The sequence below is a fragment of the Brevundimonas sp. genome (assembly GCF_013912065.1).
Lineage (GTDB): Bacteria > Pseudomonadota > Alphaproteobacteria > Caulobacterales > Caulobacteraceae > Brevundimonas.
Map to the genome: position 1 here is coordinate 1 of NZ_JACESA010000008.1, position 113,208 is coordinate 113,208.

Consider the following 113,208-nt stretch of genomic DNA (forward strand, 5'->3'; position numbering starts at 1 on the left):
AGCCACCACCGTTGCCGCCGCCGTTGCCCCCGCCCGGATAGCCGGGCCGGCTGTCCTCGTAGTCGCCGCGGAAGCGACCGCAGACCAGCAGGCCGTTGTCATTGTTGATTTCTTCATTGCCGCAGCGCGCCAGTTCGATCGAGGAGCCGCGAATCTGACCCCGAATGTCGCGGCAGTCGGCGTAAAGGCGACCCCGGTTCGTATAGGCGTCGGTGCAGGACCGGCTGTAGCTGCCGCGCGGCGCGACGCGCTGGGCGGTGACGTCCTGGCCCGAAGCCAGGGCTGCGGCCATGGCGGCCCCAAGCAGAATGGACATGATGTTTTTCCTCTCCCAAAGGCGAAAGCCTCTACTAACGCGAAGGTTGCCGCGGCGCACATGAACCTTGGCTGTACGTGATTGTTCGGCGGCGTTTTCTTTTCAGGCGAATAGGCCTATATCGAAACCATAAGCGCCCGGTCGAAAGGCCGGGCGCCGTCGTATCCAACGCCAGCCGAACCCACATTCGGCGGCCCCACCATTCCGGGACGAACGCCCCATGAGCGACATTCTGATGCCGAAGGCCACCGCGGTCTGGCTGGTCGACAACACCTCTCTCAGCTTCGAGCAGATCGCGGACTTCTGCGGCCTGCATCCGCTGGAAGTGCGCGGCATCGCCGACGGCGACGTGGCCCGCGACATCCGCGGCGTCGACCCCGTCACCGGCGGTCAGCTGACCCGCGAGGAACTGGACCGGGCCCAGGCCGACGAAAACTATCGCCTGAAGGCGATCGTCAGCCGTCACGCCGAACTGCTGAAGTCGGCCAAGCCGGCGCCGAAATATACGCCCGTCTCGCGCCGCCAGGACCGGCCGGACGCCATCGCCTGGTTCGTGCGCAACCACCCGGAAGTGACCGACGCCCAGATCGCCAAGATGCTGGGAACCACCAAGTCCACCATCGAAAGCGTGCGCAACCGCACCCACTGGAACAGCGCCAACATCAAGCCGGTCGATCCAGTGACCCTGGGCCTGGTCGGTCAGTTGGCCCTGGACGAGATCGTCAAGAAGGCCGCCGACAAGAAGACCAAGGACGACCTCAAGAAGGGTGGCGGCACCATCCTGCCCGTCGCCGAGGAAGTCGAGGCCGAGCCGGAGTTCGTGCCGGAAGCCCGCCAGCGTCCCGGCGCCGAGCCGACGGCTGAATCGGTGTTCGGCACGAAGGACTGAGACGCGCGGGGGTGGAGGGGGTCTTGAAGTCCCACCGACGCCTGTGATGCGGTTTAGAGCCCCTCCGTCGCGACGCTGAAGACGCGTCGCGCCACCTCCCCACGATGTGGGGAGGAGACACACGAAAAACGGCCCCGGAGAGCGATCTCCGGGGCCGTCGTCGTTTTTCCGGAGGTCGAGGACCGCTAGTGGATCCGCGCCTCCAGACTGGTGATTTCTTCCTTGAGCCGGAGCTTTCTCTGCTTCAGCTCCCTGACCTGCAACGTGTCCACGGACGGACGGGTGAGCTCCCTTTGAATGGTCTGATCCAGGGTGCGATGACGATTACCCAGTTCGCGAATACGAGCCTCGATGGTCATGGCTTGCGCCTCCGTTGGTTAGGGACCAGTAGAGTGAGCGCCCGGTTTGGCAGGCTGTGGAATCACATTCCGGTGACAGTCTGCCCCGCCGGACCAGACGGAGGCTGACCCCAAATATGGTCGATGATGTGAACGGAGCCGTACCGAGACCGCCGGCCCGAATGGTTGTCGGAATTTCAGGGGCTTCCGGAGCAATCTATGGCGCGCGGGTGCTGGACGCGCTGAACGACCTGGGCGTCGAAAGCCATCTGGTGGTGACGAAGGCCGCCCTGCTCACATTGTCGCAGGAGACCGATCTCTCGTCCGACGACCTGACGTCGAAGGCGTCGGTTGTGCACAAGCTGGCCGATGTCGGCGCGACCATCGCCTCCGGCTCGTTCCGCACCCTGGGCATGATCGTGGCCCCGTGTTCCGTCAAGACGATGAGCGAGATCGCCACTGGCGTGACTTCGTCCCTGCTGACCCGCGCGGCCGACGTGACGCTGAAGGAACGCCGGCCCCTGGTGCTGATGGTGCGCGAGACCCCCTTCCATCTGGGCCATCTGCGGACGATGACCGCCCTGGCCGAGATGGGGGCGATCATCGCCCCGCCCCTGCCCGCCTTCTACGCCCGCCCCGCGTCGATCATGGAGATGGTGGACCAGTCGGTGGGCCGCAGCCTGGATCTGTTCGGGCTGGACTGGAGCGCCGTCCGGCGCTGGGAAGGCCTGAAGTGAGCGACGTGCGGGATACCCTTTGGGACTGGGCGGTCGCCGCCTATGGCGCGCCGGGCGTAAGCGAGGCCTGCGTGGCCTTGCAGGACAGTCACGACCAGAACGTCCCGCTGCTGCTGTGGTCCGGTTGGCTGGCCGCCACGGGCCGCAAGCCGGACGCCGAAACCCTGGAGGCCGCCTGCGATACCGCGCGCGCCTGGGACGGGGTGGTGGTCGCGCCGCTGCGGTCGATCCGCCGCACCTTGAAAGCCCCGATCCCCGATATCGACGACGGCCCGCGCCAGACCGTGCGCGACCGCGTCAAGACGCTGGAGCTGGAGGCCGAACGCCATCTGCTCGACGCGCTCGAAGGCTTGGCCGCTGGCGAGGCGACCGGCGCGCGGCGCCCCGCCATCGAGGCCCTGGTCGCCGCCGCGCGGGTCTGGGCCCCGGTGACGCCGCGCCCCGCCCTGACCCGGCTCGCGGACGCCCTTCCGGCTTGAGGCGCGCATGGTTATAAGCGCGCCGGGGATACCAAGATGAATGACGACGTACCGGAGATCAGCGAAGAGGAAGCGGTGCTTCATGCCCGCCTCGCCCTGTTGCGCCGCGAACATGCCGACCTGGACGCCTCGATCGAAGCCCTGTCAGAGGCCGCCATTCCCGACCAGCTGATGATCGCCCGCTTGAAGCGCAAGAAGCTGGCGCTGAAGGACGAGATCGTGAAGATCGAAGACCAGATCCTGCCCGACATCATCGCCTGACGAATCCGTTCGGTTGAACCCAGTCGACCACGATGATAACGATTCTCACCTATCGACGGAGACGATCATGGCGACCGCGAGCACGGGATGGGACGCGCGCTATGCCGCGACGCCGGATTATGTCTTCGGCACGGCCCCAAGTCGTTTTCTTCTGAATCACGCGGCAGCTCTGACGCCAGGCAGCCGTATCCTGGCGCCGGCCGATGGCGAGGGACGCAACTCGGTCTATCTGGCGTCCTTAGGTCATGAGGTCGTCGCCACCGACATCTCGCCGTCCGGCCAGGACAAGGCGCGCCGCCTGGCTCTGGAAGCCGGGGTAGAGGTCGATTTCAGGGTGCAGGATCTAAAGGACTGGACCTGGCCGCGAGCCGCCTATGACGCCGTGGCGGCGGTCTTCATCCAGTTCGCCGACCCCGATTTCCGGGACCAGATTTTCGAGGGGATGAAGACGGCGGTGAAGCCGGGCGGCTTGATCCTTCTGCACGGCTATACGCCGCGCCAACTTGAGTATGGCACCGGCGGCCCGCCTCAGATCGAGAACCTCTATACGCCCGAGCTGTTGCGGCGTGCGTTCGGCGATTTCGAAATCGTCACGCTGGACGCCTATGACGCCGATCTGGACGAAGGCGCGGGGCACAGCGGACGATCGGCCCTGATCGATCTGATCGCACGGCGTCCACCGACCTGACGCCTGCGACCAACCGCCGCCCGACGACGGTCTAAAAGTCGCCCCAGCCGATAGGCATAAGCCAGCCTCCCTTCGGGAGGCGCCGCGCGTCCGGCCGCCGCCTCCCCCCATACCAGAGCGTGAATACGCTGGAGACGCCGCCGCATGCGACGCCTGCTGACCCACGCGCCCCTGGCGCGCTGCAAGACCCTGTTGATCCACGGCGGTCAGACCGCCGCCTTCGCCGCCGTGGCGGTTCTGGCCGCCGCCGCCGCGCCCAGCGTGACGCGCGAGCCGCCCTCGCCCGCCGCCTTGGCCGCGCCGGTCGCCCCTCCGGTCCGGGCCGAGGTCGAGGCCCCCGGCCCGGTCGTGCGCAAGATCGTCTTTTCCGCCCCCGTGCGCGGCTATGCGATCAACTCCCCCTTCGGCCTGCGCAAACTGGCGATCGAGGCGCGGGCGCGGGCGCACAAGGGCGTCGATATCGCCGCGCCCAAGGGCACGTCGGTCTTCACCGCCGCCGAGGGCCGGGTCGTCCGCACCGGCTACGAAGCCGGCGGATACGGCAATTTCATCGAGGTCCGCCACCCGAATGGGCTGAGCACCGTCTATGGCCACCTGAGCCGTATCGACGTGGCCAGCGGCGACGCCGTGACGCCCGGGCAGCGTATCGGCCTGGTCGGCTCCACCGGCTATTCCACCGGCCCCCATCTGCATTTCGAGGTGCGTCGCAACGGCGGTCAGGTGAACCCGACCAAGGTCCTGGGTCGCGATTTCGATGTCGCGGTGAAGGCCCGGGGCTGAACCCGGAACCTGTAGCGGGTTCGCGCAGGACGCAGGCGGGGCGCCGGGCAGGGCGCCAGTTTGTCGCTGGCCTGTATCGCGAATAGCTTGCTAGGCTGGTCCCAACTGTTCTGGGAGGGACGATGACGGCGGCCTTGACGCTCGAAGGCGTGAGCAAGCGATATGGCGGTTTCGAAGCCGTTCGCGATCTCAGCTTCCAGGTCCCCAAGGGATCGATCTGCGGTTTTCTGGGTCCGAACGGGGCGGGCAAGACCTCGACCCTGCGGATGATCCTGGGGCTTCAGCCGGCGACCTCGGGCCGGATCGACATTCTGGGCGCGGCCGACGGGCGGCTGGTGCGGGACCGGATCGGTTTCCTCCCGGAGGAACGCGGCCTGTACAAGAAGATGACCCCGGTCGAGGCCATCGCCTTCTTCGGCGCCCTGAAGGGCCTGCCGACGCATGAGGGCAAGAAGCGGGCGAAACTGTTGCTGGAGCAGCAGGGCTTGGGCGCCGCGCAGAAAAAGAAGATGAAGGAGCTGTCCAAGGGGATGGCCCAGAAGGTCCAGCTGATCGCCGCCGTGGTCCACCGTCCCGAGTTCGTCATCCTGGACGAGCCCTTCTCGGGCCTGGACCCGATGAACCAGCAGGGTCTGGAAGAGATGATCCGGGGTCTGGCCGCAGAGGGGGCCACCGTCCTGTTCTCGACCCATGTGATGCAGCACGCCGAACGGCTGTGCGACAAGGTCGTGCTGCTGGCGCGGGGGCGCAAGGCGTTCGAGGGCACGGTGAACGAGGCCAAGGCGACCGCGCCGCGCTTCCTCGACCTGGAGGGCGCCATCACGCCCGAGGCGGCGGCCGGACTGCCCGGCGTGGCCGGGGTCGAGACCGTGTCGGAGCAGGACGGGGTGCGGCGGCTGAAGGCGGCCCTGGCGCCCGGCGCGGGCGGTCAGGAGACGCTGAAGGCGGCCTTCCTGAACGGGCTGGACGTGCGCGGCTTCGCGCTGAAGGAGCCGAGCCTGCACGAGGCCTTCATCGGCCTGACGGGCGACAATCCCGATCAAGCCGTCACCGGCGCGGAGACCGTCCGATGAAACGCACCCTGCTGATCGCGCGCCGCGAATTCGTCGCCTACGCCAAGACGGTGGGCTTCTGGCTGTCGCTGCTGGCCTTTCCGATGTTCGCCGTCCTGGGCGGCGGCATTCCGCTGCTGATCCGGTCGGCCGAGCCGATCAAGACGGTGGCGGTGATCGAGGAAGGTCCGGCCGCGACCGGACTGGCGGCCGAGGTGCGCAAGGCCCTGCAAGCTGAAAGCGACCGTATCGCCGAGCGGGTGCAGGAGGCCGCGCAGAAGGGCCAGGGGGCCGCCGGCCGCGCCGCCGCCTCCATCGCTGGCCCCAAGATGCGGCTGGTCGAAGCGCCCGCCGCCATCACCGCCGCACAGCCCGGCGCGGCGCGGGAAGCCGCGCTGCGCGATGTGCTGGACAAGGAGGCGCCGAAGGAAGGGCGGCTGGACGCCGTGGTGTTCCTGGACCGCGTCGACGGCAAGCCCCAGGCCCAGGTCTGGACCGCGCGGGCCCTCGACAACGACGTAGCGGATTTCGTCCGCAACGCCCTGCGGACCGGCTATCGCGACAACGCCCTGACCGCCGCAGGGGTGGCTCCGGCACTGGTCGAGGAGATCGAGGCGTTCAAGCCCGAGGTGAAGGCCTTCTCGCCCAACGCCGCCAGCGGCGGCGAGGTGTCGATGCGCGACCGGATACCGTCCTTCATCGGCCTGGGCGCCGGTTTCCTGCTGTGGTCGCTGGTCATCACCGGCGCCTCCATCCTGCTGAACAGCGTGATGGAGGAGAAGTCGAACCGGATCCTGGAGGTGCTGCTGTCCTCGGCCTCGGCGACCGAGATCCTGACCGGCAAGGTCTTGGGGGTGGCGCTGCTGACCCTGACGGTGCTGGCGGTGTGGGGCGGGATCGGAACCGCCGTCCTGCTGTCGGCCTCGCCGGACACGGCGGCGACCATCGGCCAGGTGCTGCTGAGCGACGGTCTGGTCTTCTATTTCGTCGCCTATATGGTCGGCGGCTATCTGATGTACGCGGTGCTGTTCGCGGCCATCGGCGCCTTCTGCGAGACGCCGCGCGACGCACAGACCCTGATGGGGCCGATCATGATGATCCTGGTCGTGCCCATCCTGGTCATGCAGATGGCCCTGACCAGTCCGGACGCGCCGGTGGTCAAGGTCCTGTCGTGGATTCCCCTCTTCACCCCCTTCCTGATGAGCGCCCGCGCGCCCAGCGATCCGCCGCTGATCGAGATCGTCCTGACCCTGATCGGCATGTTCGCCACGGCCGCCCTGATGGTCTGGATCGCCGGACGGGCGTTCCGGGCGGGCGCCTTGTCGGACGTGAAGCTGAGCTGGAAGAGCTTCGGCCGGGCGATCACCGGCCGGGGATGATCACCAATCCTGTCTCCTCCCCGCTCTGCGGGGAGGTGGCGCGGCGCTCCTTCAGCGCCGTGACGGAGGGGTTCTTCGACACATCACCAGCGCCAGTGGGACTTCAAGAGCCCCTCCACCCCCGCGCAAGAGGCGCGGCGGTCCCGCTCCCCGCGAGCGGGGAGGAGAAGGCAAAGAAAAAGGCCGCTTCCTTGCGGAAGCGGCCTTTGTTCTGATCGGTGCGTCAGCCTTACCGGCTGCCGGCGCCGGCGCCCGGAACGCGCGGCTTCGGCGCGGGCAGCAGGCCCTCGCGCTGGGCGCGCTTGCGAGCCAGCTTGCGGGCGCGACGGACAGCTTCGGCCTTTTGACGGGCGCGCTTTTCCGACGGCTTTTCGTAGTGCACGTGGCGCTTCATTTCACGGAAGCTGCCTTCGCGCTGCATCTTCTTCTTGAGGGCTTTCAGCGCTTGATCGACGTTATTATCGCGAACGAAAATCTGTACCAGGTTGAACTCTCCTTTGGCCGCCCGCCGCGTCCTGTGAGGGAGACGGGCGAACAAAATAAAATCGTCTTCCGAAAGCCGGGCTCTCGGATGAAGGCGCGCTGATACACGAGCCGACCGCGCCTGTCCAGTTGGTCTCAACCATTCTTGAAGGCTCGAAACGCCCGCAAGACGGGGGTATGATCGACCCATGACACAGAACGACGACTGGGCCGACCGGACCGAACAGACCGTGCTGGACGCGGCCGTCGCCCGCGCGCCCGCCCTGGGCTGGAACGCCCGTCTGGTGCGGGAAGCCTGCGAGGCCTGCGGCCTGTCGCGCGGCGACGAGGAACTGCTGCTGCCCAACGGCGCGCGGGATTTAGCCGCCCTGCTGTCGCGCCGTCACGACGCCCGCGCCCTGGAGGCCCTGGGCGGGATCGACGCCAAGTCCCTGAAGATTCGCGAACGAATCGCTCGCGCCGTGTCCGAGCGGATGGAGGCCGGGGCCGCCGATCTGGAGGCTACGCGCCGTTGCGCCGCCTTCCTGGCCCTGCCGACCAACACCGACCTGGGGCTGAAACTGGCCTGGGAGAGCGCCGACCACCTGTGGCGCTGGGCCGGGGACGAATCGACCGACTGGAACCACTATTCGAAGCGGGTCATCCTGTCCGGCATTCTGATCCCGGCCCTGACGATGCGCTGGTTCGACGGTCGCGAGAAGGCGGAGGCCTTCGTCGCCCGCCGCATCGAAAACGTCATGGCCTTTGAGAAGTGGAAGGCCGGCAAGGACTTCGAAGCGCCGTTCAGGAAGGTGACGGACGTGCTGAGTCGCGTGCGGTACGGGGCGCGGGCTTAGGCCCCACCCCATCCTCCTGACGAGGATGACGGGGCGTTGGGGCGGGTCAGACTGAACCCAGCACCCGGTTCACATGGGCCATCTTGCGGCCGGGCCGGGCCTCGGCCTTGCCGTACAGGTGGAGGCGCTCGTCGGACTTGCCCGCCAGGGCGCGCCATTGCTCGACTTCGTCGCCCAGCAGGTTCTTCATCTCGATACGGGCGTGGGCGTCGGTCGGGCCTAGCGGCCAGCCGGCGACGGCGCGGATATGTTGTTCGAACTGGTCGCAGACGCAGCCGTCCTGGGTCCAGTGGCCGGTGTTGTGGACGCGGGGCGCGATCTCGTTGACCAGGAGGATGTCGTCGCCGAGATCGAACAGCTCGACCCCCACGACGCCGACGTAGTCGAGACCGTCAAGGATCGCCTCGGCGATGGCGCGAGCGCGGACCTGGGTCGTCTCGTCCACCGTCGCCGGCGCGAGCGTCGTGCGCAGAACGCCCCCCTCGTGCCGGTTCTCGCCCAGGGGATAGACCGCCATATGGCCGTCCCAGTCGCGCGCGGCGATGACCGACAGTTCGCGCACGAAGGTGGCCTTGGCCTCCAGGATCGCCGGGCGGCCGCCCAGGCTTTCCAGGGCCGCGGGCGCGTCCTCGATGGCGTGGATCCAGACCTGGCCCTTGCCGTCATAGCCTTCGCGTCGGGTCTTCAGCAGGGCGGGCAGGCCCAGTTCCGTCAGGCCGACGACCAAGTCGTCCAGCGTATCGACCACGGCGAAGGCGACCGTCGGCGCGCCCACGGCGTTCAGGAAGGTCTTTTCGTCGACCCGGTCCTGCGACACGCGCAGCGCCGTCGGCCCCGGCGCGACCAGAGCCCCGGCCCCAGCCAGACGCTCGATGGAGGCGGCGGGGACGTTCTCGAACTCAAAGGTGACGACGTCGGCGGCACGGCCCAGGGCGGTCAGGGCCTCGGGGTCGTCATAGGCGGCGACAATCTGAGCGCTCGAGACGCGGCCGGCGGGGCTGTCCGGCTCGGGGTCCAGGATGACCACGTCGAAGCCCAGGCGCGAAGCGGCCTGGCTGAGCATCCGGCCGAGTTGGCCGCCGCCGAGAATGCCGAGGGTCGAACCGGGGGGAAGCGGCAGATCGGGCACTCAGTCCTCGACGGTTTCGGCGACGGATTCGGTCAGGGCGGCGCGGAATGCGGCCAGGCGTTCGGCCAGGGCCGCGTCCGACAGGGCCAGGATCTGGGCGGCCAGGATACCCGCATTGGCGGCGCCCGCCTCGCCGATGGCCAGGGTGGCGACCGGAACGCCGGCCGGCATCTGCACGATCGACAACAGACTATCCATGCCCTTCAGGGCCTTGGACTTCACCGGCACGCCCAGCACCGGCAGTTCGGTCATGGAGGCGGCCATGCCCGGCAGATGGGCGGCGCCCCCGGCGCCCGCGATGACGACCTTGAAGCCCGCGGCCTTGGCCCCGGTCGCGAACTCGACCAGCCGTTGGGGGGTGCGGTGGGCGCTGACGACCTTGGCCGTCCAGGCGACGCCCAGTTCGTCCAGCTTGTCGGCGGCCAGCTTCATCGTCGGCCAGTCCGAACGGCTGCCCATGATGATCGCCACCGGCGTTGCGGAAGTCGCCATGCTTGTTAAGGCCCCTCGCGGAAAGGCCGCCCGTTACAGCACACGGACGGCGCCCGCAACCGAACAGCCGGTTTTGGGTCGGGTTTCGACAAGGCGCAGCCTTCAATCTCGGCCGTTCAGCCTCTAACATCGGGTCAACGCGCGTCCGGCTGAGTCGCGCGGCAGGAGCCTGACTGCGCCGTGACCGACGTGGCCGAACACGACCTGACCGCCGAGATCGCGCGCCTGCGCGCCGAGCTGGACGCCTGGAAACAGCGCGCCGCCGCAGCCGAGGCGGCGGCCGACCACGACGTCCTGACCCCCGCCCTGAACCGTCGCGGCTTCGTCGCCGCCATGCAGCGGACCATGGCCTATTGCCAGCGGCACGAGGTGCCGGCGGTCCTGCTGTATCTCGACATGGACGGGTTCAAGTCCGTCAACGACCAGCTGGGCCATGCCGCCGGGGACGCCGCCCTGGTGGCGGTGGCGCGCATGCTGCTGAACCATCTGCGCGAATCGGACGCCGTCGGGCGGCTGGGCGGCGATGAATTCGCCCTGCTGATGCTGCACGCCGGCCTCGACGAAGGCCGGGTCAAGGCGCGGCAGCTGGCCGAGGCGCTGAAGACCGAGGGTTTCGTCTGGGAAGGTCGACAGACGCCCCTGGGCGGATCATTCGGCGTCCGCGCCTGGGACGGCCACACCGACCCCGAGATCTGGCTGACCGAGGCCGACGCCGCCATGTGGGTGCGCAAGAAGGGGCGCTGAGGCCCCTTCCCCGCCCCTGCTTACAGCGGCAACCGCAGCTGGATTCCGCCCATGTGGCTGTCGGCGTGTTCGCCGTAGCGGCCGCGATAGGCCACCGTCACCTTGACCGGACCCAGCGAGCCCTCGACCCCGGCCGAGGCCAGGAACTGACCGCCGAAGGGCTCCTCGACCTCACGCTCCAGCACCTGGGCCGGGTTGTTGTAGATGCCGACGCGCACCGGATCGGAACTGTCATCCAGCGCGTCACGATAGCCGCCCTCGGCGAACAGGCCGAAGCCGCCCATCTCCGCCTCGGCCCGTAGAGCGACCTCGCCGGTGATCGCCTTCATCTCGCGGTCCTCGTATTCGTACTGGGCCGCGACGCCCTGCTCGTAATAGCCGTCGACGTCGCTTGTGGCCCAGGTCACGGCGGCGCGGGGCGACAGGGCCACCCCGCCCATGTCGAACCACATGCCCCCCTGGAGGCGCGCGCCGGTGCTGAAGGCCCGGGTATCAGCCGTATGGACGATGGGGGCGAGGCTGGTCAGACGTTCGATGTCGTCGATATTGTCCCGCGCCACGCCGACGGCCGCATTGACGAAGGCGCCGCCGGACCGCCAGCCGCCGTACAGATCCAGGCCGAAGCTTTCGACGGTGAAGGTCAGGGCCTGGCTTTCGACGTCGGTCTTGCGCGCCGTCCCCGCCATGCCGAACCGCCAGGTCTCCGACGGTCCCGCCTCCAGCGCGATCCGTGCGCCCCAGCCGTCGCTGGACGACTCGGTCACGGAATCACGGGCGTCCGTATCGACGCTGTCGATCATAGCCGACGTGGTGATTGAGACGCCGGCTTCCCAGGCTTCGCGGCCGGACAGGGCCTCGCCGGCCGCGTCCAACGCATCCTCGCGGTGCCGGAAGGCGGTCTCGCCCTGCAGGGCCGACTGGGCGCCGATGTCGCCGTAGTACAGATAATCGGTCGCCAGACGGGCGATGATCTGGTGCCCGGTCGCGGTCGGGTGAACCCCGTCGAAGTAGAAGTAACTGCTCGGGTTCGAACAGACGGTCACTCCGTTGAAACAGGCCTGGGTGACGTTGGTCACGCCGAACTGGCCCGGATTGGCGGCCAGGGTGTCGCCGACCTTGAACAGGTCCATCATGATGATGTTGCTGCCGGGACGGGCCGCCGCCGTGGTGTTCAGCCCCGTCAACAGGGCCGAGTTGAAGGTCGTCACCGCATAGTCGGCCAGGGGCGCCGCCGTCGTGCCGGCGAACTGCGGCGTCAGGCTGAGCTTGGGCAGATTGGTGACCAATATGGTCCCCGCCCCCGCGCCGGCCACGCTGTTGACCAGGCTGGTGATATTCGCGGCGGCGGTCGTGGCGACAGGGGTGATGGCCGCGACGGGACTGGACGAGGCGCCGGCGGCGGGCAGACCCTGGAAGATGTCATTGGCCCCGCCCAGGACGCTGACCAGGTCATTGGCCCCGAAGGTCCCGCCCCGGCTGGTATAGGCCGCCAGCTGGCTCAGCATGCCGGGCGGCGGTCCCGCCGATGTGTCGGTGCGGGCGCCGCCGAAGGCGTAGTTGATGCTGCCGCTGACAGCGCCGGTGAAATTGACCGCGTTGAAGCCCAGAAGTTCGGTGAACACCGGTCCGCTGGAGAATCGCCCCTGATAATAGGGCGCGGGCGTCTGGGCGCCGCCGGTGGCCAGAAACAGATTACCGTTGTCGCTGAGGCTGTCGCCGAAAACGACAAGCCGATCATAGTCCTGGGCAGTGGCCGAGCCCGCAAAGGCGCAGGCGGCGACGACCAGCGCGGCGAGGGCGCCGCCGGTGAGATAGCGTGACATATGTTTCCTCCCACGACCGTCGTGTATCGCGGCCGTTACACGGGAGGATGCGCCACTTTGCGGCGAGCGCAAGATGCCGTTAGGTCAGCCTTCGGACGTTTTCTCCGTCGGGCTGTCTTCGCCCTAATGCAGCGTCCGGAACTTCAACGTGCCCGGCACGGTCTTCAACGCCCGCAGAGCCTCGGGGTCGTAGTCGCGGTCCACGTCGGTGATGACATAGCCGGTGCGTTCGTCGGTCTTCAGGTGCTGGCCCAGGATGTTCAGACCGGCGGCGGTCAGGGCGCGGTTCAGTTCGGCCAGGACACCCGGCTGATTCCTGTGGATGTGCAGGATGCGGTGGGCGCCCGAGACCTCGGCCAGCTGCACGTTCGGCAGGTTGACGCTGAAGGTGGTGTCGCCCCGGTTCAGATAGCCCAGCAGACGCTCGGCCGCGAACTCGGCGATGGCCTCCTGCGCCTCCTCGGTCGAGCCGCCGATGTGGGGCGTCAGGATCATGTTCTTCAGACCCTGCAGCGGGCTTTCGAACGGATCGGCGTTGGTGCGCGGCTCCTCGGGGAAGACGTCCACGGCCGCCCCCGCGACACGGCCCGACCCCATGGCCTGGGACAGGGCGCCGACATCGACCACGTGGCCGCGCGACAGGTTCAGGAACAGCGCCCCCTCCTTCATCCGAGAGAACTGGGCGGCGCCGAAGACGCCGGCGTTTTCCTTGCGGCCATCGACGTGCAGGGTGACGACATCGCTCTCGGCCAGCAGGGCGTCCAGCGACCGCATGCGCCGGGCGTTGCCCAGGGCCAGCCGTTCCGACAGGTCGTAGAAGACAACCCGCATGCCCAGGTTCTCGGCCAGGACCGACAGCTGGCTGCCGATGGCGCCGTATCCGACGATCCCCAGGGTCTTGCCGCGCAGTTCCTTGGAGCCGGTGGCCGACTTGTTCCATTTGCCGACGTGCATGGCCGCCGACTTGTCCGGCACGTCGCGCATCAGGACGATCATCAGGCCGATGGCCAGCTCCACCACCGAACGGGTGTTCGAATAGGGGGCGTTGAACACCGCCACCCCGTGGTCGGAGGCCGCGTCCAGATCGATCTGGTTGGTGCCGATGCAGAAGGCGGCGACGGCCATCAGCCGGTCAGCCTCTTCCAGCACCCGACGGGTCACGGTGGTCTTGGAGCGGATGCCCAATACATGGACGCCCTTGATGGCGGCGATCAGATCGTCCTCGTCCAGGGCGCCCTTGACCGTCTCGACCGAATAGCCGGCCTCCTCCAGCCGTTCGACGGCCGTCGGGTGGATGTTCTCGAGCAGCAGCATCTTCATGCGGCTGCGCGGGAAGGACCAGCGGCCGACCAGGCCCTCGGCGTGCAGGACCTCGTCCAGCGAGGCGGCCTCGGCGTCGGCGACCTCGACCACCGGGGCGCGGCGGGCGACCTCGGTGAAGGCGTAGAAGGCGTCCGCGGCGCCGGCCAGCTTGACCTCGGCATCGTTCCAGCCGTCGCCGATCATCACCACGCGGCCCGACAGGTTCAGGCCATGGATGACGGCCGGCTTGCCGTCGGCGTGGGACAGGGGATTGGCGTCGTCCACGCCGGTCACGCGGCCGTCGACGTCATAGATCAGGTCGTTGCACAGCACCCGGTCGGGCGACACGCCCAGCTCCTCGGCGACCGGCGCGATGATCTCGCGGAAGCCGCCGGACAGGATGACGACCTTGCCCTTGTGCTGCTGGAAGAAGTTCAGGTTGCGCCGGACGGAGGCGGTCAGGAGGTCCGGCGCCCGCTGAGCCAGGGTCGCGACATGATCGCGGGTCAGGGGCAAGAGGGCCAGGCGCCGACGCAGGGCGTCGCCGAACTCCAGCTCGCCAGCCATGGCGCGGTCGGTCAGGGCGGCGATCTCGGCGCGGATCGGACCCGCGTCCGCCGAGTCCGCCAGGGCGATGTCGGCCAGGGCCTCGAGGGTCTCGAAGGCGACCAGGGTCGAATCGAAGTCGAAGATCAGTGTGGGGCGCGCGCTCATGGGCGGCGTCTTAACCGCCTTCGCGGCTGCGGCAAAGCCGAGCCTTGCTGATGAAGGGGCTCAGCTGCGCTTAAACCTTGCCGCTCGCCGGAAGTTTCGCCCGGCGAGCGGCAAGAAATATCAGAACCGGGCGATGCGGCGCACGTGGCTGTCAGGACGGCGGCTTTCCAGAACGGCCGCACCGACAGCGGCCGCGATGGTGGCGACCGCCAGCAGCGCCCCGCCCTCCCGGACATGACCGCGCGCATAGGCGCCGGCGTCGTCGGCATAGCGGCGGGCGGCCCGGCCTTGCTTCTTCAACGCCTTTTTCGAGCCCTTGCGCGCGGAGCGGAACCATTCATCGGCGCGATCGCGGGCGTCCTCGGAAAAGTCGGCGGCGCGATAACGGGCCTCGCGCGAGAAGTCGCCTGCTCGCTCGCCCACATCCTGGGCGAGGTCCGACGCGCCGTGGCGGAAGGCGTCGACCGCGTCCTCGAACCGGTGACGAAGGGCGCCTGCGTCGACCCAGCCGCGCGGATCGACGCGGGTCTTTATGCGCTGGTATCGGGTCGGGCCGCTGCGTTGCGACAGATAAAGGGCCAGGCCGACGCCGGCCAGAACGGCGGCCAGGGTGCCGGCGCTGACGCCAGGATGTTTGCGGACTTCTGCCAGGGCGCTGAAATTGCGAACCATCGGATAGTGAACCTCTTCATCCAGGCCGTCTTCGGTGGGATCATAAAGCCCGTCGTCATACGGCTGATAGGCGGAACGACGGTCCCGCATCAGCGAAGGAGCGAACCGCGCCAGAAGTGGTTCCGCCATTCCCGGCAAAGCTGAATACAGGGACGCTATGACGCGCCCTCCCCCGCCCACGGTGATCTCCCGGATCGGATGGGTGGCGCAATACAGGATGGTGTCCGCCACCACATGGGTCGCATAGACCGGCTGGGGATTATGCACCGCCTGACCGGTCAGATTGCGGGCGTGACGGGTGTAGGGGGTGTCGATCGCCCCCGGCTTGACCAGGCTGACGGCGACCGGCGACTGTTCGCGCAGCAGTTCGATCCGCAGGGCGTTGGTGAACCCCTTCACCGCATGTTTGGACGCCGCATAGATCCCCTGGACCGGCAGGGGCAGATCCGACAGGATCGAGCCGACATTGATGACGGCCCCGCCGCCGGGTCGCGTCCGCAGATGTTCGACCGCCGCCAGGGATCCGTTGACCACGCCCCAGTAGTTGGTCTCGAACAATCGGCGCTGGTCCTCCAGCGTCGTCTCGCGGATCGGACCGAACAGGCCGACGCCGGCGTTGTTGACCCAGGTGTCGAAGCCGCCGAACAGACGCACGCATTTCTCGGCCGCCGTCTTCAGGGCCTCGGCGTCGGACACGTCCGCCGCCGCCCAGGCGACGCGCGATCCCTGCGCCTGCAACTCTTCGCACAGCGCCCTCAGATCCGCCTCACCTCTTGCGATCAGGAACACCCTGGCGCCCGCCCGCGCCGCCCGACGCGCTGTCGCCAGACCGACGCCCGACGTCGCGCCGGTGACGACGATACACTGCTGACCCAGCGGCTTTAGAACAGGTTTCGCGGGCATGGCCGTTCCTCACGTCCAGACCTCGACAAATTTCGAGGCATTCCATGGCTTGTAGAGCCGGATTCTACAGGTTTTTCGAGCCGACGCCGCGCCTTTGATCGCCGCAACCCGATCGGCCGATTTCCTCCGCCAACATCGCCCCCTTATCAAGCGGGCTCTGGGCGCCTAAATAGCCGCGATCCCGAAATGACGCCTTCCAAGGACTTCGCCGTGACCGATCGCGCGCCTCACTCCGCCGTTTCCGACGATCTGGCCGCCGCCTTCCAGATCGAGGGCTGGCCCGTGCGCGGTCGCCTGGTCCGCCTGGGCGCCACGATCGACAAGATCCTGGCCGCCCACGCCTACCCCGAACCGGTCGCCGCCCTGCTGGGCGAGGCCTGCGCCCTGGCCGCCCTGATCGGCTCCAGCCTGAAGTTCGACGGCCGGCTGATGGTCCAGGCCCAGGGCGACGGGCCCGTGCGCTATGTCGTCGCCGACTACGGCACGGACGGCACGCTGCGCGGCTATTGCCGTTATGACGAGGCCGAGGTGGCCGAGGCGTCGCAGGGTTTCGCCCGTCCCGGCGCCCAGACCCTGTTGGGCCAGGGCGTCTTCGTCATGACGCTGGACCGCGGGCCGGATTTCGAGCGGACCCAGGGCATCACCCCGATCGAGGGCGAAAGCCTGTCCCTGTGCGCGGAACACTATTTCCAGCAGTCCGAACAGGTGCCGACCAAGGTCCGCCTGGCCGTCGGCTCCGTCCAGACCCAGGCGGGATCGCAGTGGCGCGCCGGCGGGGCCATGATCCAGATCATCGCCGGCGACGAGGCGCGCGGCTCGACCGAAGAGGTCTGGGACCGCACCCGCGCCCTGTTCGGCACCCTGGCCGACGACGAACTGATCGATCCGACCATCTCGCCCGAGACCCTGCTGTTCCGGCTGTTCCACGAGGACGGGGTGCGGCTGGAAGGCGCGCGCGCCCTGTCGGCCGTCTGCCGCTGCTCGCGGGACCGTATCGCCTCGGTCCTGGCCTCCTTCGATCCGGCCGAACGCGCCGACATGATCGAGGACGACGGCAAGATCCGCGTCACCTGCGAATACTGCGCCAGCGTCTATGCGCTGGAGCCCGACGAGATCGTCGCGGAACAGACCTGATGCGCGTGGCGGCGGGGGCGGTTTCATGAGAGGATCGCACCATGGCCGCCACCCGCAAGATCACCGTCGAACTGCCCGAGGAGACGGCGCGAGAGATCGACGCCAAAGTCGCCTCGGGCTTTTCCGAGAGCGCGGAAGCCTATGTGGTGGAGAGCGTGGAGACCTATCTGCTAGGTCAGGATCCGGAGGTCGATCGCTGGGTGCGTGAAGAAGTCGCCCCTGCTTATCACGAATGGAAAAGCGGCGAGGATCCCGGCGTGCCCGCGGAGGAAGTCTTCGCCAAGCTCAAAACAAGTCACGCGGCTCGGAAGTCGGCGCGTTGACGACATGGCGGCTGGTCCTGTCGCGCCGCGCCAGCACCGACCTCGCCGCCATCTATGACTGGATCGCGGAAGAGGCCAGCGAGACCACGGCGGACAAATATGCAGAGCGGCTGGAACGCTTCTGCCTTCGTCTGACACGTTATCCGAAGCGCGCAATCGTCAGGAATGACCTGTTTCCCGGCGTCCGACTGATCGGCTTCGAAAAGAGTGTGACGGTCGTCTTCGTCGTCGATGACAGCAGGAACGAGGTTCGAGTGCTGCGCCTACTCTATCGCGGACAGCAGCTCGACCTCTGAATCCTCAGCCTTCCAGATCCAGCGAATAGCCCGCCGAACGGACGGTGCGGATCGGGTTGGCGCTTTCGCCGATGTTCAGCGCCTTGCGAAGACGACCGACGTGGACGTCCACGGTGCGGGCCTCGACATAGACGTCCGAACCCCAGACGGCGTCCAGCAGCTGTTCACGGCTGAACACCCGGCCCGGATGCTGCATGAAATGGTCCAGCAGGCGGAACTCGGTCGGACCCAGATGCACTTCCTGGCCGGACCGCTTCACGCGGTGCGAGACGCGGTCGATGATAATGTCGCCGTGGTTCAGGCGGTCGTCGGCAAGACCGGGACGGATGCGGCGCAGGACGGCGCGGATGCGCGCGATCAACTCGACCATCGAGAAGGGCTTGGTCAGATAGTCGTCGGCGCCGGTGTCCAGACCCCGAACCCGATCGCTTTCCTCGCCCCGCGCCGTCAGCATGATGACCGGCAGGTTGCGGGTCTCGGCCTTGCCCCGGATGCGACGGCAGACCTCGATGCCCGACAGTTTGGGCAGCATCCAGTCCAACAGAACCAGATCCGGCTGGCGCTCGTCGATCTGGAGCATGCCTTCTTCGCCGTCGGAAGCGACGGTGACGTCGTAGCCTTCCTTTTCGAGATTGTACTGAAGCAGGGTCGCCAACGCGTCCTCGTCTTCCATCACAAGGATATAGGGCTGCACGTCAGGTCTCCGGTCGCGGCTTAGTGCGAGGTGGTCGTCAGATTAGGCGTGGAGGTTTCATCCTCCGCCCCCGACAGCGCGCGTGGGCGTTCGCCCAGCATGTCGTCGCCGGTGATTTCGTAGTGAACAGTTTCGGCGATATTGGTCGCGTGGTCGCCGATCCGTTCCAGGTTCTTGGCCATGAACAGCAGATGGGTGCAGGCGCCGATCGTGCGCGGATCGCCCATCATATAGGTCAGCAGTTCGCGGAACAGGGAGTTGTAATGCTCGTCCACCTCGTCGTCGGTCTGCCAGACGGCGACGGCGCGATCGAGTTCCGAGGCGGTATAGGCGTCCAGCACGTCGCGCAGTCGGGTCGAGACCAGACGGCCCATCCGCTCGATCGACCGGGTCAGGGGCTGCATCGGTTCGGCTTCGGCCAGGATCAGCGCGCGCTTGGCGATGTTCTTGGCCAGATCGCCGGTACGTTCCAGGTCCGAGGCCATCTTCATGGCCCCCAGGGTGCGGCGCAGATCGCTGGCCACCGGCTGACGCAGGGCGATCAGGCGGATGGCCTTTTTCTCGATATCGCGATGCAGGGCGTCGAGCTTGAGGTCACGATCGACCACGGCGCGAGCCAGAGCGATGTCGCGTCGCGCGACGGAATCGATGGCGTCCGAAACCTGAGCCTCGGCGAGGCCGCCCATGCGGGCGACTTCGGCCGTGATCTGATTCAGTTCGTCGCCGTAAGCTTTTACCGTGTGCTGATTCATCAGCCGAATCGTCCGGTGATATAGTCCAGAGTGCGACGTTCGCGGGGATTCTGGAAGATGTCTTCGGTGTCGCCGGTCTCGACGAGGCGGCCCATGTGGAAGAAGGCGGTCCGTTGCGACACCCGCGCGGCCTGGGCCATCGAGTGGGTGACGATGACGATGCAGAACCGCTCGCGCAGTTCGTCGATCAGTTCCTCGATGCGGGCCGTGGCGATGGGGTCCAGGGCCGAGCAGGGCTCGTCCATCAGGATCACTTCAGGGTTCACGGCGATGGCGCGGGCGATGACCAGACGCTGCTGCTGACCACCCGACAGGCCCATGGCCGAGGACTGAAGGCGATCAGCGACTTCTTCCCACAGGCCGGCCCGCTTCAGCGCGCTTTCGACCACGCCGTCCATCTCGGATTTGGCGCTGACCAGGCCGTGAATCTTGGGTCCGTAGGCGACGTTTTCGTAGATCGACTTCGGGAAGGGGTTCGGACGCTGGAACACCATGCCGACGCGGGCGCGCAGCAGCACAGGGTCGATCGAGCGATCGTTGATGTCCTCGTCGTCCATGGCGATCCGGCCGGTCACCTTGGCGCCCGCGATGGTGTCGTTCATGCGGTTCATGGTCCGCAGGAAGGTCGACTTGCCGCAGCCCGACGGGCCGATCAGGGCGGTGACGGTCTTGTCCGGGATGTCCAGCGAGACGTCGTACAGCGCCTGTTTGCCGTCATAGAAGACCGAGACGTCGCGCGCGGCGATCTTGATCGGACCGGTCGGCGGGCTGACGACCACGGTCGGGCCAGCCGTGCGGGTGGCGTCTTCGCGGCGAGCTTCCACCGTGGCGTCGCCCTTGGGTTCGACCTGGTCGCCGGAGGCGGCGGCCGCGGGGGCGTCCGCCTGGGGCAGGACCTGACCGCCCATGCGCGGCGTTTCGGTCGGGTCGGGCCGGCCTGCGCCTGTCTGGTCTTCGGCGGAGCGGAAAATACGGAATTTCATTCTCTTACCACCGGCGCTCGAAGCGCCGCCTCAAGATGATGGCCGCCGCGTTCATGATGATCATGAAGACCAGCAGGACGATGATCGCAGCAGCGGTGCGCTCGTGGAAGGCCCGCTCGGAGGCGTTTTCCCAGATGTAGATCAACGACGGCAACGCGCCGACCGGCTGGTCGATCGCATGAGGCACGCCGGGCACGAAACTGACCATGCCGATCAGCAGCAGGGGCGCGGTCTCGCCCAGGGCGTGGGCCATCGAGATGATGGCGCCGGTCATCACGCCGGGCATGGCCAGCGGCAGGACATGGCTGAACACGGTCTGGGTCTTGGAGGCGCCCATGGCCAGGGCCGCCTCGCGAATGGAGGGCGGCACGGCCTTCAGGGCCGAACGCGTGGCGATGACCAGGGTCGGCAGGGCCATCAGGGCCAGGACCAGGCCGCCGACGATCGGGCTGGCGCGCGGCAGATGCATCCAGTTGATGAACAGGGCCAGGCCCAGCAGGCCGTAGACGATGGAGGGCACGGCCGCGAGGTTGTTGATATTGATCTCGATGATGTCCGTCAGCCGGTTCTTGGGTGCGAACTCTTCGAGCCAGATGGCGGCGCCCACGCCCAGGGGAATGGCGATCAGGGCGGTGACCATCAGCATCAGGGCCGAACCGACCACGGCTCCCAGCACCCCGGCCAGTTCCGGCTGGGTGGAGTCGCCGTTGGTGAACAGGGCGGTGTTGAAGTGGGATCCGACCAGGCGCTCGGCCTGCATCCGGTCCAGCCAGGCGATCTGCCGATCGGTCAGGCGGCGCTGGTCTTCCGGCGTCTCCTTCGAGATTTCGCCCTTCAGATAGAGGTCGGCGTCGTCCGACAGCGGGGCGGCCAGCGGGACGGTCTCGCCGATGACCTCCGGGCGCTTGGCCACCAGCTCAGCGGCGACGAACTTCATCTCCGAGGAGAACAGCCCCTTCATCTCGCTGGAGGCCCTGCCCGCCGCGTCATCCGCTATGCCCCAGCGGGACAGTTGCTGCTCGGCCGCCAGCTGCTCGAAATTCGAGCCCTGCGGATAGGCGCGATCGATGCGCGCCGGGTCCATGTAGACCGGCAGGGTCACCGTGTGCGCGTAGAAGGCGGTATGGCCCTGCTCGACGATGCGCACCAGCAGCACGGCCAGGAAGATCATGGCGGCGGCGATAGCCAGCCGGCCGGCCCATTTGAACCGGGCCTCCTTGGCGTGACGGCGCTTCAGCCCGGCGCGAAGACGCTCCAGACGCCCTTTCGCGGCCGCGCCGTCGATCTGATCGGGGGTCGCGTCAGTCATATTGTTCCCGGTAGGTCTGGACGATCCGGTGGGCGACGATGTTCAGCACCAGGGTCGCCAGGAACAGGGTCAGGCCCAGGCCGAAGGCCGACAGGGTCTTGGCGCTGTTGAACTCCTGGTCGCCGGTCAGCAGGGTCACGATCTGAACCGTGACTGTGGTCACCGTGTCCAGCGGATTGAAGGTCAGGTTGGCGGCCAGGCCCGCGGCCATGGTCACGATCATGGTCTCGCCGATGGCGCGCGACACGGCCAGCAGCAGGGCGCCGGCGATGCCCGGCAGGGCGGCGGGCAGCAGGACCCGCTTCACCGTCTCCGACTTGGTCGCGCCCATGGCGAAGGAGCCGTCGCGCAGGGACTGGGGCACGGCGTTCAGGATGTCGTCGGACAGGGACGAGACGAACGGGATCAGCATGATCCCCATCACGGCGCCGGCGGTCAGGGCCATCTGATTCTGCACCAGGGCCAGATAGTGCCCCAGGCCGTCCAGCGGTCCGCCGATCAGGAACAGACCGATCTCGTTGAAGAAGACCCGAAGGATCGGCCCGACCGTCAGGGCGGCGAAGAAGCCGTAGACGACGGTCGGCACGCCGGCGAGGATCTCGAGCAGCGGCTTGATCACGGCGCGGCTCCCTCGGCTGGCATACTCGGACAGATAGATGGCCGACAGCAGGCCGATCGGCGCCGCAACGCACATGGCGATCAGCATGATCAACAGGGTCCCGGCGAACAGCGGCACGGCGCCGAAGGCGCCCGTCGAACCGACCTGGTCGGCGCGAATGGCGATCTGCGGGCTCCACTGGGTCCCGAACAGGAACTCGAAGACGGGCACCTTCTGGAAGAAGCGCAGCGAATCGAAGGCCAGCGAGGCGATAATGCCCAGTGTGGTCAGGACGGCGATGGCCGAACAGACGAACAGGGCGCCGTACACCCAACCCTCGACCCGGTTACGGGCGCGGGTCTGGGGCTTGATCTGGGTGAAGGCGAACAGCCCCCCCAGTATGGCGGCCAGAATGGCGGCGATCCCGCCGCCCCATTTCAAGGTGCGTTCGATGCTGACCATGCGGCGAGCCTCGACCGGAAGCAGTTCGGCCAGCGGGCGTTCCCAGATCTGCAGGGCAGGCTCGCCCTGGCCGACCCGGTGAGCGTCGGCGAAGAAGGCGTCGCGACGGAAGGGCTCAAGCGCGGCTACGGCGTCGGGCGTGGCGGCGGCGGTCAACTGCCGCTCCAACGGAGCGGAGAAGACGCTCATGAGAATGAGGACCAGCAGGGCCGGCGCGGCGACCCAGATCAGGGCGTAGGCGCCGTGCTGACCGGGACGCGAATGCGGTTTGGCGCCGATCGCGCGACGACGCGCGAGTTCACGCCCGCCAATAAAGGCAGCGGCGCTCAGCGCGATGAGGATCAGCAGATAAATCCAGATCATTCCGGGTCCGAGGGCGGGCAGGCGCGAATCGAAAAACAACCGGGAATCCGGGTTCGACGCGGCGCGACTACTGCCTGTGAATGGTCAGCGGATTAAGACGGGTAGATGACAGTTCGGTAACAGCGTCGGTCCGCCGCCGTCAGGCGGCCGTGCGTGCGTCGCGGCGCTCCACAACCATCGGGAACCAGGCCGTGAAGGCGGCGCCCAGTCCCGGCGCGCTTTCGACCACCAGACCACCCGAATGGCGATTGATGATATGTTTGACGATGGCGAGGCCCAGGCCGGTCCCCTGGCGCTCGCCGCTCTTCTGGCCCTCGACGCGATAGAAGCGCTCGGTCAGGCGGGGCAGGTGTTCGCGCGCCATGCCCGGTCCGTGATCGCGAACCGTGACGGCCGCATAGAGGACGCCGGCGGCGCGGTCGGGCGTGACCAGGGGCAGTCGCGTCGCACCCGGCATCCGCGACGCCCAGGCCTCGTCGAACGAAAGGTCGGACCGCACGGAAATCTCGACCGTCCCGCCCTTGGGCGAATATTTGACGGCGTTGTCCAACAGGTTCTGAACCACCTGAAGTATCTCGTCGCGATCGCCGTTGATCGACGCCCTCGCCTCGCCCTGATCGACCCTGACGTCGACTTCCTTCTCCTGCGTCAGGACGCTGACGGCGTCGACGACGTCGGCGGCCGCGCGATCCAGATCGACCCGACCGGACGGCGGAATATGTTCGTTCAACTCGATCCGGCTGAGCGAAAGCAGGTCCGCGACCAATCTTCCCATCCGATCGGCCTGAGCGGACATGATGTCCAGAAAACGGTCCCGCGCCGCGGCGTCGTCGCGCGCGTGCCCCTTGAGCGTTTCAATGAAGCCGCTCAGCGACGCGAGCGGCGTCCGCAGTTCATGACTGGCGTTTGCCAGGAAATCGACGCGCATCATCTCGGTGCGTCGCGCGTCCGTCTCGTCACGCATGATGACCATGGCCAGGGCGTCGTGCCCCAGACTTTCGCCACCGCCGAGAGGCCGGGTCCAGGCCCGCCAGCGCCGGTCCCTCTGGCCGCCGGTAGTGTAGTCGGTGGTGCGCGACACGCCCCCGAACAGGGCTTCGTCGACGGCCTCCAGAACGCCAGGCTCGCGAATGACCTGGACCAGCAAGGCCCCCTGGCGCTGAATGCGGAGCAGATCGCGCGCGGCGTTGTTGGCCATAAGGATCCGACGGCCGGCGATGTCGTCAGGCTCGCCGCCGCTGATGATCAGGACGGGATCGTCCAGGGCCTCGAACACCCTGTCCAGCAGTTCCGCCGTCATCGGATCCGACGGTCTTTCGACCGGGGCGCCGATCGATTCCGGAAGCGGCGCCGCCGAAGACGGCTGCGCATTCAGAATCCAGGCCGAGAAGGCCACCACCACCGCGCCGCCGATCAGCCAGTTGGCGATCTGCGGATGGACGAAAGCGAGCCCGACCAGAACAACCAGGGCGATAGCGATACTGATGCCCACCGTCCAAAGACGGGAGGTCGAGATCGGCGCCACAGGCGAAGGCGAGGATTCATAAGGCATATGCGGCGCGTGACCCATATTGGCGGCCGAAGGAATCCGATCCTTGCACGGATTCTGTGACGGCGCGCCGACAGCGACGGTTGTTTTTATCGTCCCGGTCGCACGGTTTGTTTAGGAGTTTCGGTCAATCTCTCTCGCTAAGGGGGCGTCGTGGACCGAATATTATATTCCTTGGCCTATGATCACGATTGGCGGGTGACCCTGCTGGCGGTCATCGTATGTCTCGTCGGCATGGGGTCCGCCGCACGCTACCTGGACAGAGCCCGCATCAACGACGGCGCTCGCCGCAGAACCCTTGCAATCCTGGCGGGATCGACGGCGTCGATGACGATGTGGGTGACCCATTTCATCGCCACGCAAGGCTATGTCGGCGCCGGCGCCCTTAGCTACGACATCCCCCTGACCGCGGGCGCTGCGCTGCTGATCGTTTTCACGACGGGCTTGGCCGTCTTCACCGCCCAGTCCGGCGAGAACCGCAGCCGACGGGTGCTGGCCGCCCTGGTGGCGATCTCGGGCCTGGCGGTCATGCATCAGATCGGCATAGCGGCGCTTCAGACTCCAGGGCCTATCAGCCTGCGTCCCGATCTGGTCGCGGTGTCGATCCTCGGCGCTATGGCGATCGCCGGAACCTGCGCCTTCCTGCATCGGCGCGGAGGCCTGGCGCAGCTCCTGTTCGCCGCTGTCGGCTCCTCCCTCGCCATCCTCTTTCTGCATTTCGTCGGCATGGCGGCGATCACCGTAACGCCGGGCCCCATCATCGCCCGTTCCTCCGGCCTGTCGCCCGACGCCATGTGGACCGTGGATCTGGTCCTCGCCTTGATCATCGCCGGCGTCGGCGGGTCCCTGATCTTGTCCGCCTACAAGTCGCGCTCCATCGCCCTGCGTCAGATTCGCCAGGCGGTCGAGGCCATGTCGGACGGGCTGGGCTTCTATGACGCCGACGATCGCCTGGTGCTGTGGAACACGCGCTATGCCGAGGTGAACCCGGAACTGGCGCCCTTCCTCAAGGTCGGCATGACTTTCCGCGAAATCCTTCAGATCGGCATCAACGAAGGCCGATATGACGAAGCCATAGGTCGCGAGGAAGAATGGATCGCCGAGCGCATCCGCGTGCGGCGACAAGGATCCTCGACCCTCGAACAGCAGGTGGGGGGCGACCACTGGCTGCAGATCCAGGACCGTCGCACCGCCCAGGGCGGCACGGTCACGGTCTGCAACGACATCACGAGCCTGAAGCGGGACGCGCAGGCTCTGGGCGAAGCGCGGGACGCGGCCGAGACCGCCAATATCGCCAAGAGCCAGTTTCTGGCGAACATGAGCCACGAGATCCGTACGCCCTTGAATGGCGTGATCGGACTGTCCCAGGCCCTTTCGAAGACCGAGTTGACGGAAGAACAGCGCGAGATGCTGGACCTGATGCAGGCCTCGGGCCGCACGCTCCAGACCCTTCTCAGCGATATCCTGGACCTGGCCCGTGTCGAATCGGGCAAGCTGGAACTGACCGAGGACGCCTTCGAGTTGGCGGGCGCCGTGCGGGAAGCGGCGCAGTTGTACGCCGAGAACGCGCGCGAAAAACACCTGGGCTTCCACGTCGATATCGATCTCGAGGACGGGCTGTGGATTCGCGGCGACGTAGTGCGCCTCAAGCAGATCCTGACCAATCTGATCTCCAACGCCGTCAAATTCACCAGCCAGGGCTTCGTCGGCCTCACCGTCCAGCGCGGTCCGGACAGAGGCGAGGCCCCAACGCTGCGTTTCACCGTCGAGGACACGGGCATCGGTTTCGACGCTGCGACCCGCGACCGCCTGTTCAGCCGGTTCGAACAGGCCGACGGCGCCATCACCCGCAAGTTCGGCGGCTCGGGTCTGGGCCTGTCGATCTGTCGCCAATTGGCCGAGATGATGGGCGGCGATCTGGATTGTGAAAGCGAACCCGGCGGCGGGTCGGCCTTTATCCTGACCGTCCCCATGATCGCTTGTGAAGCGCCGGCGCGGGTCGAGCCCGCAACGGGATCCGCCGCAGGGAAAGACACCTCGCGGATCGTGCGCGTACTGGTCGCCGACGACCATCCGACCAACCGTCGCGTCATCGAACTGATCCTTAAACAGACGCCATGCGAAATCTCCATCGCCGAGAACGGCGCCCAAGCGGTGGAGGCGTTCCGAACCCAGGACTTCGACCTGGTGCTGATGGACATGCAGATGCCGGTGATGGACGGGCTGACGGCGACGCACGAGATTCGGCTGCATGAGACGGCGATGGGCGGCCCCCGCACCCCGATCGTCATGTTGACCGCGAACGCCATGCCGGAACACGTCGCCGCCGGACGCGCGGCCGGTGCGGACCACCACCTGGCCAAGCCTTTCAACGCCTCGGAACTGCTGGCGATCGTCGCCGATCCGACCAGCCTGCTGAAGAAAGACGCGGCAGAGGCCGCCTGATCGCGAAGGCCGTCGCCCACCATGGCGGTTGCACATCCGTCATGATGCGTGTAATAGCCCGCGCTCTTGAATTCGAGGGTTCATGACCCCCGCCGCGCGGGCCCAGGGTTGGCGCGGTGTTTTCCGTTGTTGTTGAGGCGAGCCAGATGGCCGAGATCATTCTGAACGTGGACGTCCGCGATGGCGTCGGCACCGGTGGCGCCCGCGCCGCCCGTCGCGCCGGTTTCGTGCCGGGCGTCCTGTACGGCGGCGACCAAGCCCCCGTCGCCATTTCGGTGAACGAGAAGGACTTCCGCAAGTCGCTCTACACCGGCAAGCTGCTGGGCCACCTGGTCACGCTGAAGTACGGCGACGAGACCCAGCCGGTCATCGCCAAGGACGTGCAGTTCGACCCAGTGTCGGACCGTCCCCTTCACTTCGACCTGATGCGCGTCGATGAGCACGCTCCGGTCAAGATCGAAGTGCCGGTTCACTTCAAGAACGCCGACGAAGCCCCGTTCTCGCGTCAGGGCGGCTCGCTTGAAATCGTCCGCCACGCGGTCGAAATCATGGTCAAGGCCGACAGCATTCCGGAAGAACTGGTCGTCGATCTGGCCAAGTCGCAGATGGGCGACACCATCCGCTTCTCGGACATCGAACTGCCCAAGGGCGTCGAGCCGACCATCACCGACCGCGACTTCGTGATCGCTACGATCAAGGTCTCGTCCGCCGCCCTGTCGGCCGCCGCCGATGAGGCCGCCGAGACCCCGGCCGAGAAGACCGAAGACTAAGCCGTCTTCTCTTCGACAAGATCAGGCCCCGCCCGGCTCGCCGCGGCGGGGCTTTTCTTTGACTGGCGCAAGCGGCATGAGGACATCATGATCATCATCGCTGGGCTCGGCAATCCGGGCGCCAAATACGAAAAGAACCGGCACAACATCGGCTTCATGGCGGCCGATGAGATCGCGCGGCGCTGGCGCTTCGGGCCGGAGCGGGCCAAGTTCCAGTCGATCGTCAGCGAGGGCGAGGTCGAGACGGCGGACGGACCGGTCAAGGTCCTGCTGATGAAGCCCCAGACCTTCATGAACGAGAGCGGCCGGGCCGTCGGCGAGGCGGCGCGCTTCTACAAGATCAAACCCTCCGAGATCATCGTCTTCCACGACGAGATCGACCTGGCGCCTGGCCGGTTTCGCATGAAGACCGGCGGCGGGGCGGCGGGCCAGAACGGCGTCCGCTCGCTGATCAGCCACCTGGGCGCCGACTTCCGCCGCGCGCGCCTGGGGATCGGCCATCCCGGCGAGAAGGAGCTGGTCATGCCTCATGTCCTGGGCGATTTCCACAAGGCCGAGCAGCCGTGGCTGAACGCCATGCTCCAGGCCTGCGCCGACGCCCTGCCCTTCGCCGCCGCGGGCGACGACGAACGCTATCAGGGCGAGGTCATGCGCCTGGCCCCCGCGCCCAAGTTCAGCCCCCGTCAGGCGGCGCGCGGCGAACTGTAGCCTGTACGCCCGGCGAGAAACGCCCTAGAGGCGAAGCGTGACCCGTTGCCAGGCCGATAATTGGTCGACCACCCGCTCGCTCGCCTTCCTGGCGGCGGTGTTCGCGCTCGTGATCGGCGCGCTGTTGCCGTTCGCGGCCCTGGCGGCGGCCAAGCCCGGCCAGCCTCTGGTCATCTGCTCGGCCGAAGGCCCCCAGACCGTGCAGACGGGCGGAACGGACGGACCGGTCAACAAGCACGTGGGCGCCAAATGCGCCGCCTGTGTCGTGCCCCTGGCCGGCGCCCTGCCCACGCCCCCCGCGCCCGAGCCCGCCGCCCTTATCCGCACCACTGAGACGGTCGTCTACAGCCCGACCGCCGCCGGCCCGCCGCCGCCGGCCCGCGCGCCGCCGCGCCCGCCCTCCACCGCCCCTCCTCACGCCTGAACCAGACCCCGAGCCCGCGCCGGCCTCATGCCCGCGCGCCCTTCTCGTTCTGACTTCAGGATCATCATGTCTCTCGGAAACACCGTGGCGCCCAGGGCGCTGCTCCTCGCCGTTCCGGCCTGCCCGCTCGCGGCCGGCTCGGCCTTGGCTCAATCCAGTACAAACCGGTCCTCTTTCCCCGGCGAGGGCCGGTCGGCCTATGTCGGCGTCAGGATGAGCTACTGATGGCGGACACCACTCAGACCCCGGCGTTGGACGATCTGTCCGGCGCCTATCGCGCCGTCTGGCGCTGGCATTTCTACGCGGGGATCTTCGTCATGCCCGTCCTGATGCTGATGGCCCTGACCGGCGGCCTCTACTTGTTCAAGGACGAGATCGACGGCGCCCTGTATCGCGACGTGATCCGCGTGCCCGCAGTCCAGTCTCAGGCGGCGCCGGCGACCTGGCTGGCCTCGGCGGCCCGGGCCGCCGGCGGCGGTCGGGTCGCCAATCTGGTCATGCCCGCCCAGCCGGATCAGGCCGTCCGTCTGCGGGTGGATCGGCCCGACGGGGTGCAAAAGACGGTCTTCGTCGATCCCCACACCGGTCGGGCGACCGGGGTCATTCCGGCCGGCGGCTTCATGGAACTGGTCAAGAAGACCCACAGCCTGACCTTGTTGGGGCGGCCGTTCAACATCCTGGTCGAGATCGTCGCCGGCTGGACCATCATCCTGTTCGCCACCGGCCTTTATCTGTGGTGGCCGCGTGGGCGGGCAGTAGCGACCTTCGCGGCCCGGACGACCGACACGCGCCGCCGACCCTTCTGGCGCGACCTGCACGCCCTGACGGGCCTCTATGTCGGCGGCGTGGTCCTGTTCCTGGCGGTCACGGGCATGCCCTGGTCGGCCTTCTGGGGCGACACGGTCATGGATGTCGTCAAGTCCAGCGGTCTGGGCCGCCCGCCGGCGCCCGTCGCCGGCGCCTGGCAGCGCGCCGAACACCATGACCGGCCCATCGGCGCCGGCTGGGCCATGGACGGCATGGTCATGACCCACGACCATGCGGGCCATGGCGCGCTGGACCGGGTGCTGAAGGCCGCCGACGACGTTGGTCTGGCCAGGCCCTACGCCGTCAACATCCCCGCCGCCGACGGTACGGCCTATACGATCACGACCCAGGCCCGCCGGGTTCAGGATAGCCGATCCCTCTATATGGACGCCGCCTCGGGCCGCCTGTTGGCCGATCTCGGCTACGACCGGTTCGGCGCCGGGGCCAAGGCCGTTGAATGGGGCATCTACACCCACCAGGGCACTCAGTACGGGCAGGTGAACCGGATCATCATGCTGCTGGGCTGTATCGGCGTCTGGCTGCTGGCGATCAGCGGACTGGTGATGTGGTGGAAACGTCGCCCGCCGAGCCCGTCGCGCCTTCGCCTGGGCGCGCCCCCCGCCCCACCCGGGCCCCGCGTCCGCGCCGCTGTCCTGGGCATCGTCCTGCCTCTCGCGGTCCTCTATCCCCTGACGGGCCTGAGCCTGGTCTTCGCCGTATTGCTCGATCGAGCCGTGCGACCGATGATCCGGCGCCGTACCGCCGTTTCCTGAAAGAACTGACGCCATGAAAACCCATCTGTCCCTCGCCGCGGTCGCCCTCATTCTGGCGGCCTGCAACCCGCCTGCGGACAAGCCGGCCCCCGCCGCTGAGGCCACTGCCGCCGAGGCGACGGCCGCTGTCGTCACCGCCGCCGACGCCTGGTGCCGCCCGTCGCCCAACGGGGCCAAGGCCGGCGGCTGCTACGTCACCCTGACCGCCGCGACCGACGACCGCCTGACCGGCGGCGCCAGCCCCCGCGCGACCGAGCTTCAGGTCCACGAGATGAAGACCGAGAACGGCATGATGAAGATGGCCCAGCTGACCGAAGGCCTGCCGCTGCCGGCCGGTCAGGCCGTCGCCCTGGCGCCCGGCGGCAATCACCTGATGCTGATCGGCCTGACGGCGCCCCTGGTCGCCGGCGAGACCGTGCCCCTGACCCTGAAATTCGCCTCGGCGCCCGAGGTGACGGTGCAGGCGGCGGTGCGTCAGCCGGCCATGGCGGGCATGGATCACGGCGCCCATTGACCTGAGTTGAAGCGCGAGCCTGACAAACGGGTCGGAACCCGCTAAAGGCTCGCGCCTCACGAGGAATCCCATGGCTCTTAAAGTCGCGATCGTCGGCCTGCCCAACGTCGGCAAGTCCACCCTGTTCAACGCCCTGACCAAGACGGCGGCGGCCCAGGCGGCCAACTATCCGTTCTGTACCATCGAGCCGAACACCGGCGACGTGGCCGTGCCCGAGGCGCGTCTGAACGCCCTGGCCGAGATCGCCGGCTCCAAGGAGATCATTCCCGCCCGCATCACCTTCGTCGATGTCGCCGGTCTGGTGCGCGGCGCGTCGAAGGGCGAGGGCCTGGGCAACCAGTTCCTGGCCAATATCCGCGACTGCGACGCCGTGGCCTTCGTCGCCCGCTGCTTCGTCGATGACGACATCACCCACGTCGAGGACCGGATCGATCCGATCGCCGATCTGGAGATCATCGAGACCGAGCTGATGCTGGCCGACATGGAAAGCCTGGAGCGCCGCCGGCCCCAGCTGGAGAAGCGCGCCAAGGGCGGCGACAAGGAATCCGGCCTGACGCTGAAACTGGTCGATCTGGCCCTGGCCCAGCTGAACGCCGGCAAGCCCGCCCGCACCGCCGAAGTGTCCAAGGAGGACGCCAAGGCCTGGCACATGCTGCAACTGCTGACCGCCCTGCCCGCCCTGTACGTCTCCAACGTCGAGGAAGGCTCGGCCGACAAGGGCAATGAGCTGTCCGACAAGGTCGCCGCCCGCGCCGCCGCCGACAACGCCAATTCGGTCGTCATCTCGGCCCAGATCGAATCCGAGATCGCCGTGCTGGACGACGAGGAGCAGAAGGAGTTCCTCGAGACCCTGGGTCTGGAAGAGCCCGGCCTGAACCGCCTGATCCGCGAGGCCTACAAGCTGCTGGGTCTGCAGACCTATTTCACGGTCGGCCCCAAGGAGGCCCGCGCCTGGACCATCAATGTCGGCGATACCGCGCCCCAGGCGGCCGGCGTCATCCACACCGACTTCGAGAAGGGCTTCATCCGCGCCGAAACCATCGCCTTCGACGACTTCATCGCCTTGCGCGGCGAGGCCAAGGCGCGCGAGGCGGGCAAGCTGCGCGCCGAAGGCAAGACCTATGTCGTCAAGGACGGCGACGTGATGAACTTCCTGTTCAACTAGGATCGGCGGGAGGGGTTTCGTCCCCTTCCCCCTTCATCATCTTCTCCAGCGGATTGGCGGGGTCCGGCGCCCGGGGTGAACCCGGGCAGCGCGCCAGTTTGACCGTGGTTATGTCGCGGTCGATCCAGGTCAGGTTCATGACGTCGCCGCTGGCGGCCATATGCACCCGTTCCGACCGGGTCTGCCCCTCTCCGGCGCAGTTCAGCGTGGCCACATAGCCCGAGCCCGTCTCGTCGATCCGGGCGATGTCGCAACGATTCTCATAGCCCTCGAATCGCATCGGCGTGAGGATGATCGGCCGCCGCTCGCCTTGCGGATTGGCGCACCAGCCCGGATTGGCCGCCCATACGCCCACGAAACTGCGCGATCCCCGGCTGGCTAGGGACGACGGTCCCGGCGGCTCCACCTGCTGCATCGCCTCGGGCGTCCGAAGCGGAGCCGCAGGTTCGTCAGGCGGATTGACCCCGCGATGATCGCACGCCGCAAGCAACGAGATGGCCGCAGCCATCGGAAACAAGACCGTCCTCATAGCGTCACAACGCCAAGGCCAAGGTTGAGGTTCAAGAGTCCACCTTAATTGCGGTTGATTCTCATAATCGTTCGCATTAACACGCCTCGACAGTCATCAAGCGGGGCCATTCATGCGCAACCTCCTCCTTTCCACGGCGGCAGCCGCCTTCGGCTCGGTTCTCGTCGGCCAGCCCGCCAATGCTGAAGAAACGCAGATCCCGTCGACGGAAGTCGATCCGGTCGTCGTTATCGGCACCCGTTCGGAACGGCTCGCGTCCCGCACCCCTGCCACCGTCAGCGTCATCGATGCCGAACAGATCGAGGCCCAACTGGCCACCGACATCAAAGACCTGATCCGGTTCGAGCCGGGCGTCAGCGTGCCGACCTCGCCCGCCCGCTTCACTCTGGCGGGCTCTGGCGCCGGCCGAGACGGCAACTCGGGTTTCACCATTCGCGGCATGGGCGGTGATCGAGTTCTGATCATCAACGATGGCGTACGCCTGCCCAGCGGGTTCAGCTTCGGCGCCCAGTCGGTGGGGCGCGGCGACTACAACGATCTAGACATGATCAAGTCGGTCGAAATCCTGCGCGGCCCGGCCTCAGCCCTGTACGGATCGGACGGCATCGCCGGCGCCGTGGCCTTCACCACCAAGGATCCGGTCGATTTCCTGTCGGTGGGTAAGGACTTCGGCGCGCGCGGCCGCGTGGCCTATAATTCCGCCGACGAAGGCTGGACCGAGGGCCTGGCCTTCGCCGGCCGCACCGGATCCGTCTCCGGCCTGTTGGCCTATACCCGCCGCGATCATCAGGAGACGGAGAACCAGGGCGAGGTCGGCGGCGTCGGCTCGACGCGGACCCAGCCCAACCCTCAGGACTTCGCCTCGAACGCCGTCCTGGGCAAGCTGGTATGGAACGTCGCACCCGGTCATTCGCTGCGCCTGACCTACGACCACCTCGATTCGGAGATGGACGGCGAGGCCCTGACCGCCCAGTCGGCCACGGTCCTGGCCGTCACGGGTCATGACGAGACTCAGCGCGACAGCATCAAGGCCGAATGGCGCTTCCAAGACTTCGCCGGATTCGAAAACGGGTCGGTCAGCGCCTATTGGCAAGACGCCACCACCCGCCAATACACCTACGAAGACCGCACCCCGGCCGTCGACCGCGTCCGCGACACAACTTTCGACAACACCGTCTATGGTCTGGCCGCCCAGGGCGCGCGTGTCTTCGGCGCAGGAGGCGCGGTGGAGCACCGCGTCACCGTCGGCGGCGACTGGTCGATGACGACCCAGGAAGGCGTCCGCGACGGCGTCACCCCGCCGGTCGGCGAAACCTTCCCGACCCGCGCCTTCCCCAAGACAGAATATCAGCTGGCGGGCCTGTTCGTTCAGGACGAGATCGAGCTGCTGGACGGGGCGCTCAGCATCATCCCGGCCGTCCGCTATGACTGGTACGACCTGTCGCCCGAAGTGGACGCCCTGTTCCCGGCTCAGGCCACGGGTCAGTCGGACGATCGCATCTCGCCCAAGATCGGCGTGGTCTGGTGGGCGGATCGGCGCTTCGGCCTGTTCACCAACTATGCCCAAGGCTTCCGCGCGCCGTCGCCGATGCAGGTGAACAACTATTTCGAGAACCCGGTCTATGGCTACACCTCGATCCCCAATCCGGATCTGGAGCCCGAGACCAGCGACAGTATCGAAGCCGGCATGCGGTTCCGCGACGTCGGGGCCTTCGGCGGCGCCCTGCGTCTTCAGGCCACCGCCTTCAACACTCACTACGACAATTTCATCGAACAGATCGTCGTCTCGGGAACCGGCGTGCCGGGCGTCGATCCGCTGGTCTTCCAGTACGTCAACCTGACGGACGTGGACATCTGGGGCCTGGAAGCCCGTGGCGACATCGCCTGGACCAACGGCGTCAGCCTGGTCGTCTCTGCCGCCTTCGCGGACGGCGAGGTAGAGACGGACGGCGAGAAGGCCCAGCTCAGCAGTGTCGATCCGATCAAGCTGGTCGGGGGGCTGAACTACGCCGCGCCGTCGGGCGTGTGGGGCGGCTCGGCCGTCGTCACCTGGTCGGACAAGAAGGACGCCGCGACCTATGAACTGTCGTGCGGCTCGGCCTGCTACACTGGCGACAGTTTCACCCTGCTGGACGTCACCGCCTACTGGAACCTCACCGAGCGGGCGACGCTGCGGGCCCGCGTCTTCAATGTGCTGGACGAAAAATACGCCTGGTGGAGCGACGTGCGCGGCCTGTCCGCCAGTTCGTCCATCAAGGACGCCTACACCCAGCCGGGCCGCAACTTCGGCGTCTCCCTGACCCTGAAGCTGTAACCGTCATGCCAACCAGAGACACCTCCAGGAGCCGCCGCATGCGCGCCATACTGACCGCCGCCGCCCTGCTGACCGTGCCCGTCACGGCCGCCCAGGCGTTCGAAACCCCAGCCGCTGCACAGACGACGGTTCCGACCGCCCCGGCCGACGCCTTCGCGCGGGATCGCCAGTCCATCCTCGCCCAGGCCGGCCAGCACCGAGTGCATTTCGACATGCGCGAGAACGTCAGCTTCCGCTCCGACTACGATCCGCTGGAAGAAAAGCTCTCGGGCGGCAGCGAGATCGTGCGCGTGGTCTATGATCACGGCGACCGGATCAGCCTGCAGCACATCCTGGTGATGGAGCACGACGGCCAGGTCATGGTCATCAAACACTGGCGTCAGGACTGGGTCTATCAGCCGCAGACGGTCCTGACCTACGCCGGGCCGAACCAGTGGGTGTTGACCCCCGTGCCCGCCGACCAGCGTCAAGGCGCCTGGTCCCAGACGGTGTGGCAGACGGACGATTCGCCCCGTTACGGCGGGGTCGGCCGCTGGACCTACGACAATGGTCTGTCGGCCTGGACGTCCAACCCGACCTGGCGGCCGCTGGCGCGCCGCGATGCGGTGCGCCAGCCCATCTACGACCGCTATCTGGGGACCAATCGCCACATCCTGACGCCGGACGGCTGGGTCCATATCCAGGACAATATCAAGATGGCCGGCCAGGCGGACGGGACGCCGATCGCGATCGTTCAGGAAGACGTGATCAACACCTACGACCGTTCGACCAGCTATTCGGCCCAGCCGGGTGACGACTACTGGGCCAAGACCCAGGGCTTCTGGGCCGCCGTGCGCGACGCCTGGGACGCAGCGGCCGTCGCTGGAAACGGCGTCCGCCTGCAGCAGGAGGCCGAGACCGGCTCCGTCACCGGCGCGCCGCTGATGGACCTGGGCCAGTCGGTGGCCGACGGCGAGATCTCCGTGCCGGAAGCGATCGCCAAGGCTCGCGCCTTGATCACCAAGGCGACCGCCGCCCGCTGACGTCCCGCAAGGCGACCGCCGACGGCCTTAGCGCCGCTGATCGGCGGTCGCGTCGCGGATGGCGTTGAACTCGGCGGTGGGTTTCCAGGCGGGCCAGGTCGTGCTGTCGGCGACCGTCAGGCCTAGACGGTAAAGCAGGTCGAGGTTCTGCACTGCGGCGGTGAAGTCGTAGTCGGCCCGCCATTCGTCCGTCAGCTTGTGATAATAGCGGTCCATCTGGCCCTCGTAATAGGCCGCGCCCGTCTCGATCCCACCCTCGACGAAGTCGCGGCCGGTCCAGGGCATCAGAGCTGGCACGCCGCCGGCCGCGAAGTTGAAATGGTCGGAGCGGTAATAGAAACCCTGCTGGGGGTAGCCGTCGCCGGTCACGGTCCGGCCCTGCGCCAGGGCGAACCGACCCAGAATATCCTCCAACTCCGACTTGCCCACGCCGAACACCGCCACGTCGCGTGTCGCGGGGGTGAAGGGCAGCATGTCGATGTTGATGTCGGCCGCCGTCCTGGCCAGCGGGTAAATCGGATCGGCGGCGTAGGCTTCGGACCCCAGCAGTCCCTGTTCCTCGGCCGTGACGTGCAGGAAGAGCACCGTCCGTTCCGGCGCCGGGCCGGCCTTGAAGGCGCGCGCCATCTCGATCAGGCCCGCCGTTCCGGAGGCGTTGTCCCAGGCGCCGTTATAGATGTCGTCGCCGTCGGCGTTCGGTTCCTTGGCCTTGCCGATATGATCCCAGTGGGCGGAATAGACGACATATTCGTCAGGCCGGGTCGTTCCGGGCATCTTGGCCAGAAGATTGTTCGAATGGATGATCTCGGTCGTCTCGGCGATATCGACATCCAGCCGCACCTTCAGGTCGACGACCCCGCCCAGCGCCCCGGACTTGGCCCGCGTCAGGGTGTCTTCCAGGGCCGCGCCGCCGATCGCCGTCGCCGTCGCCGCGCTGATCGATCCGTCGAAACGCGTGTCATGGGCGCCCTTGACCGTCATCCGAGGGCGCGCCGCCCCGCCGACGGCCCGGCGCCAGCGACTGTCGGTGTCCTGCAGGGTGATGACCGCCGCCGCCCCGCGCTTCAGCGCCTCCTGCGTCTTGTGGGTGGCCGAGCCGTAGAAGTTCGGGTCCGCCCCCATCGACTCGGGCTGACCGCGCAGGATCACCACCACCTTGCCCGTCAGGTCCGCGTCGCCGTAGTCGTCCCAGCCGCGTTCGGGCGCCACGACCCCATAGCCGGCGAACACCAGGGGCGCCCCGTCGATCTTCACCACCGGATCTGCCGGCCCGGCGCGCAAGGTGATGTCGGTTCCCGAGATCAACGGATGGCTGACGCCGTCCGCGCCGATCCAGGCGACGGTCGGGGCGCGTTCGGGCGTGAACCGCACCAGATCGACCGGCTGCAACCAGGATCCGTCCCGACCGCCCGGCTCCAGACCCAGCGCCTCGTACTGGGCCTGCAGATAGGCTAGGGTCAGCCGCTCGCCGACCAGACCGGGAAATCGTCCCTCCAGTTCGTCGGAGGCCAGATATTTGATGTGGTCGGACAGCCGCTCGGGACTGAACTGAGGATCGGCCGCCGACGCCGTGGCGAAGGCGTCGTCCTGAAGGGCCGCGGCAGAGACCGGCGCCATGGCGCAGGCCGAAAGCACCAACGCCGCCAGGGCGGCGACGGGCGAACGACGAAGAAACATGGGCGCGGCTCGAAACTAGAGGAGGACAAGGGTCGGGATCTTCCGGCCCTGCGTGGAAGACGGCTTCAGCGGCGCTCTGACGCCGTGTCGGCACGGACCGGAGCGAACTCGGACCCCGTCTTCCACTGGGGCCAGTCGCGGCTGTTCGCCAGGCTGCGGCCGACGTCGTAGAAGACCGCCAGATCCTCGATCATGCCGCGATAGTCCCAGTCCGGCGACCATTCATCGGCCGCCTGGTGATAGCGTTTGGCGCCATATTCGGCGCGGGACGCCTCGCGCTGGGCCACGGGTTCGTCGCGGAAGTCGCCCCGGCTGCTGGCGTAGGCCATGGGCACGCCGCGCTTGGCCAAGGGGAAGTGGTCGGACCGATAATAGGTGCCCGCCGCGTTCTCGTAATCGGGGATCAGGGTGCGGCCCTGGGACTGGATCGCCGCGCCCAGACGCTCGTCGAAATCGGACTGGCCGTAGCCTGTGACGCCCAGCCCCCGGACACGGCCATAGACGTTCATCGAATCCATGTTGAAGCCGCCCACAGTCTTCGCCAGCGGATAGACCGGGTTGACGGCGTAGTATTCCGACCCCAGCAGGCCGCTTTCCTCAGCGGTGAAGCTGATCATCACCACCGACCGCTCGGTGCGCGGCGCCTGGCCATAGGCGCGGGCCAGGGCCAGAAGGCCGGCGGTGCCCGAAGCGTTGTCGACGGCGCCGTTGAATATCCGGTCGCCCGTCGCGTCCGGCTCGCCCATGCCGATATGGTCCCAGTGGGCGGTGTAGAGGACGGTCTCGTCCGGGTGGGTCGCGCCCGGCAAGCGGGCGATGACATTGTGGCTGGTGACCTGGTTGGTCGCCACGTCGAACTCGGTCGAGAAGGCGGCGCCGGGCAGGGCCACGGGCTGGAAGTCGCGGCTGCGGGCCTGGACCTTCAGGGCGTCGAAATCCAGGCCGGCGCGGCGGAACAGATCGACCGCCACGTCGCGCTGTATCCAGCCCTCCATCGGCACGCGTTCGGCCGCCGCATTGGGCCGCAGGATGTCAAACTGAGGGACGCCCCACGAATTGGCCACCGTCGCCCAGCCATACGAGGCGGGCGCGGTCTCGTGCACGATCAGCACCCCGGCTGCGCCGTGTTTGGCCGCCTCTTCGTACTTGTAGGTCCAGCGGCCGTAGTAGGTCATGGCCTTGCCGCCGAAGGTGTTCAGCGCCGGCTCTTCGAAATCGGCGTCATTGACCAGGACGACCAGGATCTTGCCGCGCAGGTCCTGACCCTTGAAGTCGTTCCAGTTCCGCTCGGGCGCATTGATCCCATAACCGACGAAGACCAGAGGCGCGTCCTTCAGGCTGACATGGTCGGCCGGACGGCGGGTCGAGATGGCGACTTCGCGTCCCTGAGTCATCGGCAGGGTCCAGTCGCCCAGTTTCAGCGAAGCCTGGACGTTCGACTGGACAAACCGGTTCAGGATCACGTCCTGGGTCCATTGACCGTCCGGCCCGCCGGGCTGGAAGCCGGCGGCGGCGTATTGTTCGCTGAGATACCGGACGACCTTTTCTTCCGCCGGGGTGGCGATGCCCCGCCCCTCGTAGGCGTCGCTGGACAGGATGCGGATGTCCTCGGAAATCCGCGCGACGTCGAAGGCGGGCGCCGCCTGGGCCATTTCAGAGCTCGGCGCGGTCGCGCAGGCGGAAATGGATGCGCCGGCCAGCAGGATCACAGCCAAGGAAGTGACGAGACGCATGAACAAAAAAGCCCCACAGCCGGAAAGAAGGCGCCGACCCTAGGCGGTGAAATCCATCGTGTCGATTCCATGTCACGCGCCATTTGTCGCAAAACAAAAAAGCCCGCCGAGGCGACCTCGGCGGGCTTGAAGAGCGGCGATCAGACAGGTCCTAGTGGGCGACGCCCTTCCAGATGCGGCGATAGCTGGCGTAGGTGAGGCCCGCGAAGATCAGCAGGAAGATGATCACGCCGAACCCGGCCTGTTTGCGCTCGACCATCTTGGGCTCGGACGTCCAGGCGATGAAGGCGGCGACGTCCTTGGCGTACTGCTCCACCGTCTGCGGCGAACCATCGTCATAGGTGACCTGGCCGTTCTGCAGCGGCGGCGGCATGGCGATGAAGCCGCCGGGCGGCACATGTTCGGGATCACCGGTCCAGAAGGGCGTCAGATCGCCGGGCATATAGGGGTTGTAGTGTTGACCCTCGCGGATTTGCAGCCCCGCCGGCGGGGCCTTGTAGCCCGCCAGCAGCGAATAGATGTAGTCGGCGCCGCCGTGACGGGCCTTGGCCATCACCGACAGGTCGGGCGGAGCCGCCCCGCCGTTGCCCGCCGCAGCGGCCGTGGCGTTGGGATAGGGGGCGCGGAACTTGTCGGCCGGCGTGGCGTCGCGCTGGATGGCTTCGCCCGTCTCGCTATCGATGTCCGGAACCTGAACCTGTTTGGCCAGGGCCTTGACCACCGGATTGTCGTTCGGGTTCGGATATTTCGGGTTCCAGAACGGCCCGTGGCGATCGCCCAGGTTCCGATAATGCATCATGTTCATGCCGTGACAGGCGGCGCAGACCTCTTGATAGACCTTGTAGCCACGTTGCAGTTGGCCCTGGTCATAGACGCCGAACGGCCCGTCGAAGCTGAACCCGCCCGAATGCGGGTGCGCCGCTCCGCCCGAAGCCAGAGCGGGCGCCGCGAGCATCAGTCCGAAGGCGGCGGCGGCCGAGGCGATGACCTTGGAGATCGACACGCTCATTTTCCCAATCATCATGACGCTCAGCCCTTCTTTTCGGGCGAGGCCGGGGCGGCCGCCGGGATAGCGTCGGCGCCGACTAGCACCGGCTCGGATATGGTGGCCGGGATCGGCAGCGGCGTCTCCTTCAGCCCCACGAAGGGCAGGATCACCAGGAAGAAGGCGAAGTAATACAGGGTGAACAGCCGCGTCAGCCACAGATAGGAGTTGATGTTGCCGTCCAGCAGGACGAAGCCGTCAAAGCCCGGGATGACCGGCGCATCCGGCAGCTGACCACCGCACCAGCCCAGACCCACGCCCACCACCAGGAAGATGAAGAAGAAGGTCCGCATGGTCGGGCGATAACGCATCGACCGCACCTTGGACGTATCCAGCCAGGGCAGGACGAACAGCACGCCGATGGCGCTGAACATCGCCACCACGCCGCCGAACTTGTCCGGGATGGCGCGCAGGATGGCGTAGAAGGGCAGCATGTACCACTCGGGCACGATGTGCGACGGGGTCTGCAGCGGATTGGCCGGGATATAGTTGTCCGCGTGGCCCAGGGCGTTCGGCTGATAGAAGACGAAGATGGCGAACAGGATCAGGAACAGGATGATGGCGAACCCGTCCTTGACCGTGAAATAGGGGTGGAAGGGCACCAGGTCCTTCTTCTCCCGATCCTTGGGGATCAGGATGCCGACCGGATTGTTCTGCCCGGCATGGTGCAGGGCCCACAGGTGCAGGACGACGCAGCCGAGAATGGCGAACGGCAGCAGATAGTGCAGCGAGAAGAAGCGGTTCAGCGTCGCATTGTCGATCGCCGGTCCGCCGCGTAGCCAGATCAGGATCGGCTCGCCGATCACCGGGATAGCCCCGATCAGATTGGTGATCACCTCGGCGCCCCAGAAGGACATCTGCCCCCAGGGCAGGACATAACCCAGGAAGGCCGTGGCGATCATCAGGAAGAAGATCACGCAGCCGATGATCCAGATCATCTCGCGCGGCGCCTTGTAGGAGCCGTAGTAGAGCCCCCGCAGCATGTGCAGATAGACGGCGATGAAGAACATCGACGCCCCGTTGGCGTGGACATAACGGATCAGCCAGCCGCCGTTGACGTCGCGCATGATGCGCTCGACCGAGGCGAAGGCCAGGTCGACATGCGGCGTGTAGTGCATGGCCAGAACGATGCCGGTGACGATCTGGGTCATCAGGCACAGAGCCAGGATGCCGCCGAAGGTCCACCAGTAGTTGAGGTTCCTCGGCGTCGGCAGCGACATATAGTCGACGCCGAAGCGGATGATCGGCAGCCGGGTGTCCAGCCACTTTTCGACGCCCGTCTTAGGGACGTAGGTGGATTCGTGTTCGCTCATCTTTCCCCCTCGTCCTCAACCGATTCTTACGCGGGTGTCGGACGTGTATTCGTATTCCGGCACGATCAGGTTCAGGGGCGCAGGCCCCTTTCTGATCCGTCCGGACGCATCATAGTGCGAGCCGTGGCAGGGGCAGAACCAGCCGCCGTAGTCGCCGGCGTTGAAGGTGGGAACGCAGCCCAGATGGGTGCAGGAGCCGACCACGACCAGATATTGTTCATGCCCGGACTTGGTGCGTTCGGCGTCGGTCTGGGGCGGGCTGCCGACGGCGCCCTCGGTGACGACCTTCTGCAGTTCCGCCGGGGTGCGATAGCGCACGAAGACCGGCTTGCCCTGCCATTTGATGACGACCTGCTGACCTTCCTGAACCTTGGTAAGGTCGAATTCGATAGAGGCCAGCGCCAGGGTGTCAGCGGCGGGGTTCATCTGGTTGATCAGCGGCCAGGCGATCATCGCCCCGGCCCCCGCAGCAGCGGCCCCGGCCGCAATATGGATGAAGTCGCGGCGATTCGGATCGCCCTCGCCTTCCGAAATCACACCCGTTTCGGCCACGTTTCACCTCTCGAACACCGCCGGGAACGCCTCTATTGGCGTTCCTCTTGTGCGGCACGAACCCTAACAACGACGCCTGACGATCCCCCCGGCCTGATCTCGCGACTTCGGGTCGCAAGTTGCTGACGTTTCTTGCGAAACGTTCGCAGACAGACCGCGACAAACCCCCAGGCCGCGTATAGTAGGGATTAGAATGCGTCTCGCCCTTTTTCAACCGGACATTCCTCAGAACGTCGGCGCCTGCATCCGGCTCTCGGCCTGTTTCGGCGTCGAGCTGCATATTGTAGAGCCGACGGGCTTCCGTTTCGACGACCGGGCCATGAAGCGGGCCGCCCTGGACTACGGCCCTTTGTCGCACATGAGCCGTCATTCCGACTGGGACGCGTTTCAGCGCGACCGGCCGTCGGGCCGGTTGATCCTTTTCACCACGCGCGGCGCCACGCCCTTGCCAGACTTCGTGTTTGAGCCTGACGACACCCTGTTGTTCGGCAAGGAAACCTCGGGCGCTCCTGACCATGTCCACGCCGCCGCGGACGCACGAGTTGTCATTCCCCTGCGGCCAGAGGCGCGATCGCTGAACCTGTCGGTCACGGCAGGCATCGCTCTATGGGAAGGGCTTAGGCAGACGAGTGGTCTGAAGTAGGGGCGCCTGCCGTTCAGACGCCGTCAGGCGTCCGTACGGCGACCTTGTCGAGTGTCGCGAACGCGCACGGGGACGCGCTTCGGTTGGGGCTGGTTGGCATGGAGGATCACGAGCAGCATGGCGGACAGGGCGGAACCGGTTGCCAGGGCGATGATCATGATCTTCGAGCCTCCTGCTCAAAACTCGTCAGAGACAGGAGGATGGGTCGTATTTGTGCGATGCGCAAGTCCGGTGAACTCCTGAAACGAACACGGCCGCGTGAAACACGTGCTCCAGGGTGGACCGTCGGTCCAGTGGCGCCGCCCTCGCGGAATCGCTAGGAGGCCGTCATGGAGAGCCGTTTCCGCATCGATGACCCAGCCGGAGCCGCCGCCCGTCGGGAGGCCGCCGTTCAGCGTCTGCGGGATGAGACCGGCATAGACGAGGCGATGATCGACGCCCTGGTCGAGACCTTCTACGACCGCGTTCGCGACGACCGGCTGATCGGGCCGGTCTTCGCGGCCCGCATAGACGACTGGGGTCCGCACCTTGCGCAGATGAAGTTGTTCTGGTCGTCGGTGGCCCTGTCGACCGGCGTCTATCAGGGTCGGCCCATGCCCAAACACCTGCCCCTGCCCATCGACGCCCGCCACTTCGACCGCTGGCTGGAGATTTTCGTCGAGACGGCCCGCGACCTGTGCCCGCCCGTCGCCGCCGACCATTTCATCGAACGCGCCCGTCGCATCACCGAGAGCCTGGAGCTGGGCATAGCCACAGCCAACGGCGTGATCCTGGCCAAGGGCGAACGGTTCGTGCGCCCGACGCAGGCGTGGACACCAAAGTAGGTAAGGCCGGTGACCGCCTAGCTTACGGGGCGCCGCAATGTTCGCACATTGTTCTTGCTTCAATCGCGCGATTCATCCCCATATAGCGATGTCGCGCCGGAGCCCTCCGGCTCCTCTCCGCGTTCCCGGACCGCATGACCGAAAAACACAACTTCATCCGCGTTCGCGGCGCCCGCGAGCATAATCTCAAGGGCGTGGACCTCGATATTCCGCGCGAACAGCTAGTGGTGATGACCGGCCTGTCAGGCTCGGGCAAATCGTCGCTGGCCTTCGACACCATTTATGCAGAGGGCCAGCGTCGCTATGTCGAGAGCCTGTCGGCCTATGCGCGCCAGTTCCTGGAACTGATGGGCAAGCCGGACGTGGACCTGATCGAGGGCCTGTCGCCGGCCATCTCCATCGAACAGAAGACCACGTCCAAGAATCCGCGCTCGACCGTCGGCACGGTGACCGAAATCCACGACTATATGCGCCTGCTGTGGGCCCGGGTCGGCGTCCCCTATTCGCCGGCCACCGGCCTGCCGATCGAGAGCCAGACGATCAGCCAGATGGTCGACAAGCTGGTCGCCCTGCCCGACGGCGAACGCCTGCTGCTGCTGGCGCCCGTCGTTCGGGGCCGCAAGGGCGAATACAAGAAGGAAATCGCCGAGTGGCAGCGCCAGGGCTTCCAGCGGCTGAAGATCGACGGGCAGTTCTATCCGATCGACGAAGCCCCGACCCTGGACAAGAAGTACAAGCACGACATCGACATCGTCGTGGACCGGATCGTCACCAAGCCGGACCAGGAAGGCCGCTACGCCGACAGTCTGCAGACCGCGCTCGGTCTGGCCGACGGCGTGGCCAACGCCGAGTGGGCCAGCGTGGCCGAGGGCGAGACCGCGCCGCGCAGCCTGCTGTTCTCGGAACGGTTCGCCTGTCCGGTGTCCGGCTTCACCATCAGCGAGATCGAGCCGCGGCTGTTCTCGTTCAACAATCCGTTCGGCGCCTGCCCGGTCTGCGACGGCCTGGGGGTCAAGCTGGCCTTCGACGCCGATCTGGTGATCCCGGACCGCGACAAGAGCCTGCACAAGGGCGCGGTGGCCCCGTGGGCGCGCGGTCCGTCGCCCCTCTATACCCAGACGCTGCAGTCGCTCAGCCGCCACTACGGCTTCTCGATGGACGCCGCCTGGCGCGAGCTGCCGGCTCAAGCTCACAAGGTGATCCTGCACGGCACGGGCGCAGAGAAGATCAAGTTCACCTATGACGACAACGCCCGCAAATACGAGGTCTCCAAGCCATTCGAGGGGGTGCTGCCGAACCTGGAGCGCCGCTGGCGCGAGACCGACAGCGCCTGGGTGCGCGAGGAACTGGCCCGCTATCAGTCCGAAACCCCGTGCGACGCCTGCCACGGCAAGCGGCTGAAGCCCGAGGCCCTGGCGGTCAAGGTCGGGGGCCAGGACATCGCCGAAGTCTCCACCCTGTCGATCAAGAAGGCCTATGACTGGGTCCAGGCCCTGCCCGAGGCGCTCAGCGACAAGCAGATGGAGATCGGCCGGCGCATCCTGAAGGAAATCGGCGACCGGCTGCGGTTCCTGAACAACGTCGGCCTCGACTATCTTTCGCTGTCGCGCGCGTCCGGCACCCTGTCGGGCGGCGAGAGCCAGCGCATCCGTCTGGCGTCCCAGATCGGTTCGGGCCTGACCGGCGTCCTCTATGTTCTGGATGAACCCTCCATCGGCCTGCACCAGCGCGACAATACCCGTCTGCTGGAAAGCCTGAAGGGGCTGCGGGATCTGGGCAATTCGGTCCTGGTGGTCGAGCATGACGAGGAGGCCATCCTGACCGCCGACTATGTCATTGACATGGGTCCGGCCGCCGGCGTCCACGGCGGCGAGGTCTGCGCCGAAGGCACGCCGGCCCAGGTCATGGCCAACCCTAAGTCCCTGACGGGCAAATACCTGACCGGCGAGCGCGAGATCGAAATCCCCGTCGAAGGCCGCCGCCCCATCGACCGCAAGCGGATGCTGAAGATCAGCGGCGCCAGCGGCAACAACCTCAAGAGCGTCACCGGCGAAATCCCCGTCGGCGTCTTCACCTGCATCACCGGCGTGTCCGGCGGCGGCAAGTCGACCTTCACCATCGAGACCCTGTACAAGGCGGCCGCACGTCGCCTGAACAATGCGTCCGAGGCCCCCGCCCCGTTCGACCGGATCGAGGGGCTGGAGCATTTCGACAAGGTCATCGACATCGATCAGTCGCCGATCGGCCGCACCCCGCGCTCGAACCCGGCGACCTATACCGGCGCCTTCGGCCCCATCCGCGACTGGTACGCCGGCCTGCCGGAATCAAAGGCGCGCGGCTATGGCCCTGGCCGGTTCAGCTTCAACGTCAAGGGCGGCCGCTGCGAGGCCTGCCAGGGCGACGGGGTCATCAAGATCGAGATGCACTTCCTGCCCGACGTCTATGTCACCTGCGACGTCTGCAAGGGCAAACGCTACAACCGCGAGACCCTTGAGATCGTGTTCAAGGGCAAGTCCATCTCGGACGTGCTGGACATGACGGTCGAGGAGGCGGCGACCTTCTTCAAGGCCGTGCCCCCGATCCGCGACAAGATGCTGACGCTGGAACGGGTCGGCCTGGGCTACGTCAAGGTGGGCCAGCCGGCGACCACCCTGTCGGGCGGCGAGGCCCAGCGGGTCAAGCTGTCGAAGGAGCTGTCGAAGCGCGCGACCGGTCGCACCCTCTATATCCTCGACGAACCGACGACCGGCCTGCATTTCGAGGACACCCGCAAACTGCTGGAAGTGCTGCAGGAACTGGTCGAGGCCGGCAACACCATCGTGGTGATCGAACACAACCTCGATGTCATCAAGGTCGCCGACTATCTGCTCGACTTCGGGCCTGAGGGCGGCGACGGCGGCGGCGAGATCGTCGCGGTCGGCACGCCGGAACAGGTGGCGGACAACAAAGCCAGCTGGACCGGCAAATACCTCAAGGAGGTGCTGGACCGGCACGAGGACCGCCGCAAGGCGCGCGTCGCGGCCCTGGGCCTGGGCCTGGGCGTCGCGGCCGAGCCGGCGAAGAAGCGGCGGGCGAAGGCGTCGGCCTGAGCCTCGCCGCTCTCGTCACCGTAACCGCATCAGCTGTTCCGGAGGCCCTGCCAGGCCGCCGAGAAAGGCGCGTATAGTACAGCCAGTTGCAGGGCCGACAGAACGGCGTTGACCACCGACCAGACCAGGATGGCGGGCCAGGCCTGGGCCAGGATCTCGATCGTGGACAGACCGTCCAGCGCCGACAGGCGGGCGATCCCGCCCGTCGCCAGATCGGTCCCCGCGCTGATGATCGTGCCCAGGATGCTGACGACGAAGCTCATGATCAGGGCGATGATCGCCATGCCCAGCAGCGACCAGAACCGGCCCTTGGTGGCGTTGAAGGACTCGAACAGGACGATCTTGCGACGATCAATCGTCATGGGCACGGACAGACAGAATTTGACCGACAGCCAGACGACGAGCGCGACGGCGCCCAGTCCAAGAACCAGGGACAGCAGGATCACCAGCGCCTGCCCGGAACTGGAGCCCAAGCCGAACACGACGCCGACGACGGTGAAGACCAGACTGCTCGCCAGGCCCACGATCAGGGCGATTGCGAGCGTCACCGCCAGCACGCGAACCTCGTCCATGCCGAGCCGCAGATAGCCCCAGGCGCTCTCGGCCGGTCTCAGCACGGATCGGGCCACGGCCGCGCTCAACACCGCGCCGGTCGCCAGACCCAGAGGCGCCATCCAGACGAGCAACCCCATATAGGTCTGACCCAAGGCCACCAACTCCTCGGGCGTTGGGTTGGCCGACTGTTCGACAGCCTCCGCCGCCGCCATGATCGAGGCCAATTGCCCGGCCCCCAGTCCAAACACGACCAGGAACATGACCAGGTAGACCAGTCCCCAGGACAGAGCGGTGATCGGGTGGCGACGAACCACCCGGAAACCTTCGAACGCCGCATCGGTGGCGGAAAAACTCATGGCGGACTCCAGACCAGATTCTCGCCTACCCTAAACCATCGCCTCGGCCGCGTCTCACGGCGCGGACGCCGAGGTCAGCGCGTCGGATGCTCTTGCGGGGTCCAGTATTCCAGCCGGCGATAGGCCGCGCCTAGGAAGCTCAGGATCAGGGGCGTCTGAACCGCCGCCAGGACCGCCGCCCAGACCAGACCGGCGATAAGGCCGCTGATCACGCCCGCGCCGTTCAGCACGAGGACCATTAGGCCCGGCAGGCCGACCACGACCAGTCCGCCCAGCAGCGGCCAGAAATTGCCCTGGGCGATCCCCATGCTGTTCAGTGAAACCATGTGTCCGCGCCCCAGGGTGGCCGGGGCGAACAGGGACAACCTCACCGCCATGACCAGCACGGCGTACAGGGCCGCCAGGGTCATGACAGCCAGCAGGGCCAGCTTCCAGACCGGCCCGACCGCGGCCCAGTTCCGATGGTTGATCGCCTCGGCGTCCAGCCCCGCCATGCCGTAAACGGCCAGCAACAGCAGGGCGACGACCGACAGGATCATGGCCATGAAGACCGCGCAAAGCAGGGCGGCGCCCAGCAGCCGCAACTCGGCTAGGCCGAACTGGAGGCCCGCCGGTCCCAGGCCCAGTCGCCGAGCGGCCTCAATATCTTCCGTCACGGCGATCCGCGTCGCCGCGCCGACCAGCACCAGGCTCGCGATCAGGCCCGCCACTACTGCCACGGCCCCGGCCCAACCCGGCGCCAGCCCGGCCGCCGCCCAAGCCCCGGCTCCGATCAGGATCGCGCCCCAGGCGCCCGTCCATATGCGCGGCAGACGGCCGAAGGCCACCGCCAGGGCCTCGCCCAGCCGCAGAAGTCGATGACTGCTCACGCTCGCGCCCCCATATCCCCGCCCCGACATAGCAGGGGATCATGACATCACGCCAGACGGCCGCTAGAAGGCCGCGATGACTGCTTCCTCCTCTCCTTCCCCCATCCATGTCATCGGCGGCGGCCTCGCCGGGTCCGAGGCCGCCTGGCAGATCGCCCAGGCCGGCGTGCCCGTCATCCTGCACGAGATGCGCGGCGTTCCAGGCGTCAAGACCGACGCCCACCAGACCGATGGTCTGGCCGAACTGGTCTGCTCCAACTCCTTCCGGTCGGATGACTGGGAGCACAATGCGGTCGGCCTGCTGCACGCCGAGATGCGGGCGCTGGATTCGGTCATCATGGCCTGCGGCGACATCAACCAGGTGCCGGCGGGCGGCGCCCTGGCCGTGGACCGCGAGGCCTTTTCCGAGGCCGTGACGGCCAAGCTGACGGCCCATCCGCTGATCACCATCGTCCGCGAGGAGATCGCCGGCCTGCCGCCGCAGGAGTGGGACAATGTCATCGTCGCCACTGGCCCCCTGACCTCGCCGGCCTTGGCCGAGGCGATCCTGAAGGCCACCGGCGAGGAGAGCCTGAGCTTCTTCGACGCCATCGCCCCCATCGTCCACGCCGACAGCATCGACTTCGACATCGCCTGGCGTCAGTCCCGCTATGACAAGGAAGGTCCGGGCGGGGACGCCGCCGCCTATGTCAACTGCCCGATGGACAAGGATCAGTACGAGGCCTTCATCGACGCCCTGCTGAACGGGCCCAAGGCCGAGTTCAAGGACTGGGAGCACGTCCCCTATTTCGACGGCTGCCTGCCGATCGAGGTGATGGCCGAGCGGGGCCGCGAGACCCTACGTCACGGCCCGATGAAGCCCGTCGGCCTGACCAATCCGCGCGATCCCTTGGTCAAGGCCTACGCCATCGTCCAGCTGCGCCAGGACAATGCGCTGGGCACTCTGTTCAACATGGTCGGCTTCCAGACCAAGCTGAAGCATGGGGTCCAGGCCGAGGTGTTCCGCATGATCCCCGGCCTGCAGAACGCCCAGTTCGCGCGCCTGGGCGGCCTGCACCGCAACACCTATCTGAACAGCCCCCAGCTGCTGGACAAGCAGCTGCGGCTCAAGGCCATGCCCCGCCTGCGCTTCGCCGGCCAGGTCACGGGGGTCGAGGGCTATGTCGAGAGCGCCGCCATGGGCCTGCTGACCGGCCGCCTCGCCGCGGCCCAGGCCCTGGGCCGGGAACTGGCCCCGCCCGCGCCGGAGACCGCCATGGGCGCCCTGGTCGAACACATCACCGGCGGCCACCTGGCAGGCTCGAAGTTCCAGCCGATGAACATCAACTACGGCCTGCTGCCGCCGCTGGACCCGCCCAAGGTCGACGAGGACGGCAAGAAGATCCCGCTGAAGGAGCGCGGCCGGGCGAAGAAACGGCTGATGAGTCTCCGCGCGATGGCGAGCCTGAAGGCGTGGCGGGACGCGGGCTGAAGACGCCCTAAACCCGCCCGCGCAGACTGGCCCAGATCAGGCGAAGGCGTTTGACCGGTTCGGGCTCGTCCGGGCGGATCAAGGTCGCTGAGGCGACAGCCGGGAAAGCTTCGGCCGGCAAGCCCTTCAACTCTGCGTTCGCCGCCTTGCGTCCCGCCTTAGCCTCGTCTGTGCGGCCGACCTGTCCCAGGCCCCGCACCCGCCCCGCCTCGACCACCTTGTCCGCATGGCCCGGTCCGGCCAGCACATGGACCGCCGTCTGCATGGGGCCGACGTAGAAGGCGTCGAGGTCGTGGGGGTCGCCGTGGACGCGGCCGATATGGGCCTCGATCAGGGCGTCGAAGGGGGCGCGGTCCAGGCCGTGGCGGGCGACGAGATCGGTCAGGGCCTCCAGCACCGGATGCCCCTTGCGGGCGACGCCGGAAAAGACCCCGTCCATCTGTTCCGCCCACCAGGTGTAGCGCATCTCGGCCAGCAGGGGCTGGGTCACGCGCGTGGGAATGGCCATCAGCTCGGCCTCGAAGGCGTAGAGGGCGATCAGGTCGGCGCGGGCGCGTTCATCGGCGACCAGGCGGCTGGACAGCCAGCGATCCAGGTCGGCGGCCCGGACCTGGGCGTCCAGGCTCGCTGCGGCCGTCGCCGCCGGATCGGCTTCAGGCGGCACGCGAAACGGCGAAATCGGCCAGGTCTTCCAACGCCGCGCGCCAGTCCGAGGCGGGCAGGACGGCCAGGGCGGCCTTGGCCCGGTCGGCATATTCGCCGGCTAAATCCAGGGTCGCGCCGATGGCGCCCGATCCCACGACCAGTTCACGGGCGCGGGCGAAGTCGTCGGGCGTGCGTTCGCCCTTGGTCACGGTCCGCTCCCAGAAGTCGTCCTCGCGGCCCCGGGTGCGGGCCACGGCCAGCAGCAGCGGCAGGGTGGCCTTGCCCTCGTTGAAGTCGTCGCCGGCGTTCTTGCCAAGGGCCTCGGCCGTCGCGCCGTAATCCAGGGCGTCGTCGGCCAGCTGGAAGGCGATGCCCAGGGCCATGCCGTAGTCGCGCAGGGCCTGGGTCGCGTCGGCATCGGCGGCGGCGCCCACCGCCCCGGCCTCGGCGGCGGCGGCGAACAGTTCGGCGGTCTTGGCCGAGATGATCTGCAGATAGGTGGCCTGGTCGAGGTTCAGGTCGTGGGCGCGGGTCAGTTGCAGCACCTCGCCTTCCGAGATCACCCGCGACGCCTCGGCCAGGATGCCCAGGGCGCGCATCGAATCGGTCTCGACCATCAGTTCGAAGGCGCGGGCGAACAGGAAGTCGCCGACCAGGACGCTGGTCGGGGCGCCCCAGATCAGATGGGCTGCGACCTTGCCGCGACGCAGTTCCGAGGCGTCGACGATGTCGTCGTGCAACAGGGTGGCGGTGTGGATGAACTCGACGGCGGCCGCCAGCTTCTTCGGCGAAAGGATGTCCCCCTGGGCACCCGAGGCGCGGGCGGCGGCGACGGTCAGCAGGGGCCGCAGACGCTTGCCGCCGGCCGAAACAAGGTGTTCCGCCAGTTTGGGAATGATGGGCACGTCCGACTGCATCCGATCGATGATCAGCGCGTCCACGGCGGCCATGTCCGTTCCGGCCAGCCGGACGAGGGCGTTCACATCCCCCTTCGGGCGGGGAGAGGCGGCGAGGACTGCGTCCAAGGCATACTCTTTCACACGTCGCGCGACCTTGGCCGCGCTGGCAATTCCGACCGCGTCCGCTTGCCGGATCGCGATGGCGCGCACAATGGTGATCGGTCCCCGGAGGGTCAAGGAGATTGAGGTTTGGACACAGCCGCCGACGCGTCCGAAGTCGTCGAGAACGCCCTGCTGGGCGGCCGGGTCCGGCTGCGTCAGCCGGCGCGCGGCTATCGCGCAGGCATGGACGCGGCCCTGCTGGCGGCGGCCGTGGCCCCCAAGCCGGGCGAGCGGCTGTTCGAAGCCGGCTGTGGCGCCGGCGGCGTGCTGATGCAGATCGCCGCACGTCATGAGGCGGCGTCGCTGACGGGGCTGGAGCGCGATTCGACCGCCGTCGGCCTGGCGCGCGAGAATGCAGGGCTGAACGGTTTCGGGGATCGCACCACGATCATCGACGGCGATGTGGCGGCGGGGTTCCGCGCCCTGGACCTGGCGCCCTTCGACTGGGCCGTGTCGAACCCGCCGTTCTTCGACGACCCCGGCGCCCTGCGCGCGCCGGCGCCGGGCAAACAGGGGGCCTGGATGGCCGACGACGGCCTGGCGGCCTGGACCGGCCTGCTGCTGAAATCGGTGCGCGAGGGCGGCCGGATCGTGATCATCCACCGCGCCGACCGTCTGGCGGACCTGCTGGCCCTGCTGGGGGAGAAGGCCGGCTCCTTCGCCATTCGCCCGGTCCAGCCCTTCGCCGACGAGCCTGCCAAGCGGGTGCTGGTCCAGGCGATCAAGACCGGCAAGGCGCCGCTGCGGCTGTTGCCGCCCCTGGTGCTGCACGACCGGTCCGGGGCGAAACACACGCCCCAGGCCGAGGCGATCCTGAGGGGCGAGGCGGCGCTGGGCTGGTGAGCGTCTGACACTGTCACGTAAACAGGGTGACAAGGCGCCAAAGGCGCCAAAAGCGCCAGGGTGTCGATAGGTACTGATATGGCGCCGCCGTGGGTCATAGGGCGCATTTTACGGGCGCGGCTAACCCCGGTGGGAAAGACGGCGCGAGAAACACGCAAGCGGTTGAAAACGCTGGGACGGAACCAGCGTCATTGTGCGCGATGGCGGCCCACTGTCTTTCCTTCTCCCGTGGGGAGAGGGAAAAGCTATCAGATCAACCCCGCCAGCGGCGAGGACGGGTCGGCGTACATGCGTTTGGGCATGCGGCCGGCCAGATAGGCGTCACGGCCGGCGATGACGGCGTGTTTCATTGCGGTCGCCATGCGGATCGGGTCCTTGGCGCCGGCGATGGCGGTGTTCATCAGGACAGCGTCGCAGCCCAGCTCCATCGCGCGGGTCGCGTCCGAGGCCGTGCCGACCCCGGCGTCGACCAGGACCGGCACCTTGGCCTGTTCGACGATCAGGCGGACATTGACCTCGTTCTGAATGCCCAGGCCGGAGCCGATGGGCGCGGCGGCGGGCATGATGGCGGCGGCCCCGGCGTCTTCCAGCCGCTTGGCCATCACCACGTCGTCGGTGCAATAGACCATGACGTCGAACCCGTCCTTGATCAGCAGGTCCAGGGCCCGCAGGGTCTCGATCATGTCGGGATACAGGTGGGCGGTGTTGGACAGCACCTCCAGCTTGACCAGGCTCCAGCCCCCGGCTTCGCGCGCCAGACGCAGGGTCCGCACCGCGTCCTCGCCGGTGAAACAGCCGGCGGTGTTGGGCAGGAAGGTGAAGCGGTCCGGCTTCACATAGTCGACCAGCATCGGCTGGTTCGGATCGGTCAGATTCACCCGGCGCACGGCCACGGTCACGATCTCGGCCCCCGCGGCCTCGGCGGCGGCGGCGTTCTGGGCGTAGTCGGCGTATTTGCCGGTGCCCACGATCAGGCGCGAGGTGAAGGTGCGGCCGGCGACGGACCAGGTTTCGGAGGCTGTATCGGTCATGGAGGGTGACCTAGTCCTGTCGCGCCGGATGCGAAAGGGCGGATCGATCACGCCGCGTTGCGAGGCGGGGCCGGATAGACTAGACTAACTGGACTAAGTTCACCGGGAGCGACGCCATGGAAACGGTCAATGTCCACGAGGCCAAGACCCATCTGTCGCGCCTGCTGGAGCGGGCGGCCAAGGGTGAAACCATCACCATCGCCAAGGCGGGCAAGCCGATCGCCAAACTGGTCCCGCTGGACGAGGCCCCGAAAAAGGTGGTGCAACGCATCGGTTTCATGGCGGGCGAAGGCGTCGTCCCGGACGACATAAAGACCCCGTTCAAGGACGAGATCGAAGAGATGTTCTACGGCAAGCCGTGAACATCCTGCTGGACACCCATCTGCTGATCTGGACGGCGACGCGACCCGAGCGTCTGTCGGTAAAGGCGCGCGGCTATCTGGAAGACCCGCGCAACCTGCTGTTCTTCAGCGCCGTCAGCATCTGGGAGATCGGGATAAAGCGCCGGCTGGAGCGGCTCGACTTCCAGTTGGACCCGGAGCGACTGCGGGATCAGTTTCTGGCCAACGGCTACAACGAAATCGACTTCACCAGCCTGCACGGCCTCGCCGTCCAAGCCCTGCCGCTGCTGCACCGCGACCCGTTCGACCGGGCGTTGATCGCACAGGCCCGCGTTGAAAACCTGATGCTGATGAGCGCCGACCGCGACATCGCCCTGTATCAGGAGGCCATACTGGCCGTCTGAATCACCCGCCGCCGACGAACTGGACCAGTTCGATCCGGTCCCCCTCGGCAAGGGCGGTGACGGCGTACAGCGACCGGGGCACGATCTCCAGATTGCGCTCGACCGCCACCTTGCGCGGGTCCAGAGACAGTTCCTGGACCAGCCCCGATATGGTCGTGGCGTAGATCTCGCGATGATCACCGTTGACTTGGATGCGCATGACGTTAGGTCAACCCGTTCCACGCTGCGCTTTGACCCGCGCCGCGCCTAAGCTACAAGGCCGGCCCTGAACCGTCAGAGGCCGCCCGATTCCGGAGCCTCGATTCGAGAACCGATGTCCGACACGTCCGTCATCTATGTGCTGAACGGCCCCAATCTCAACCTCCTGGGGGTCAGAGAGCCGGAAATCTATGGCCGCGACACCCTGGCGGACATCGAGCAGCGCTGCGTGACGGCAGCGGGCGAGGCGCAGATCGTGTTTCGCCAGACCAACCATGAAGGCGTGCTGGTCGACTGGATCCAGGAGGCGCGGGAAAAGGCGCAGGCCCTGATCATCAATCCGGCGGCCTATGGCCACACTTCGGTCGCCCTGCACGACGCATTGAAGACGCTGACCATCCCGGTGATCGAACTGCATCTGTCCAATCCGGCGGCGCGCGAGGCGTTTCGCCATCACTCCTATGTGTCGTCCGCGGCGACCGGCGTCATCGCCGGCTTCGGCGCGGCCGGCTATGAATTGGCCGTCCAGGCGGCCCTCACCAAGGTTCGGGAACGCGCCTGAGGGCGCCCCCGTTCACAATCAAGACGAAAGACAAAGGCGCAACCGCAATGGCCGATGACAAGAAACACGCCGAGATCGACGCCGCCCTGGTTCGCCAGCTGGCCGAGATCCTGAACGAAACCGACCTGACCGAGGTCGAGGTCGAGCGCGGCGAACTTCGGATCCGCGTCGCCCGCGAGATCACCGTCAACGCCGCACCTGTCCAGTACGCCGCCGCCCCGGCTCCGATGGCCGCCGCCGCGCCTGCCGCTCCGGTCTCCATGCCGTCCGATCCCGCCACCATCGTCGCCCGCGCGGGCGAAGAGGTGAAGTCGCCGATGGTCGGCACCGCCTATCTGCAGGCCTCGCCGGAGGCTCCGGCCTTCATCCAACCCGGCGACAAGGTGAAGAAGGGCCAGACCCTGCTGATCGTCGAGGCTATGAAGACGATGAACCCGATCCAAGCCCCGCGCGACGGCGTGGTCGCCGAAATCCTGGTCGGCGACGCCCAGCCGGTCGAGTTCGGCGAGCCGCTCGTCCTGCTGGAAGCCTAAGCCGTGTTCACGAAAGTCCTGATCGCGAACCGCGGCGAGATCGCCCTGCGGATTCATCGCGCCTGCAAGGAGATGGGCATCTCCACCGTGGCCGTGCACTCCGAGGCCGACCGCGGCGCCATGTGGGTGCGCCTGGCGGACGAGAGCGTCTGCATCGGCCCGGCCTCGGCGGCCAAGTCGTATCTGAACATTCCGTCGATCATCGCGGCGGCCGAGATCACCGGCGCCCAGGCGATCCACCCCGGTTATGGCTTCCTGTCCGAGAACGCCCGTTTCGCCGAAATCGTCGAAGCCCACGGCATGACCTTCATCGGTCCCAAGCCCGAACATATCCGGGTCATGGGCGACAAGATCAGCGCCAAACAGACCGTCATGGACGCCGGCATCCCGGTGGTCCCCGGCTCCAAGGGCGAGGTCGAGACCGTCGAGGCCGCCATCGAGGCGTCCAAGACCATCGGCTTTCCCCTGATCGTCAAGGCGGCGGCGGGCGGCGGCGGACGCGGCATGAAGGTGGCCCTGACCGCCGACGACCTGGTCGAGGCTGTCCAGACCGCCCAGTCCGAGGCCAAGGCCGCCTTCGGCAACGGCGCCGTCTATATGGAGCGCTATCTGCAGAAGCCGCGCCATATCGAGATCCAGGTCATCGCCGACAGCCACGGCAATGTCGTTCACCTGGGCGAACGCGACTGCTCGCTGCAGCGCCGTCACCAGAAGGTGCTGGAAGAGGCCCCCTCGCCCGCCCTGTCGGCCGAGGGTCGCAAACAGATCGGCGAGACGGTCAACAAGGCCATCGCCGCCATCGGCTATCTGGGCGTCGGCACCATCGAATTCCTGTGGGAGGACGGCGAGTTCTTCTTCATCGAGATGAACACCCGGCTGCAGGTCGAACACCCGGTCACGGAGGCCATCACCGGCGTCGACCTGGTGCGCGAACAGGTGCGGATCGCCGCCGGCCTGCCGCTGTCCTTCACCCAGGACGACATCCATTTCGAAGGCCACGCCATCGAAGTGCGGATCAACGCCGAAAACCCGGAGACCTTCACCCCGTCGCCGGGCAAGATCACCGACTTCCACGCGCCGGGCGGCCTGGGCGTGCGGCTGGATAGCGCCATATACGCCGGCTATTCGATTCCACCCTATTACGACAGTCTGATCGGCAAGCTGATCGTCCACGGCCGCGACCGCGAGGAGGCCATCGCGCGCCTGAAGCGGTCGCTGAACGAGATCGTCATCGACGGCGTCGACACGACCATCCCCCTGTTCCAGAAACTACTGGCCGAGCCGGACATCCTGTCGGGCGACTACGACATCCACTGGCTGGAGAAATGGGCGGCGCGCCAGAAGGGCGAGAGCGCCTGACAAAGCCCGACGACAGCGCCGGCGGGCCCTTCGGCGGCTTCGGCCCCGACGACCTGCTGGCCTGTTATGCACGAGGCGTCTTCCCGATGGCCGAGTCGCGCGATGATCCGCGCGTCTTCATCATCGAACCGGAACAGCGCGGGGTCATCCCGCTGGACGGCTTCCACATCCCCACGCGCCTGCGCCGCACCGTGCGCGGCGAACCGTTCGAGGTGCGGGTCGATACTGCCTTCGAGGCGGTGCTGGAGGGTTGCGCGGCGGCCCAGGGCGGCGAGCGTCAGGACACCTGGATCAACGACCCGATCCGCCGCCTTTACGCCGCCCTGTTCGCACGAGGCTTCGTCCATTCGATCGAATGCTGGAAGGACGAGCGGCTGGTCGGGGGTCTGTACGGCGTCTCCCTGGGCGGCGCCTTCTTCGGCGAGAGCATGTTCAGCCGCGAACGCGACGCCTCCAAGGTGGCGCTGGTCCATCTGGTGGCGCGGTTGAGAAAAGGCGGCTGGACGCTGCTTGACGCCCAGTTCCTGACCGACCACCTGAGCCAGTTCGGCGCGGTGGAGACGCCGCAGGCGGCCTATCTGAGACGCCTGAAGCCGGCGCTGAAGGTCGCCGTGGATGATACGGCCCTGATTGCGCCGATGACGGGGGCGGAGGCGGTGGAGCTTGCTCTCGGCCCGGTCTGACGGCCCTAGTTCTTACAGCCGACCACCCAGGCGTCGTAGTTTGGGTTCTGAAGGCCGCTGACGGCGGGGGATGAAGCGAACATCCAGCCACGGAAGACCTGACGCGGTTCCGCCGCCTGGTTGGTCCCTCGTCCCTGCAGCGAAACGTCGACATAGGCGATGGCGTCTTCGGTCAGTTCGTCGGGCGTCGAGACCTCGCAGGCGCGGACGCTGAAGATCAGGTTCTTGTTGAACCGCACCGGGCGGCCCCCGACCTCGACCTCGAACTTCATGGTCTCGGCGGTGGTCTTGTCGATGGCCTGGATGACGGCGAACTTGCGTCGCTGGCGAGGGGCGGGCGTCGTCGGCTGTTCGATGGCCTTTTCCACGACCGGAGTTTCGGCCGCCTCTTCCTCCGCGGCCTTCTCGGCGACCGCCTTGTCCTCGGCGATCACCACGGTCGGAGGCGGGGTAACAGCGACGGGCGTGCGCGGCGCGGGGGCCGCAGCCGGAGGCGCTTCGGTCGGGACAGTGGCCGCAGGCGGGGCGGGCGTGTTGCGAATGATGTCGCCGATGGGATCCTGGGCAGGACGCGCGTCGCGCGGGGCGTCCTGCAGGACGCTGGCGGTCACCGCCCCGGCGCTGAGCGCCACGACGACGGCCGCGCCGCCCAACAGGAGCCGATTCGTTTTCACTCGGGGGTCCAGGCCTGATAGTCGCCGGTGGCGGCGGGGCGTTTGGCGTCGGCGGCCAGGGAGCCCGGCGGACGCCACGCCATGGGCGTGCCGGTGAAGTTCGGCAGGTGATCCTTTTCCCACGCCCGACGCGGCAGCGGCGCCTCGGTCGGCGGCAGGTCGAAGGTGTAGCGCAGCCAGCCGTGCCAGTCTGGCGAAACCTTGGACGCCTCGGCATAGCCTTCGTACACGACCCAGCGACGCTTGCGGCCGTCATAGCTGGAGTGGTCCCTGGCCTCGTAGTATTTGTTGCCGATCTCGTCGGTCCCGACGTAACGGCCACGCTTGGCGATCGTGAAGAGGGTGCCGATCGTGGCCCCGTTCCACCAGGCGAAAATCTTGTTCAGCACGTCGTCAAACCTACGCGAAAGACTCCGAGGACAAATCCTGCGGCTGGACGGGATCATAGAAACCCGCACCGCTTTCGTCCAGCGCTGAGCGGGGCGCGCGGAGCCTAAGCCCGCATCTCCGCCCTCAATCCAGCGTCAACACGACCAGCGCCTTCGCCGGCATGCGAACGATCACCACGTCGCCGCGTACGCGCGCATCCGTGAAGGGAGCGGGCATGACCGCTTTGGGCGCGTCGAAGGTGTTTTGCCCATCCATGGCCGCCGCGGTCAGGACACGCCCGGAAACCCGGCGGGCCGTCCCGCCGGCCACCGACAGCGCCACCTCGACCGGTCGGCCCGGATCGAGGTTGACCAGCGCGAGATGGACTTTTCCGTCCAGGCCCCGCGCCGCCGTTCCGTCGACGGCCTTCAGCGGACCGTAGTCCGGCGACTGGATCTCCAGCGGCAGGACCGTCGCGCCCTGGAACGGCCGGTACATCTCGAAGGCGTGGTAGGTCGGCGTCAGCACCATCCGTTCGTCGTCGGTCAGGATCATCGCCTGCAGGACGTTGACCATCTGGGCGATATTGCCCAGCCGCACCCGGTCGGCGTGGCGATGGAATATGTTGAAGTTCACCGCCGCCAGCAGGGCGTCCCTGAGGCTGTTCTGCTGCTGCAGCCAACCGGGGGGCGACCCGGGCGTCGGGTCGTACCAGGCGCCCCATTCATCGACGGCCAGTATCTTAGCGCCCGCCGGATCGGTCTGGTCCATCACCGCGTCGTGGGCGGCGATCATCGCCTCCATCCGATAGGTCTGGACGAAGGTGGAGGTCCACTGGCTTTCGTCGAAACCGGTCGCCGGACCCTTGGCCGTCCAGTCGCCGGTCGGCAGGGTGTAGTAGTGCAGCGCCAGGGCGTCGAGATGATCGCCCGCCACGGACATCAGCGTGCGTGTCCAATCCACATCGTCCGAGTTCGGTCCCGCGGCGACGATGATCGCCTTCTGGCCGGTCGGAGCGACGAAGCCGACATATTGCCGCAACAGGTCGGCGTACCAGGACGGCCGCATCCGCCCGCCGCAACCCCACGGCTCGTTGCCGATGCCCAAGTAGTCGATCTTCCAGGGCTGGTCGCGGCCGTTGGCGCGGCGCAGCTCGGCGAGGCGCGAATGGGACGGCGACGTGATGTATTCGATCCAGTCCGCCGCCTCGGCCGGCGTGCCGGAGCCGACGTTGACGCTGAGATAGGTCTTCGCCCCGATCAGCTCGGCGAACTCGAAGAACTCGTGGGTTCCGAAGGCGTTGCCCTCTTCCTTGTCGCCCCACCAGCGGTTCAGCGTGACCGGCCGCTGGTCCCGCGAGCCGATCCCGTCGCGCCAGTGATAGATGTCGGCGTAGCAGCCGCCCGGCCAGCGGACGACGGGCACGTCCAGCGCCCTCAGGGCCTCGACCACGTCGTTGCGAAAGCCACGGGTGTTGGGGATGGGGGAGTCCGGACCGACCCAGACGCCTTCGTCGATGCCCGTCCCCAGTTGCTCCATGAACTGGCCATAGACCTCGGGCGCGATCGTGACGCCGGGCTGATCGACCCGGACCTCCCCCGTCGCCCGAAGCGGCTGAGCCGTTGCGCCCGTGGCCATGAGGACAAGCGAAACCGCCAGCGCCAACCCACCGGCCAGTCTCGCTCCTCGCCCCGAAGTCAGTTTCACCAGTGATGTCATTTTGCAATTGGTAGCGATAACATCGCTATCAGGCAAATGAAGATTTGCTTGAGGCCCGCGGTGCGAAGCCCGGACTGATCTACCTTACAGATGCGGGCCCCACATGAAGGCGATCGTGCCGAAGACGCCGGCGGCGGTGTAGGCTGAGGCTAGAAGCAGCAGCGTCGCCATCGCCGCGCGGACGGCGCCGTGGCGGCTGTGTTGGGCGGCGAAGTAAAGCTCCAGGACCGCCAGGGGGATCAGGTAGCTGCCGAAGGTCAGGACGATGTCGGCCGGGCCGGACAGGGTGTCGTTCATGCCCACCGGCCCCCGGTTCACCACCACCCAGCCCATCAGGCCGACGCGCAGGAACCAGACGCCGCTGACCACCATGAAGGTTCGCATGGCCCAGCGGCGATGTTGGTCGAACCGGCGCTTCAAGGCCTCGCGCCAGGCCAGCCCCGCGAAGATCAGGATCAGCACCGCGTTGATCAGGATGGCCGCGTCCGACACGGGCGAAAGCGACGTGCCGCGCACCAGCGACAGCCACATGCCGCTGAGGGCCATGAAGAGGGCGATGACGATGAAGACCCGCCCGGTCCAGCGATGCAGGCCAGGCCAGCGGCGGCGCAGGACCGGGATCAGTTGCATCAGCCCGCCGAGGGTCACCACCGAGGCCAGCAACACATGGGCGGCGAAGACGACATTGCCCATGGGATCGCCCTCGATATAGCCGTCGATCAGCGGCTTGTCGTTCCAGCCGGCGAAGTTCCGGGTGGCGGTGCGCACGCCATAATAGGCCAGGATAAAGCCGATGAAGGCCGCCTGCCCGAACACGGCGACGGCGAACCAGAGCCGGCCAGCCCAGTTCAGGGCAGCCGCTGCGACGGCAGGTGCGGCGGAAGAGGATGAAGCGATCGACATGGTGGTCCTGATGCGGCCGAAGAGGATGACCCGTGGTGCGGGCCGCCGCCCCCGCCGTCTCGCCGATTTGGAATTCGGCGAGAGATTCTTTCGGCGAACCCTCTCGTTCCGGGGCCGCTGGACAGACGCGCGGAGGCGGAGGCATCCTTGCCGGTGAAGGGAAGATCCGATGGCATCGACGGCGACATTCGGCACGTCCCTGGCGGCGGTCGGACGAGGACTGAGGCCCTGGCGGCCGCGCGGGCGGCTGGCGCTCCACGCCGTTATCGCGACGGCCTCCTTCGTCAGCTACATCCTGGCGCGGCTGCTGGACGGGGACGCGGCGACAGGCTTCCTGGCCATCGGCGTCGGCGCCTGCGGCTGGGCCTGGCTGGTGGCGCGGGCCCTGTTCGATCCGTCCGAGCGCGACGTCGAATGGGCGCCGATCGTCGCTGGGGTGGTGGCCGTGACAGGAGCCATATCGGTGCTGGCGCCGCACGGCATGCTCGGCCGCGTGACCGACAACGCCTATGCGATCAGCGGATCGGCGGCGTTGCTGCTGACTTTCGTGGAGCCCTTTCTGCGATGGCGGCCCGACCTGCCTGCCGTGGAGAAGCGCTTTCGGTACGGCTTCACCGGGATTTACGCCTCGCTGGTCGTGGCCTCAGTGTTGGGGCTGTGGACCGGGAGCGACGGCCCGCACGGGCAAATGCGCGATGACCTGATCAAGGGCGGCTGCGCCGTGATCGGCCTGATCGCCATGTGGGTGGCGGTGCGGTTTCGCCAGCTCCATCCGCACACGGCGACCGCGCCGTCTCGGCGCGCGGCGACGTCCGAGGACGTGATATTGGCGCCTCGGCTAATGCGACTGCTGGTGGACGAGGATCTGGCCGCCCGGCCCGAACTGAAGATCGCTGAAGTGGCCGTGTTGCTGCGCCAGCCCGAATACCGCGTGTCGCAGTGCATCAGCACAGTGCTGGGGTTCGCCAACTTCAATCGCTGGATCAACCACCACCGCATCGCGCGGGCCAAGATCCTGCTGGCCGATCCGGTCGAGCGCCGCTCGATCCTGGAGATCGCCTTCGCCTGCGGTTTCGCCTCGCTGGGGCCGTTCAATCGGGCGTTCCGCGACGAGACGGGGATGACGCCGAGGGGGTATCGGGCAGCCAGCCGGAGCGAGACGAGCTCGCGCTGAAATACCGGACCGCGTCAGGGTCTCATTGTATGGCGGTGCGCGCGTGGTCGAATGTCGGGAAAATCGGGGGGGGGGGGGCCGGTCAGACGATGTCTTGACCCGCACGCTCGATGATTTCAGCGACCTGGGCGGCGCGGGAGATCATCACGGCGTGGCTGGCCGGGATTTCGATGGCGGTGGCGCCGGCGCGCCCGGCCATCTGACGTTGGGCGAACAGCGGGATCATGCGATCTTCCGTCGCCACGACATAATGGGAGGGCTTGGTTTTCCAAGCCGCCTGGGCGACGACGCCGGAGAAGGCCGCCCCGCCCCAGGCCGCCTGTGAAGCCGCCATGAAGCGAGCTTCCGCTGCGGGAATATCGGCGGAAAAAGTCTCGGCGAACCGGTCGCGGTCGATGGAGAGCCAGCCGTCGTCCGCGACGATCGGCGGCGGCGTGACCTCGGCCGGAGGATTGGCGGTGAGATCGGCGACGGACTCTCCCGAGTCCGGGACGAAGGCGGCGACATAGACGAGGCTGCGCACCTTCGGATCGTTTCCGGCCTGGCTGATGACGGCGCCGCCGTAGGAATGTCCCACAAGGACCACGGGGTATCGGGCCTGCGCGATCGAGCGGCCGACCACCTCGACGTCCGCGTCCAGCGACAGGGTCGGATGCTGCGTCACCAGCACCTCATGCCCCTTTTCGGCGAGGATATCATGCACCTGACGCCAGCCTGAGCCGTCGACGAATGCGCCGTGGACGAGAACGAAAGAACAGAGCGTCGACATCGGATGGGTCCAGTTCGGAAAGGCTGCGGTTCTGACGACCGATGCATCGGGAAGCGGCTCGGCCCGCATAGGGGCATGTCGCGACCGAGGCAGGATCGGCATGTGGATCATCCGGTGTCGGAACCCGAACCAAAAGTAAGCTGCGGTAAAATCCCGGACTGGTGGCCGGCTTTTCGCGCCGGGGAAAATGCGCCCGAGCGACTTGCGGGACATGTGCGCGAACCTCGACCCCCAAGGCTTTACCGGGCTTTACGACCGGTCCGCCCGCCTCGCCGCTAGGCTTCTGGATGTGCGGCGGACCTCAGAGATTTCGCCGTCGGCCCCATATCCCGAGGAGGAATTGAAGATGAGACGCCTGTTCCTGTCCACCGCCGCCCTGGCGATCGCTGCTCTGGCGACGCCCGTCGTGGCTGCCCCTCCGCCCCCGGTTCAGCAAGCGCAGGCCGAGCCGGCGTCGGTCATTCACTACCGCACCGCGACGGTGGAAGGCGTGCGGGTCTTCTATCGCGAAGCCGGGCCCGCCGACGCACCGGTCGTCCTGCTGCTGCACGGGTTCCCGACCTCGTCGCACATGTTCCGCAACCTGATCCCGCTGCTGGCGGACCGCTACCACGTCATCGCGCCGGACTATCCGGGGTTTGGCCAAAGCGACATGCCGGACCACGAGAGCTTCGACTACTCCTTCGCTCACTACGCCGACATCGTCGACGATCTGATGATCCAAAAGGGCGCGAACCGGTACGCCATGTACGTCATGGACTACGGCGCGCCCGTCGGCTTCCGGCTGGCCCTGAAGCATCCCGATCGGGTCAGCGCCTTGATCGTCCAGAACGGCAACGCCTATGAAGAGGGTCTGCGCGAGTTTTGGGATGCGCCAAAGGCCTACTGGGCGGATCCGTCCGCGAAGAACCGGGACGCCATGCGTTTCATGGTCCTCCCGGAAACGACAGTCTTCCAGTACACGGACGGCATGGAGAATCTCTCACGGATCAGCCCGGACAACTGGACGATCGACCAGGCCCGGCTCGACCGCCCGGGCAATGACGAGATCCAGATGGACCTGTTCCTGGACTACGGCACCAATGTGCCCCTGTATCCACTGTTCCAGGCCTGGTTCCGCGAGCGCAAGCCGCCGACGCTGATCGTCTGGGGCAAGAACGACAAGATCTTCCCTCAGGAAGGCGCACATCCCTACCTGCGCGATCTGCCCGATGCCGAAACCCACATCCTGAACACGGGGCATTTCGCACTTGAAGACCAACTGCACATCATGGCGCCGTTGATCGGCGACTTCCTGGATCGGACGATCGGTCGAGGCGCGCCCACGCGCTGAGCAAATCGGTCCGATAGAGCCGGGCGCCCCATCACGCCCGGCTCGGGCTCGACCTCGCACCCTGTCCCCCGCAGCGGGGTCGAGCCCGTCTTTTTGAAGAGCTGAATCCGTGTCGGCGAAGGCGGGCGTTCTGCAGAAGGGCGTCTTGCAGCACCTGCGAGATTTCGGAAGAGCTGCTTGCCAAGGCGACCACAGCTGCGACTGCATACATGATCGATGCCGGGTCCCGGGGTCGGCGATCCGTCGGTCGGTCGTGACGATCGGCGGGCCAGTCCGTCGGCGCGATCTCATCGTCTCCGACGCAAGCGACCGGCTCGACGAAACGATAGCCGCGACCGACGACAGTGGCGATGCAGCCGCCGTTGGGATCGTCATCGAGCACGCGTCTCAAAACGCCCATGTTGACCTTGAGATTGGCCTCATCGACGAACGTGTTCGGCCATGCCGCGACCATGAGTTCGGATTTGGACAACAGCTCGCCGGGTCTCTCGACCAGGGCCGTCAGAAGGTCCAGGGCGCGCCCGCCGATCCGCAGCGGAACGCCGTCGCGCATCAGAAGCTGGCGATGCGGAGCCAGCACGAACGGGCCGAAGGCGAACGCTTGCGCGGCAGCCATCACGTCTCTCGCATATCGTGTTGAAGGCTGGACGGGTCGCGGCTCACGCTCCCCTCATGATCAGACAAGACGCTTCTCCTCCAGCTCGCTTGGGCCGGATAATTCGGATATGTGAAGCAAGCTTCAATCGTCTCAAAGGCCCGTCCAGCCTCCCCGAACGTCGAATATTGCTGGACGAATGATCAGCCCCCTCCCCTGGGCCCGGCTATTTCTCGGTCTTCGCGGCAGGTCCAACGCCACTCCCTGCGGTCCCGCTAGACGAACGTCGCGCCGACCTCGACCTTGGACGAGTGGTGACAGCCGGCCGACCGGCGTAGGTTCGGGCTGGATGATCGGAGCAGTATGTGATCGTCATGACGGCCCACGGCGGGTGCGCCGACGGCGCCAACGAGGAAGTTTCTGGTGAAACAGCGTCCGGGGCGTCCCGCATCATCCGAACCGCATGCGTGGCTGGATGGCGGCGGCCGGAGTTCGACAACGGACGGGTGTCTAGAGGACATCGCCTGGCTCAACCGTCTGCCGCAGACCTGGCGAGGCCGCGATCCGACGTTCGTGATCGAAAGCGTCCTGGAAGCGCTGGTCGATCGACTTGCCCTCGAGTTCGCCGCCTTCCGTTTTGAAGACACCGCCCAACCCTTTCTGAGGGTCTGTCCGGAGTTCGCGGCCCGCCAGGCAAACGACCAGACCCTGCGCTCCGTTCAGCAGTTCCTCGCGGGAAGCGAGGGGCAAGACGGCGTGTCGTCGCCGTTCGGTGACGAGCGCATGCGGCTCGTCCGCCGCGAGGTGGGCGAAACCGCTCCCTTGGGAAGTTTCGTTCTGTGCGCGAGCCGTTCAGACTTTCCACAGCCCATGGACCTGATCCGCCTCGACGTCGCCGCCGCCCATGCCGGTCTGGCGTGCCGTGAACTCCGCGAACTCAGCGAAAAGCGACGCCCCGCCGATCTGCGTGTGGAAAGGTTGACGGGCGAGGCGCTCGCCGAGAACGAGTGGCGGCTCAACCTCATAATCAACACCATGCCGGCCATGGCCTGGTCCGCGACCTCGGACGGCCTGATCGACTTCGCCAACCAGTATTTCCTCGACTTCGTCGGCGATGCCTATGCGCACGTCGAGGGCGTGAATTTCTACCAGATATTCCACCCCGACGACATGTCGGTGCTGCTCGCCGCCTGGCAGGACATCATGGTGACGAAGCAGGGGCGTGATATCGACGGTCGCCTTCGGCGCGGCGATGGCGAATATCGCTGGTGTACGCTGCGACAGACGCCGCTCCTCGGAGCCGACGGCGAGGTTCTCAAATGGTACGGCGTGGTTCTCGACATCGAAGACCGCAAGCGAGCCGAACTCGCCGTCCGCGAGAGCGAGGCCGCCCTGGCGGCAAGCGAGAGCAATCTCAGCCTGATCCTCGACTCCCTGCCGGTGTTGACCTGGTCGGCGCGGCCTGATGGCGACGCCGACTTCGTCAACAAGGCCTGGACCGACTACGCCGGCCTGCCGGCGGAGAAGATCCTCGGATGGGGTTTCCTGGATCTCTACCACCCCGAAGACATACCGGGCATGCTGGATATCTGGCGGCGGGATCTGGAGACCGGCGAGGAGACCCTGCTCAAGGGCCGCATCCTCGGGGCGGACGGGACCTATCGCTGGTTTCTGTTCAAGGGCAGCAAACTGACCGATGCGGGCGGCGTGGTCCGCTGGTTCGGAGCCAACGTCGATATCGAGGATCTTCAGCAGGCCGAGGACGCTCTACGGACCAGCGGGGCCGCGCTGGAAGAGAGCGAGCGTCGCTTGCAACAGATCATCTCGTCTATCCCCGGTCTCGCCTGGGCCGCCGACGCCAACGGCTTCACGACCTTCTGGAGCCAGCAATATCTGGACTATGCCGGGCTGAGGCTGGAGGATGTTGTAGGCTACAGCTTCCTCAATCACATCCACCCTGACGACTTGGCTCAGGTCGAGGAGGCGTGGTCCGCCACGATTGCTTCCGGAGGCCCCGGCGAGGCGGAAGCGCGACTGCGCCGCGCTGACGGACAGTTTCGCTGGTTCCTCATCCGCGCGAGCCCCTTCTACGACGGCGCCGGGGTTCTGACCCAATGGTTCGGGGTTAATGTCGAAATCGAGAACCGCAAACAGGCCGAGGAAGATCTGCGCCGCAGCGAAAGCGAGCTCGCCCACGTGACGCGGATGATGACGATGGACCAGTTGGCCGTGTCCATCGCTCATGAGGTCAACCAACCGCTCATGGCGATCGTCACGAACGCAGGGACCTGTCTGCGCTGGCTCGACGACGCCCAACTCGATATCGCCTCCGCGCGACGCGCGCTTGAGCGGATCGTGGACGACGGCCATCGGGCGGGAGACATCATCACCAGCGTGCGCGCACTGGCGCGCAAATCTCCACCGAAGATGCAAAGACTCAGCCTCGACGAGACCCTACGGAGCGTGTTGGGCCTTCTGCAGGGGGAGTTCAGGCGGCGCGCGATCACCTGCATCGTCGATTTCGATCATGGGACAGCCGTCGTGTTCGGCGACGCGACCCAGCTTCAGCAGGTCCTGATGAATCTGATCATGAACGCACTCGAGGCGATGATGGAGAGACGCGCCGGAGAGAGGACACTGACACTTCGCACCCTTGCCTCCGAGGAAAGCGTGGAAGTCAGGGTTATCGACACGGGACCGGGCCTTGATCCGAAAACCCGAGAGAAACTCTTCGAGCCCTTCTTCAGCACCAAGCAGAACGGCATCGGGATGGGTCTTTCGATCTGCCGCTCGATCGTCGAGACGCACGGCGGCGCCATCCTGGCGATCGAGAATTCACCGCAAGGGAGCGCCTTCGTGTTCACCCTGCCGACCGCCGCAGGAGCCAGGTTCAATGCCCCATCGCGCTGATCCTCCTGAGTCGATCGTCATCATCGACGACGACGAGAGCGTCCGCGACGCCTTGAGCGGCCTGTTTCAATCCGTGGGGCTCGAGACCCGTAGTTATGGATCCGTACAGGCGTTTCTGAACTCGGATCAGGTGGGCCGAGCCGGCTGTATCGTGCTGGACATCCGACTGCCCGGTCGGAGCGGCCTGGAGTTTCAGGAAGCGCTTTTCGAAAGCGGCGCCGCCCAGTCCGTTGTCCTGATCAGCGCCCACGTGGACGTTCAAATGGCCGTGCGCGCCATGAAGGCGGGCGCGATCGATGTGCTGACAAAACCCGTTCGGGAGCAGGATCTGCTCGAAGCCGTCAATCGCGCGCTCTCCGAACACAGAGGCCGGCTGCAGGACGCCGAACGGGACCGCAAGCTTCAGGCGCGACACGACACGTTGACCGAGCGTGAAAGACAAATTCTGACCCTCGTCGCTTCGGGCCTCCAGAACAAGCAGATCGCCGATCGCGCCGGCATCACCGAGGCTACGGTCAAGCTGCATCGGAGCCAGGTCATGCGGAAGATGGAGGCGAAGTCCCTGCCGGACCTCGTTCGGATGGCCGACCGACTGGTTCTTCCGAGTTCCAAGGGCGACACCTTGCTGAACTAGTCACAGAGCGAACCCGGCTAACATCAAGGTCGAGCACACCTCGCCTTGCGTAGAATGGCGTGACAGGCCGCCTGCCGCATTCTTCTTTTCACCGCAGCTAGCCGAGGACGCAGGGCTCGAGGTGGAGTTGAAACACTGGTCCCTTTGCGATGGCGGGCGGCAGTTTCTGATGCTCACTGTCAGACGCCCCCGTTCAACTCCCGGAAGCAGCCCCACCCAAGCGCCGCTTTAGGCCGACAGCAGACTTAACCTGACAGCTTTGTCGAAGCTGTCTTCATCTGACCGCGCCCACGCACGACAGCGGCGATGGCGTCCTATCCTGAGGCGTCTCCTGTCCCATTCGAACGGGCGAACGTCGATTGGAAACGCACGGACGCAGTTGGATTGTGCTGAATACACATGTCGAGCGCCGCATGCGCCATCGCCTCGAGGGGCTGGATCAGACGCACGACCTCAGGCGCCACCAGTCTAACGCTGCCGGTGTCTTCCAGGCAGACCAATGTGGGGCGACGACCCGCGGGCTGGGCCTTGATCGCGGCCAACAGGCCGAGCGCCAGTTCGTCGCGATCGGCGATGATCAGCGCCGGCGTCTCGTCCTCGGCCGCAAGCCGTCGTCCCCACTCCAGACCCGCGCCGAAATCGCCGGAGGGCGCCGGACAAAGCCGTACATTCCCAGTTGCGGCCCCAGTTGCGGCCCCAGTTGCGGCCCCGGCTGCGGCCAGCACGGCCTCCCGCCTCTGCTTCGCGAGCCAGGTGTCGGATTCGCTGTGAACCAGGGCCACCGCCCTCCCCCCGCCCAGAGAATCGACCAGGGTGGTCACGGCCTCCGCATGGTCGATCGAGACCATGCCTCCGGACAGGGCGGGGTCGGCGTCGATCCGCACGAAGGCGATCGACCGCGCCGCAAGCATGGCCAGCACCCCCGGATCGTCGGCCAGCGGACGCCACAATAACACGCCCTCGGGCCGCAGCCGGTCGATCAGACCTTCCACATAGGCGACCGCGTTTCCGTCCCGGGGCGCGCGATCGACGATCAGGTGGCGTCCCAGGTGACGGCACCGCTCGACCGCATGTCGCTGGAACTGTCCCGGCAGGTCGGGGGCGCCCTGGCCGATCAACATCAGCACTATGAACGACTGCGCGCTGGGCAGGCCGCGCGCGAAGGCGTTGCGGTGAAACCCCAGGGCCTCGACCGCCGCCTGCACGCGCCGCGCCGCCTCGGCGCTGACGTAGGGCTGGTTGTTAAGGGCTCGCGACGCCGTCATCACGGACACGCCGGCCATCGACGCGACGTCCTTGATTGTCGGCCGTGTCAACGAACTGAAACCTCACATGTCATGCGGATGCTTCTGAGGCCTCGAATCGTCACCCGTCAATGGACGCGTCGTTACGGCATGAGACGCGCCCCCCGCACACGGGCCTGCCCGTTCAGGATCGGAGACCCCGCGTCGCCGCCGACAAAGACCTTGTAGTCGCCGGCCCGGATCGACCACTGGGCGCGTTGCACGTCCCAGTTCGCCAGCAAGCGCCGGTCAGCAATCAGGGAAACAGTGCGGCTTTCGCCCGGTGTCAGCGTAACGGGCTCGAAACCGATCAGGCGTTGTTGGGATCGGTCTGGCGACTCGGACAGATAGACCTGCGGCACGTCGACGCCGGTGCGATCACCGGTGTTCGCCACCTTGAAACTGACCGTCAGGGTGTCGCCGCCCTCGACCTTCAGATCGCTGTAGGTGAAGTCGGTGTAGGACAGGCCGAAGCCGAACGGGAACAACGGCCGTTCTCCTCTCGCTTCGAACCAGCGATAGCCGATGTCGGAGCCCTCGATCGTATAGTCGACGGGGAAGCTGGGTCGGGGCGCGCCCATCGCCACGAGTCCCGTCGGCGGCAGGTCGACGCCGGGAATCTTGGGCCGGGGCAGTTGATCGACCGACGCCGGGAAGGTCACGGGCAGGCGACCGGACGGATTGATGTCTCCAAACAGGATGTCGGCGATCGCCTCTCCGCCCTTGGCGCCCGAATACCAGGCCTCAAGCACCGCCGGAACGCGGTCCAGCCAGGGCATCACGACCGGCCCGCCCGTCTGAAGGACCACGATGGTGTTGGGGTTGGCCCGCGCCACCGCATCGATCAGGGCGTCCTGATTGCCCGGCAGGGACAGGTCGGGCACGTCCACCGCCTCGGTGGTCCATTGGCCGACGAAGACGATGGCCAGGTCCGCCTTCTTGGCAAGATCGACGGCCTCGGACACATAGCGCCCGGTGGCGAACCGCACCGTGGCGTCGGGGGCCTCGGACTTGATCGCCGCCAGGGGGGACGACGCGTGATACAGCGCGTTGCTGAACGGGCCCATGGCGTTCTCGCCGCCGACGCGCACCGTCGCGGCGGGGCCCTCCGGCCCGGCGACCTGCGAGGATCCGCCGCCTGACAGGACGCCGACGTCCGCCTGGTCGCCGATCACCACGATGTTGCGAGCCGTGCGCGCCAGAGGCAGCAGGTCGCGCTCGTTCTTCAGCAGCACCACGCCGCGCTCCGCAACGCGGCGGGCGATCTGGGCGTGGGCGTCGAAATCTATGGCTCCGCCGGCCTGGGGCGGATCGTCGAACAGGCCGGTCGAGATCATGCTCCGCACGATCCTGCGGGCGGCGTCATCGACGCGGGCTCCATAACGGGCGTCGCCGCCGCTCACCGCTTCGGACAGCAGTCGCCCGAAATAGGGTTCCCGGTCGAGTTGCTCGCCCGACTGCTGGTCCAAACCGTTCAGCAGGGCCTCGGTCGAGTGGACGGCGCCCCAGTCCGACATGACCCATCCCTTGTAGCCCCAGTCGCGCTTGAGCACGTCGTTGAGCAGGGCCGGATTCTCACAGGCATAGACGTCATTGACGCGGTTGTAGGCGCACATCACCGCGCCGGGACGGCCGCGCTCGATCGCCAGCTGGAAGGCCAGAAGATCGCTTTCCCGACCGGCGGCCTCGCCGATATTTGTGCTGTGGAAGTTACGGCCGGTCTCGTTGCCGTTGAAGGCGAAATGCTTGATCGTCGAGATGATGCGGTTGCTCTGGATGCCGCGAATGGACTCACCCGCCAGGGTTCCGGCCAGCAGGGGATCCTCGCCCAGATATTCGAAATTACGGCCGTTGCGAGGGTCGCGGACCAGATTGACCCCGCCGGCCAGAAGCACGTTGAACCCCTTGGCGCGGGTCTCGGCGCCGACCATGGCGCCGCCCTGATACGCCAGGTGCGGATCGAAGGTCGCCGCCAGGGCGAGGCCGGACGGCAGGGCCGTAGCGCCGTCTTCGCGGATGCCACCGACCCACGACACCCCCAGGCTGGCGTCCGTCTCCTTCAACGGCGGCACGCCCAGACGCGCGATGCCGGGGATGAAGCCCGCCCCCGGGATGGTGCCCTCGGGCATCGGCGTCTCGCCGAAGAAGGGCAAGGGCATGGGCCCATGAAGCAGCGACAGCTTCTCGTCGACCGTCATCCGCCCGACCAGGGCCGCGGCGCGGGCGTCGGGGTCCGCGGTCTGGGCATGGACGGGCGCGACCAGGGCGGTGGCGGCCAGAAGGGTGTAGGCGAAAGGTCTATGGCTCATTTCCGTCCCCGTGAGCGCAGCAGGGCGTGCGCTTCATTGTTGTTAGACAACGTTACCATATCCTGTCTCAGGAATTTGACAACTGGCTCTAACGCGGCGGTTTCGTCGGGGTCAGCCGATCGGCACGGCTTGCGGGGTGGATACGCTCGCGCCCGCCAAGAGACTGTAGGGCAGAAGGGTCGACGCCGTCTCCCGACCTTCGACCAGGGCGTCGGCGGCGTCGAGGGCGGCCCAGGCCATCTCCGTCAGGGGCTGCCGGACGGTGGTCAGGGTCGGCCAGCCGGCCAGCACAGTCCGCAGTCCGTCGAAGCCCGCGATCGACAGACAGGCCGCCGCAGGTTCGTCCGAGCGCAGCCGCGCGGCGCGGCGGGCGCCCACCGCCATCATGTCGTTCGAGGCGAAGACCGCCGTGGGCGGATTGTCCATGTCGAGCAGGGCCATCGTGGCTTCAAAGCCCGAGACCTCGGTGAACCAGCCTTGGCGGATCAGGCCCGGGTCGATCACCAGGCCCGCGGTCCGCATGGCGCGAATATAGCCCTGGCGTCGAGATTCGGCGGCGCCGTGTCCGGGGTGCCCGCTGATCAGCGCGATGCGTCGATGGCCCAGGGCCAGCAGATGGCGGGTCATGTCCGCCGCCGCGGCCTCGTCGTCCATGCCGACATGGACGCAGCGATCCAGTTCCAGCGTGGGCGCGATGCGGACGACCGGCGCGCCCGTGGCCTCCAAGGCGGCGATGATCCGCATATTGTCCACCAGCGGCGGCGACAGGATGAAGGCGTCCTTGGTCAGGCCGCTGGTCAACGCCCGGATCTCCGCCTCCGGCTCGGCGTCGGCCCGAACGATTTCGACCGCCAGACTGCAGCCTAAGGCCTGGCAGCGTTCGATCAGCCCGGTCTCCAGCGTCATTAGGTAGGCGTAGTTCTCCAGAAACGCCTCGGCGGTGGCATAGGTGACCAGGCCGATCAGCCGGCTTCGCCCGCCGCTCAGCCCCCGCGCCGCGAGGTTGGGCGTATAGCCCAGGGCCGACACGGCGGCGCGCACGCGGTCGCGCACGTCAGGCCGCACGCCCGCCTCGGCGTTGAGGACGCGCGACACCGTCTTGAAGGACACGCCCGCCTGTGTGGCCACGTCCTTGATGGTCGGCTTGCGCGCGGAAAGGGAAACGTCTTTCGTCACCCCCTCAGCCTAGGCCGCCCCAAGGCGGTCCGCCAGCGGGAAACCGGCTTTCACTTGACGATGGCGCGGAAAGGAATAGCGTGCCGGTAACGTTGTCAGCGCCGATCAGAGCGCCATCGGGAGGCTATACTCATGAACTTCACCCCCTTGCGATTTTCGCCGGGTCCCGCCGCCGCATCCGTCGCCGCGCTGCTCATGGCCGCGAGCGCCGCACCGGCCGTCCAGGCGCAATCCGCCCCCGTCGTCGCCACAACCTCGGGCCGGGTGTCCGGCGTCACCGAGGATGGCGTGACCGCATGGAAGGGCATCCCCTTCGCCCAGCCCCCGGTCGGCGCCCTGCGCTGGCGTGCGCCGCAGCCGCCGCGGTCATGGTCGGGCGTGCGGCCCGCGACGGACTACAGCAACGACTGCATGCAGATCCCCTTCGCCGCCGACGCCGCCCCCCTGGGCACGCCGCCGGCCGAGGACTGCCTGTATCTGAACGTCTGGAAACCGGCGGGCGCCGCCGCGAATGCAAGACTGCCGGTCGTCGTCTGGATCTACGGCGGCGGCTGGGTGAACGGCGGGGCCTCGCCGGCGGTCTATAGCGGCGCGCCCATGGCCAAGGACGGCGTGGTCTTCGTCAGCTTCAACTACCGCCTGGGCCGGTTCGGCTTCTTCGCCCATCCGGCCCTGACCGCCGAGAACGCCGACGACGGCCTGCTGGGCAACTATGGCTATATGGACCAGATCGCGGCGCTGAAATGGGTGCAGGCCAATGTGGCGGCCTTCGGCGGCGACCCCGACAATGTCACCATCATCGGCGAATCCGCCGGGGGCGGCTCGGTGCTGAACCTGATGACCACGCCGCTGGCCCAGGGTCTGTTCGATCGCGCCGTCGCCATGTCGGCTCCGGCCCGGATGGATTCCGGCCTCAAGCCGCTGCACGCCGAGGGCCGACCCGACGCAGAGGATGACGGCCAGGGCTTCGCCGAGTGGGCGGGGGTGACGGGCGACGATGCTCCGGCCCTGGCCGCCCTTCGCGCCCTGCCGGCCGAAAAGGTCGTCGAGGGCACCGGCATGGCCACCCGGCCCGTCGCGCCCGCCAGCGGCCCGATGATCGACGGCAAGGTCCTGGTCGGCGCCGACGGCGTCTTCCGCGCCCAGCAGCAGGCCCGTGTCCCCCTGATGATCGGCGGCGTGACGGCCGATATCGGCTGGGGTCCGCCCCTGGCCCGCGACGAGATGCTGGCCCGATTCCCGGACCCCGACGCCGCGCGCGAAGCCTATGGAGACATCACGCCGGACGAGGCTTTCCGCCAGGCCATCTATATGGACGCCCTCATGATCGAGCCGGCCCGCTTCGTCGCTCAGGAACAGACCAAGGCGGGCGAACCGGTCTGGCACTATCGCTACGGCTATGTCGCGGAAACCATGCGGAGCGAATGGCCCGCCGTACCGCACGCAACGGAAATCCCGTTCTTCCTCAAGACCCTGGATGCGCGTTATCCCGGCAAGGTCGTGGCCGCCGACCGCGAGGCCTCGAACCTGATCGCGGCCTATGTCGTCAACTTCGCCCGCGCCGGCGATCCGAACGGCGCGAATCTGCCGCGGTGGCCGGTGTTCGACGCCCAGTCTCAGCCGATCATGCGCTTCACCAATGACGGGATCGAAGCCGGGCGTGATCCGTGGCAGGCGCGCCTCGACGTGACCCAGGCGGCGGCCGAGGCTGCTCTTTCCAAATAGAGACCGCGCCCTCCCAAAAGGCGTGCACCTGGCGGCGTCGCGATCATCGCGGCGCCGTTTTCTTTTCGTCTTCGCCCCATCGCGCAAAGACGGCCTGTGGCCCCGGTTTGCGGCATGAAAAAAGGCCGGCGCTCAGGATTCGCCGGAAGATTCGGCGCCTAGAAGCTCGCGGTCAGTTGCGCGTTGAAGGTGCGACCGTAAGGATTCGAGTAGGAAGCGTTGAAGGCGGACTGGCTCGTGATCACTATGGGCGGATCTTCGTCGGTCAGGTTCTGGATCGTGAACGACGCCCTCAACCCCTTGACGAAACCGCCCGCCGGCGACCGGAATTCGGTGGCGTAGGCCAGCGTCGCATCTGCGGTGATCCACGCGTCGACCTTCTGGGGATCGATGGAATTCCCCAGTGAATCCACCGCTAAATCGTTGGTGTAGCCGCCCGTGTAGTTGATGAAGAGACTGCCGTTGAACTCGCGCCAGTTGGCGCCGAGCGACGCCCTGCCCCGCCATTCGATCGGGGTGTTGTAGTAGCCCAGCCGGTCTTCGAAAGGCTGTCCTTCTACGACCTGCTGGTCGTTGCTCATGGTCCAGCTGGCCGCCAGAGAGGCGTTGATCGACACTTCGCCGAACCGCCGGTCGTAGAAGACGCTGGCGTCGATGCCGTCCTGCCGCGTCGCCGCGAGGTTGGTGCTGCGCTGATCGACAAGGACATTGACCGCGCAGAAGTCGGAAATCCCGCCATAGAGCAGCGTCCCGCCGAGATACTCCTGTAGCACGGGATCGGCCGTGGACAGATCGGCGTTGGAGCAGGTCGCAGGATTATTGACCGGAAGGATATTGGCCGCGAAGCCCCGATAATCGGGATAGAGGCCGGCCTGATAGGCGCTGAGGGCGTCCGGCGAAGCGATCCGGTCCGTGTAGCTGATGTTGTAATAGGTGGCGTTGAAGGTGAAGTCGCCCAACTCGAGGTCGGCGCCGAACGACCAGTTGGTCGCTTCTTCCGGCCTGAGGTCGGGATTGGAACCCATCACCACCGCGACATTGGCCAGGGTCAGGCCAGCTTCGGGCAGGTTCAGGAACCCGTTGGTCACGCGCGGATCGCTGTTCGACGACGGGAAGCTGTACGACACGGAAAAGGCATACGGATTGACGTCCGGCAGCGAGGGCGCCCGGAATGACGTGCCCCACGACCCCCTCAGACTGAAGTTGTCGGTGACGTCCAGCGTCGCGCCGATCTTGGGATTGGTGGTGTCGCCGACGTCGGAATAGTCGTCATAACGTACGGCCGCGTCGATAATCAGGTTCTGCACCAGCGGCACGCCCATCTCAGGACCGATCACCGGCACATAGAGTTCGCCGAAGGCGGACCAGATGGTGCGTTCAAGCTTGCTGGTGGCTTCGGTCGTATCGTACTCGAACTCGTTCAGGGCCGTGCGATTGGCGCCGTTGATATTATAGTTGTAGGCCTCGTTCCGTTCTCCGCCGAAGGCGGCGCGCACCGTGCCGCCCGGCAGTTCGAACAGCGGTCCGTTGAACTTCATCACGATGTCGTCGAGCCCGTTGCCGCTGCTCTGAACATTGTCCCCAAGCACCATCGCCAACTGCTCGTCGGTCAGAGGCTCGCTGCTCAGCGGATTGATGTCGCCGGTGTTGATCCGGTACTGCAAAGCCGTCGGATTTAGGTTCAGCCCCGTCTGGCAGTAGTTGCAGGCCTCGTCCCGCCCAAACGTATAGGACGCATCCATCTTCCAATCGTAAGGCAAGAGGGCGCGGAAGCCGGTCGTGATGCTGTAGGTCTCGGAAGAACTGTCGAAATTGCTGGATCCGAAGTCCTTGATTCCACTGTATTGGACGTTCAGGGCGGCCCCCGGCGCCACGCCGGGAATGTCGCTGATATAATAAGGGTTCGGCGTCGAGGTCACATTGCCGTCGGCGTCATAGAGATACGGCGACAGGGTGACGTTCTGGACAACCGTATTGAGCGAACGCGAGAAGGTCTCACGCTTGCTGTACGAGGCCTGGACGAAAGCTTCGATGTACTGGCCGAACTGCTGGTTGGCGAACAGCGAGACCTGATGCTTTTCCATCTCGCCCACATAGTCGGTGTAATAGGCCGAGTCCGTCAGGTTCGGCTCGTTCACCAGCAGGTCGGATGCCGACAGGCCGACATTGCTCCCTGTCGGAAGACCATAATAGGTATAGGCGCCGGCGCGCGGCAGGGTCGTATTCTGCGATCCGTCGGCGTTCTGAACATAGATGTTGGCGGCGCCCGCCACCGTCGCCGACGTGCCGCTCAGCCGGTTGTCCGGTCCGCCGTAGCGGGTCAGATCCTGCATCAGCAGGGGGTTTTCTGACCGCAGATAAGGGTCGCGGGATGTGTACTCATAGGCCAGCAACACATTGCCGCCGCCCATGCCGCCCAGGTCGCTCCACATCTTTCCAGTGGTGAAGGAGGGCGAATATTCCATTCCGCCGGTCTGATTGGTCACGCGCATCGAGGCTTCGACGCCTTCGAAATCCTTGCGCAGCACATAGTTGACCACGCCCGCGACCGCATCGGACCCGTAGAGGGCGGAGGCGCCGTCGGCGATCACCTCGATCCGCTCGATGGCGGCCAGGGGGACCTGGTTGGCCTCGGTGAAGTTCGACGCCGCGCCCGTCGCCACCAGACGGTGACCGTCCACCAGGGTCAGCGTCGCCTGGGCGCCGAGACCGCGCAGATTGATGGCGTTGCCTTGCTGCGAATTGGCGGTGCCCTGGGTGCCCCCCTCCCGGAAATCGCCGAGGTTCTTCACCTGGGGCAGGGTCCGCACCGCATCGGCCACATTGCTGACGCCGGTTCGCAGAATTTCCTCGCGTGACAGGGTCACGGTTTCGCTGCCGACCGGCTTGACGCCGGAGATATTGGTGCCGACCGCCGTGACGACGATTTCGTCGATGGTCACGGCGTCCTCGTCGTCGGTCTGAACGGTCTCCTCGGGTCGCGGCTGGGCCGCCTCTTGCGCCCGGGCGTCGACGGGTCCGAGCAGGGCCGTCGCCAGCACCGCGCCCGCGACGCCCGTAAGCCAGCGCGCACGGCGTCCTTGGTTCGATTGATCAAGCTTAATCATGTCATTCCCCTCCTGGCGCGTTCCAGACGCGCCTTCCGTTTCGTTGCGGCGCGAGCACGCGCCGGGCGCGGGGTCAGCCGCACCGTCTGTCGTCGAAAAACGGAAACCCGTTTCTTCCCTATCGGCCCGGCCGCTCTGACGGCGGCTCGGGCATGACAGCGTTCCCATAGCACTGCGTTCAGCTTATGACAACGCTACCAGTCGTCTTTACAAGGTCTTTTTCGGGCAGGGGTCCGTTACGGGGGCCGGACCGTCGGACAAACGGATGTCGGCCAGCGAAAGCGTTACCGGCGCGGTCGAGATCAGGCTGAACGGTTGATCGACCGATCTCAGTTCCACGCCGCTTTGAGCCAGACAGCGCAATGGGATGGAGATGGTGCGCCACTCCCCCGTCCGTCCCGTCAAGGGCGCGAGATCTAGGAAGGTCATGCCCATGCCGGTCCACAGCGCGCCGTTGATCGGCGTCTCCACCCGGGCGCGGAAGGTCAAGGCGCGATCCGACCGAGGCGACAGGTCGATCCGGTCGCCGCCGATCGACACCATGGCCTGACCGTTGAACGTCAGGCGCAGGCTGTCTTCCTGTATCGCGCCATCCGTCGGCGACCAGGCGACCGAAGCGCTCGCCCCGCTCGGCGTCGTGACCGCAGTGGAGCCGGCGGCGTCGCGGATGCTCATGGTCCAGGGCGGCTGGAAACGGCCCGCGACGAAGAAGCGATCCAGATTGACCGGCGGAAGATCGACGCCCGACACTTCGGACAAGGCCCCGACCACGCCCGGCCGGGCGTAGGATAGACCGTAGCCGTAGGCGAACAACGGATCATATCCGGGCTGACCCGGATTCAGTGGAGCCCCTTCTGCCGTGCGAGGCCAGGAGAAGGTCAACCGCCCGGTGAAGTCGTAGGCGGCCCGCCCCGACCGATCCGCCACCAGCACGTCGGCGACCCCCTGGCCCTGGGTCCCCGGCAGCCAGGCGGCGACGAAGGCGTCCGAGGCGTTCAGCTCAGGATTCACCCATAACGGACGCCCCGTCAGGAAGACCGAGACCGTCGGGATCCCCGCCGCCTGCAATCGCTTCAGGATCTCGAGCGGCTTTTCCGGCCGGTAGTCCAGATGGCGGACATCGCCCTGCCCCTCGGCATAGGGGGTCTCCCCGAAGACGACGACGGCCACGTCGGGCCTGTCCTCGAACAGTCCGTCGGGGTTCAGCGTCGCCTGACCGCCCGCTGCGGCCACGGCGTCCTTCAGCCCACCCCAGATCGACTGGCCGTTGGGGAAGTCGGCGTTGCTGTTGCCCGTGCCCTGCCAACTGATCGTCCAGCCGCCTGAGGCCTGTCCGATGTCGTCGGCGGCGACCCCCGCCACCAGCACCTTGGCGCCGGGTCGTATCGGCAGGACCGAACCTTCGTTCTTGAGCAAGACCAGAGACTTGCGCACCGCCTCGCGCGCCACGGCCAAATGGTCCGGCGCCCCCAGCCGGTCGAGTTCCCCCGCCACGGCGTATCGCGACGGCTCGAACACCCCGGCCTTGACCTTGACGCGCAGGATCCGCGTCACCGCCTCGTCCAGCACCGCCATGGAAATCCGGCCGGACCGCACCTGGGCCAGCGTATTGTCGTAGAGGCCGCGCCAGCTGTCGGGAGCCATGAACATGTCCAGGCCCGATTCAAGCGCCTCAGGGCAGCTGGTGTTGGTGCAGCCGGGCAGCTGGCCGTGGGCGTTCCAGTCGCCGACCACGAAGCCTTCGAAGCCCAACCGCCCTTTCAGGACGTCCCTGAGGAGGGTCGGATTGCCGGTGTGCTTGACCCCGTTCCAGCTCGAGAAGGAGGCCATGATGGTCAGGGCGCCGGCGTCGATCGCGGCCGGATAACCGCCCAGGTGGATATCGACCAGTTCCCGTTCGCCGATGATCGCGTCGCCCTGGTCATGACCGCCGTCCGTCCCCCCGTCGGCCAGGAAATGCTTGGCCGAGCTGACGACATGCTCGGGCCCGATGGGTCGGTCGGCGGACAGAACGCCCTGCAGCCCCTCCACCACGGCGCCGGCGTAAAGGGCCTGGACCTCCGGGTTTTCGGCATAGCCTTCCAGGGTGCGGCCCCACCGGTCGTCGCGCGGCACCGCCAGAGTAGGAGCGAAGGTCCAGTCGGCGCCGGTGGCGGCGATTTCCTCGGCCGTCACCGTCCCGATGCGTCGGATCAGGTCCGGGTCGTGCGCGGCGCCCAGGCCGATGTTGTGGGGAAAGATCGTTGCCCCGAAGATGTTGTTGTGACCGTGCACGGCGTCGACGCCGAACAGCAGGGGGACCCGCGCGCCGGGCCGCTGGGCCGCCGCCGCGCGGAAGGCCGCCGCCATGTCGACCCAGGCCTGGGCCGGGGCGCGGTCGTCGCCGCCGGGACCGGATGTGCCGCCCGCCAGGATCGACCCGAGCGGATAGGTCAGCAGGTCTTCCGGCTTGATCGAGGCGATGTCGGCCTGGATCGTCTGGCCCACCTTCTCCTCGACCGTCATGCGGGCCAGCAGGTCACGCACGAAGGCTTCCGTTTTGGCGTCCGTCATGGCCGCCGGACTGTGCGCCGCCGGCCACATCTCGGGATGGGCGCGCGAGGCCTCGGGCACGGGCGCCGCTCCGCCGCCGGTCGACTGAAGGGCAAGCGTCAATGCCGCGGCGATGGCCGTGGTGTTCATCATGGTCGTCTCCCCCGCGGCGGCCGCCGCGCTGTTTCCGCCTCTTTCGAGGTCTGTCGCTTTCGGTCCTGACAACCGGGCGATCTGACGCTAAGTATCGATGGTAACGTTGTCAACAATCTCTCTCCATGAGGTCGCCCATGCTCTCTCACTTCCTGCCCGCGGCACTGGCCGCCGCGCTGGCGGCCGCCCAGCCCGCCGGCGACGCCGCGCCGGTCCTCCAGCAGGACGGAAAGACTTTTCGCGACCTCAATCACAATGCGCGCCTCGATCCCTATGAGGATCATCGTCTGAGCACCGCCCGCCGCGTCGCCGACCTGCTGGCCCGCATGACGCTAGAGGAAAAGGCCGGCGCGGTCATGCACGGCACCGCGCCGACGCCGCAGGGCGTAGGCGGCGGCGTGGGCGAGACCTATGATCTCGCCCGGTTCGAGACCCTCAATCGCGATCGCCACATCAATAGCGTCATAACCCGTCTGAGCGCCCGGCCCGACGTTCTGGCGGCGCAGAACAACGAGCTTCAGAGCGTGGCCAGCAGCTCACGTCTGGGGATCCCCGTGACGATCAGCACCGACCCCCGCAACCATTTCCAGCGCACCGATGGCGCCAGCCTGGCCGCGCTGGGCTTCTCGCAATGGCCCGAGCCCCTCGGTTTCGCCGCGCTGGATGATGCAGAGGTCGTGCGGCGGTTCGGCGACGCGGCGCGCCGTGAGTATCGGGCGGTCGGCATCCACATGGCCCTGTCGCCCCAGGCGGATCTGGCCACCGAGCCACGCTGGTCAAGGATCAACGGAACCTTCGGTGAGGACCCCGACCGCGCCGCGCGGATGGTCCAGGCCTATGTGGTCGGCTTCCAGGGCGCACCGAACGGGCTACGCTCGGACGGCGTAGCCGCGGTGGTCAAACACTGGGTCGGCTATGGCGCCGCGCCGGAAGGCTGGGACGGCCACAATCACTATGGACGTTTCTCACGTCTGGGCGACGCCGAACTGGAGACCCACATCAGACCGTTCCTCGGCGCCTTCGCGTCCGGCGTCGCGGGCGTCATGCCCACCTACAACATCCTGCAGGGCGTCACGCTGGACGGCGCGCCGCTGGAGCCGGTCGGCGCCGGATTCAGTCACGGCCTGCTGACGACCCTGCTGAGGGACCGCTACGGCTTCCAGGGTCTGGTGGTGTCGGACTGGGCGATCACCAACGACTGCAGCGAAAACTGCCGCACGGGCGCGACCCCGCACCGGTTCGGCGACATCGCCATGCCCTGGGGCGTGGAGGATCTCAGCGAAACCGAAAGATTCGCCAAGGGCATGAACGCCGGCGTCGACCAGTTCGGCGGCACCGAACAGACGGACCGGATGATCGAGGCGGTCCGACAGGGACAGGTCTCCGAAGCGCGTCTGAATCAGGCCGTCAGCCGCGTGCTGAGACTGAAGTTCGAGCTCGGCCTGTTCGATCATCCCTTCGTCGATCCGACCGCCGCCGCCCGGACCCTGGCCGAGCCGGACCGCCAGGCGATGGCCGACCAGGTCCAACGCCGCGCCATGGTGACGCTGGAAAATCGCCTGCCCGGACCGATCGCGCCCGGCGCGCGCGTCTATTTGCACGGTGTGTCGCCCGAGGCGGCCCGCGCCGCCGGCCTGGTTCCGGTGGAGACCGCGCAGGAGGCGGACTTCGCGCTGTTTCGCCTGGCCGCGCCGTTCGAGACGCCCCACCCCAACTTCTTCTTCGGCAGCCGTCAGCACGAAGGCGCCCTCGACTTTCCCGCCGACGATCCGGCCCTGGCCGATCTGCAACGGGTGGCGACGCTGAAGCCGACCGTCGTCAGCGTCTATCTGGACCGCCCCGCCGTCCTCACCCCGCTGAAGCCGCTGGCGACCCTGCTGGTGGGGGAGTTCGGCGCATCGGACGCCGCCGTGCTGGACGTCGCTATGGGTCGGGCCCAGACCGAGGGGCGGCTGCCCTTCGCCCTGCCCGCCTCCATGGATCAGGTGCGGGCCCAGGATCCGGCCCGTCCCGACGACCTCGGCGCCCCCCTCTATCCGCTCGGCTATGCCTGGACGGAGGAGACGGGCGGGCATCAGTCCTCAAGCCTTTCGAAATAGAGAGACCAGCCCGGCCGACCGTCAGCAAAGCGCGCGTCTCCAGCCGCGACGGCGCGCGCCCCGCTTCCATCCAGGCCTCCCGCGCCGCCTGCAGCCCCGCGGTGCGGCGCCGGGACCGCCGCCGCAGGGGCTGACGCCCTTGGGGGCGTCGAAAGGCGGGCTACCCAGCGGGGTAGCCCCCTGTTCGATCACTAAGTCAGAGCTTGCCTTCGGCCAGCAGTTCGCGGGTTCGCTTCAGGGTCGACAGGAGCGCGGCCCTGTAGCCGTTGTCGCTGTCGAACTGCGCTTGCTCGGCCTGCTCCTCGGGGCCTCCCGACTGCTTTCCGCGCAGACCCATGTAGCAATAGAACCGGAGCTGGAGTTCGCCCGCCTCATCCTCGAACAGCTCATTGATGATCGAGCCTTCGCGCGGGCCGGTCGCCTGGAAGAAGGTCACCTTGGCTAGCGGCTCGAGGGTGATGATTTCGCGGAGGTCCTGCCCCGCGATCGTAGCCTGGCGCACGAAATGGGTGGCGCTCTCCTCGGTCACATCGCAGCGGGTGCACAGGCCCGGCGGCAAGAAGAGACGCGCATCGCGAGCCTTGCTTTCCAGGCCCTTCCAGACCTGGTCGCGGGTGAGCGGGGTTTCGCCCTGTGGGTTCACCGGGACAGTCGCGGTCGAGTAGATCATGATAGGTTCCTTGTTCCTTGGGTCCACGCTTTCGGTTGAGGTCGATTAGGCGGTGATCTGGGCGACGTAGTCGCGATAGGAGCGCAGCGGGCGGCCCAGCAGGGCGGTGAGCCGGTCAACATCGCCTGTCTCCGGGATCATGCCGTCGGTCTGGAAGCGTTCAGCCATCTGGCGCATGTCGTAGGCCATCCAGCTCGGCATGAATTGGCGCAGGTTCTGCTCGAAGCCCGCAGTATCATCGCCCGCATAGGCGACGGTGCGGCCGAGCACATCGGACCAGACGGTGGCGGCGGCGGTACCGGTCAGTATGTCGGGCCCGACCAGGTTGAGGTAGATCGTCGGCAACGGCGCGCCTGCCTGTTCGCGACGGATCAGCTCGGTGGCGGCGACCTCGCCGACATCGCGCGCATCGATCATCGCCAGGCCCTTGTCGCCGATCGGCATCGGATAGACGCCATAGCCAGTCACCACGTCGCGAACCTGGATCTCATTGTCCATGAAATAGGCAGGCCGCAGGATTGTGGCAGGCATGCCCATCGCCTCGATCATCCGCTCGACGCCGAACTTGCCGGCAAAATGCGGCACGTTCACGTAGACGTCGCTGTGGATCACCGAGAGATAGACGATCCGCTCGATACCGGCCTCGCGGGCGACATTGAGCGCGATCAACGCCTGGGTGAATTCGTCGGCCACGACGCCGTTCAACAGGAACAGCGTGGAGACGCCCGACATGGCGGCGCGCAGCGAGTCCACGTCGAGCAGGTCGCCCTGGACGACGTCGACACCGGCGGGAAGGCAGGCCTTGGCGGGATCGCGAGCGAGAGCGCGGACGTCGGCTCCGCGGGCGACGAGTTGGGCGACGACGTTGCGGCCGACATTGCCGGTGGCGCCGGTGACGAGAATGGTCATGAGGGTTTCTCCTGATGGGCTTGAGCCGGTTGGCATGTCCAAGCTAGTGATCCATGAGATGGCCGATAGATGGTTTATATGGACGGACTGTCTCGCAGGTGGAACACATGGATCTGGTCGCAATTGTCGATTTCAATCTCGTCGCGCGCTATGGCGGGTTCGGTAAGGCGGCCCGCGCGGCCGCGCGGCCGAAGGCGACGCTGTCCCGTCGTGTGGCCGAATTGGAAGCGAGCCTGAACGTCCGTCTGTTCGAGCGAGGCGCGCGATCGCTGAAGCTGACGGAGGAAGGACGGGCGTTGTTCGAACGAACCGCCGTGCTGCTCACCGAACTCGACGAAGCCGCCGCCGCCATTGCGTCCGGCGGGCGCAATCCCCGGGGCCGCTTGCGGATCAGCGCGCCGTTGCTTTTCTCACAGACGGCCATGGGCCGGCTCGCCGCAGGGTTTGCGATGAAATTCCCGGCCGTAAGACTGGAAGTGACGACCGAGGACCGGGCCGTCAACATGATCGAGGAAGCCTATGACCTGGTGATCCGGGTCAATCCTGAACCGGACGCTGCGCTGGTCGGGCGACCGTTCCTCCATGATCGCCTCGTTGTCGTCGGCAGCCCCGAACTGCTCCGCCCGGACGATGCGCCGGTCCCTGCAGTCGTGCGTGGGCCCATCGGGCAAAGCACGACCTGGGAGGTGGCGACCGCCTCGGGCAAGGCGAGCATCCCTGTGAACCCGATGCTCGGCTTGTCATCGATGATGATGGTGCGCGAGGCGGTACGAGCGGGGGTGGGGGTCGGCCGGCTGCCCCTGTCGCTCGTCAGCCATGATCTCAGCGAGGGCAAGCTGGCGCTTTGGGGAGACGTCGAAGGGCCGGGCACTGCGCTATGGGCGCTGTACCCTACGCGCCGACTGCTCAGCGCGCGCGTTTCGGCCTTTCTAGACTATCTGCGGGAAGCATTTCCGGAAGGAACACCGGACGAATTGGCCGCCTACGTGGGCCGGTGAATGATCGAGCGAGATAGCTAAACCGACAGACGAGGCCGGCACAGTGGGAGGAAACGCTGGTCGTGGCTGAAATGTCCACGACGATCGTCATGATTCCGCCCGCTCCAACGCGCTGTTTCGCCTCGTCCGGGATCGGCGCCGACCTGACGCGGCCGTCGCCTCTGGGGCGACGCCCTCGGGCGCGCTGAGGCCTTGGGATCGGCCTTCATCGCCCCACTGTTGACGCATCGACCACCAAATGGACGTCTCCAAGCGTCAAGCGGGCGGCGCCCAGCAGTTGGTTCCGGTCCGCCTCGTCCGCGCTGGAGCCGTCCAGAGCGCAGACGCGGCCGCCTCGATCCCAGATGTCCTCGACCAAGGAAGCGACGGCCCGGCGACGCGCCGTGAAGTGGATGGCGACGCCCACTCCGGCCTCGGCGAGAGAACGGACCAATGCGAGCCCCTTCCCATCCGCGACGTTCAGCACCAGGGCGACCGGGACATTCGGCGCGCGATGGGTCGCTGTGACGGCCGCACCCATCTAGCGCGCCTCGGGAGACGCGAGGGATCCGTCGAGGCGAGGCTCGGTCTCGCCGCCCTGAGGCGCGTCGGACGGGCGGACGACGGCGCCGGCGCCCTCGATTGCTGGATGGTACAGGCCAGTGAAATGACCGACGGCGAAGCCGGCGGCCGACCTGGCGATATTGCGCCGCGGGCCAAAGGCGGCGCAGGGATCGGGGTCACCGATGTCGGAGACCGGCCGGGCCTTGCTGGCGAAGGCGTCCCCCACGGCGTCGCCCATAGGCTCAGCCATCTGCAGAGCGTCGCCGACACGCGAGAGGGACGGAGAGTCGCGGCCGACGTACTGGGCGTTTCGCGCCCAGGAGATGGCGGCGATCTGACGACCGGCGCCCGCCTCGAGCATCTCGGATTCAACAGCCAGCCCCCCTGTGGTCATCGGAGCGCGCAGATCGATCACCGGGACGAAGAAGCCCACCGCCGCGCTCGCCGCAGATCCGATCCGACCCGTCTGTTGCACGCGCACGATGGCCGTGCGGACGGTGGCGCTGTCCGGCGTCCGCACGGGGGTGATGACGAACCGCTCGCTCACCTCGAAGCAGATCTGTCGATCGACCTCGCTCAGGACTCGGTCTCGGTCGGCGGACGCCAGTTGCGTCTCCACGCCGGGCGCGAACACGGCGGGCTCAAGAAACACCACACGCACGGCGTCAGAAGCCGCGTCGTCACGAAAGCGCCGGTTCGAGGCGCTCAGGCTGCGCGGCGGCGCCTGCAGTCCGTCGTAGCTGACGAGGAATCCGGAATTCTTCGCCGGCGTCGTGTGGCACGCAGCCAGGGCCGCTGAGGCGAGCAGCGGCGCCAGGGCGAGAACGGGCTTGGTCATGGTGATCTCCAGTTTCGAGGGAAGGACGTGAGGGTTCGGCCGCCCGTTCAAGACGGGTGGGACGGCGGAATGTTGAGGAGCCCGGGGTTGGGCGGATTCAGCCAGCGCCAGGCGGATCAGGGCAGCGTCAGCAGGGCCGGAAGCAGGCCTTCAGCCTGGGCCTCGGATAGGATCGCCATCACTGGAACAGCCAGGATGAGCACAGCCCCGTCCAAGACCGTCGTCACAAATCGGCCTGGACTGATCTCAAGACGAGGTTCGTCGCGCCAAGCCGACCATCGCGGCCAGAACCGAGGCGTGGCCCCCAGGTAGCGATCGTATTCCGCTCCAAACGTTGCGCGCAGCCAGGTTTCTTCGCGCCTGACCGTCTGCCGCAGCACAACGAAGGTCAGCAGCACGGCGCCCAAAGACAGGGTAAGACTGCCCGTCTGCGCTCCGACGCCGAAGGCCGCGACAAAGCTGAAGAGATAGAGCGGGTTGCGAGAGACCGAATAGGGGCCGCGCATCACGATCTCCCGGGTTTTGCGGCCTCCGATGTAGAGCGAGCACCAGGCGCGACCCAGGATCGCGCCGCAGATGGCCATCAGACCCGTCGTCGCGAGGGCGTCTTCCAAGAGCGTGCCCTGCGAAACCGGCCGGGTCACCGCCGCCGCTCCGATAAAGGCGAAGATCACGACGGCGAGGATGGCCTTGCGTCGCAACTGTACGCGGCGAAGATCCTCGGGGTCCGGCGGCGCCGATCCCACGTCGGACGTCGCCTGGACAGGGCGGCTCGACAGCAGGACTATCGGCGTGGATCGCGAGCGGTGACCGGCGCCGTTTGAAAAATCATTTCGGGGGGAGGTCATCGCGTTCGCGGCTCTGTAAAACGCACCTGCAAGCTCGGCGCTCCGTCAATGACGTCGCCGTCGCGCCGACGTCTCAATGGAATTTAAAATTTTCTGCGGGCCATTGCGTGACGCCCGACGTCGTTCGAAACAGGCGGGCGGGCGTCGCCGTCCGGTATCCACAGGTCTGTTTCCACGTGGCGCAACCCGCGAAAGCCGAACTCCTCGCCGTCTACCTCGATCGACGCCCTGCCCTGGTGCGGTTCTTCACGGCACGGACGGGATCCGCAGACCGCGCCGAGGACATCGTGCAGGACATCTATGTCCGGCTACAGGCCTTGTCAGACGCCGCCGCCGCCGAGGTGAAGAACCCGGCGCCTTTCCTTTACCGCATCGGCGGAAATCTCATGCTGGACAGCCTCCGCGCCGGTCGAAGAACCGCGAACCGCGATCAGGCATGGACAGACACTGCCGGCGTCAGCATCGACGGAATCGCCGTGGTCGACGCGCCGTCGCCTGAAGAGGCCGCCTGGGCCCGGCTGAAACTGGATCAGGTCGCCGCCGCTCTGGAGGGGCTGCCGCCCAAGGCGCGGCACGCGTTTCGCCTGCACAAGATCGAAGGGCTCAGCCACGCCGAGGTTGCAGTGCGTATGGGGGTGTCGCGCAGCTCGGTCGAGAAATACGTCAGCACGGTCTTGGCGCGCCTGCTGGAAAAGGTGGGTTGGCCGTGATGTCGAGATTTAGCCATTTTTCCTTGTGGGACGCCGCCTGCGGCGACGTCTACTCTCCGGGACGCCTTGCCCCGCAGATCGGAACCCCATGACCCGCGCCCGCGACCTTCCCTCCTCCGTCATCGACCAGGCCTCGGCCTGGGCGGTGCGGATGGCTGGCGAGGCGGCGTCGGAGGCCGACTATCTGGCGCTTGAGGCCTGGCTGGCCCAGTCCCCGCTTCATGCCGCCGCCTTTACGGAGGCCGAGGGCCTGCTTGCGGCGCTGGACGAGGATCGGGCGGCCCTTGACGCCGCCGTCGTCCGCTCTGTTCCGACCTCGCTCCCCGGCCTCTCCCGCGGGCCCGCGACGAAGCGCGGCGGGGCGCGGCTGTGGCGCTGGGCGGGCGGCGGCCTGGCTGCGGCCGCCGCCGTGGTCGCCGCGATCGCCGTGGCGCCGTCCCTGCTCGACCGCCCGGAAGTCTTTGTCACGGCCCCGGGCGAGCAACGCACCGTCATCCTCGCCGACGGCTCCACCATCGCCATGAACGGCGCTTCCCGCCTGTCTGTCCGCCTGACCTCCGGCGAACGGCTGGTCGAAATGGGGCCAGCCGAGGCCGCCTTCGACGTGGCCCGAGATCCGGAGCGGCCCTTCCGCGTCATCGTCGGCGAGAGTCGGGTCGAGGTGCTGGGCACGGCTTTCGCCATCCGACGAGACGATGCGACCACCCGCGTGGCTGTCTCGCGCGGGGTCGTGCGGGTCTCCGACCTGCAGAATCCGGCGCGCAATGTGCGACTCACCCGCGGTCAGGCGGTCGCACGCGCCGACGACGACGATGCGCTGCATGTGACCGCGGCTCCCCAGGACGCCGCCGGCTGGCGCACCGGTCGGCTGGTCTATGAAGACCGGCCGCTGTCCGAGGTGATCGCCGATCTTAACCGCGCCTACCGAACGCCCATAAGGGCGGTGGATGGAGCCGGGGACGTGCGCTTTACCGGCGTGCTCGTTCTGGACGATCAGCCGGCGACCGTTCGGCGGCTGGAGACCTTCGTTCCGGTCGTCGCCGCTCGTACGGACGGAGCCATCGAACTCAGGCCGCGCTGAGCCCGCCAGACATGTCTCCACTCGTTCGTCGCGCAGCCGCAGGAGCCGGCCTGGTCTCGGTGCTGGGATGCGGCGTCGCGCACGCCGGCGTCGCCCACGTGCTGTCCATTCCCGCCCAGCCGATGCCTGCTGCAGTCCTGCGGCTCGGCGCCCAGGCCGGCGTGTCCATCGGCGCCGGCGCGGCGGCGGCCTGTGGTCGCTCCAGGCCCATACGAGGCTCTTACGACGTGGAGACCGCCTTGCGTCTGATGCTCGCGGGGAGCGACTGCACCTTCCGCCGCATCGACGCCCAGACCTATCTGATCGTACGAAGACCAGCCGCTCCGCCCCGGCCCGCGCGGGCCCCGCCACCGGCGGCAGCGGCGGTAGACCTCGACACCATCGTGGTCACCGCCACCAAACGGGACATCGCCCTGGCCGGTGCGCCCTATTCGCTGTCGGCCGTCGACGGCGCGGTGTTCGACGCCGCAGGCCGCCGTGACACCGCCGCGCTGGCGACCCGGCTGGCGGGACTGACCGTCACCAATCTGGGACCGGGCCGAAATAAGCTGTTCGTGCGCGGCCTCGCCGACAGCGCCCTGACCGGCCAGACCCAGGCCATGGTCGGCCTCTATCTGGACGACACTCGCCTGACCTACGATGCGCCGGATCCCGATCTTCGTCTCGTTGATCTTGAGCGGGTCGAACTCCTTCGGGGCCCCCAAGGCAGCCTTTACGGCGCCGGGGCGATCGGGGGCGTGCTGAAGCTGGTCAGCCGTGCGCCTCGGCTTGACGTCTATGAGGCCGAAGCGACGGCAGGACTGACCTTCGCCGACGACACCGCGCCCGGGCATTCCGTCGATCTTGTCCTCAACGCGCCCCTGCTGCGGGACCGGCTCGCCCTGCGCGCCGTCGTCTACGAGGAGGTGCTGCAGGGGGTCGTGGACGATCCGGGCCTGGATCTGCGGAACACCGGCGCGACCGTTCGCAACGGCGCGCGCCTGGGCCTCCTCTGGCGGATCAATCCAAGATGGGAGGCCCGGCTCGGTTCGGTGTTCCAGATCCTCGAGTTGGATGACAGTCAGTACGCCTTCGAAGCGCTGAATCCCTACGAGCGTGCGTTGTCGGTGCGCGAACCCAGCAACAACGACTTCAATGGCGCCTCGCTCACCGTGACAGGCGACTACGAGTGGGGACGGGTCAAGCTGACCAGCGCCTATCAGGGCCACGACCTGGATCGTCGTTACGACGCCACTACGGCCGGCTGGCGGTTCGGCGGCGGCGGCGGTCCGCTGGCTCATGACGAAGCCGACAGCATCCGCGCCTTCGCCCTCGAGGCCTCGGTCGCTTCGTCCCCTTCCGCCGCCTTCGGGTGGATCGCCGGGCTCTACGGCTCCCACTACAGCCATGATCGAACCGGCGAGGTGCTCGATTTGGAAACCGAGACGCCGCTCTACGAGGCAGAGAAACGTGATGAAACCAATGAAGGCGCAGTCTTTGGCGAGACCAGCTGGGCCCCTTACGAGCGCCTGAAGCTCGTCCTGGGCGGTCGCTATTTCTATGTGGCGACCCAGTCTTCCACCCGTGCCGTGCTGAGTCGCGGCGCCACGGACGCCTTTGACGGAGAAACGCAGGACGACGGCTTCGTGTCTAAAGCGGTGGTGGAGTATGCGCTCCGCGACAACGTCCTGCTTTTCGGGCAGGTCAGTCAGGGTTATCGGGTAGGCGGCTTCAACGGGGGCGTCCTGCTGGACGGGGACTATGGCCAGCCGGGCGGGCCCCAACCCTATCGCGAATTCCGCCCAGACACCCTGAACAGCCATGAGATCGGCGTTCGCTTGCGGGCCTTCGAGGATCGCCTAGCCCTGCGTCTCGCGGCTTTCGTGGTCGATTGGCGTTCCATCCAGTCAGATCGCGTATCCTCCGACGGCCTGCCCTTCACCGCCAATATCGGATCAGGCAGCAACGAGGGGTTTGAAGCTGAGGCGGTCTGGCAGGACGGCCCCTGGCGCGTCGATGTCAACTTCATGGGCGGGAACCCCCATCTCGACGCGGCCGACGACAGCTATCCCCTGTCTGCCAACGGCGACCTGCCCGGGGTCCCCCGCATATTGGGCGCCGCGAGCGCACGTCGCGAAGGCGCGCTTCTCGGACACCAGGCGTGGGCCAGCGGATCGGTCGGATACGTCGGGCGATCGACGCAACAACTGACGCCCGAGACAATCACCAACATGGGCGGCTACTGGACCACTGAAATGGCCGCAGGCATAGCCAGGGGGGACTGGGCGGCGACGCTGCGGCTCGACAACCTGTTCGGCGCCGCCGGCGACACATTCGGCTACGGTAATCCGTTTCTCTTAGATTCCGAGACTGTCACCACCCCGCAAAGACCCAGGAACCTGTCGCTGTCCCTGACGCGGCGTTTTTGAAACGTTGTGAGGCGGCTTGCAGGCGGGGTTTCAGGCGAGAAAGATCCCGCCATCCCGTTGCACTGGCTGCCTGGAATCGGGGCTATGAGTTTGTCGGGCGGTTTCGCGGGGTCTGCACCCGTGGCCGAAACGATTTAAGACTTCTTCTGGCCCTCGTCCAAACGTCGGCTATCGATCGGTAGGGAAGCCAATGTCGTCGCCCTGGTTTCCAAACTCCGAGGCTGCGACCTCGCAAAGCTGCGCCTCAGTGAGGTGGCCCACGATGGGACCATCCGCCAGCGCTCCATGATCATCCAGCAGAAGACGGGGCGACCTGTCCCGTTCGAGATCACGAAGCCTACGCGATAAATCTCCGAGCAGATCGCCCTCTAGATGCGACGTCAGTGGGTCCACCGCGAATCATTCCCACTCGATTACATCAGCGCCAGTAGTGTTATGATCTTTAGGTGTTTTTTCACGCATGAAGCTGACGGCACCGTGTCGCTGTCCGAAAATACACAGGACTGTTGAAAACACTGATGAAATATTACCATGTAAAAAGCGCGTGATCACGACATCTTTCGAGATGTATTGACAATGTCAAAAGCATCGTTTGTCAACGAATCGCGCCGGTGCACACCTTACTTCTCAGATACCATGAGGGCCTACCGCGAGAACAGCCTCGGTTTACGGGTCGATCTCATCCGCCTCAGCCGCAGCGGCGCCCCTCGGTCTCGCCGCGTCAAAGTCGCGAGCAGCCGCCAGTCGGCCGAGAGCCCGGGCCAGATTGAGCAACCCCTCCTGCGCGCGGGCAGCCTCCTCCGGCGTGCTCCGCTCCAGCACTTCCACGCTCCCGTCCGCACCCAATCGCACGATGCCCATGGTCGCCCCCTGTTGTGTCGGTAGGGGGCCATGCCGGCACCGACACGTCCAGTCACGGCCCTGCTACTGATCCGGGTTCTCGACCATGGCCAATTCAGTTCCTAGGTCGCACGGCTGTCCCCTACAACGAAGGCGCAACACTACCCGCCGATGGCCCTGCCAAGTCGGACAGGATCGGGCAATCGGGACGATCATCGCCCGCGCAACAGTGGGCAAGGTGCCGCAGTGTGTCGGCCATCGACTGCATCTCAGCGATCTTGGCATCGAGATCCGCGACGTGTTTTTCCGCGACCGTCTTGACCTCGCGGCTGGGGCGCGCGCGGTCTCTCCAAAGCGCGAGCAGCTGACCGATCTCTTCGACTGAAAAGCCCAAGTTTCGGGCACGCCGGATGAAGCGCAGCTCGTTGATGTCCCGCTCGCCGAAGTCGCGATAGTTGCTATCCGTGCGGTCCGCTGGCCGGATGAGGCCGACGGACTCGTAGTAGCGGATCATCTTGGTCGACACGCCGGTCGCCTTGGAGGCCTGGCCGATGTTCATGCGACATCTCCTTCGAAGCGGGTCTTGAAGCCGCGCAGACGCAACGCATTGGTCAGTACGCTGACGCTCGACAGGGCCATCGCGCCGGCCGCGAGCATGGGCGACAGCAACCAACCGAACAGCGGGAACAGCAAACCCGCCGCCACGGGGATCAGCACGACGTTATAGCCGAACGCCCACACCAAGTTTTGACGGATGTTGCCCATCGTGGCGCGCGACAGAGCGACAGCGTTCACCGCGCCGCGGAGGTCTCCGCCGGTCAGGACCACATCCGCGCTCTCGATGGCGACGTCCGTTCCGCCTCCGACGGCGAGGCCGACATCCGCCGCCGCGAGAGCTGGAGCGTCATTGACGCCGTCTCCGACGAAGGCGACGCGACGGCCGCCGATCTGAAGGGCGCGGACCGCCTCGACCTTGCCGTCCGGCAGGATCTCGGCGTGCACCTCGTCGATACCGAGGCGGCGGGCGACGGCCTCGGCCGTGCGGCGATTGTCGCCGGTGACCATCGCGACCTTCAGACCCAGCGCGTGAATGGCGGCGATGGCGGCCGAGGTTGTGGGCTTGATCGGATCGGCGACGGCGATGATCGCTGCCAAGCGGCCGTCGATCGCCGCGTAGAGCGGGCTCTTGCCCTCCTCTCCCAATTGCTCGGCCTGGACGGCGAAGACGGTAAGATCGTGGCTCAAGCCGCGCATCAGCCGGTCGGCGCCGACCTGAACGGATCGTCCGGCGACCCGGCCCTCGGCGCCAAAGCCGGGACGAGACAAGAAGGTCTCAGGATCAGGAACCGGCAGACCTCGCTCCTCCGCGGCCCTGATGATGGCGCGGGCGATCGGATGCTCCGACCGGGTCTCCAGCCCGGCGACAAGGCTGAGCACCTCGTCCTCGGCAAAGCCTTCGGCGACGGTGAGGTCCGTCAGTTCCGGCCGTCCCTCGGTCAGGGTGCCGGTCTTGTCGAAGGCGACGACCTCGACGCTCTGGAGCGCCTGAAGCGCCTCTCCCTTGCGGAACAGGATGCCGAGTTCGGCGGCGCGGCCAGTCCCGACCATGATCGAGGTCGGGGTCGCAAGTCCCATGGCGCAGGGGCATGCGATGATCAGCACCGCGACCGCATTGACGAGGGCGAAGCCCAGCGCCGGCTGCGGGCCGAAAACGAGCCAGACTCCGAAGGTCAGCACGGCCACGGCGATGACGGCGGGCACGAACCAGCCGGTGATCCTGTCGACCAGCGCCTGGATGGGCAGCTTGGCGCCCTGGGCCGCCTCGACCATACGCACGATCTGCGCCAGCACGGTCTCAGAGCCCACCTTCTCAGCCCGAAAGCGGAAGGCGCCCGTGGTGTTGATCGTGCCGCCGACGACTTTGGTGCCCTCGATCTTCTCGACCGGGATCGGCTCGCCGGTCAGCATGGACTCATCGACATACGAGCCGCCGGACAGCACCGAACCGTCGATCGGAACGCGTTCGCCGGGCCGGACGACGATCACGTCGCCGGGCGTGACCTGATCGATCGGCAGTTCGATTTCCGATCCACCCCGTTCGACGCGGGCGGTCTTGGCCTGGAGCGTCATCAGACGGCGAATGGCCTGGCTGGTCTGGCCCTTCGCGCGCGCTTCGAACCAGCGGCCGACGAGGATCAGGGTGACGATCACCGCCGCCGCCTCGAAATAGAGGTTGGCGGTCCCGTCCGGCAGCCATTGGGGGAAGAATGTCGCGACGGTCGAGAAAGCCCAGGCGGCGGTGGCGCCGAGCACGACCAGCGAGTTCATGTCCGGCGTCAGCCTGACCAGGTTCGGCACGCCTTTGCGGTAGAAGCGCAGACCCGGAACGAAGAGCACGAAGGTCGCCAGCACGAAGCTGATGATCCGCCATGGCGTCATGCCGATGGAGTCCATAAGCCAGCCGTGGGCGCCGGGAACGAAGTGCAGCGCCATCTCGATGACGAACAGGGGAAGGGTCGCGGCGCCGGCGACGGCGACGGCGCGTCCCAGGCTGCCGATTTCGGCCGCTCGCGAAGCCTGCTCGCGATCCTCGCTGGTCGCTTCGGGCGCGGAAGCCGCCTCGGCGGCGTAGCCCGCCTTGGCCACGGCCTCTGTCAGGGCGCGGGCGTCAATGGCGCCTTCCAGAACCCGGACGGTGGCGCGTTCCGTCGCCAGGTTGACGTGCGCATCGAGGACGCCGGGCGCCGCCTTCAGCGCGCGCTCGACACGGCCGACGCAACTCGCGCACGTCATGCCCGTGATCTTCAGTTCGACGGTGCGTTCGATCGGCTCGTAGCCGGCGGAACGGATCGCCTCGGTCACCGCCGCCGCAGAGCCGGCGCCGTCCAGCTCCACTCGCGCGCGTTCGGCCGCGAGGTTGACCGTGGCGCTTTTCACGCCGGGCGCGGCTCGGATGGCCTTCTCGACCCGCCCGACACAGCTGGCGCAGGTCATGCCCAGCACGGGAACGTCGAGGATTCGCAAGGGCGTAGTTGTCATCGGGACGGTCTCCAAAATCGAAGTCCCGCCCTTGATGAAGGTTCCAGTCATGGGAAGGTCAAGGACCCCGCCAAAGCAGCGTCACACGACGTCGCTTGGCGGCGCGATCGCTCCTAGCCTATCGCACCGCCTCCCGGATTTTCGGCTGCATGTCGGGCGTGAGCACCGCCGGGCGGGCCGGTAACGGTTGGTCAGCGCGTTCTCCATTTTGATCGATGTCGGCGAGAAGAAGCTTCATTTCCTCGATCTCACGAACCTGACTGGAGATGATCTCGTCCGCCAGTTCTCGCACACGGGGGTCGCTGATCGACGCCTTTCGAGCGTTATTGATCGCGATCGAATGATGCGGGATCATCGCCTTCATAAAGCTCGAGTCGCTGACCAGCGTCTGCGAGCGGTTCATGTAGAGCAGCGCGACGCCAAGGACGGCGGCCGTAACCACGATCACGGTCTTTGTGCGCTTGCCCTCATACATGGCCCACATGAACCCGAGCATGATAATGGTCATGACGCAGCCCATGATGAGCGACGCCATCATCCGGTTCAGACTGAAGAAGACGTGATCCCAACTGTAAACCAGCTGATACATGAGGAAGAACATCACCACCGTCGAGGTGGCGATCATGCCGGCGAACCGGCCCCAACCCATTGTCATTTTCACTCTCCCAGTCCTTGTTCTTGAAACCGGGGCAACGGATGGGACCGGCCGGCTGTTCCGGTCTCGGCGGTCAACCGGACGGCTCAGTGACGATGATGAGCGTGCACGACCGCGTGACCTTTACCCCGCGCGATCAGCCAGCGATTGACGGGAAAGGCGGCGGCGCCGGCGATCGCGAGCGCGGCTCCGAGGCTGCCCCAGAAGAGCGGCGAGTCCAGATGAGCGTCCATCGCGCCGGGAATGACCAGCATGATCGCGTTGTCCACGATCTCCATGATCGCGATCGAGACCGTGTCCGCCGCCAAAGCCAGTTTCAGTACCGCCCCGAACGCCAATCCGGCCCGCAGCAGCGGGACCATGGTGAAGGCGTAGCCGAAGATGAAAGCCAGACCGACGGCAAGGGCGATGGTCTGCAGGGCGCTCCATCCGAGCGCCGTTCCGACGGCCATCCCGATAACCTCGCCCACGGCGCAGCCCGACAGGCAATGAAGCGTCGCGGCGAAGGCTAGACGGTTCAACGATACGCCGTGAGCGTGCGCCTGCGTCATGGGCTCGTGTCTTGCGAAGGACGGAGATTGAGCAGCACCCCTTGACCTTCCCATCTTGGGAAACCCCACCTGCCTGATCGTCGATCGACAAAGGAGATGACGATGATCGAGTTGAAGGTTGAGCGGATGACCTGCGGCGGCTGCGCCGCGACGGTGCGGGCCGCCGTGCTGGAGGTCGCGCCCGCGGCCCGGATGGAGATTGAGATCGCCACCGGGACGCTCAGAGTGGAGGGAGACGCCGACGAGGGCCGCGTCCGGGCGGCGATCGAGCAGGCCGGCTACGGGGTCGCCTGAGCAGGATCGCAGCCGGTCCCTGGATCGGCCGCGATCGTCCATCATTGAGGGACGCGCCCCTACGGCGCGTAGAGAACCATAACGCCGTAACCGGCAGAACGTCTGGAGACCCAGTATGCGTAACTTCAACCCTGCCCCCTTCGTCGCCATCGCGACGGCCGTTGCTCTGGTCGCTGGCCCCGCGGCGGCTCACGCCCGCCTGGTTAGCGCCTCGCCGGCGGCGAACGCCACGGTCGCGCCGACGCGGACGGTGAGCCTGACCTTTAGCGAGCGCAGCGTGCCCGCCTTCTCCAGCTTCGACGTCGTCAACGCAGCAGGTGAGAAGGTCGCGATCCGGGTCTCGGCATCGGAGGACGGAAAGACCCTGACGGGAACCCTGGCTCGCCCATTGACGGCCGGCGCCTATCGCGTCGACTGGCGCATCGCGTCGAGCGACGGCCACCGGATGACGGGATCCTACGCCTTCTCGGTTCGGTGACCCCGTGCTTGAAGTCGCGGTCATCGCACTCCGCTGGCTTCAATACAGCGGCGCGGTCGTGCTCCTCGGCGCGCCGCTGTTCCTGCTCTACAGCCTCAAGGGCGGCGACGGGAGGCGACGGACGTTCGCTCTCCGGCGAGGGAAAATCTGCCGCCGCAGAATGGATATCAACTGCTCTGGCAGGGTCGCTGCATCCTTTGTCTTCGAACGCGGCGAGAGAGGGGACATGCAAGGTGTGGCGCCACCTCCTTTAGCTGCATGCGGATCGGATCTGAGCTCACCGCCTTTGATGACATTTGCGTCAGTGATCGGGGTGTGGAATGATCGAGGAATGTGGAGCTTGCTGCGCATACTGATCGTTTCATTGGCGTTTGTCGGCTTCGTCGCACAATCGGAAGCGAGAGCGACAGCCATCTTCATGACGCCGGCTGAGGCTCCGGCTGAAATGAAGGACTGCCCCGACATGGGCGTGATTTCAGCGGATGCTGCTCCGCGTCCTCAAAAGGCGCCATGTAAAGAGTTGACGGCGGACTGCATCGCCAAGATGGGCTGTGGTCTGGTTTCGCCGGTGCTTGCGATCAGCCCGTCTATTGATCGCCCGGCCCCGACACTTTCTCTTGCTTATCGCTCGGTCAGCCACCCGTTAGCCGGGCTTTTCCCCTCGCCGCCTCGAGATCCGCCAAAATCTTGACCTTGACCGCTTTATCGTGAGTCCGCGACGCCTGTGCGCCGCCGGGCTATGGTTGAACGGCTGATCTCCAATTCTTCGGAATTGGAGCGGGTCAGGAGTCCTTATCTTGTTATACAGATTTTCCGGCAGGGCGCGCCGCATCGCGTCTGGCTGGGTTCGCGCGGCCGTCGTCGGTTGCAGCCTTTCTGCCGCCGGCTACGCGCGCGCCGAACCTCTGACTTATGATCAGGCCCAATCCCTGGCGAATTCGGACGCGCCAATTGTCCGCGCTCGAACCTTGGACGTCGAGGCGGCCGAGGCTTCGGCTGAGGCGGCCGGTCGTCTTCCCGACCCGCGTCTAAAGTTCGGCCTCAACGGATTCCCGGTCTCCGGCCCCGCGTCTGGCCGGTTTGATGGCGTCATGATGACGAACGTCCAGATCGGACTGCAGCAGGATGTCCCCAGCCGGGCCCGGCGTCGTGCCGAACGCGACATCGCGGAAGCGGACATCGGCGTTGCCCGAGCTCGAGAAGAAATAGTTCGGTGGCAGGTCCGGACCGCGACCGGCCAAGCTTGGATCGAACTTTACTACGCTGAGCAAAGACTGAAGCTGTTGGAGGAGGTGCTCTCCAACCTTGATCCTCTGTGGGACAGCGCCCCCGCCGGCCTCGCCTCGGGCGCAGGTCGACCAGCGCAGATCCTGGGGCCTGTTGAGCTTCGCGCTTCTCTAGAAGATCGCCGCGACGCCCTGAGAATCGCCCTTGCAAGGGCGCGCGCTGAACTCTCACGCTGGACCGGAGATCCGGCCCCCACCACCATCGGATCACCGCCCGTAATCGACCTCGAGCCTGAGGATGTGGACGTCGATCTCTCGGGACTTCCGACTGTCCGCGCCTACGACGCTTTCGAGAGGCGAGCGGAAGCAGAGCTAGATCTCGCACGGGCCGGTCGTCGCCCCGACTGGGCGTTCGAAGTCAGCTATGCCCGCCGAGACCCGATGTTCGGCGATTTGGTTTCGCTGGGAGCCAGCGTGCGTCTTCCACTATTTCAAGACACGCGACAGGGGCCAATCATAGCAGCGCGGGGGGCAGCGGCTCGCCGGGTCGGTGCAGAAGGCGAGGCCGCGGAGCGGGAGTGGGCGGCGAAACTGTTGACCGACATTGCGGAATATGAAGCCGCTCGAACCCAGTGGATTCGCGCCCGGGATGTTGTTCTGCCCAACTTGCGCACGCGAGCCGATCTGGAAACCGCCAGCTACGCGGCCGACCGCGCCGGGATTCTGGAGATTCTGGACGCCTTCACCGCCTTGGCCGACGGCCGGTTGGACGTCCTCGACAAAGAGGCCGAAGTGGCGCGCCGGGCGGTTCTCTTCACCCTGACCTACGGGAGCGATCAATGATCCGCATTGGGCGCAGAAAGCTTCGCCTTGCCGCCTACGCGGCCGGGCTGGTGATCCTTGGCGGCGTGGCCGCTCTTGGACTGACGCGGCTGGGAGGCGGCGAGGCGCCCGTTCCCGCCGCTGCGGGCGAACGCGAGGTCCTCTACTGGTACGACCCCATGGTCCCGGCCCAGAAGTTCGACAAGCCGGGCAAGTCGCCCTTCATGGATATGCAGCTGGTGCCGCGCTATGCCGATGAGGGGACAGGCTCGGCGGCGGGCGTTCGCATTGACCCGGCGCTGGTTCAGAACCTGGGTGTCCGGTTCGCCACGGCCAGATCAGGCACGCTTGAGGGGGATCTGACCGCCAGCGCCGTGATCGATTACAATGAACGGGATTTGGCCGTGGTTCAGGCGCGCGCGGCTGGTTTCGTCCAGCGGGTCTACGGACGCGCGCCCGGCGACGTCATCGCCGCCGGGGCGCCGCTAGTCGACCTGCTAATACCGGATTGGGGCGGAGCCCAGCTCGAATACCTCGCGGTCCGTCGCACCGATGACGCCGCCCTGATCCAGGCGGCGCGCCAGCGGCTGTTGTTGCTGGGCATGCCGGAGCCTCTGATCACGGCGGTCGAGCGCTCCGGTCGTCCGCGCACCACGGTGACCATCACCAGCCCCATCAGCGGCGCCATCAAGACCCTGGGCGTGCGTGCAGGGATGAGCGTGCCCGCGGGTCTGACCCTGGCCGAGATCAACGGCCTGTCGACCGTCTGGCTGAACGCCGCCGTGCCCGAGGCCCTGGCGGGGCAGCTTCGGGTCGGTCGATCGGTCGACGTCAGCCTGGCGGCCTTCCCGGGCGAGCGGCAGGCCGGTCGATTGACGGCGCTCCTGCCAGAGGTCGCCGGCGACAGCCGGACCCTGACGGCGCGGATTGAACTGCGCAATCCGGGGGGGCGGCTTCGCCCCGGCATGTACGGACAGATCACCTTCGGCGGCTCGTCGACGCCGGCCCTGCTGGTGCCGTCGGAGGCGGTGATCCGCACCGGCCAGCGCACCCTGGTGATGCTGGCGACGGAGGGCGGGCGCTATCAACCGGCCGAGGTCCGGGTCGGGCGCGAGGCCGGGGGGCAGTCGGAGATTCTCGCCGGACTGCGTGACGGCGAACGGGTCGTCGCCTCGGGTCAGTTCCTGTTCGACTCCGAGGCCAGTCTGTCCGGGATCGAAGCGCGCAGCCTGGAGCAGGCCAGGGCGCAGACCGGAGCCGCGAATTCGGCGCCGGGACCGGTATCGGCAACGGCTGCGACCCCAACCTACCGGGCGAGTGGGCGCGTGCAGGCCATCGGGGGCCGTTCAATCACCTTGGCGCACGGCCCTGTGCCGGCTCTGGAGTGGCCCGCCATGACCATGACCTTTGCGGTGCCGGATGCGGTTCCGCTGGCCGGCCTCTCAGTCGGAAGTCGGGTTGATTTCACCTTCGACAGGGTCGGCGGCAATCCTACCATCCGCAGCCTGACCCGGCGGGAGGCGAGCCGATGATCGCCGCCATCATTCGGGCCTCGGTCAATGGACGCTTCCTCGTCCTGCTGGCGACGCTGGCGCTGGTCGCCGGCGGCCTCTGGGCCGTGCGCAGCACCCCGGTCGATGCTCTCCCTGACCTGTCGGACGTGCAGGTGATCATTCGCACCTCCTATCCCGGTCAGGCCCCGCAGATCGTCGAGAACCAGGTCACCTATCCGCTCGCGACCACCATGCTGTCGGTGCCCGGAGCCCGCACGGTGCGCGGCTATTCCTTCTTCGGCGACAGCTATGTCTATGTGCTGTTCGAGGACGGGACCGACCTCTACTGGGCCCGCTCGCGGGTGCTGGAGTATCTCAGCCAGGTCCAGGACCGCCTGCCCGACACCGTCCGACCCGCGCTGGGTCCGGACGCCACCGGGGTCGGCTGGGTCTATGAATACGCCCTCGTCGACCGCACGGGTCAGCATGACCTGTCGCAGCTGCGCAGCCTGCAGGACTGGTTCCTGCGCTATGAGCTCAAGACCGTCCCCGGCGTGGCCGAGGTCGCCAGCATCGGCGGCATGGTGCGCCAGTATCAGGTGGTGCTCGACCCCGCCAAACTGGCCGCCTACGACGTCACTCACCAACAGGTCGTGGCGGCGATCCGGCAGGGTAATGGCGAAGCCGGCGGCTCGGTCCTGGAGCTGGCCGAGACCGAATTCGTCGTGCGCGCCAACGGCTATCTGACCACCCTCGACGACTTCCGCGCCGTGCCGATCCGCACGGCCGCGGGCGGCGTTCCGGTTCAGCTGGGCGATGTCGCCACGATACAGATCGGCCCGGAAATGCGACGCGGCATCGCCGAGTTGAACGGCGAGGGCGAGGTCGCCGGCGGTGTGGTGATCCTGCGGTCGGGCGGAAATGCGCGCGAAGCGATCACGGCGGTGCGTGAGCGACTGGAAACCCTCAAGGCCGGATTGCCGGCGGGCGTTGAGGTCGTAACCGTCTATGATCGCTCGCAGCTGATCGATCGCGCCATCGAAAACCTCAGCACCAAATTGCTCGAGGAGTTCATCGTCGTCGCGCTCGTTTGTGGCCTGTTCCTGTGGCACGCGCGTTCGGCCCTGGTGGCCATCATCACCCTGCCGCTGGGCGTGCTGGCGGCCTTCATCCTGATGCATCTGCAGGGCGTCAACGCCAACATCATGTCGCTGGGCGGCATCGCCATCGCCGTCGGGGCCATGGTCGATGCGGCCGTGGTCATGATCGAGAACGCGCACAAACATATCGAGCGATGGGAGCATGATCATCCCGATCAGACCCTTGCAGGCGAAGCCCGCTGGCGGGTGATCACCGAGGCCGCCGTCGAGGTGGGACCGGCCCTGTTCCTCAGCCTGGTGATCATCACCCTGTCGTTCATCCCGGTGTTCAGCCTTCAGGCCCAGGAGGGGCGGCTGTTCGCGCCGCTGGCCTTCACCAAGAGCTATGCGATGGCGGCGGCGGCGATCCTGTCGGTCACCCTCGTGCCGGTGCTGATGGGCTATCTGATCCGGGGCCGGATCCCGGCCGAGCAGAGCAATCCGATCAACCGCTGGCTGACCCACATCTACCGCCGACCGCTCGACTGGGTGCTGCGGCGTCCCCGCGCCACCCTGCTGATCGCCCTGGCGGTGTTCGCCACCTCGGCCTGGCCGATCAGCCAGCTGGGCGGCGAATTCATGCCGCCGATGGACGAGGGTGACCTGCTCTATATGCCGACCGCCTTGCCGGGCCTGTCAGCGGCGAAGGCGTCCGAACTGCTGCAGCAGACGGACCGCATGATCCGTTCTGTGCCCGAGGTGGAGAGCGTGTTCGGCAAGGCCGGCCGGGCGGATACGGCCACCGACCCCGCCCCGTTGGTGATGTTCGAGACCACGATCCGCTTCAAGCCGCGCGACCAGTGGCGGCCCGGGATGACGCCGGAGAAGCTGGTCGAGGAATTGGATGCGGCGGTACGCGTCCCCGGTCTGGCCAATATCTGGGTGCCGCCGATCCGCAACCGCATCGACATGCTGGCCACCGGGATCAAAAGCCCGATCGGGGTCAAGGTCTCCGGCGCCGACCTCCAGGCCATCGACCGGATCGCCGCCGAGGTCGAGGCGGTGGCCAGGACCGTGCCCGGCGTCAGCTCGGCCCTGGCCGAACGGCTGACGGGCGGGCGCTATATCGATATCGACATCGATCGACAGGCGGCCAGCCGCTACGGTCTCAATATCGCGGATGTCCAGAGCATCGTCGCGGGGGCGGTCGGCGGCGAAACCATCGGCCAGACGGTCGAGGGGCTGGCCCGCTATCCGATCAGTGTCCGCTATCCGCGCGAGATCCGCGACAGCCTGTCGGAGCTCCAGGCCCTGCCGGTGCTGACGCCCTCGGGCCAGCAGATCACCCTCGGCACGGTCGCTGACCTTCAGGTCACGGACGGTCCGCCGATGCTGAAGTCGGAGAACGGCCGCCCCACGACCTGGGTCTATATCGATGTTCGTGGCCGTGACTTGGCCTCGGTCGTCGGCGACCTGCGGTCGGCGGTGGCCGAAAAGATAACTCTAAGTCCCGGGGTGAGCATCGCCTATTCCGGGCAATTCGAATATCTGACGCGCGCGGCCGAACGGCTGAAGATCGTGGTCCCGGCCACCCTGCTGATCATCTTCGTGCTGCTGTATCTGACCTTCGGGCGGTTCGACGAGGCGGCCTTGATCATGGCCACCCTGCCGTTCGCCCTGACCGGCGGGGTCTGGCTGCTGTATCTGCTGGGCTATCACCAGTCGGTCGCGACCGGGGTCGGCTTTATCGCCCTGGCCGGTCTGGCGGCCGAGTTCGGCGTGGTGATGGTGATCTATCTGAAGACTGCGCTCAACGACCGGGGTCCAAACTCCGAACCGGCCGAGGTCGAGACCGCTGTCCGCGAAGGAGCCCTGCTGCGGGTTCGGCCCAAGGCCATGACCGTGGCGGTAATCCTGGCCGGTCTTTTCCCGATCCTGATCGGCCACGGGGCCGGTTCGGAGGTGATGAGCCGCATCGCCGCGCCCGTCATCGGCGGCATGCTGACGGCGCCTTTGCTGTCCATGCTCGTTATTCCCGCAGGCTATCTGCTGCTGCGACGCCGCAGGTCTCGCTCGAAGACGTCAATCCAAGGAGAAACACCATGAACCACGCCCTGATCCTGTCCGCCGCCGCCGCCCTCGGCTTAAGCGCCTGCGGTCAATCCGAGACCGCGCCGGCCGCCGACCCGGCTCCCGCCTCTGAAATGCCCATGGCGTCGAACGCGTCCGACATGCCGGGGGCGCCGGATATGTCCGGCATGCCGATGGCGGAGGGGCAGGACGCCAAGACCGGCGCCGGCACAGGCACGATCACGGCTGTCGACGCCTCGGCCGGCACCGTCACCATCGATCATGGCGCGATCCCGGACGTGGGCTGGCCGGCCATGGCCATGACCTTCACGGCCCAGGCCGCTGTGCTGGCGGACGCCAGGGTCGGAGACCGGGTCGCTTTCGACGTCTCGATCCACGACGGGGTCAATGAGGTCACCGCCCTGCGCCCGCAGTAGTCGGACGCCGAGGCCCGCGGGGGGCCCGTCTTCGGACGGGCCTGAACAAGGAGAACGCGCGATGATGGATGAAAGCGGAATGGGCTGGATGATGGGCGGCATGGGGCTGGTCAGCCTTCTGGTGATCGTCGCTCTGCTGCTCGCGATCGCCGCCCTGATCAAATGTCTGCGGGGGCGCGGGTGATGGCGGCTCCAGCCAGCGATCGGCCGGTCGTCATCGTTACCGGCTCGAGCGGTTTCATCGGCTCGGCCCTGGTCAAACGTCTGGCCAAACGCTTCCGGGTGATCGGTTTCGATCGCGACCTGCCGCCCCATCCCCCTGCCGGCGCCGAATGCGTCTGCATCGACCTGGCGGATGACGCCAGCGTCGAGGCGGCGTTCGACCGGGTCCGGACAGGATACGGGCGCAAGATCGCTTCCGTCATCCATCTGGCGGCCTTCTTCGACCTCAGCGGCGAGCCCGACCCGCGCTACGAGGCGGTGACGGTGCGCGGAACCGGCCGCCTCCTGGACGGCCTCCAGGCCTTCGACGTCGAACAGTTTGTCTTCTCCAGCACCATGCTGGTGCACCAGCCGACGGAACCGGGCCGGCCGATCGACGAAACCGCGCCGCTCGACGCGAGTCTGCCCTATCGCGAATCCAAGGTTCTCACCGAGGCCTTGATCCGCGAAAAGCGCGGCAAGATCCCCGCCGTCTTCCTGCGGCCGGCCGGTATCTATGACGACGGCGGTCACTCCGCCTTCCTGGTCCAGCAAATCGCCCGCATTTACGAGAAACGGGCCAGCGCGCGGATCTATCCAGGCAGTCTGGCCACCGGCCAGCCCTCCCTGCACCTTGATGACCTGATGGCCGCCATCGCTCGGGTGATCGATCGACGCGCGGATCTGCCAGAGGACTTTCCGGTCCTGCTCGGTGAGACCGACGTGATGACCTATGACGAAATCCAGCGCGATCTCGGTCGGCTGATCCACGACGAGGCATGGGAGACGCTCTCCATTCCCAAGGCCGCCGCCAAGGCGGGAGCCTGGGCGGAAAGCGCCGTCTTCGATGAGGATGGTTTCATCCGGCCGTGGATGGTCGACATCTCCGGAGACCACTATGAGCTCGACCTGACTGCGGCGCGGACCCATCTGGGCTGGTCTCCGAAACACACCCTACGCAAGAGCCTGCCGACCATCGTCGCCGGGCTGAAGGCCGACCCCTTCGCTTGGTATCAGGCCAACAGGCTCAACGCGGCCAGGGTCGCTGACGACAAGGTCGAGGCGGCGGCGGGGCGGGCCCACGCCATGAAGCCGGCGGAACACAGTCGGATGCTCGCCGAGCACACCCGCTCCATGCGCAGCATGCATTTCGACATGCTGTGGGTGCATTGGCTGACCATGGGGTTGGGCCTGTGGCTGGCGACGGTTCCGTTAATCTTCGGCGTCTTCACCCAGACCGAGTTCTCGGCCGCCATCCTGACGGTCACCGAGGAACGGAATCTGTGGGCGCCCGCCCTTCGCAACGCCCTGAGCGGCTGGAACGACGTGATCAGCGGCGTCCTGATCATGGTCTTCGCCGGGTTCTCCATGTCGCCGAGGGGCGGCTGGGCCCAATGGGCCAACACCGTCATCGGTATCTGGCTGCTCGGCGCCTCCATCCTGTTCTGGACGCCGAGCGCGGCGGTCTACAGCAACGACATGCTGGTCGGCGCCCTGGTGGTGGCCTTGACCATCCTGATCCCGATGATGCCGGGGATGAGCATGGAAGGGATGATGGACGAGACTGACACCCCGCCGGGCTGGAGCTATTGTCCTTCGACCTATCTCCAGCGCGTTCCGATCATCGCCCTGGGCCTGGTCGGTCTCGTGCTGTCAAGGATTCTCACCGCTTATCAGCTAGGCCATATCGACGGGGTTTGGGAGCCGTTCTTCAATGTTCCCGGGCCGCTCAACGGAACCGAGCGCGTCATCACCTCCGACATGTCCAAGGCCTGGCCGGTTGCCGACGGCGGGGTCGGGACCATCACCTATATGATCGAGATTCTGATGGGGGCGATGGGCGGCCGGGCGCGGTGGCGCACCATGCCGTGGATGGTGTTGTTGTTCGGTATCGTCGTCGTTCCGCTCGGCGTGGTCAGCATCTATTTCATCATCGCCCAGCCTATCGTCATTGGCACCTACTGCACGCTCTGCATTGCGGCGGGCATCGCCATGCTGATCATGATCCCCTATTCCCTCGACGAACTGGTCGCCATGGGACAGTTCATGGTGCTGAACACCCGCCGAGGACGGCCCTTCTGGCGCGCCTTCTTTCGCGGCGACGCCCTGCCCGGCGGGACGATTGATCGCCGGGCCGGGTTCGGGGATGGAGTTCCGGCCGCAGCCGCCTCGGCGCTGCGGGGCGTCAATGCGCCATGGACCCTGGTGGTCTGCGCGGCACTTGGGGTCTGGCTGATGTTCTCGCGACTGGCCGTCGGGACTGAGGCGCCTCTCGCTGACAGCGATCACCTGATCGGAGCCCTGATTGTAACAACCTCCGTCATTGCCATGGCGGAAGTGGCGCGGCCCCTCCGCTTGCTGAACATTGTCCTGGCGACCTGGCTGGTGCTTAGCCCATGGATCATGGAGCAAAGCGGATTGATCTCTACGATCTCCGTAGTGCTCACCGGCTTGGCCGTCATGGTGCTGAGCCTTCCGCGCGGCCGCCGAAGCAAGGAGCATTACGGCGCCTGGGATCGGTTTATCGTCTAAGATTTGAGGGTTCACCCCGATTCAATTACCGACGACCTGGCCCCTCGGCGGCACCAAGTGCCGTCCCTGACCAAGGTTTATCGTTTCGCTGCCTGGATCAGGGGCGCCCTCTGCACCCTAATTTCCAGGACCGCCCGGCCGCCGGAACGCCCTGAACGCCTTCAGATCCCGCGCCAAACGGATCCAGAGCAGGATGATCCCCGTGATCACGATGCTCAGGGTGAGAACGGTCGTGATGATGATCAGCGGGTGGTTGAAGTTCTCGCCGGTCTTCCAGTCCATGATGTGGAGCCGCCAGAAGAAGTCGTAGAACCGCCAGACGCCCGAACGGCGCGTCACCACCTCTCCGGTTGCCGGCGACAGGTAGAAGGTCGTCTGCTCGCGGTCGGCGAAATCGACCCTCCAGAGCGGTCCTGTCCGGCCGGTTTCCTGAGGCGCCGTGGCCAGCAGCACGGCGTCGGACACCTTCGCCTCGCCCTTGTAGCCCGTCCGGGCGAACGCCGAGGCCTCGCCAGCGGACATCGGCCCGAAAGGAAGGCCTGTGACGGCGGACACGACGACGGGCTCTCCATCCGTCGGTTTCAGCGTCCAGGCGGGCCCGCGCGGCGTCGTGCGCAATTCCGCCTGGATTGGCGCCACGCCCGCGCGACGGGCCACGACGGCGAGGGTCGGAAGAGCTCCAACCTCAAGCAGAGCCGGCTTGAGTTCGGCCGCGCGATGTTCGCTACGCACCGTCTCGATCGGAATGACGGTCATGACCAGACCGCCGCCGACCCAGAACAGAACCTGCAGCCCCACCACGAGGGCGACCCATTTGTGAAGCTGGGTCGACAGCCTGAGAACCTTCATGGAACGAACCCGACTAGCCGTGACGCGCGAAGACGCGTGTGCCGCCGCCCTCGAGGATCAGCAGGGTCTCATAGGGCTCGCGCTGGCCGTCCGGCGTCTCCATGCCCGGCGACCCCAGGGGCATCGCCGGAACCGCCAGGCCCACGGCCTTGGGACGCTCGGCCAGAAGCCGTCTCACGTCCTCGGCCGGCACATGGCCCTCCAGAACATAGCCCCCGATCAGGGCGGTGTGACAGGACGCGAGGGCTTCGGGCACGCCTTGGGTGCTGCGGATCGAGCGGAGACTGGGAAGCTCGCTGATCCGCGCCTCGAAGCCCGCGGCGCGCATGTGATCCACCCAGGCCGTGCAACAGGCGCAGGTCGGCGTCTTGTAGACGGCGAGCTCGTTCGACGCGCGACCGACCGGGGCGCAGGCCGCGACCGCCAGGGCGCCCGTTCCCATGGCGATGAGACTGCGGCGTGAGAGTGGAATGGAGTGGGATCCCATGAGACCTCAAGAAAACGATGTGCAAACGGCGCTGACCGTCGCGGTCGCGCTCAGGCCGCCGGACGGAAAGGCCGCGCCGAGGAATGATAGATGTCGAACCTCCACTCGTCACCTCGCTTGCGCAGGACGCTGGTCGCGGCGCCGCGGCGTTCTATGGGAGCTCGCGCGCCGTCCTTGAAGGTGATGTGGTAGGTGTAGGTCTCGCTTACGAAGGCCGTATCGCCATCGACCTCGATCTTCATGTCGTGGTCGCGGAAGTCGAACCCAGCGAGATCGGCGAACTCAGGACCCAGATGGTGCTCCAGATAGTAGGCGAACGATCCCTCCACGCCGCCGTTCTCGAAGATTTCGGAGTCGGACCAGAACAGGGCCGGCGTCTGCGACACATCCATCCGCTCGATGGCGGTCTTGTAGGCGGTGACCACGGCGCGGACCTGTTGTTCGTCCGCGGTCTGGGCCTGCGAGGCGGTGGCGAGGAGAGCGGCGACCGCCAGTCCGGCGAAGGTTGAACGAAACATCGTGGGCGAGGCTCCTGTTTGCCGGCCGCGAAAGGTGTGTCGGACGGGCGTGGGTGAAAAAACGACAAGGTTGAACGACGGCGCGGCCTTCAGAACATCAGATGTCTCACGCCGTGGGTCAGCATGCCGCCCAAGAGGCCGTTGATCACGACGGCGACGGCGGTGAGCGTCAACAGGCCGATGTAGACTCTCTCGCGCCCGGGCCCCGGCCGGCGGACCCAGTGCTCCTTCGCCCACCAGCTGAGGAGGCCCAGCGCGGCGATCGAAGTGCCGAGCCATCTGTGAGAGGCGTGGGTCGCGTCGTCCCGTCCCGGCATCCCCATGGCGAACCAGCCCAATGCCACTGCGCCGACCGCGGAGATGGCCGCCAAGGCGATGATGACGCGCGTGCCCTGGGTCAGGACCGGACGCCGGAGGGTCAGGGCGGCGATCTCGAGGAGGGCGGCGACGAGGAACAGGGCGATCGGAAAATGCACCGCGGCCGGGTGCATGGCGCCGAGCCAGCGGTACAGGCGCTGCGGCATGGGTTTCGGACCCTCGTCCGCCATCATGGCCCCGTGGTCCATGTCGGCCGCCATGCCGGGCATGGCCATCATGTCCGATTGCGGCCCCTCGGCGGTCGATGCGGCGCTCTGGCCGCGAACCGCCGGGGCGTCATGATCCTCGTGCGCGATCGCGGGCGCGCTCACCGACAAGGCGAGCGCGAGTCCCAATGCCGGGAAAAATCCGCGTGATGTCATAAACCCTCTCCACTCCTGTCCCTTCTGCTATCTACGCAGCGCGAGGTCCGCCCCCTCGCCCGAGGGATGTCACGGTCTTGGCCGTAGTAGGATGTAGGGGCGCAAGGAGAGTGTTCGATGTCGCTTAAACTGGATGACATTCTGGCCGAGTCCGCGATGACGCCCATCGGCCGGTCGCTCGACGGGCTCGAACCGCTGGTCTGGAGCCGGGTCGAGACGCTTCGCGGCGAACGACTGGCCACGCAGGTCCGTCTCGGCGCGGTCGCCGTGGCCCTCGCCACCGGTCTGACGGCGGGCGGCGTCGGCGCGGCCGCCGCGCCGAGCCCGCCGGGAGAGATGGCCATCTTCACGGTCGATGCGGGCCTGTCGCCTCTGGTGAGACTGGAAACCGGGCGGTGATGCGCGGCTGGCGCGCGATCGTCCTGACGGCCGTGCTGGCGGCCGTCGCCAGCGGCGCGGGCACCTGGATCAGCGCCAGCTGGGTGCTGAGCCGGCGCGAGCCGCCGTCCCTGCACGACATCGTGCACCACGATCTCAAGCTGTCGCCTGACCAGTTGACGCGCATCGAGGCGGTCGAGGCCCGGTTCGCAGCGCGTCGGCCCGCGCTCGAAGCCGATGTCCGCGCGGCCAACCTCGAGCTGGCGCGCGCGATCGAACAGAGCGACGGCGACGGTCCCCCGGTTCAGGCCGCGGTCGACCATTTCCACGTCGCCATGGGCGCCCTTCAGAAGGAGACGATAGCCCACGTCTTCGAGATGCGGTCGGTGCTGACCCCTGCCCAGGCCGAGGTCTTCGACGACCGCATCGTGGCGGCTCTCGCGCCCGACGAAGGCTAGCGTTCCGGGTGGAGAGTCCAGCGAACCTGTCAGCGCGCGCCGCCGGCGGCGATCGGGCGGCCTTCGGCGCGCTGATGCAGCAGACCAAGACGGCCCTGTTCCGCTTCGTCCGGCGCTATGTCGGCGACGAACAGGATGCGTGGGATCTGTTGCAGGAGACCTATGCGGCGGCGTGGATCAACATCCGCCGCTATGACCCGACCCGGCCCTTCGAAGCTTGGATCCGGACCATAGCGCTCAACAAATGCCGGGACTGGAGCCGCCGCCGGTTCGTCCGACGCCTGATCCGGGGCGACGTCGATCTGGCATCGCCGGAAGCCTTGGCCGTGGCGAACGGCGACGAGCCGGCGGATGAACGGATGGAGGCCGGCGACCGACTCGCCCGTCTGAACGAGGCGATCAGCCTTTTGCCGCCGCATCTCAAGGCCCCGCTGCTGCTCACCGCGATCGAGGGGCGCAGCCAGGCGGAAGCGGCCGAAATTCTCGGCGTGACCGTCAAGACGGTGGAGACGCGCGTCGCGCGCGCCCGTCGCAAGCTGTTCGATGTCCTGGGCGGCGCGGGCGACGTCCCGCCGGCTCCGAAATGACGCGGATGAAGGCCGGACGGCGAGGGCTGCGGCGCTCGCCCGCGTAAACCAGTATGAAGGCGTCGATGGAAATACCTGACCGTCGCCCTCTTATCAGGAGCTTGCCACATGAGATTGCCGATCCTCGCCGCGGCCGCGGCGGTCACCCTGGGCGCCTGCCAGCCCGCCGCCGAGCCTCAACCGGTGGACGCCGAGCCGACGCCGGACGCTTCAGCGATGGCTCCGATGGAAGCCGTGCCGGCCGCAACCCCCGAGGCGACGCCGCCGCAGGCCGCCACGCCCGCCCCTGCCGCATCAACCCCGGCCGCGCCTCCCAAGGCATCGGCGCCCCGCCCGGCCCCCCGGCCCGCGCCCGCGCCAGAGCCGACACCGCCGCCTGCCGATCCGATGGCCGGCCATGACATGTCGAAGATGGACGGCATGACCATGCCGCCCAAACAGTAGTTCGCTTGAAGTCCAGGAGTTTTCGATGAACCGTTCAATACTCGCCACTCTCGCCGCCCTCGCGGCCTTCGCTCCTCTGTCGGCCGCCCAGGCCCAGAGCCAGTCGCATGCCGGCATGTCGGCGCAGGACCACGCCGCCATGCAGGCGCCGGCCAATGGCGTGGCGACCACTCCGGCGGACAACGCCATGCTGTCCTCCGCCCCGACCACCTTCTCGGCGACTTTCCCGCACGCCATGGTCCTGACGTCCCTTCGCCTGACCGGCGGACCGTCGAACCAGGCGGTCGATGTGGCCCTGTCAGCGGAGGCTGCACCCGCGGTCACCGTCAGCGCCCCGCTTCCGGCCCTCGCGCCCGGCACCTACGCCGCCGCCTGGACCGCGAAGGGCGCCGACGGCCATCAGATGAACGGCGTCGTCCGTTTCATGGTTCACTGAGGAGGCGGCCTCCCGCCTCCTGAGGGGCCGAAACCGAAGTGGGGAACGCCGCGCGGCGAGCCGCGCGGCGTTTTTCTTGCGCGATCGGATCGTCGATCTGGCGCACCTCGATCGCGGGCGGCTTAAAAGCGACGCGGCGGTATCCCGCACGCCGAACCCTTCATTCACGCTGAGTGTGAAGCGCAGGCAGACAACGCGCCAGGCCCGTCAAGGTCCTGACCACCACGTCGGCGTCGCTGCGACGGGGTTCGGCCTCAAGGGCCCGTTCCGGATCATACAGCACGGTCCGACAGCCCAGAGCCTTGGCCGGACGGATGTCCCATTCGAGGCTGTCGCCGATCACGCAGACCTCGGGGGCCTCGACGGCCAGGGCGGCGAACGCACGCC

General features: G+C 66.9%; 109 protein-coding genes and 2 pseudogenes (1 of these 111 only partly in view). 58 read left to right on the plus strand and 53 right to left on the minus strand.

Annotation, left to right across the window (positions count from 1 at the left end; all coding sequences use genetic code 11):
* Positions 1-316: pseudogene (locus tag H2037_RS08505) on the minus strand (hypothetical protein); the annotation flags it as partial.
* Between the two features lie 220 nt (positions 317-536).
* Between H2037_RS08505 and H2037_RS08510 the strand changes: the two are divergent.
* Positions 537-1,205 carry a cell cycle transcriptional regulator TrcR gene (locus H2037_RS08510; RefSeq protein WP_292120334.1) on the plus strand — a complete coding sequence of 223 codons (669 nt, stop codon included), beginning with the start codon at positions 537-539 and terminating at the stop codon, positions 1,203-1,205.
* A gap of 185 nt (positions 1,206-1,390) precedes the next feature.
* Here H2037_RS08510 and H2037_RS08515 read toward each other — a convergent pair whose 3' ends face one another.
* Entirely contained in the window at positions 1,391-1,564 is a 174-nt protein-coding gene (locus H2037_RS08515) for a DUF465 domain-containing protein (protein ID WP_292120337.1), read from the minus strand.
* A gap of 116 nt (positions 1,565-1,680) precedes the next feature.
* Between H2037_RS08515 and H2037_RS08520 the strand changes: the two genes are divergently transcribed.
* The 7 genes from H2037_RS08520 to H2037_RS08550 all read left to right on the plus strand — a co-directional run bounded on the left by H2037_RS08520 (position 1,681) and on the right by H2037_RS08550 (position 6,919).
* Positions 1,681-2,280 carry a UbiX family flavin prenyltransferase gene (locus tag H2037_RS08520; protein ID WP_292120339.1) on the plus strand — a complete coding sequence of 200 codons (600 nt, stop codon included), beginning with the start codon at positions 1,681-1,683 and terminating at the stop codon, positions 2,278-2,280.
* Positions 2,281-2,285: 5 nt separating this feature from the next.
* A complete protein-coding gene (locus H2037_RS08525) occupies positions 2,286-2,759 on the plus strand; it encodes a TIGR02444 family protein (RefSeq protein ID WP_292120342.1) in 474 nt (157 codons plus the stop codon).
* A gap of 36 nt (positions 2,760-2,795) precedes the next feature.
* Positions 2,796-3,020, plus strand: a complete 225-nt coding sequence (locus H2037_RS08530; protein WP_292120344.1) for a DUF465 domain-containing protein — start codon at positions 2,796-2,798, stop codon at positions 3,018-3,020.
* 67 nt (positions 3,021-3,087) lie between these two features.
* Positions 3,088-3,708, plus strand: a complete 621-nt coding sequence (locus H2037_RS08535; protein WP_292120348.1) for a class I SAM-dependent methyltransferase — start codon at positions 3,088-3,090, stop codon at positions 3,706-3,708.
* A gap of 144 nt (positions 3,709-3,852) precedes the next feature.
* On the plus strand, positions 3,853-4,488 hold the full coding sequence (locus tag H2037_RS08540) for a M23 family metallopeptidase (protein WP_292120351.1): 636 nt from the start codon (positions 3,853-3,855) through the stop codon (positions 4,486-4,488).
* A gap of 122 nt (positions 4,489-4,610) precedes the next feature.
* Entirely contained in the window at positions 4,611-5,561 is a 951-nt protein-coding gene (locus H2037_RS08545; protein WP_292120354.1) for an ATP-binding cassette domain-containing protein, read from the plus strand.
* Entirely contained in the window at positions 5,558-6,919 is a 1,362-nt protein-coding gene (locus H2037_RS08550) for an ABC transporter permease (RefSeq protein WP_292120357.1), read from the plus strand. Before H2037_RS08545 ends, H2037_RS08550 begins: the two co-directional genes overlap by 4 nt.
* A 229-nt stretch (positions 6,920-7,148) precedes the next feature.
* Here H2037_RS08550 and rpsU read toward each other — a convergent pair whose 3' ends face one another.
* Complete coding sequence (gene rpsU, locus H2037_RS08555; protein WP_267516790.1) at positions 7,149-7,403, minus strand: 30S ribosomal protein S21; 255 nt, start codon at positions 7,401-7,403, stop codon at positions 7,149-7,151.
* 187 nt (positions 7,404-7,590) lie between these two features.
* Between rpsU and H2037_RS08560 the strand changes: the two genes are divergently transcribed.
* On the plus strand, positions 7,591-8,238 hold the full coding sequence (locus tag H2037_RS08560; RefSeq protein WP_292120360.1) for a COQ9 family protein: 648 nt from the start codon (positions 7,591-7,593) through the stop codon (positions 8,236-8,238).
* 46 nt (positions 8,239-8,284) lie between these two features.
* Here the strand turns inward: H2037_RS08560 and H2037_RS08565 are convergent, their stop codons facing one another.
* Both H2037_RS08565 and purE read right to left on the minus strand, forming a co-directional pair.
* Positions 8,285-9,367 (minus strand): 5-(carboxyamino)imidazole ribonucleotide synthase, encoded by a 1,083-nt coding sequence (locus H2037_RS08565; protein ID WP_292120364.1) that lies wholly within the window; start codon positions 9,365-9,367, stop codon positions 8,285-8,287.
* A complete protein-coding gene (gene purE / locus H2037_RS08570; RefSeq protein ID WP_292120366.1) occupies positions 9,368-9,859 on the minus strand; it encodes a 5-(carboxyamino)imidazole ribonucleotide mutase in 492 nt (163 codons plus the stop codon). It abuts the gene before it with no gap.
* A 180-nt stretch (positions 9,860-10,039) separates the two neighbouring features.
* Here purE and H2037_RS08575 point away from each other — a divergent pair, with 180 nt between their 5' ends.
* Positions 10,040-10,603, plus strand: coding sequence for a GGDEF domain-containing protein (locus H2037_RS08575; protein ID WP_292120369.1), 564 nt, complete (start codon positions 10,040-10,042; stop codon positions 10,601-10,603).
* A 20-nt stretch (positions 10,604-10,623) separates the two neighbouring features.
* On the opposite strand, the gene H2037_RS08580 is transcribed toward H2037_RS08575, so the two are convergent.
* From H2037_RS08580 to H2037_RS08590, 4 genes and pseudogenes are all read right to left on the minus strand, one after another.
* Positions 10,624-12,426 carry an autotransporter domain-containing protein gene (locus H2037_RS08580; RefSeq protein WP_292120371.1) on the minus strand — a complete coding sequence of 601 codons (1,803 nt, stop codon included), beginning with the start codon at positions 12,424-12,426 and terminating at the stop codon, positions 10,624-10,626.
* 123 nt (positions 12,427-12,549) lie between these two features.
* Positions 12,550-13,779: a phosphoglycerate dehydrogenase gene (gene serA, locus H2037_RS17405; protein ID WP_365833555.1), complete on the minus strand. Its 1,230-nt coding sequence runs from the start codon at positions 13,777-13,779 to the stop codon at positions 12,550-12,552.
* A 135-nt stretch (positions 13,780-13,914) separates the two neighbouring features.
* Positions 13,915-14,442: pseudogene (locus H2037_RS17410) on the minus strand (HAD-IB family phosphatase); the annotation flags it as partial.
* A 120-nt stretch (positions 14,443-14,562) separates the two neighbouring features.
* The gene (locus tag H2037_RS08590) at positions 14,563-16,017 is read right to left on the minus strand and encodes an SDR family oxidoreductase (RefSeq protein WP_292120378.1); all 1,455 of its coding nucleotides are present in this window, start codon (positions 16,015-16,017) and stop codon (positions 14,563-14,565) included.
* Positions 16,018-16,227: 210 nt separating this feature from the next.
* Between H2037_RS08590 and H2037_RS08595 the strand changes: the two genes are divergently transcribed.
* The 3 genes from H2037_RS08595 to H2037_RS08605 are packed head-to-tail and all read left to right on the plus strand — an operon-like array spanning position 16,228 to position 17,770.
* Complete coding sequence (locus H2037_RS08595) at positions 16,228-17,151, plus strand: Hsp33 family molecular chaperone (protein ID WP_292120681.1); 924 nt, start codon at positions 16,228-16,230, stop codon at positions 17,149-17,151.
* A gap of 41 nt (positions 17,152-17,192) precedes the next feature.
* Entirely contained in the window at positions 17,193-17,474 is a 282-nt protein-coding gene (locus H2037_RS08600) for a hypothetical protein (protein WP_292120381.1), read from the plus strand.
* Positions 17,471-17,770 (plus strand): type II toxin-antitoxin system RelE/ParE family toxin, encoded by a 300-nt coding sequence (locus H2037_RS08605; RefSeq protein ID WP_292120384.1) that lies wholly within the window; start codon positions 17,471-17,473, stop codon positions 17,768-17,770. Before H2037_RS08600 ends, H2037_RS08605 begins: the two co-directional genes overlap by 4 nt.
* 4 nt (positions 17,771-17,774) lie before the next feature.
* Here the strand turns inward: H2037_RS08605 and phoB are convergent, their stop codons facing one another.
* The 6 genes from phoB to H2037_RS08635 all read right to left on the minus strand — a co-directional run bounded on the left by phoB (position 17,775) and on the right by H2037_RS08635 (position 24,483).
* A complete protein-coding gene (gene phoB, locus H2037_RS08610; protein WP_292120387.1) occupies positions 17,775-18,464 on the minus strand; it encodes a phosphate regulon transcriptional regulator PhoB in 690 nt (229 codons plus the stop codon).
* Between the two features lie 20 nt (positions 18,465-18,484).
* Complete coding sequence (gene phoU, locus H2037_RS08615) at positions 18,485-19,216, minus strand: phosphate signaling complex protein PhoU (RefSeq protein WP_292120390.1); 732 nt, start codon at positions 19,214-19,216, stop codon at positions 18,485-18,487.
* Positions 19,216-20,199, minus strand: coding sequence for a phosphate ABC transporter ATP-binding protein PstB (gene pstB / locus H2037_RS08620; protein WP_292120393.1), 984 nt, complete (start codon positions 20,197-20,199; stop codon positions 19,216-19,218). The genes phoU and pstB overlap by 1 nt, the downstream gene beginning before the upstream one ends.
* Positions 20,200-20,203: 4 nt before the next feature.
* Positions 20,204-21,508, minus strand: coding sequence for a phosphate ABC transporter permease PstA (gene pstA, locus H2037_RS08625; RefSeq protein WP_292120396.1), 1,305 nt, complete (start codon positions 21,506-21,508; stop codon positions 20,204-20,206).
* Positions 21,501-22,931, minus strand: coding sequence for a phosphate ABC transporter permease subunit PstC (gene pstC / locus H2037_RS08630; protein ID WP_292120399.1), 1,431 nt, complete (start codon positions 22,929-22,931; stop codon positions 21,501-21,503). The genes pstA and pstC overlap by 8 nt, the downstream gene beginning before the upstream one ends.
* A 139-nt stretch (positions 22,932-23,070) precedes the next feature.
* Positions 23,071-24,483, minus strand: coding sequence for an ATP-binding protein (locus H2037_RS08635; protein ID WP_292120402.1), 1,413 nt, complete (start codon positions 24,481-24,483; stop codon positions 23,071-23,073).
* Between the two features lie 171 nt (positions 24,484-24,654).
* Between H2037_RS08635 and H2037_RS08640 the strand changes: the two genes are divergently transcribed.
* The 8 genes from H2037_RS08640 to ychF all read left to right on the plus strand — a co-directional run bounded on the left by H2037_RS08640 (position 24,655) and on the right by ychF (position 32,086).
* Complete coding sequence (locus tag H2037_RS08640; protein ID WP_292120405.1) at positions 24,655-26,925, plus strand: ATP-binding protein; 2,271 nt, start codon at positions 24,655-24,657, stop codon at positions 26,923-26,925.
* Positions 26,926-27,071: 146 nt separating this feature from the next.
* Positions 27,072-27,695 carry a 50S ribosomal protein L25/general stress protein Ctc gene (locus tag H2037_RS08645; RefSeq protein WP_292120407.1) on the plus strand — a complete coding sequence of 208 codons (624 nt, stop codon included), beginning with the start codon at positions 27,072-27,074 and terminating at the stop codon, positions 27,693-27,695.
* An 87-nt stretch (positions 27,696-27,782) separates the two neighbouring features.
* Positions 27,783-28,403 (plus strand): aminoacyl-tRNA hydrolase, encoded by a 621-nt coding sequence (gene pth, locus H2037_RS08650; RefSeq protein ID WP_292120410.1) that lies wholly within the window; start codon positions 27,783-27,785, stop codon positions 28,401-28,403.
* A 37-nt stretch (positions 28,404-28,440) separates the two neighbouring features.
* Positions 28,441-28,827 carry a DUF2946 family protein gene (locus H2037_RS08655; protein ID WP_292120413.1) on the plus strand — a complete coding sequence of 129 codons (387 nt, stop codon included), beginning with the start codon at positions 28,441-28,443 and terminating at the stop codon, positions 28,825-28,827.
* A 66-nt stretch (positions 28,828-28,893) separates the two neighbouring features.
* Positions 28,894-29,052, plus strand: coding sequence for a hypothetical protein (locus H2037_RS08660; RefSeq protein ID WP_292120414.1), 159 nt, complete (start codon positions 28,894-28,896; stop codon positions 29,050-29,052).
* Positions 29,052-30,407: a PepSY domain-containing protein gene (locus H2037_RS08665; protein WP_292120417.1), complete on the plus strand. Its 1,356-nt coding sequence runs from the start codon at positions 29,052-29,054 to the stop codon at positions 30,405-30,407. The genes H2037_RS08660 and H2037_RS08665 overlap by 1 nt, the downstream gene beginning before the upstream one ends.
* 13 nt (positions 30,408-30,420) lie before the next feature.
* The gene (locus tag H2037_RS08670) at positions 30,421-30,921 is read left to right on the plus strand and encodes a copper chaperone PCu(A)C (RefSeq protein ID WP_292120420.1); all 501 of its coding nucleotides are present in this window, start codon (positions 30,421-30,423) and stop codon (positions 30,919-30,921) included.
* Positions 30,922-30,991: 70 nt separating this feature from the next.
* Positions 30,992-32,086 carry a redox-regulated ATPase YchF gene (ychF, locus tag H2037_RS08675; RefSeq protein WP_292120422.1) on the plus strand — a complete coding sequence of 365 codons (1,095 nt, stop codon included), beginning with the start codon at positions 30,992-30,994 and terminating at the stop codon, positions 32,084-32,086.
* Here ychF and H2037_RS08680 read toward each other — a convergent pair.
* Positions 32,079-32,594 (minus strand): hypothetical protein, encoded by a 516-nt coding sequence (locus H2037_RS08680; protein WP_292120424.1) that lies wholly within the window; start codon positions 32,592-32,594, stop codon positions 32,079-32,081. The genes ychF and H2037_RS08680 overlap by 8 nt on opposite strands.
* A gap of 133 nt (positions 32,595-32,727) precedes the next feature.
* Between H2037_RS08680 and H2037_RS08685 the strand changes: the two genes are divergently transcribed.
* Positions 32,728-34,929: a TonB-dependent hemoglobin/transferrin/lactoferrin family receptor gene (locus H2037_RS08685; RefSeq protein WP_292120426.1), complete on the plus strand. Its 2,202-nt coding sequence runs from the start codon at positions 32,728-32,730 to the stop codon at positions 34,927-34,929.
* Between the two features lie 38 nt (positions 34,930-34,967).
* The gene (locus H2037_RS08690; protein WP_292120428.1) at positions 34,968-35,951 is read left to right on the plus strand and encodes a DUF6607 family protein; all 984 of its coding nucleotides are present in this window, start codon (positions 34,968-34,970) and stop codon (positions 35,949-35,951) included.
* Between the two features lie 27 nt (positions 35,952-35,978).
* Here H2037_RS08690 and H2037_RS08695 read toward each other — a convergent pair whose 3' ends face one another.
* The 5 genes from H2037_RS08695 to petA form a co-directional block, all read right to left on the minus strand.
* On the minus strand, positions 35,979-37,628 hold the full coding sequence (locus H2037_RS08695; protein WP_292120431.1) for a M28 family peptidase: 1,650 nt from the start codon (positions 37,626-37,628) through the stop codon (positions 35,979-35,981).
* A 65-nt stretch (positions 37,629-37,693) separates the two neighbouring features.
* Positions 37,694-39,361 (minus strand): M28 family metallopeptidase, encoded by a 1,668-nt coding sequence (locus tag H2037_RS08700; protein ID WP_292120432.1) that lies wholly within the window; start codon positions 39,359-39,361, stop codon positions 37,694-37,696.
* A 151-nt stretch (positions 39,362-39,512) separates the two neighbouring features.
* The gene (locus tag H2037_RS08705) at positions 39,513-40,370 is read right to left on the minus strand and encodes a cytochrome c1 (protein WP_292120433.1); all 858 of its coding nucleotides are present in this window, start codon (positions 40,368-40,370) and stop codon (positions 39,513-39,515) included.
* Between the two features lie 20 nt (positions 40,371-40,390).
* Positions 40,391-41,719 (minus strand): cytochrome b N-terminal domain-containing protein, encoded by a 1,329-nt coding sequence (locus tag H2037_RS08710; protein ID WP_292120434.1) that lies wholly within the window; start codon positions 41,717-41,719, stop codon positions 40,391-40,393.
* A 15-nt stretch (positions 41,720-41,734) separates the two neighbouring features.
* Positions 41,735-42,271 (minus strand): ubiquinol-cytochrome c reductase iron-sulfur subunit, encoded by a 537-nt coding sequence (gene petA / locus H2037_RS08715; protein ID WP_292120435.1) that lies wholly within the window; start codon positions 42,269-42,271, stop codon positions 41,735-41,737.
* 193 nt (positions 42,272-42,464) lie between these two features.
* Here petA and H2037_RS08720 point away from each other — a divergent pair, with 193 nt between their 5' ends.
* Positions 42,465-42,914: a tRNA (cytidine(34)-2'-O)-methyltransferase gene (locus H2037_RS08720; protein ID WP_292120436.1), complete on the plus strand. Its 450-nt coding sequence runs from the start codon at positions 42,465-42,467 to the stop codon at positions 42,912-42,914.
* A gap of 23 nt (positions 42,915-42,937) precedes the next feature.
* Here the strand turns inward: H2037_RS08720 and H2037_RS08725 are convergent, their stop codons facing one another.
* The gene (locus H2037_RS08725; protein ID WP_292120437.1) at positions 42,938-43,072 is read right to left on the minus strand and encodes a hypothetical protein; all 135 of its coding nucleotides are present in this window, start codon (positions 43,070-43,072) and stop codon (positions 42,938-42,940) included.
* A 171-nt stretch (positions 43,073-43,243) separates the two neighbouring features.
* On the opposite strand from H2037_RS08725, the gene H2037_RS08730 reads away from it, so the two are divergent.
* Together H2037_RS08730 and uvrA are read left to right on the plus strand one after the other, a co-directional pair.
* On the plus strand, positions 43,244-43,738 hold the full coding sequence (locus H2037_RS08730; protein WP_292120438.1) for a group III truncated hemoglobin: 495 nt from the start codon (positions 43,244-43,246) through the stop codon (positions 43,736-43,738).
* 134 nt (positions 43,739-43,872) lie between these two features.
* Positions 43,873-46,827: an excinuclease ABC subunit UvrA gene (uvrA, locus tag H2037_RS08735; protein WP_292120439.1), complete on the plus strand. Its 2,955-nt coding sequence runs from the start codon at positions 43,873-43,875 to the stop codon at positions 46,825-46,827.
* A gap of 29 nt (positions 46,828-46,856) precedes the next feature.
* Here the strand turns inward: uvrA and H2037_RS08740 are convergent, their stop codons facing one another.
* A complete protein-coding gene (locus H2037_RS08740) occupies positions 46,857-47,738 on the minus strand; it encodes a hypothetical protein (protein ID WP_292120440.1) in 882 nt (293 codons plus the stop codon).
* A gap of 74 nt (positions 47,739-47,812) precedes the next feature.
* Entirely contained in the window at positions 47,813-48,607 is a 795-nt protein-coding gene (locus H2037_RS08745; protein ID WP_292120441.1) for a hypothetical protein, read from the minus strand.
* A 76-nt stretch (positions 48,608-48,683) separates the two neighbouring features.
* On the opposite strand from H2037_RS08745, the gene trmFO reads away from it, so the two are divergent.
* Complete coding sequence (trmFO, locus tag H2037_RS08750; protein ID WP_292120442.1) at positions 48,684-50,078, plus strand: methylenetetrahydrofolate--tRNA-(uracil(54)-C(5))-methyltransferase (FADH(2)-oxidizing) TrmFO; 1,395 nt, start codon at positions 48,684-48,686, stop codon at positions 50,076-50,078.
* Positions 50,079-50,085: 7 nt separating this feature from the next.
* On the opposite strand, the gene H2037_RS08755 is transcribed toward trmFO, so the two are convergent.
* Entirely contained in the window at positions 50,086-50,742 is a 657-nt protein-coding gene (locus tag H2037_RS08755; RefSeq protein ID WP_292120444.1) for a squalene/phytoene synthase family protein, read from the minus strand.
* Positions 50,732-51,706: a polyprenyl synthetase family protein gene (locus H2037_RS08760; RefSeq protein ID WP_292120683.1), complete on the minus strand. Its 975-nt coding sequence runs from the start codon at positions 51,704-51,706 to the stop codon at positions 50,732-50,734. The genes H2037_RS08755 and H2037_RS08760 overlap by 11 nt, the downstream gene beginning before the upstream one ends.
* A gap of 165 nt (positions 51,707-51,871) precedes the next feature.
* On the opposite strand from H2037_RS08760, the gene H2037_RS08765 reads away from it, so the two are divergent.
* Positions 51,872-52,627: a methyltransferase gene (locus H2037_RS08765; protein ID WP_292120446.1), complete on the plus strand. Its 756-nt coding sequence runs from the start codon at positions 51,872-51,874 to the stop codon at positions 52,625-52,627.
* A gap of 248 nt (positions 52,628-52,875) precedes the next feature.
* Here the strand turns inward: H2037_RS08765 and H2037_RS08770 are convergent, their stop codons facing one another.
* On the minus strand, positions 52,876-53,658 hold the full coding sequence (locus tag H2037_RS08770) for a HisA/HisF-related TIM barrel protein (RefSeq protein ID WP_292120449.1): 783 nt from the start codon (positions 53,656-53,658) through the stop codon (positions 52,876-52,878).
* A 116-nt stretch (positions 53,659-53,774) separates the two neighbouring features.
* Here H2037_RS08770 and H2037_RS08775 point away from each other — a divergent pair, with 116 nt between their 5' ends.
* On the plus strand, positions 53,775-54,020 hold the full coding sequence (locus tag H2037_RS08775) for a type II toxin-antitoxin system Phd/YefM family antitoxin (protein WP_292120451.1): 246 nt from the start codon (positions 53,775-53,777) through the stop codon (positions 54,018-54,020).
* Positions 54,017-54,403, plus strand: coding sequence for a type II toxin-antitoxin system VapC family toxin (locus H2037_RS08780; RefSeq protein WP_292120453.1), 387 nt, complete (start codon positions 54,017-54,019; stop codon positions 54,401-54,403). The genes H2037_RS08775 and H2037_RS08780 overlap by 4 nt, the downstream gene beginning before the upstream one ends.
* A 1-nt stretch (position 54,404) precedes the next feature.
* Here the strand turns inward: H2037_RS08780 and thiS are convergent, their stop codons facing one another.
* Positions 54,405-54,602: a sulfur carrier protein ThiS gene (gene thiS, locus H2037_RS08785; RefSeq protein WP_292120455.1), complete on the minus strand. Its 198-nt coding sequence runs from the start codon at positions 54,600-54,602 to the stop codon at positions 54,405-54,407.
* Positions 54,603-54,716: 114 nt separating this feature from the next.
* Between thiS and aroQ the strand changes: the two genes are divergently transcribed.
* From aroQ to aat, 4 genes are read left to right on the plus strand one after another with little or no spacing between them, the layout of a single operon-like run.
* Positions 54,717-55,163: a type II 3-dehydroquinate dehydratase gene (gene aroQ / locus H2037_RS08790; protein ID WP_292120457.1), complete on the plus strand. Its 447-nt coding sequence runs from the start codon at positions 54,717-54,719 to the stop codon at positions 55,161-55,163.
* Between the two features lie 47 nt (positions 55,164-55,210).
* Positions 55,211-55,696, plus strand: coding sequence for an acetyl-CoA carboxylase biotin carboxyl carrier protein (gene accB, locus H2037_RS08795; protein ID WP_292120459.1), 486 nt, complete (start codon positions 55,211-55,213; stop codon positions 55,694-55,696).
* A 3-nt stretch (positions 55,697-55,699) separates the two neighbouring features.
* Positions 55,700-57,055, plus strand: a complete 1,356-nt coding sequence (gene accC, locus H2037_RS08800; protein ID WP_292120461.1) for an acetyl-CoA carboxylase biotin carboxylase subunit — start codon at positions 55,700-55,702, stop codon at positions 57,053-57,055.
* Positions 57,022-57,738: a leucyl/phenylalanyl-tRNA--protein transferase gene (gene aat / locus H2037_RS08805; RefSeq protein ID WP_292120463.1), complete on the plus strand. Its 717-nt coding sequence runs from the start codon at positions 57,022-57,024 to the stop codon at positions 57,736-57,738. The genes accC and aat overlap by 34 nt, the downstream gene beginning before the upstream one ends.
* Before the next feature lie 5 nt (positions 57,739-57,743).
* Here the strand turns inward: aat and H2037_RS08810 are convergent, their stop codons facing one another.
* The 4 genes from H2037_RS08810 to H2037_RS08825 all read right to left on the minus strand — a co-directional run bounded on the left by H2037_RS08810 (position 57,744) and on the right by H2037_RS08825 (position 61,403).
* The gene (locus H2037_RS08810; RefSeq protein WP_292120465.1) at positions 57,744-58,412 is read right to left on the minus strand and encodes a DUF2155 domain-containing protein; all 669 of its coding nucleotides are present in this window, start codon (positions 58,410-58,412) and stop codon (positions 57,744-57,746) included.
* The gene (locus H2037_RS08815; RefSeq protein WP_292120467.1) at positions 58,409-58,801 is read right to left on the minus strand and encodes an NADH:ubiquinone oxidoreductase subunit NDUFA12; all 393 of its coding nucleotides are present in this window, start codon (positions 58,799-58,801) and stop codon (positions 58,409-58,411) included. Before H2037_RS08815 ends, H2037_RS08810 begins: the two co-directional genes overlap by 4 nt.
* Before the next feature lie 124 nt (positions 58,802-58,925).
* Positions 58,926-60,488, minus strand: a complete 1,563-nt coding sequence (locus tag H2037_RS08820; RefSeq protein WP_365833532.1) for an alpha-L-arabinofuranosidase C-terminal domain-containing protein — start codon at positions 60,486-60,488, stop codon at positions 58,926-58,928.
* Between the two features lie 96 nt (positions 60,489-60,584).
* Positions 60,585-61,403 carry a DUF2306 domain-containing protein gene (locus H2037_RS08825; RefSeq protein WP_292120469.1) on the minus strand — a complete coding sequence of 273 codons (819 nt, stop codon included), beginning with the start codon at positions 61,401-61,403 and terminating at the stop codon, positions 60,585-60,587.
* A gap of 169 nt (positions 61,404-61,572) precedes the next feature.
* Here H2037_RS08825 and H2037_RS08830 point away from each other — a divergent pair, with 169 nt between their 5' ends.
* Positions 61,573-62,577, plus strand: coding sequence for an AraC family transcriptional regulator (locus H2037_RS08830; RefSeq protein WP_292120471.1), 1,005 nt, complete (start codon positions 61,573-61,575; stop codon positions 62,575-62,577).
* 82 nt (positions 62,578-62,659) lie between these two features.
* Here the strand turns inward: H2037_RS08830 and H2037_RS08835 are convergent, their stop codons facing one another.
* Complete coding sequence (locus H2037_RS08835) at positions 62,660-63,448, minus strand: alpha/beta hydrolase (RefSeq protein ID WP_292120473.1); 789 nt, start codon at positions 63,446-63,448, stop codon at positions 62,660-62,662.
* A gap of 244 nt (positions 63,449-63,692) precedes the next feature.
* Here H2037_RS08835 and H2037_RS08840 point away from each other — a divergent pair, with 244 nt between their 5' ends.
* The gene (locus H2037_RS08840) at positions 63,693-64,679 is read left to right on the plus strand and encodes an alpha/beta hydrolase (RefSeq protein WP_292120475.1); all 987 of its coding nucleotides are present in this window, start codon (positions 63,693-63,695) and stop codon (positions 64,677-64,679) included.
* A 31-nt stretch (positions 64,680-64,710) separates the two neighbouring features.
* Here H2037_RS08840 and H2037_RS08845 read toward each other — a convergent pair whose 3' ends face one another.
* Positions 64,711-65,295: a transcriptional regulator gene (locus H2037_RS08845; protein WP_292120478.1), complete on the minus strand. Its 585-nt coding sequence runs from the start codon at positions 65,293-65,295 to the stop codon at positions 64,711-64,713.
* 552 nt (positions 65,296-65,847) lie between these two features.
* Here H2037_RS08845 and H2037_RS08850 point away from each other — a divergent pair.
* Both H2037_RS08850 and H2037_RS08855 read left to right on the plus strand, forming a co-directional pair.
* Positions 65,848-68,184 (plus strand): PAS domain S-box protein, encoded by a 2,337-nt coding sequence (locus tag H2037_RS08850; protein WP_292120481.1) that lies wholly within the window; start codon positions 65,848-65,850, stop codon positions 68,182-68,184.
* Entirely contained in the window at positions 68,168-68,818 is a 651-nt protein-coding gene (locus tag H2037_RS08855) for a response regulator (protein ID WP_292120484.1), read from the plus strand. Before H2037_RS08850 ends, H2037_RS08855 begins: the two co-directional genes overlap by 17 nt.
* Positions 68,819-69,132: 314 nt before the next feature.
* Here H2037_RS08855 and H2037_RS08860 read toward each other — a convergent pair whose 3' ends face one another.
* From H2037_RS08860 to H2037_RS08870, 3 genes are all read right to left on the minus strand, one after another.
* Entirely contained in the window at positions 69,133-70,134 is a 1,002-nt protein-coding gene (locus H2037_RS08860; protein WP_292120485.1) for a LacI family DNA-binding transcriptional regulator, read from the minus strand.
* Between the two features lie 71 nt (positions 70,135-70,205).
* Positions 70,206-72,410 carry a glycoside hydrolase family 3 C-terminal domain-containing protein gene (locus tag H2037_RS08865; RefSeq protein WP_292120490.1) on the minus strand — a complete coding sequence of 735 codons (2,205 nt, stop codon included), beginning with the start codon at positions 72,408-72,410 and terminating at the stop codon, positions 70,206-70,208.
* A gap of 111 nt (positions 72,411-72,521) precedes the next feature.
* A complete protein-coding gene (locus tag H2037_RS08870) occupies positions 72,522-73,586 on the minus strand; it encodes a LacI family DNA-binding transcriptional regulator (RefSeq protein ID WP_292120491.1) in 1,065 nt (354 codons plus the stop codon).
* Positions 73,587-73,718: 132 nt separating this feature from the next.
* On the opposite strand from H2037_RS08870, the gene H2037_RS08875 reads away from it, so the two are divergent.
* The gene (locus tag H2037_RS08875) at positions 73,719-75,311 is read left to right on the plus strand and encodes a carboxylesterase family protein (RefSeq protein WP_292120494.1); all 1,593 of its coding nucleotides are present in this window, start codon (positions 73,719-73,721) and stop codon (positions 75,309-75,311) included.
* 158 nt (positions 75,312-75,469) lie between these two features.
* Here H2037_RS08875 and H2037_RS08880 read toward each other — a convergent pair whose 3' ends face one another.
* Both H2037_RS08880 and H2037_RS08885 read right to left on the minus strand, forming a co-directional pair.
* Complete coding sequence (locus tag H2037_RS08880) at positions 75,470-78,418, minus strand: TonB-dependent receptor (RefSeq protein WP_292120497.1); 2,949 nt, start codon at positions 78,416-78,418, stop codon at positions 75,470-75,472.
* A gap of 207 nt (positions 78,419-78,625) precedes the next feature.
* Complete coding sequence (locus tag H2037_RS08885; protein WP_292120689.1) at positions 78,626-81,100, minus strand: glycoside hydrolase family 3 protein; 2,475 nt, start codon at positions 81,098-81,100, stop codon at positions 78,626-78,628.
* A 140-nt stretch (positions 81,101-81,240) separates the two neighbouring features.
* On the opposite strand from H2037_RS08885, the gene H2037_RS08890 reads away from it, so the two are divergent.
* On the plus strand, positions 81,241-83,202 hold the full coding sequence (locus tag H2037_RS08890) for a glycoside hydrolase family 3 N-terminal domain-containing protein (RefSeq protein WP_292120499.1): 1,962 nt from the start codon (positions 81,241-81,243) through the stop codon (positions 83,200-83,202).
* Positions 83,203-83,398: 196 nt separating this feature from the next.
* Here the strand turns inward: H2037_RS08890 and H2037_RS08895 are convergent, their stop codons facing one another.
* Together H2037_RS08895 and H2037_RS08900 are read right to left on the minus strand one after the other, a co-directional pair.
* Entirely contained in the window at positions 83,399-83,872 is a 474-nt protein-coding gene (locus H2037_RS08895; RefSeq protein WP_292120502.1) for an AtaL-like protein, read from the minus strand.
* A gap of 45 nt (positions 83,873-83,917) precedes the next feature.
* Entirely contained in the window at positions 83,918-84,781 is an 864-nt protein-coding gene (locus H2037_RS08900) for an NmrA/HSCARG family protein (protein WP_292120505.1), read from the minus strand.
* A 107-nt stretch (positions 84,782-84,888) separates the two neighbouring features.
* Here H2037_RS08900 and H2037_RS08905 point away from each other — a divergent pair, with 107 nt between their 5' ends.
* Positions 84,889-85,779 carry a LysR family transcriptional regulator gene (locus tag H2037_RS08905; protein ID WP_292120508.1) on the plus strand — a complete coding sequence of 297 codons (891 nt, stop codon included), beginning with the start codon at positions 84,889-84,891 and terminating at the stop codon, positions 85,777-85,779.
* Positions 85,780-85,984: 205 nt separating this feature from the next.
* On the opposite strand, the gene H2037_RS08910 is transcribed toward H2037_RS08905, so the two are convergent.
* The 3 genes from H2037_RS08910 to H2037_RS08920 form a co-directional block, all read right to left on the minus strand.
* A complete protein-coding gene (locus H2037_RS08910) occupies positions 85,985-86,299 on the minus strand; it encodes a hypothetical protein (RefSeq protein WP_292120510.1) in 315 nt (104 codons plus the stop codon).
* Positions 86,300-87,160, minus strand: coding sequence for a DUF3313 family protein (locus H2037_RS08915; protein ID WP_292120513.1), 861 nt, complete (start codon positions 87,158-87,160; stop codon positions 86,300-86,302).
* 116 nt (positions 87,161-87,276) lie between these two features.
* The gene (locus H2037_RS08920; protein WP_292120515.1) at positions 87,277-87,861 is read right to left on the minus strand and encodes an isoprenylcysteine carboxylmethyltransferase family protein; all 585 of its coding nucleotides are present in this window, start codon (positions 87,859-87,861) and stop codon (positions 87,277-87,279) included.
* Positions 87,862-88,184: 323 nt separating this feature from the next.
* Here H2037_RS08920 and H2037_RS08925 point away from each other — a divergent pair, with 323 nt between their 5' ends.
* From H2037_RS08925 to H2037_RS08935, 3 genes are all read left to right on the plus strand, one after another.
* The gene (locus H2037_RS08925; protein WP_292120517.1) at positions 88,185-88,718 is read left to right on the plus strand and encodes an RNA polymerase sigma factor; all 534 of its coding nucleotides are present in this window, start codon (positions 88,185-88,187) and stop codon (positions 88,716-88,718) included.
* A gap of 88 nt (positions 88,719-88,806) precedes the next feature.
* Entirely contained in the window at positions 88,807-89,799 is a 993-nt protein-coding gene (locus H2037_RS08930; RefSeq protein ID WP_292120520.1) for a FecR domain-containing protein, read from the plus strand.
* Between the two features lie 11 nt (positions 89,800-89,810).
* A complete protein-coding gene (locus H2037_RS08935; RefSeq protein ID WP_292120523.1) occupies positions 89,811-92,207 on the plus strand; it encodes a TonB-dependent receptor in 2,397 nt (798 codons plus the stop codon).
* A gap of 982 nt (positions 92,208-93,189) precedes the next feature.
* Here the strand turns inward: H2037_RS08935 and cueR are convergent.
* The 4 genes from cueR to H2037_RS08955 all read right to left on the minus strand — a co-directional run bounded on the left by cueR (position 93,190) and on the right by H2037_RS08955 (position 97,292).
* Positions 93,190-93,606 (minus strand): Cu(I)-responsive transcriptional regulator, encoded by a 417-nt coding sequence (gene cueR, locus H2037_RS08940; protein WP_292120526.1) that lies wholly within the window; start codon positions 93,604-93,606, stop codon positions 93,190-93,192.
* Complete coding sequence (locus tag H2037_RS08945; RefSeq protein ID WP_292120527.1) at positions 93,603-96,086, minus strand: heavy metal translocating P-type ATPase; 2,484 nt, start codon at positions 96,084-96,086, stop codon at positions 93,603-93,605. Before H2037_RS08945 ends, cueR begins: the two co-directional genes overlap by 4 nt.
* A 118-nt stretch (positions 96,087-96,204) precedes the next feature.
* A complete protein-coding gene (locus H2037_RS08950) occupies positions 96,205-96,741 on the minus strand; it encodes a DUF305 domain-containing protein (RefSeq protein ID WP_292120692.1) in 537 nt (178 codons plus the stop codon).
* 86 nt (positions 96,742-96,827) lie between these two features.
* A complete protein-coding gene (locus H2037_RS08955) occupies positions 96,828-97,292 on the minus strand; it encodes a DUF4396 domain-containing protein (protein ID WP_201462424.1) in 465 nt (154 codons plus the stop codon).
* A 102-nt stretch (positions 97,293-97,394) separates the two neighbouring features.
* Here H2037_RS08955 and H2037_RS08960 point away from each other — a divergent pair, with 102 nt between their 5' ends.
* The 9 genes from H2037_RS08960 (at position 97,395) to H2037_RS09000 (ending at position 107,924) form a co-directional block, all read left to right on the plus strand.
* Positions 97,395-97,586 (plus strand): heavy-metal-associated domain-containing protein, encoded by a 192-nt coding sequence (locus H2037_RS08960; RefSeq protein WP_201462423.1) that lies wholly within the window; start codon positions 97,395-97,397, stop codon positions 97,584-97,586.
* 115 nt (positions 97,587-97,701) lie between these two features.
* Positions 97,702-98,064, plus strand: a complete 363-nt coding sequence (copC, locus tag H2037_RS08965; protein WP_201462422.1) for a copper homeostasis periplasmic binding protein CopC — start codon at positions 97,702-97,704, stop codon at positions 98,062-98,064.
* Positions 98,065-98,068: 4 nt separating this feature from the next.
* Positions 98,069-98,755 (plus strand): hypothetical protein, encoded by a 687-nt coding sequence (locus H2037_RS08970; protein WP_292120538.1) that lies wholly within the window; start codon positions 98,069-98,071, stop codon positions 98,753-98,755.
* 106 nt (positions 98,756-98,861) lie between these two features.
* A complete protein-coding gene (locus H2037_RS08975) occupies positions 98,862-100,133 on the plus strand; it encodes a TolC family protein (protein WP_292120542.1) in 1,272 nt (423 codons plus the stop codon).
* Positions 100,130-101,644: an efflux RND transporter periplasmic adaptor subunit gene (locus H2037_RS08980; protein ID WP_292120545.1), complete on the plus strand. Its 1,515-nt coding sequence runs from the start codon at positions 100,130-100,132 to the stop codon at positions 101,642-101,644. Before H2037_RS08975 ends, H2037_RS08980 begins: the two co-directional genes overlap by 4 nt.
* Positions 101,641-104,790 (plus strand): efflux RND transporter permease subunit, encoded by a 3,150-nt coding sequence (locus H2037_RS08985; RefSeq protein ID WP_201462419.1) that lies wholly within the window; start codon positions 101,641-101,643, stop codon positions 104,788-104,790. Before H2037_RS08980 ends, H2037_RS08985 begins: the two co-directional genes overlap by 4 nt.
* Positions 104,787-105,191 carry a copper-binding protein gene (locus H2037_RS08990; protein ID WP_201462418.1) on the plus strand — a complete coding sequence of 135 codons (405 nt, stop codon included), beginning with the start codon at positions 104,787-104,789 and terminating at the stop codon, positions 105,189-105,191. Before H2037_RS08985 ends, H2037_RS08990 begins: the two co-directional genes overlap by 4 nt.
* Positions 105,192-105,252: 61 nt before the next feature.
* Positions 105,253-105,375 (plus strand): hypothetical protein, encoded by a 123-nt coding sequence (locus H2037_RS08995; RefSeq protein ID WP_267904126.1) that lies wholly within the window; start codon positions 105,253-105,255, stop codon positions 105,373-105,375.
* On the plus strand, positions 105,375-107,924 hold the full coding sequence (locus H2037_RS09000) for a vitamin K epoxide reductase family protein (RefSeq protein ID WP_292120557.1): 2,550 nt from the start codon (positions 105,375-105,377) through the stop codon (positions 107,922-107,924). The genes H2037_RS08995 and H2037_RS09000 overlap by 1 nt, the downstream gene beginning before the upstream one ends.
* A gap of 117 nt (positions 107,925-108,041) precedes the next feature.
* On the opposite strand, the gene H2037_RS09005 is transcribed toward H2037_RS09000, so the two are convergent.
* From H2037_RS09005 to H2037_RS09020, 4 genes are all read right to left on the minus strand, one after another.
* Positions 108,042-108,773 (minus strand): PepSY domain-containing protein, encoded by a 732-nt coding sequence (locus tag H2037_RS09005; RefSeq protein WP_292120560.1) that lies wholly within the window; start codon positions 108,771-108,773, stop codon positions 108,042-108,044.
* A gap of 13 nt (positions 108,774-108,786) precedes the next feature.
* Positions 108,787-109,260 carry a DUF411 domain-containing protein gene (locus tag H2037_RS09010; protein ID WP_201462415.1) on the minus strand — a complete coding sequence of 158 codons (474 nt, stop codon included), beginning with the start codon at positions 109,258-109,260 and terminating at the stop codon, positions 108,787-108,789.
* Between the two features lie 50 nt (positions 109,261-109,310).
* Positions 109,311-109,778, minus strand: a complete 468-nt coding sequence (locus tag H2037_RS09015) for a nuclear transport factor 2 family protein (protein WP_054765336.1) — start codon at positions 109,776-109,778, stop codon at positions 109,311-109,313.
* Between the two features lie 89 nt (positions 109,779-109,867).
* Positions 109,868-110,491: a DUF2231 domain-containing protein gene (locus H2037_RS09020; RefSeq protein WP_292120566.1), complete on the minus strand. Its 624-nt coding sequence runs from the start codon at positions 110,489-110,491 to the stop codon at positions 109,868-109,870.
* 144 nt (positions 110,492-110,635) lie between these two features.
* Between H2037_RS09020 and H2037_RS09025 the strand changes: the two genes are divergently transcribed.
* The 5 genes from H2037_RS09025 to H2037_RS09045 all read left to right on the plus strand — a co-directional run bounded on the left by H2037_RS09025 (position 110,636) and on the right by H2037_RS09045 (position 112,821).
* Positions 110,636-110,917: a hypothetical protein gene (locus H2037_RS09025; protein WP_066551049.1), complete on the plus strand. Its 282-nt coding sequence runs from the start codon at positions 110,636-110,638 to the stop codon at positions 110,915-110,917.
* Entirely contained in the window at positions 110,914-111,354 is a 441-nt protein-coding gene (locus H2037_RS09030; protein WP_112862307.1) for a periplasmic heavy metal sensor, read from the plus strand. Before H2037_RS09025 ends, H2037_RS09030 begins: the two co-directional genes overlap by 4 nt.
* An 8-nt stretch (positions 111,355-111,362) precedes the next feature.
* Positions 111,363-111,941: an RNA polymerase sigma factor gene (locus tag H2037_RS09035; RefSeq protein WP_054765333.1), complete on the plus strand. Its 579-nt coding sequence runs from the start codon at positions 111,363-111,365 to the stop codon at positions 111,939-111,941.
* 108 nt (positions 111,942-112,049) lie between these two features.
* Positions 112,050-112,385, plus strand: a complete 336-nt coding sequence (locus tag H2037_RS09040) for a hypothetical protein (RefSeq protein WP_066551041.1) — start codon at positions 112,050-112,052, stop codon at positions 112,383-112,385.
* Positions 112,386-112,410: 25 nt separating this feature from the next.
* A complete protein-coding gene (locus H2037_RS09045; RefSeq protein ID WP_066551038.1) occupies positions 112,411-112,821 on the plus strand; it encodes a copper resistance CopC family protein in 411 nt (136 codons plus the stop codon).
* A gap of 160 nt (positions 112,822-112,981) precedes the next feature.
* On the opposite strand, the gene H2037_RS09050 is transcribed toward H2037_RS09045, so the two are convergent.
* On the minus strand, positions 112,982-113,208 hold the final stretch of the coding sequence (locus H2037_RS09050) for an HAD family hydrolase (RefSeq protein ID WP_066551037.1). Its footprint extends 511 nt past the window's final position; the window shows 227 of its 738 coding nt (coding positions 512-738); its start codon lies beyond the right edge, outside the window — the gene reads right to left on this strand; its stop codon occupies positions 112,982-112,984.

Coding starts and splice junctions, on each gene's coding strand:
- H2037_RS08510 (WP_292120334.1), top strand. CDS start 537: ATGAGCGACATTCTGATGCCGAAGGCCACCGCGGTCTGGCTGGTCGAC.
- H2037_RS08515 (WP_292120337.1), bottom strand. CDS start 1,564: ATGACCATCGAGGCTCGTATTCGCGAACTGGGTAATCGTCATCGCACC.
- H2037_RS08520 (WP_292120339.1), top strand. CDS start 1,681: ATGGTCGATGATGTGAACGGAGCCGTACCGAGACCGCCGGCCCGAATG.
- H2037_RS08530 (WP_292120344.1), top strand. CDS start 2,796: ATGAATGACGACGTACCGGAGATCAGCGAAGAGGAAGCGGTGCTTCAT.
- H2037_RS08535 (WP_292120348.1), top strand. CDS start 3,088: ATGGCGACCGCGAGCACGGGATGGGACGCGCGCTATGCCGCGACGCCG.
- H2037_RS08540 (WP_292120351.1), top strand. CDS start 3,853: ATGCGACGCCTGCTGACCCACGCGCCCCTGGCGCGCTGCAAGACCCTG.
- H2037_RS08545 (WP_292120354.1), top strand. CDS start 4,611: ATGACGGCGGCCTTGACGCTCGAAGGCGTGAGCAAGCGATATGGCGGT.
- H2037_RS08550 (WP_292120357.1), top strand. CDS start 5,558: ATGAAACGCACCCTGCTGATCGCGCGCCGCGAATTCGTCGCCTACGCC.
- H2037_RS08560 (WP_292120360.1), top strand. CDS start 7,591: ATGACACAGAACGACGACTGGGCCGACCGGACCGAACAGACCGTGCTG.
- purE (WP_292120366.1), bottom strand. CDS start 9,859: ATGGCGACTTCCGCAACGCCGGTGGCGATCATCATGGGCAGCCGTTCG.
- H2037_RS08580 (WP_292120371.1), bottom strand. CDS start 12,426: ATGTCACGCTATCTCACCGGCGGCGCCCTCGCCGCGCTGGTCGTCGCC.
- H2037_RS08590 (WP_292120378.1), bottom strand. CDS start 16,017: ATGCCCGCGAAACCTGTTCTAAAGCCGCTGGGTCAGCAGTGTATCGTC.
- H2037_RS08600 (WP_292120381.1), top strand. CDS start 17,193: ATGGCCGCCACCCGCAAGATCACCGTCGAACTGCCCGAGGAGACGGCG.
- phoU (WP_292120390.1), bottom strand. CDS start 19,216: ATGAATCAGCACACGGTAAAAGCTTACGGCGACGAACTGAATCAGATC.
- pstB (WP_292120393.1), bottom strand. CDS start 20,199: ATGAAATTCCGTATTTTCCGCTCCGCCGAAGACCAGACAGGCGCAGGC.
- pstA (WP_292120396.1), bottom strand. CDS start 21,508: ATGACTGACGCGACCCCCGATCAGATCGACGGCGCGGCCGCGAAAGGG.
- pstC (WP_292120399.1), bottom strand. CDS start 22,931: ATGATCTGGATTTATCTGCTGATCCTCATCGCGCTGAGCGCCGCTGCC.
- H2037_RS08635 (WP_292120402.1), bottom strand. CDS start 24,483: ATGCCTTATGAATCCTCGCCTTCGCCTGTGGCGCCGATCTCGACCTCC.
- H2037_RS08645 (WP_292120407.1), top strand. CDS start 27,072: ATGGCCGAGATCATTCTGAACGTGGACGTCCGCGATGGCGTCGGCACC.
- pth (WP_292120410.1), top strand. CDS start 27,783: ATGATCATCATCGCTGGGCTCGGCAATCCGGGCGCCAAATACGAAAAG.
- H2037_RS08660 (WP_292120414.1), top strand. CDS start 28,894: ATGTCTCTCGGAAACACCGTGGCGCCCAGGGCGCTGCTCCTCGCCGTT.
- H2037_RS08665 (WP_292120417.1), top strand. CDS start 29,052: ATGGCGGACACCACTCAGACCCCGGCGTTGGACGATCTGTCCGGCGCC.
- H2037_RS08670 (WP_292120420.1), top strand. CDS start 30,421: ATGAAAACCCATCTGTCCCTCGCCGCGGTCGCCCTCATTCTGGCGGCC.
- ychF (WP_292120422.1), top strand. CDS start 30,992: ATGGCTCTTAAAGTCGCGATCGTCGGCCTGCCCAACGTCGGCAAGTCC.
- H2037_RS08680 (WP_292120424.1), bottom strand. CDS start 32,594: ATGGCTGCGGCCATCTCGTTGCTTGCGGCGTGCGATCATCGCGGGGTC.
- H2037_RS08685 (WP_292120426.1), top strand. CDS start 32,728: ATGCGCAACCTCCTCCTTTCCACGGCGGCAGCCGCCTTCGGCTCGGTT.
- H2037_RS08690 (WP_292120428.1), top strand. CDS start 34,968: ATGCGCGCCATACTGACCGCCGCCGCCCTGCTGACCGTGCCCGTCACG.
- H2037_RS08695 (WP_292120431.1), bottom strand. CDS start 37,628: ATGTTTCTTCGTCGTTCGCCCGTCGCCGCCCTGGCGGCGTTGGTGCTT.
- H2037_RS08700 (WP_292120432.1), bottom strand. CDS start 39,361: ATGCGTCTCGTCACTTCCTTGGCTGTGATCCTGCTGGCCGGCGCATCC.
- H2037_RS08705 (WP_292120433.1), bottom strand. CDS start 40,370: ATGAGCGTGTCGATCTCCAAGGTCATCGCCTCGGCCGCCGCCGCCTTC.
- H2037_RS08710 (WP_292120434.1), bottom strand. CDS start 41,719: ATGAGCGAACACGAATCCACCTACGTCCCTAAGACGGGCGTCGAAAAG.
- H2037_RS08720 (WP_292120436.1), top strand. CDS start 42,465: ATGCGTCTCGCCCTTTTTCAACCGGACATTCCTCAGAACGTCGGCGCC.
- H2037_RS08725 (WP_292120437.1), bottom strand. CDS start 43,072: ATGATCATCGCCCTGGCAACCGGTTCCGCCCTGTCCGCCATGCTGCTC.
- H2037_RS08730 (WP_292120438.1), top strand. CDS start 43,244: ATGGAGAGCCGTTTCCGCATCGATGACCCAGCCGGAGCCGCCGCCCGT.
- uvrA (WP_292120439.1), top strand. CDS start 43,873: ATGACCGAAAAACACAACTTCATCCGCGTTCGCGGCGCCCGCGAGCAT.
- H2037_RS08740 (WP_292120440.1), bottom strand. CDS start 47,738: ATGAGTTTTTCCGCCACCGATGCGGCGTTCGAAGGTTTCCGGGTGGTT.
- trmFO (WP_292120442.1), top strand. CDS start 48,684: ATGACTGCTTCCTCCTCTCCTTCCCCCATCCATGTCATCGGCGGCGGC.
- H2037_RS08770 (WP_292120449.1), bottom strand. CDS start 53,658: ATGACCGATACAGCCTCCGAAACCTGGTCCGTCGCCGGCCGCACCTTC.
- H2037_RS08775 (WP_292120451.1), top strand. CDS start 53,775: ATGGAAACGGTCAATGTCCACGAGGCCAAGACCCATCTGTCGCGCCTG.
- thiS (WP_292120455.1), bottom strand. CDS start 54,602: ATGCGCATCCAAGTCAACGGTGATCATCGCGAGATCTACGCCACGACC.
- aroQ (WP_292120457.1), top strand. CDS start 54,717: ATGTCCGACACGTCCGTCATCTATGTGCTGAACGGCCCCAATCTCAAC.
- accB (WP_292120459.1), top strand. CDS start 55,211: ATGGCCGATGACAAGAAACACGCCGAGATCGACGCCGCCCTGGTTCGC.
- aat (WP_292120463.1), top strand. CDS start 57,022: ATGGGCGGCGCGCCAGAAGGGCGAGAGCGCCTGACAAAGCCCGACGAC.
- H2037_RS08825 (WP_292120469.1), bottom strand. CDS start 61,403: ATGTCGATCGCTTCATCCTCTTCCGCCGCACCTGCCGTCGCAGCGGCT.
- H2037_RS08830 (WP_292120471.1), top strand. CDS start 61,573: ATGGCATCGACGGCGACATTCGGCACGTCCCTGGCGGCGGTCGGACGA.
- H2037_RS08835 (WP_292120473.1), bottom strand. CDS start 63,448: ATGCCGATCCTGCCTCGGTCGCGACATGCCCCTATGCGGGCCGAGCCG.
- H2037_RS08840 (WP_292120475.1), top strand. CDS start 63,693: ATGAGACGCCTGTTCCTGTCCACCGCCGCCCTGGCGATCGCTGCTCTG.
- H2037_RS08845 (WP_292120478.1), bottom strand. CDS start 65,295: ATGGCTGCCGCGCAAGCGTTCGCCTTCGGCCCGTTCGTGCTGGCTCCG.
- H2037_RS08855 (WP_292120484.1), top strand. CDS start 68,168: ATGCCCCATCGCGCTGATCCTCCTGAGTCGATCGTCATCATCGACGAC.
- H2037_RS08865 (WP_292120490.1), bottom strand. CDS start 72,410: ATGAGCCATAGACCTTTCGCCTACACCCTTCTGGCCGCCACCGCCCTG.
- H2037_RS08875 (WP_292120494.1), top strand. CDS start 73,719: ATGAACTTCACCCCCTTGCGATTTTCGCCGGGTCCCGCCGCCGCATCC.
- H2037_RS08880 (WP_292120497.1), bottom strand. CDS start 78,418: ATGATTAAGCTTGATCAATCGAACCAAGGACGCCGTGCGCGCTGGCTT.
- H2037_RS08885 (WP_292120689.1), bottom strand. CDS start 81,100: ATGAACACCACGGCCATCGCCGCGGCATTGACGCTTGCCCTTCAGTCG.
- H2037_RS08890 (WP_292120499.1), top strand. CDS start 81,241: ATGCTCTCTCACTTCCTGCCCGCGGCACTGGCCGCCGCGCTGGCGGCC.
- H2037_RS08895 (WP_292120502.1), bottom strand. CDS start 83,872: ATGATCTACTCGACCGCGACTGTCCCGGTGAACCCACAGGGCGAAACC.
- H2037_RS08900 (WP_292120505.1), bottom strand. CDS start 84,781: ATGACCATTCTCGTCACCGGCGCCACCGGCAATGTCGGCCGCAACGTC.
- H2037_RS08905 (WP_292120508.1), top strand. CDS start 84,889: ATGGATCTGGTCGCAATTGTCGATTTCAATCTCGTCGCGCGCTATGGC.
- H2037_RS08910 (WP_292120510.1), bottom strand. CDS start 86,299: ATGGGTGCGGCCGTCACAGCGACCCATCGCGCGCCGAATGTCCCGGTC.
- H2037_RS08915 (WP_292120513.1), bottom strand. CDS start 87,160: ATGACCAAGCCCGTTCTCGCCCTGGCGCCGCTGCTCGCCTCAGCGGCC.
- H2037_RS08930 (WP_292120520.1), top strand. CDS start 88,807: ATGACCCGCGCCCGCGACCTTCCCTCCTCCGTCATCGACCAGGCCTCG.
- H2037_RS08935 (WP_292120523.1), top strand. CDS start 89,811: ATGTCTCCACTCGTTCGTCGCGCAGCCGCAGGAGCCGGCCTGGTCTCG.
- cueR (WP_292120526.1), bottom strand. CDS start 93,606: ATGAACATCGGCCAGGCCTCCAAGGCGACCGGCGTGTCGACCAAGATG.
- H2037_RS08945 (WP_292120527.1), bottom strand. CDS start 96,086: ATGACAACTACGCCCTTGCGAATCCTCGACGTTCCCGTGCTGGGCATG.
- H2037_RS08950 (WP_292120692.1), bottom strand. CDS start 96,741: ATGACAATGGGTTGGGGCCGGTTCGCCGGCATGATCGCCACCTCGACG.
- H2037_RS08955 (WP_201462424.1), bottom strand. CDS start 97,292: ATGACGCAGGCGCACGCTCACGGCGTATCGTTGAACCGTCTAGCCTTC.
- H2037_RS08960 (WP_201462423.1), top strand. CDS start 97,395: ATGATCGAGTTGAAGGTTGAGCGGATGACCTGCGGCGGCTGCGCCGCG.
- copC (WP_201462422.1), top strand. CDS start 97,702: ATGCGTAACTTCAACCCTGCCCCCTTCGTCGCCATCGCGACGGCCGTT.
- H2037_RS08980 (WP_292120545.1), top strand. CDS start 100,130: ATGATCCGCATTGGGCGCAGAAAGCTTCGCCTTGCCGCCTACGCGGCC.
- H2037_RS08985 (WP_201462419.1), top strand. CDS start 101,641: ATGATCGCCGCCATCATTCGGGCCTCGGTCAATGGACGCTTCCTCGTC.
- H2037_RS08990 (WP_201462418.1), top strand. CDS start 104,787: ATGAACCACGCCCTGATCCTGTCCGCCGCCGCCGCCCTCGGCTTAAGC.
- H2037_RS08995 (WP_267904126.1), top strand. CDS start 105,253: ATGATGGATGAAAGCGGAATGGGCTGGATGATGGGCGGCATGGGGCTG.
- H2037_RS09000 (WP_292120557.1), top strand. CDS start 105,375: ATGGCGGCTCCAGCCAGCGATCGGCCGGTCGTCATCGTTACCGGCTCG.
- H2037_RS09005 (WP_292120560.1), bottom strand. CDS start 108,773: ATGAAGGTTCTCAGGCTGTCGACCCAGCTTCACAAATGGGTCGCCCTC.
- H2037_RS09010 (WP_201462415.1), bottom strand. CDS start 109,260: ATGGGATCCCACTCCATTCCACTCTCACGCCGCAGTCTCATCGCCATG.
- H2037_RS09015 (WP_054765336.1), bottom strand. CDS start 109,778: ATGTTTCGTTCAACCTTCGCCGGACTGGCGGTCGCCGCTCTCCTCGCC.
- H2037_RS09025 (WP_066551049.1), top strand. CDS start 110,636: ATGTCGCTTAAACTGGATGACATTCTGGCCGAGTCCGCGATGACGCCC.
- H2037_RS09040 (WP_066551041.1), top strand. CDS start 112,050: ATGAGATTGCCGATCCTCGCCGCGGCCGCGGCGGTCACCCTGGGCGCC.
- H2037_RS09045 (WP_066551038.1), top strand. CDS start 112,411: ATGAACCGTTCAATACTCGCCACTCTCGCCGCCCTCGCGGCCTTCGCT.